A 115,343-nucleotide genomic window follows, 5' to 3' on the forward strand; every position below is an offset into this window, starting at 1 on the left:
CTATTTATGACAAGCGTCCGGATACCTGCCGCAACCACCCGAAAATCGGGCCGCGCCCGGGGTATTGCGCATATAAGCCGAAGGAAGTGGTGCGCGAAACCAAGTTCAAGACCCTCGATAAGTTCTGATCCAGGTTTTGCAGGGGGCTCAAGGGCCCCATCGGGGGCAAGCCCCCTCCCACACTGACCGCATTCCAAATAACTGTACTCGGTCAAATGTGGGAGGGGGCTTGCCCCCGATGAGGCCGGTACAGCCACCACAAAACCTGCAGACATAAAAAAACGCCCCCGGCCTTTCGACCGGGGGCGTTTTCATTCAGCCCGAGTTAACTCAGTTCTTGGCTTTCTTGGCAGCGCGGGTACGCTCGCCTTCGTCCAGGATCTTCTTACGCAGGCGGATCGACTTAGGCGTGACTTCGCACAGCTCGTCGTCCTGGATGAATTCCAGGGCCTGTTCCAGGGTGAAGCGAACAGGTGGAACCAGGGCGATGGTTTCGTCTTTACCCGAAGCACGCATGTTGTCGAGCTTCTTGCCTTTGGTTGGGTTGACGCCCATGTCGTTGTCACGGCTGTTCAGGCCAACGATCTGACCGTTGTAGATCTCTTGACCGTGTTCAACGAACAGCTTGCCACGCGCCTGGAGGGTTTCCAGGGAGTAGGTCAGCGCCTTGCCGGTTTCTACCGATACCAGAACACCGTTCTGACGGCCGGACATGTCGCCGGACTTCATGGTGTCGTAGCGATCGAAGATCGAGGTCAGGATGCCAGCACCGTTGGTCAGGGTCAGGAACTGGTTACGGAAACCGATCAGACCACGAGCAGGGATGTTGTATTCCAGACGCACACGGCCTTTGCCATCCGGCACCATGTTGGTCAGGTCGCCCTTACGCAGGCCCATCTCTTCCATGACCTTGCCCTGGGATTCTTCAGGGGTGTCGATGGTGACGTTTTCGAACGGTTCCTGCTTCACGCCGTCAACAGTACGGATGATCACTTCAGGACGACCAACGCCCATTTCGAAGCCTTCGCGACGCATGGTTTCGATCAGTACCGAGAGGTGCAGCTCACCACGGCCGGAAACCTTGAACTTGTCAGCCGAGTCGCCTTCTTCAACGCGCAGTGCAACGTTGTACAGCAGCTCTTTGTCCAGACGTTCCTTGATGTTACGGGAAGTCACGAACTTGCCTTCTTTACCGCAGAAAGGCGAGTCGTTTACCTGGAAGGTCATGGAAACGGTTGGCTCGTCAACGGTCAGAGGCTTCATCGCCTCGACAGTGTCCGGCTGGCACAGGGTGTCGGAGATGAACAGCGAGTCCATGCCGCTGACGCACACGATGTCGCCGGCGAAGGCTTCTTCAACGTCGATACGGTGCAGGCCGTGGTGGCCCATCAGCTTCAGGATACGGCCGTTACGCTTCTTGCCGTCGGCGCCGATAGCCACAACCGGGGTGTTCGGCTTGACGCTACCACGGGCGATACGGCCAACGCCGATAACACCCAGGAAGCTGTTGTAGTCCAGTGCCGAGATTTGCATCTGGAACGGACCGTCACGGTCAACCTTCGGTGGTGGAACGTGGTCAACGATCGCCTGGTACAGCGGGGTCATGTCTTCCGCCATGGCGGTGTGTTCCAGACCGGCAATACCGTTCAGGGCCGATGCGTAGATTACTTGGAAATCAAGTTGCTCTTCGGTAGCGCCCAGGTTGTCGAACAGGTCGAAGATCTGGTCCAGAACCCAGTCCGGACGCGCGCCTGGACGGTCAACCTTGTTGATGCACACGATCGGACGCAGGCCGGCTTCGAAAGCCTTCTTGGTCACGAAACGGGTTTGCGGCATAGGACCGTCTTGAGCGTCAACCAGCAGCAGAACGGAGTCAACCATCGACATTACGCGTTCTACTTCGCCGCCGAAGTCGGCGTGGCCCGGGGTATCCACGATGTTGATGTGGTAGCCGTTCCAGTTGATAGCGGTGTTTTTAGCCAGGATGGTAATACCGCGCTCTTTTTCCTGGTCGTTGGAGTCCATCACGCGCTCGTCGTTGAGCTCGTTGCGCTCCAGGGTGCCGGATTGACGCAAGAGTTTGTCTACCAGGGTGGTTTTACCATGGTCAACGTGAGCAATGATGGCGATGTTACGTAGATTTTCGATCACTTGTGTATCTCGATCAGAGGATTCGGTGTGCTGACAGGTCGTGGCAGCGATTAACAGTAGAGTCAGGCCTTGCCGTTACAGCTTGACGGCAGAGTCGGGGGGCCGGTGACGCAGGCCACAGGCAAACAGCCCCGGGCTCTTAGCTCGGTCGATAAACGCGCACATTGGCATGCCCCTCACTGAGCAAATGGTGGGCATGCAGGCGACTCATCACGCCTTTGTCGCAATACAGCAGGTACTGACGGCTGTTATCCAGTTCCTTGAAACGCGCGTTCAATGCATAGAACGGCAGCGTTTGTACGTCGATGCCAGCGATTTCCAGCGGCTCATCCTCCGCGGCATCCGGGTGACGGATGTCGATGACGATCTGGCCGGCCAGGGCTTCGCTGACTTCTTCGATCTGCACATCCTGGCCCAGTTCATCGATGACTCGATCGATCGGGACCAGCTTGGCGTTCTCGAGCGCACGCTCCAGAATCGCCATGTCAAACTGTTGTTCTTCGTACTCCACGCGGTTGCGCTTGGCGTGGGTCTTGGGGTTCACCGAGATGACCCCGCAATATTCAGGCATATGCTTGGCGAAATCAGCGGTGCCGATTTTTTCCGCCAGGTCGATGATGTCCTGCTTGTGGCTGGCGATCAGCGGGCGCAACACCAGCTTTTCGGTCACACAGTCGATCAGCGACAGGTTCGGCAGCGTCTGGCTGGAGACCTGGGAGATCGCTTCGCCGGTCACCAGCGCGTCGATCTGCAACTGATCGGCGATTCGGGACGCAGCGCGCAACATCATACGCTTCAATACTACGCCCATATGACTGTTATCGACTTTGCCGAGAATTTCCCCGAGCACTTCCTCGAACGGCACGCTCACAAATAGCACACGCTGGGAGCTGCCGTACTTCTTCCAGATGTAATGCGCGACTTCCATCACGCCCAATTCGTGTGCACGCCCGCCCAGGTTAAAGAAGCAGAAATGGCTCATCAGCCCGCGGCGCATGATCTGGTAGGCCGCCACCGTGGAATCGAAACCGCCAGACATGAGTACCAGGGTCTGTTCCAGGGCACCCAGCGGGTAGCCGCCGATGCTGTCGTGCTGGCTATGGATCACGAACAACCGTTGGTCGCGAATTTCCATGCGCACTTCAATTTGTGGCGCTTTCAAGGAAATTCCGGCTGCGCCGCACTCGCGACGCAGCTTGCTGCCGACGTATTTCTCGACGTCCATGGAGCTGAACGGGTGCTTGCCGGCACGCTTGCAGCGCACCGAAAAAATCTTCCCTTCCAGCTCATCACCGAAGTGCTGCTTGCACTTTTCGGTGATGTCGTCGAAGTCGCCCAGTGGATACTCGTCCACCTGCAGGAAATGCGCGATACCCGGCATGCAGCTCAGCCGTTCGGTCATGTCCTTCAAGGCTTTGGGGTCGGTCACGCGGGTTTCCAGCTCGAGGTTGTCCCACACGCCGTTCACCACCACAGCCGGGTCCAGATCGCGGAGCACGGCACGGATGTTCTTGGCCAACTGACGGATGAAACGCATCCGTACCGGTCGGCTCTTGATGGTGATCTCTGGGAAGACTTTAACGATTAATTTCATGGAAACAGCGCGCGCAGGGCCTGCCGAAAAAGGGGGGCGCGGATTATAGCGGAAATCGCTCAAGGTTTAACCAGTTAATATGCATTGAAGGTGATGCGCACCAAAACGGGTCATTTATGCAAATCGGCGCTACATTGCAGTGCGTTAATTATTCCATTTCGGCCGATTGCACCGTTATAGGGGCGATTTTGAGGCAGAAAGGCCATGTTGGCGCACTGGCATGCAATTTGCTCTCTTGTGAGGCAGGTTGCCATGGCGGAGTATCCGCGCCGGCATCACCCACATTCTAAGGGCTAACTCCACTACCCAGCCCGAAGCCACCCGGAGGACACCATGTCGAAGTCGGTTCAACTCATCAAAGATCATGACGTTAAATGGATTGATCTGCGCTTCACGGACACAAAAGGCACTCAGCACCACGTGACCATGCCGGCTCGCGACGCGCTGGATGACGCTTTCTTCGAAGAAGGCAAAATGTTCGACGGCTCCTCCATTGCCGGTTGGAAAGGCATCGAAGCTTCCGACATGATCCTGATGCCGGACGACAGCACTGCCGTGCTGGACCCGTTCACCGAAGACCCAACCCTGATCATCGTCTGCGACGTGATCGAGCCTTCGACCATGCAAGGCTACGACCGCGACCCACGTGCGATCGCCAAGCGTGCCGAGGAATACCTGAAGTCGACCGGTATCGGCGACACCGTATTCGTAGGCCCTGAGCCAGAATTCTTCATCTTTGATTCGGTCAAGTTCAAGTCCGACATCTCCGGCTCCATGTTCAAGATCTTCTCCGAACAAGGTTCGTGGATGTCCGACCAGGACGTGGAAGGCGGCAACAAAGGCCACCGTCCAGGCATCAAAGGTGGCTACTTCCCAGTTCCGCCATTCGACCACGACCACGAAATCCGTACCTCCATGTGCAACGCCATGGAAGAAATGGGCCTGGTCATCGAAGTGCACCACCACGAAGTGGCCACTGCCGGCCAGAACGAAATCGGTGTGAAATTCAACACCCTGGTGGCCAAGGCTGACGAAGTCCAGACCCTGAAGTACTGCGTACACAACGTGGCTGATGCCTACGGCCGTACCGCGACCTTCATGCCTAAGCCTCTGTACGGCGATAACGGCTCGGGTATGCACGTTCACCTGTCCATCGCTAAAGAAGGCAAGAACACCTTCGCTGGCGAAGGTTATGCCGGCCTGTCCGACACCGCCCTGTACTTCATCGGCGGTATCATCAAGCACGGTAAGGCCCTGAACGGCTTCACCAACCCGTCGACCAACTCCTACAAGCGTCTGGTTCCAGGCTTCGAAGCGCCGGTCATGCTGGCCTACTCGGCACGCAACCGTTCTGCCTCGATCCGTATTCCTTACGTGTCCAGCCCGCGCGCTCGCCGTATCGAAGCCCGCTTCCCGGATCCAGCAGCCAACCCATACCTGGCCTTCGCTGCTCTGGTCATGGCTGGCCTGGACGGTATCCAGAACAAGATCCACCCTGGCGACGCCGCCGACAAAAACTTGTACGACCTGCCGCCTGAAGAGGCCAAAGAGATCCCACAAGTGTGCGGCAGCCTGAAAGAAGCCCTGGAAGAGCTGGACAAGGGCCGTGCGTTCCTGACCAAAGGCGGCGTATTCAGCGACGACTTCATCGATGCCTACATCGAGCTGAAAAGCGAAGAAGAAATCAAAGTACGCACCTTCGTACACCCACTGGAATACGAGCTGTACTACAGCTGCTGATCCGGTAGCGCTGCTTGACGCAGCGTGATGAAAGAGGCCTCCTTCGGGAGGTCTTTTTTTGCCCGAATTTTATTAAACATGTGGGAGAGGGCTCGCCCCCTCCCACAAGGAGATCAGCCTTGAAACGTCGACTTGTATTTGCCCTGCTGTTCGTCACTACCAGTGCGAGCGCCGCGCCAGCCAGCCTTGAGCCATTGCTCAACAGCATCGCCGAACGCCTGGCCATCGCCGACCAGGTCGCCCTGAGCAAATGGGACAGCAAAAAGCCCGTAGAGGACAAGAAGCGCGAACAGGAGGTCATCGCCAGCGTCATCGCCCAGGCCCCCAACTACAAACTGGCGCCCGCCGCCGCCGAGCAATTTTTCTCAGCGCAGATAGAGGCGAACAAACTGGTGCAGTACACCCACCTGTCCGACTGGCAGTTCCAGGGCAAGGCACCCGATGACCCGCGCCCTGACCTGGTGAAGCAGATTCGCCCGCAGCTGGATCAATTGCAAAAACGCCTGCTGCAAGAACTGGCGGACTTCACCCCGCAACGCACCGACCAAAAGTGCCCGCAGTGGCTGGCCGAGGCGGTGCATGAGCCGTTGAACGAGCCGTTGCAGCAACTGGCGATGATTCGCGCCACTGCCGAGCTGTGTATCCACACAGGCGAATAACAGATGACACCCACATCATTTTAGGCCCCTTCCGGCATCCGTCCCCCAGAAAGCGATCGTAGCCTGACCGGCCACTCAGCGAACGGATGAAACCGACCATGGAAGCCCTCAAATGCTTGATCGCAACAGCGGCGTGTTTGGCTGCGCTAGGCTGCAGCAGCCAGCCCAAAGACGCCGTACAGATCGAAAAGGAAACCCTGCTGCAGAGCAGCGCATCATGGGACGGAACACCTTACGAGGCTTACCCCTCCGGCCCGCCGGAACTTACGCTGTTGCGACTCAAGATCCCGGCGAATACGCAGTTGCCCTGGCACAGCCACCCCATGCCGAACGCAGCGTATATCCTCTCGGGCGAGTTGATCGTTGAAACCCGTAAAGGCGGGCGGGCTCTCACCCTGACTCAAGGGCAAACCCTGGCCGAGATGGTGGGCACAGTCCATCGCGGCAGAACCGGAAGCACGCCAGTGGAGCTGCTGGTGTTTTACGCCGGCACCATGGGCATGCCGCTGTCCCAGCCGCATTGATAAAGTCCTGCCACCGAGATCGCTCTCGACATCGGCCGAGAACGATCTCTCATCACTTCCTGAACAACCTTCATAAAACCGCACTATATTGGTGCGACAACTTGCACCCTACCCACCTGCCCAGCCCATTTTGGTTCGAAACTTCCCGTTGAAGCTGGCAGAACGCCACAGTTTCGAGCCTTAAATCCTTATTTCAGGGGTTTAACGCTTCTTTTCGGAGCCTTGGTTTGGTTTTTGCATTTTCCTTGTATCAGCGTGTGCCTCAAGCCCGCGCCTTGCTCCAAAAGAGGTCCTGATGACCATCAGCGATGCACTGCACCGTTTGTTACTCGACAACCTGACGACCGCGACCATCCTGCTCAACGACGACTTGCGTCTTGAGTACATGAACCCGGCGGCGGAGATGCTCCTGGCCATCAGCGGCCAGCGCAGCCATGGGCAGTTCATCAGCGAATTGTTCACCGAGTCGGCCGAAGCCTTGAGTTCATTGCGCCAGGCGGTGGAGCAGGCACACCCATTCACCAAGCGCGAGGCGATGCTCACGGCCCTGACCGGCCAAACCCTGACCGTCGACTACGCCGTGACCCCGATCCTGAGCAACGGCGCCACCCTGCTGCTGCTTGAAGTGCATCCCCGCGACCGCCTGCTGCGCATCACCAAAGAAGAAGCCCAGCTGTCCAAGCAGGAAACCAGCAAGATGCTGGTCCGCGGCCTGGCCCATGAGATCAAGAACCCGTTGGGCGGGATTCGCGGTGCCGCGCAGTTGCTGGCCCGCGAGCTGCCGGACGAGCACCTCAAGGACTACACCAACGTCATCATTGAAGAGGCCGACCGCCTGCGCAACCTGGTGGACCGCATGCTCGGCTCCAACAAACTGCCGTCGCTGGCGATGACCAACGTGCACGAGGTGCTCGAGCGCGTCTGCCAGCTGGTCGAAGCCGAAAGCCAGGGCTGCATCACCCTGGTGCGCGACTACGACCCGAGCATTCCCGACGTATTGATCGACCGCGAACAGATGATCCAGGCCGTGCTCAATATCGTGCGCAACGCCATGCAAGCCATCAGCAGCCAGAACGAGCTGCGCCTGGGCCGCATCAGCCTGCGCACCCGCGCCCTGCGCCAGTTCACCATCGGCCACGTGCGCCATCGCCTGGTAACCAAGGTCGAGATCATCGACAACGGTCCGGGCATTCCTGCGGAACTGCAGGAAACCATCTTCTTTCCAATGGTCAGCGGCCGCCCGGACGGTACCGGGCTGGGCCTGGCCATTACCCAGAACATCATCAGCCAGCACCAGGGTCTGATCGAATGTGAGAGCCATCCCGGCCACACCACGTTCTCGATCTTTCTGCCTCTGGAACAAGGAGCCCCATCGACATGAGCCGTAGTGAAACTGTGTGGATCGTCGATGACGACCGTTCTATCCGCTGGGTCCTCGAGAAAGCCTTGCAACAGGAAGGCATGACCACCCAGAGCTTCGACAGCGCTGACGGGGTGATGAGCCGCCTGGCGCGCCAGCAGCCCGACGTGATCATCTCCGACATCCGCATGCCCGGCGCCAGTGGCCTGGACCTGCTGGCGCGGATTCGCGAACAGCACCCGCGCCTGCCGGTAATCATCATGACGGCGCACTCGGACCTGGACAGCGCTGTCGCGTCCTACCAGGGCGGTGCGTTTGAATACCTGCCCAAGCCGTTCGACGTGGACGAGGCGGTGGCGCTGGTCAAGCGCGCCAACCAGCACGCCCAGGAACAACAGAACCAGGAAGCGCCGCCAGCGCTGACCCGCACCCCGGAAATCATCGGCGAAGCGCCGGCGATGCAGGAAGTGTTTCGCGCCATCGGGCGCTTGAGCCACTCCAACATCACCGTGCTGATCAATGGCGAGTCGGGTACCGGTAAAGAACTGGTGGCCCACGCCCTGCACCGTCACAGCCCAAGGTCGGCCTCGCCGTTTATCGCACTGAACATGGCGGCGATTCCGAAGGACTTGATGGAGTCCGAGCTGTTCGGCCATGAGAAAGGCGCGTTCACTGGCGCGGCCAACCTGCGTCGCGGCCGCTTTGAGCAAGCCGATGGCGGTACGCTGTTCCTCGATGAGATCGGCGATATGCCGGCCGATACCCAGACCCGCCTGCTGCGGGTACTGGCGGACGGCGAGTTCTATCGCGTGGGCGGGCATACGCCGGTCAAGGTCGATGTGCGCATCATCGCCGCGACTCACCAGAACCTGGAAACCCTGGTGCATGCGGGCAAATTCCGCGAGGACTTGTTCCACCGCTTGAACGTGATCCGTATCCACATTCCCCGGATGTCGGACCGTCGCGAAGATATCCCGACCCTCGCTCGCCACTTCCTCAGCCGCGCCGCCCAGGAGCTGGCCGTGGAGCCGAAGCTGCTGAAAACCGAGACCGAGGAATACCTGAAGAACCTGCCGTGGCCAGGCAACGTGCGCCAGTTGGAGAACACCTGCCGCTGGATCACGGTGATGGCATCCGGGCGCGAGGTGCATATCAGCGACCTGCCGCCGGAGCTGTTGAGCCTGCCGCAGGACTCGGCCCCAGTGACCAACTGGGAACAAGCCCTGCGCCAATGGGCCGACCAGGCCCTGGCACGCGGCCAGTCAAACCTGCTGGACAGCGCCGTACCGGCGTTCGAGCGGATCATGATCGAAACGGCCCTCAAGCACACCGCTGGTCGCCGCCGCGATGCCGCCGTGCTGCTGGGCTGGGGCCGCAATACCCTGACTCGCAAGATCAAGGAACTGGGGATGAAGGTGGATGGTGGTGACGACGACGACGGCGATGAGGGCTGAGTCTCAGATCCACTGAAAATCCAATGTGGGAGGGGGCTTGCCCCCGATAGCGGTGGATCAGTCACATAGATGTCGACTGACACTCCGCCGTCGGGGGCAAGCCCCCTCCCACATTTGGACCTCCAAAGGCTTCAGAACCGTGCACCGCTTCAATGCACCATGAACCGGCATCGGGCATGGATCCGGCGCCTGAAACCGCAGAACCGCTGAAAAAAACCTGAACCCCGAAAACACCAAAGCCCCGTATTCCGGGGCTTTGCGCTTTCTGAAGATTTTTTTTGGCGCCACTTCGCGACTCTGGCACGCGCCCTGCAATAACCCTTGTACAACCCAGTTTCGGGGACCTTGGTACAGGCAGGCCGAGAATCCCCTCTTTACACCCGGGGTGCTTGATGCGAACCGCGTCGCGCTCCACACCGCTTTGGGGAACCTCGGTACAGGCAGGCCGGGGATTCCCTCTTTAACACCGAAGCCCTTGAGGCTTCACCCCGTTTTGGGAGCCCTGGTACAGGCAGGCCGGGAACTCCCTTCTTTACACCCGGGGCTTATGTGGCACAGCGCCCATAGCCCCAGCCCGTTTTGGGGACCTTGGTACAGGCAGGCCGGGGATTCCCTCTTTTATTGCTCTTGGAGATGGATCTCCAGCCGCCAGCGGCCTTCAGCCTTCTCCCCCGACCATTCCCCGCGCAACGGCCGAGCCGCCACCAGGTTCAGCAGCAGGCCAGCATCGGTCTTGCGTATGCGCCAGTTCACATCCTTGCCATTGACCTTGAGTTGCCCGCCGGCCGCCTTGCCCTGCGCGTCGAACAACAGCGCCACGGTGCCATCTACCTGCTCGCCGTGCAGCTTGGGCTCGCGGTTAAACCACACCAGCACGCCGTCCGCCGCCGGCTCGACCTGCAGCAACTCGACCGGGTCGGGGGTGGTCAGGCGACCGATCATCAGGCCCACCATCAGGCCGACAATCGCCAACGAGCCCAAAACCCTCGGCAATAGCTTCGGCCTGGGATCCTCTTCGAGGGTAGAATGCAGCGCATCTTTGCCTTCGGAGCCGTGCATGTTTCACGTCATCCTTTTTCAACCAGAAATTCCGCCGAATACCGGCAACGTTATCAGGCTGTGCGCCAACAGTGGCTGCCACCTGCATTTGATCGAGCCCCTGGGCTTTGACATGGACGACAAGCGCCTGCGCCGCGCCGGGCTGGATTACCACGAGTACGCCACCTTGCAGCGCCACGCCGACCTGGCCAGCTGCCTGGAAAGCCTGGGCCACCCAAGGCTGTTCGCGTTTACCACCAAGGGCTCGCGGCCGTTCCATGATGCCAGTTTTGCCGAAGGCGACGCATTCCTGTTCGGCCCGGAAAGCCGTGGCCTGCCGGCCGAGGTACTCGATGCCCTGCCTGACGGGCATCGCCTGCGCTTGCCGATGCGCGAAGGTTGCCGCAGCCTGAACCTGTCGAACACCGTGGCCGTTGCTGTCTACGAAGGCTGGCGCCAACTCGGTTTCAAGTAACACACACAGCAAATGTGGTAGGGGGCTTGCCCCCGATAGCGGTGGATCAGTCACATAGATGTCGACTGACACTCCGCCATCGGGGGCAAGCCCCCTCCCACATTGGGTTCTGCGTCGGGTTCGAGATTACTGAACCGTCGACGCGCCTTCCTGTTGCATGCGCTGCAGCTCTTGAGCGTACAGGGCATCGAAGTTCACCGGAGCCAGCATCAGCGCAGGGAACGAACCACGGGTAACCAGGCTGTCCAGGGTCTCGCGGGCATACGGGAACAGGATGTTCGGGCAGAACGCACCCAGGGTGTGGCTCATGGACGCCTCGTCCAGGCCCTGGATCAGGAAGATACCGGCCTGTTGCACTTCAGCGATGAAGGCCACTTCTTCGCCATTCTTGACGGTGACCGACAAGGTCAGCACGACTTCGTGGAAGTCGCCTTCCAGTGCCTTTTGACGGGTGTTCAGGTCCAGGGCAACGCTTGGGGTCCATTCCTGGCGGAAGATAGCCGGGCTTTTCGGCGCTTCGAACGACAGGTCACGCACGTAGATGCGCTGCAGCGAGAACTGTGGGCCTTGGGCTTCTGCTGCTTCGGTATTCTGTTGGTCAGTCATCGCAGATCCTTCTTGATCTTGGGGTCTTTTAGGGGTTGGGAGTCAGACGTGCAGCAGCGCATCGAGTTTACCGGAGCGCTCCAGGGCGAACAGGTCATCGCATCCACCGACGTGCCGGGTGCCGATCCAGATCTGCGGAACGGACGTGCGCCCCGCCTTCTGGGCCATTTCGGCACGCACCTGGGGCTTGCCGTCGACCTTGATCTCTTCGAAGGCAACACCCTTTTTCTCCAGCAAAGCCTTGGCTCGCATGCAGTAAGGGCACCAATCGCTGGAATAGACGACAACCTGGCTCATATCACTTCACCAGCGGCAGGTTATCGGCGCGCCAGCTGCTGATACCACCAGACAGCTTGGCCGCAGTGAAACCGGTCTTGAGCATTTCGCGGGCGTGGGTGCCGGCGTGCTGGCCTTGGGCGTCGACCAGGATGATGGTCTTGGCCTTGTGTTTTTCCAGCTCGGCCAGGCGCGCAATCAGCTTGTCCTGCGGAATGTTCAGGGCGCCGACGATATGGCCGGTGGCAAAATCCTTGGCCGGGCGGATATCCACGACAATCGCCTCATCCTTGTTGACCAGCGCGGTCAGCTCCGACGTGCTCAGGCTGCGGCCACCGCGGCTCATCTCGTGAGCGATCAGCAGCGCCAGCAGGATGACGAAGGCACCCGCGAGCAGATAGTGGGCAGTGGCAAATGCAATCAGGTGATCAACCATCAAGGAGGTTCCAGGGCGTTAAAATGGCGGTAAGTATACACAGCCGCCAGGGGGGGCCAACCCCCGTAAAGCGGTGACGTGGTCGGAACTTCGCTTTAAACTGCCACTCCCTTTTCAATCCCCTTCACTAATTACCGCCGCGAGAGGATCTATGACTACTACGCCTAAACCTTTGGTCCTGATAATTCTCGATGGCTTCGGACACAGTGAAAGCCACCACGACAACGCCGTGTACTCGGCGCGCAAGCCGGTCCTGGACCGCCTGACCGCCACCGTCCCCAACGGCCTGATCTCCGGTTCCGGCATGGACGTGGGCCTGCCGGACGGCCAAATGGGCAACTCGGAAGTCGGCCACATGAACCTGGGCGCCGGACGAGTGGTCTATCAGGACTTCACGCGCGTGACCAAAGCGATCCGCGATGGCGAATTCTTCGAGAACCCGACTATCTGCGCGGCAGTGGATAAAGCCGTCGCCGCCGGCAAAGCGGTGCACTTCATGGGCCTGCTGTCCGACGGTGGCGTACATAGCCACCAGGACCACCTGGTGGCCATGGCCGAACTGGCCTTCAAGCGGGGCGCCGACAAGATCTACCTGCACGCCTTCCTCGACGGCCGCGACACCCCGCCGAAGAGCGCGCAGTCGTCCATTGAGCTGCTGGACGCCACCTTCGCCGCCCTGGGCAAAGGCCGCATCGCCAGCCTGGTCGGCCGCTACTTCGCCATGGACCGCGACAACCGTTGGGACCGCGTGGCCCAGGCCTACAACCTGATCGTCGACGGCCAGGCCGAATTCAACGCCGCCACCGCCCAGGAAGGCCTTGAAGCCGCCTACGCCCGTGGCGAGAGCGATGAGTTCGTCAAAGCCACCACCATCGGCGAGCCGGTGAAAGTCGAAGACGGCGACGCCGTGGTCTTCATGAACTTCCGCGCCGACCGCGCCCGCGAGCTGAGCCGTGTGTTTGTCGAAGACGGTTTCAAGGAGTTCGAGCGTGCGCGCCAGCCGAAAGTCCAATATGTCGGCCTGACCCAATACGCCGCCAGCATCCCCGCCCCCGCAGCCTTTGCCGCAGGCAGCCTGGACAACGTGCTGGGCGACTACCTGGCGAAAAACGGCAAGACCCAGCTGCGCATCGCCGAAACCGAGAAGTATGCCCACGTGACCTTCTTCTTCTCCGGCGGTCGCGAAGAACCGTTCCCCGGCGAAGAGCGCATCCTGATCCCGTCGCCTAAAGTCGCCACCTACGACCTGCAACCGGAAATGAGCGCGCCGCAAGTCACCGACAAGATCGTCGACGCCATCGACCACCAGCGGTATGACGTGATCGTGGTCAACTACGCCAACGGTGACATGGTCGGCCACAGCGGCAACCTGGAAGCCGCGATCAAGGCCGTGGAATGCCTGGACCAGTGCGTCGGCCGCATCGTCGATGCGCTGGAAAAGGTCGGCGGCGAAGCGCTGATCACCGCCGACCACGGTAACTGCGAGCAGATGTCCGACGAATCCACCGGGCAGGCCCACACGGCCCATACCACCGAGCCGGTGCCGTTCATCTACGTCGGCAAGCGCGACTTCAAAGTGCGTGATGGCGGCGTGCTGGCGGATGTGGCACCGACAATGTTGATGCTGATGGGGTTGGAGAAGCCGAAAGAGATGACCGGCACTTCGATTCTGGTCTGATTCTCAGAATCACCGAAAAATAGTGTGGGAGGGGGCTTGCCCCCGATTACGGTAGATCAGCTGACACCCATGTGGCTGATACATCGCTATCGGGGGCAAGCCCCTTCCCACATTGGATCTTCCGCGTTTGGTAGATGTCTTTTTGCCATACCAGCGCCACTCGGCACCTATCTTGCCCGGAAGCCTGAATTGGGCGTTTTTTTTGCAGCGCTTGGCGGGCATACTAGGCCGTCCCTTTCCGTGGTGTCGCCCGCCTCTATGCTTCGCGCCTTGATTACCCTCGCTCTTGTCTGCCTGCTCCAACCGGCGTTTGCCGATGAGCGCGCGCAAACCCAACAACAGTTGGACGCTACGCGTCAGGACATTACCGAGCTGAAAAAACTGCTCGGCAAGCTCCAGGAAGAAAAATCCGGGGTGCAGAAAGACCTGCGCGGCACGGAAACCGAGATGGGCAAGCTGGAGAAACAGGTCCAGGAGCTGCAAAAAGAATTAAAGAAGAGCGAGTCGGAACTGGAGCGACTCGACGCTGAGAAAAAAAAACTCCAGAGCGCACGCGTTGAACAGCAACGCCTGATCGCGATCCAGGCCCGCGCCGCCTACCAGAGCGGCCGCCAGGAGTACCTCAAGCTGCTGCTCAACCAGCAGAACCCGGAAAAGTTCGCGCGCACCCTCACCTACTACGACTACGTGAGCCAGGCACGCCTGGCGCAATTGAAGGGTTTCAACGAGACCCTGCGCCAACTGGCCAATGTCGAACAGGAAATCGCCGACCAGCAGTCGCAGTTGCTCGACCAGAAAAGCGCCCTCGACGTCCAGCGCGACCAGTTGGACAAGGTCCGCAAGGAACGCCAGCTGGCCCTGGCCAAGCTCAACGAAGACGTAAAGGCCCGCGACGCCAAGCTGCAAGCTCGCGAGCAGGACCAGGCCGACCTGGCCAAGGTACTCAAGACCATCGAAGAAACCCTGGCCCGCCAGGCACGTGAGGCCGAGGAAGCGCGCCAGAAAGCGCTGATCGCCCAGCAGGAAGCCGAAAAAAAGCGCCAGCGTGAGGCCGAACTGGCAGCCACGACGGACGCTCCGGCCCCCCACAAGCCCGCGCACGCAGCACCTGGCCCGCTGGTTTCCAGCGCCGGCGAATCCTTCGGCGGCCCTTTTGCTTCCGCGCGCGGCAAACTTCCATGGCCGGTTGATGGTCGACTACTGGCACGCTTTGGGGAAACCCGTGGCGACGACACCCGCGCCAAGTGGGACGGGGTGATGATCAGCGCCGCTGCTGGCAGCCAGGTCCATGCCGTACACGGTGGCCGCGTGGTGTTTGCCGATTGGCTGCGGGGCGCCGGTTTGTTGGTGATTCTCGACCACGGTAATGGCTATTTGAGCCTTTATGGCCACAATCAGACTTTACTCAAGTCGGCAGGTGATGTTGTAAAAGCCGGTGAATCCATCTCCACTGTCGGTAACAGTGGCGGCCAGGACACCCCGGCGCTGTACTTCGCTATTCGTCAGCAGGGTCGCCCGAGCGATCCCGCACAATGGTGCCGCTCCCAAGGATAGGGGCGCATCTACACTAGGAGTTCGTTCGACATGCTGCATTTGTCCCGCCTCACTTCGCTGGCCCTGACGATCGCCCTGGTGATCGGCGCGCCTCTGGCTTTTGCCGACCAGGCCGCACCGGCTGCACCTGCCGCCACGGCCGCGACCACCAAGGCGCCGTTGCCGCTGGACGAGCTGCGCACCTTTGCCGAGGTCATGGACCGGATCAAGGCCGCCTATGTCGAACCCGTAGACGACAAGACCCTGCTGGAGAATGCCATCAAGGGCATGCTCAGCAACCTCGACCCACACTCCGCCTACCTCGGCCCGGAAGATTTCGCCGAGCTGCAGGAAAGCACCAGCGGTGAATTCGGCGGCCTGGGCATCGAAGTCGGCGCCGAGGACGGCCAGATCAAGGTCGTCTCCCCGATTGACGACACCCCAGCGTCCAAGGCCGGTATCCAGGCCGGCGACTTGATCGTCAAGATCAACGGCCAGCCGACCCGCGGCCAGACCATGACCGAAGCCGTCGACAAGATGCGCGGCAAAATCGGCCAGAAAATCACCCTGACCCTGGTGCGCGACGGCGGTGCCCCGTTCGACGTGACCCTGGCCCGCGCGACCATCACGGTCAAGAGCGTGAAGAGCCAGTTGCTCGAGTCAGGCTACGGCTACATCCGTATTACCCAGTTCCAGGTCAAGACCGGCGACGAAGTGGCCAAGGCCCTGGCCAAACTGCGCAAGGACAACGGCAAGAAGCTCAACGGCATCGTGCTCGACCTGCGCAACAACCCAGGTGGCGTGCTGCAGGCGGCGGTGGAAGTGGTCGACCACTTCATCACCAAGGGCCTGATCGTCTACACCAAGGGCCGCATCGCCAATTCCGAGTTGCGCTTCTCGGCTACCGGCAACGACCTCAGCGAAAACGTACCGCTGGCCGTGCTGATCAACGGCGGCAGCGCCTCGGCCTCGGAAATCGTTGCCGGTGCCCTGCAGGACCAGAAGCGCGGCGTGCTGATGGGCACGACCAGCTTCGGCAAAGGCTCGGTGCAAACCGTGCTGCCGCTGAACAACGAGCGTGCGCTGAAGATCACCACGGCGCTGTACTACACGCCAAACGGTCGCTCGATCCAGGCCCAGGGCATCGTGCCGGACATCGAAGTGCGCAAGGCCAAGATCACCAACGAGGTCGACAGCGAGTACTACAAGGAAGCGGACCTGCAAGGCCACCTGGGCAATGGCAACGGCGGCGCCGACCAGCCAACCGGCAGCGGCTCCAAAGCCAAGCCGATGCCGCAGGACGATGACTACCAATTGGCCCAGGCGCTGAGCCTGCTCAAGGGCCTGAGCATTACGCGCAGCCGTTGATATGCGCTTTGCCCTGATCATCGCTGCGCTATGCAGCCTGGCAGGGGTCGCTCACGCGACTCCCGCCAGCGAGCCGCACAAAGCCTACCTGACCCTCATCATCGACGACCTCGGGCAAAACCTGGCCCGGGATCGTCGCGTGCTGGCCCTGCCTGGGCCGGTGACCACCGCAATCATGCCCGACACGCCCCACGCCGCCGAATTCGCCCGCGAAGCGCACAAGGCCGGCAAGATCGTGATCCTGCACATGCCCATGGACCCGGCCACCGGTCCGTTCGCCTGGCACCCCGACCTGCCTATCGAAGAGCTCGGCAAGCGCCTGGACGCCGCGTTCCAGGCCGTGCCCTACACCGCCGGTATCAACAACCACATGGGCAGTCGAATGACCGCACAGCCCGCGGCGATGGCCTGGTTGATGGCCGACCTGCAACGACGCAACAAATTCTTTGTCGACAGCCGCACCAGCGCGCAGACCGTCGCCGCCGCCGAGGCACAGAAAATTGGCCTGGCCCATGTCTCGCGGGATGTCTTCCTCGACGACGAGCGCACCGAAGCCGCAATCACCACGCAACTGCAAACCGCGATCAAGCTGGCGCATAAACAGGGTTCGGCAGTGATGATCGGTCATCCGTACCCGCAGACCCTGGCGGTACTGGAACGCGAGCTGCCCAAGCTCAAGGCCCAGGGCGTCGACTGGATCGATATCAAGTTGATGATCAGTGTGCGCGGTAACCAGGCCATGGGTGGTCACGGTAAGAACGGCATCTATCGCTAAGGATCTGATACCTCTGTGGCGATTCGACAAGCCCTGATGCCGTTCAGTTAAGCGTACATCGCCTTCTGTAGGAGCGAGGGGGACGCCTAGTTCTTGCTCGCGAAAAACGTCAACGATAACGTGGGTTCCCTGAATGAACGCGGCGCCTGTGAGTTTTTCGCGAGCAAGCTCGCTCCTACAAAAAAAGCTTTAACTGAACCGCATTAGGGCTTGCTACAAAAAAGAGTCGACGGAAGGCTAGAGGTACTTCGCCATGATCTGGTCGACCACACCCTCCTTGCGCAGTTGGTCCAACGCCGCCTGCAGCTTCGCCACGGTCTCATCCGGCACATCCTTGTTCAGCGCGAGATAGAGTTGGGCGCTGTTGAAGCGCAGCACCGTCTTGAGCCCGGTCACACCCACCTGGCGTGCCAGGTAACGCCCGGCGGGATCGCCGGTCGCCCAAAGGTCGATCTGGCCGTCCATGAGCTTTTGCGCATTGTCCTGGTCGCGCAGCACCACCAGCGGGGTCAAGCCCTGCTTCTCCAGCGTCTGGGCAATCGCATCACCTTTATAGGCGCCGATCTTGTAGCGGCGCGCCTGCTCAAGGTCGGCAAGCTGGATCTTACTGTCGGCCTTGGCCAGCAGCACCCAGTCGTCCGGGCCAATGGGGCCGACCCATTTGAACAGCGCTTCGCGATCCGGCAGGCGCGCCATGACAAATACGCCGTAGCCGGGTTTCTCCAGGGCGAGCTTGTAGATTCGCTCCCAGGGGAAACGCAGGGTGAGGTTGTAGGAAATGCCGGCGCGCTTGAAGGTTTCTCGCACGATGTCCACGGCGATGCCTTCGATGTTCTCTTCCTTGGCGAAGTTCTTGCCGTTTTTCGCCATGTTGTAGGGCGGGAAATTTTCCGTCAGCAGCACCAGGGAGGTATCAGACGGTTCTTCGGCGTGAGCTGCACTCACCATAAAAATGGAGGTGCTGGCGAGGGCAAGCAGCAGGGTCTTGAACATGAAGGCTACCGGAATCCATGGCAAGCGCAGAGAGTGCCGCGCGCCCGCCATGGTGTCCAGCAGCGTTTAGCGAACGACGATACCGCGCGCCGCCATGTAGGCCTTGGCCTCGGGGACGGTGTATTCGCCAAAGTGGAAAATACTCGCCGCCAGCACCGCGCTGGCGTGGCCTTCGATCACGCCATCGGCCAGGTGTTGCAGGTTACCGACGCCGCCGGAGGCGATCACCGGGATACCCAGCGCATCACTGATCGCGCGGGTCACGCCCAGGTCGAAGCCGTTTTTCATGCCGTCCTGGTCCATGCTGGTCAGCAGGATTTCACCGGCGCCCAGGCCTTCCATCTTCATCGCCCACTCCACTGCGTCCAGCCCGGTTGGCTTGCGCCCGCCGTGGGTGAAGATCTCCCAGCGCGGGGTTTCGCCGGGGCCGGAGACTTTCTTGGCGTCGATGGCCACCACGATGCATTGCGAGCCAAAGTGCTGCGCGGCTTCGCCGACGAACTCCGGGTTGAACACGGCCGCGGTGTTGATCGAGACCTTGTCCGCGCCGGCATTGAGCAGGTTGCGGATGTCTTGCACGGTGCGCACGCCACCGCCCACGGTCAGCGGGATAAACACCTGGCTGGCCATGCGTTCGACGGTGTGCAACGTGGTATCGCGGCCGTCGACGCTGGCGGTGATGTCGAGAAAGGTAATCTCGTCGGCACCTTGTTCATCGTAGCGGCGAGCGATTTCCACCGGATCGCCGGCGTCACGAATGTTCTCGAACTTGACGCCCTTGACCACGCGACCGTTGTCGACGTCCAGGCAAGGGATGATGCGTTTGGCCAGCGCCATGGTCAGTCCTCAGCCGTTGTAGGCATCGCAGTAAGCCTGGGCTTCGGCGACGTCCAGGGTGCCTTCGTAGATCGCGCGACCGGTAATGGCGCCGATGATCCCAGGAGCCTTGGCGTCCAACAGCGACTTGATGTCGCCCAGGTTGTGAATACCGCCGGAAGCAATCACCGGAATCTTCGTCGCCGCCGCCAGTGCCGCAGTGAACGGTACGTTACAGCCCTGCATCATGCCGTCTTTGGCGATGTCGGTATAAACGATGGCGGACACACCGTCGGCCTCGAACTGCCTGGCCAGGTCGATGACTTGCACGGTGCTGATTTCAGCCCAGCCGTCGGTGGCGACGAAACCGTCCTTGGCGTCCAGGCCGACGATCACCTTGCCAGGGAACGCGCGGCAGGCTTCGGCGACGAACGCCGGGTCTTTCACCGCCTTGGTGCCGATGATCACGTAGCTCACGCCCGCTTTCACGTAGTGCTCGATGGTTTCCAGGGAGCGGATACCGCCGCCGATCTGGATCGGCAGGTTCGGGTAGCGCTTGGCGATCGCGGTGACCACCTCGCCATTGACCGGCTGGCCTTCGAAGGCGCCGTTCAAGTCCACCAGATGCAGACGACGGCAGCCCCCTTCCACCCATTTGGCAGCCATGCTCACCGGGTCATCGGAGAACACGGTGGAGTCTTCCATACGGCCTTGGCGCAGACGTACGCAGGCGCCGTCCTTGAGATCGATAGCGGGGATAATCAGCATCTGGCAAACCTTATTCGATATTCAGCAATGCTTGGGAAATCAGGGTTTCTCAAGCGACCACAGGTCGCTTTCGATGCTTTCGAACCTTTCTTTAAGGAGCGTCTGCGTATCGAAAATCGCCCTGTTGTAATAATGCGGAGCCACTTCGGTGGTGAACAACTCAAGAATCTCGGCGACCTCGAACGAGCCCAGCTTGAGCTCGAAGCGATCCTCCATGAAGCGCTTGATCTTGTCGGTGGCCTCACGCTCCTGCTCAGGCGTGAGGTTCAAGATCGGCTGCTTCGGTTTCCTGGCCATTTACCAGCGCCCATCCCAGGCGGCGAAGTTCTGCAGCAATTGCAGGCCATGGGTATGGCTCTTCTCCGGGTGGAACTGCACGGCAAAACGCGAACCTTCGGCCAACGCAGCGGCGAAGTCGACGCCGTAGTGCCCACCCCCCACCACCTGGCGCGGGTTACCGGCGGCGATGTAGTAGCTGTGCACGAAGTAGAAACGCGCCATGTCCGGAATGTCGTGCCACAGTGGGTGATGCACCGCCTGGCTGACTTCGTTCCAGCCCATGTGCGGGACTTTCAGGTGGGCGCCGTCTTCATGCAGGTCCTTGCCGAAGAACTTCACCTGGCCGGGAAACAGGCCGATGCAGTCGACGCCGTCGTTCTCTTCACTGCTGTCGAGCAAGGCTTGCATGCCCACGCAGATGCCGAGGAACGGGCGATCCTGGCTGACTTCGCGCACCAGGCTGTCAAAGCCCAGGCGGCGAATTTCAGCCATGCAATCGCGAATCGCGCCGACACCCGGGAATACCACGCGGTCGGCTTCGCGAATCACATTGGCGTCGCTGGTGATCAGCACCTTGCCGGCCCCGACGTGCTCGAGGGCCTTGGCCACCGAGTGCAGGTTACCCATGCCGTAATCGATAACCGCGACCGTCTGCATTACAGGACGCCCTTGGTCGAGGGCATTTGCCCGGCCATACGCTCATCCAGCTCCACCGCCATGCGCAGCGCGCGGCCGAAAGCCTTGAACACGGTTTCGATCTGGTGGTGGGTGTTGGTGCCGCGCAGGTTGTCGATGTGCAGGCTCACCAGCGCATGGTTGACGAAGCCCTGGAAGAATTCCTGGAACAGGTCGACGTCGAAGCCGCCCACGGTGGCGCGGGTGTAGGGCACGTGCATCTGCAGGCCTGGGCGGCCGGAGAAGTCGATGACCACGCGCGACAGCGCTTCGTCCAGCGGGACATAGGCGTGGCCGTAGCGACGGATGCCTTTTTTGTCGCCAATGGCCTTGGCAAACGCCTGGCCGAGGGTGATGCCTACGTCTTCCACCGTGTGGTGGTCGTCGATATGCAGGTCGCCCTTGCTGACGATATCCAGGTCGATCAGCCCGTGACGGGCGATCTGGTCCAGCATGTGCTCAAGAAAAGGTACACCGATATCAAATCGGGCCTTTCCGGTGCCATCCAGGTTGATCGAGGCTTTGATCTGGGTTTCCAGAGTGTCGCGCTCGACGGACGCCTTACGTTCGGCCATCACCAGCTCCGCAAAATCATTGGGCGAAAAAGGCAGCCATTATAGGGGCGCGGGCGCTAAACAGAAACATCGAAGGGGATAAGACTGATGGAGTGTCGGGGATAGACATGTGCATACAAGCAAGAGCGGGCTTATGTGTCGAAGCAGACTTGTCGTGGCGAGCGGGCTTGCCCCGCGTTGGGCTGCGCAGCAGCCCCAAAATATACCAACGCGTTCTGACGGGAAGAACGCGTTGGTTTTATTGGGCTGCTGCGCAGCCCAACGCGGGGCAAGCCCGCTCGCCACAACCCCCAACACGCCTGGGACCACAAGGCATGCGCGGTGTCAGTGGAACAGCACCGCCGTCTTCTGCAGGGTCACCCACACCCCCCATGCCAACGGAATACCCACCACCAACCAGGCCGCAACAGCCAGCGGCTTGCTGCCGGCGGAGGCTTTCCACTCCAGCACAGTCGTGGCATCAGCACCTTTGTCATGACCCAGCGCCTGTTCGGCAGCCAGCTCGGCATCGGTCATGAAGTACTTGTCGGCCACAGGACGCACCAGCATGTTGCAGATGAACCCCAGCACCAGCAGACCCGCCAGGATGTACAAGGTGATGTCGTAGGCCGCAGCGCGTTCAACGCCGATGCTCAACTGGTATTCACGCAGGTAGTTGACCAGCACCGGGCCCAACACGCCCGCCGCCGCCCAGGCAGTCAGCAGGCGACCGTGGATCGCGCCGACCATCTGGGTACCGAACAGGTCGGCCAGGTACGCCGGAACCGTCGCAAAACCACCGCCGTACATCGACAGGATGATGCAGAACGCCGCCACGAACAGCGCCACGTTACCCAGGTGCCCCAGGTTCGGGATCAGCGCGTACAGGGCAAAGCCCAGGGCGAAGAACACGAAGTAGGTGTTTTTACGGCCCAGGTAGTCGGAGAACGACGCCCAGAAGAACCGGCCACCAATGTTGAACAGGCTCAACAGCCCAGTGAAGCCCGCAGCAATGGCCGCGATCGACGCCAGTTGCCCCGCATCCAGCTGGCCAAACGGTACATCCACACCCAGCAGCTTGCCGCCAAACACTTCCTGCAGCAGCGGCGAAGCCATGCCCAGGATGCCGATACCGGCGGAGACGTTCAGGCACAGCACCAGCCATACCAGGCGGAATTGCGGGGTTTTCCAGGCCACGTTCACATGCACGTGACGGTGGGTGATCATCGAGTTGCTGGCTTTTTTCGCCGGTGCGGTCCAGCCCTCAGGCTTCCAGCCGGTCGGCGGAACACGGTACGACAGTGCGCCACCGATCATGAATACGAAGTAGATCGCCGCCATCACCAGGAAGCTTTGCCACACGCCCACGCTGGTCGGCGAAGCAAAGTGCCCCATCAACGCAGCGGCCAGCGGCGCGCCAACCATGGCGCCACCGCCGAAGCCCATGATCGCCATGCCGGTCGCCATGCCGCGCTTGTCCGGGAACCACTTGATCAGGGTGGACACGGGCGAGATATAGCCCAGGCCCAGGCCGATACCGCCAATAACCCCGGAACCGATCCACATCAGCCAGATCTGGTGGGTGTAGATCCCCAGCGCCGAGATCAACAGGCCGCCGCACCAGCACAGCGCCGATACAACACCCGCCTTGCGTGGCCCGGCATGTTCCAGCCAGCCGCCCCAGATCGCTGCCGAGCAGCCCAGGAAGATGAAGAACAGGGTGTAGATCCAGCCCAGCATAGAGATGGGCCAATCGCATTGGGACGAGAAGACTTGGGCGATAAAGCTCATGTCCGGCGCACAGGCAACAGGTGCGGTGATACCCAGCGCCTTGGAGAGTGGCAGCCAGAACACCGAAAAACCGTAGGCCATGCCGATGCACAAGTGGATGGCCAGGGCGGCCGGTGGAACCAGCCAGCGGTTGAAACCGGGCTTGGCGATGATGCGTTCCTTGGACAGGAACGCAGGCTGTGCGGCAGTAATACTCGCCGCCATGCTAGTACTCATTGGTGTTTCCCCCAGTTGTTAGTATGTGTTCGTCAGGCGCTCTCTCCCTCGGCCTTGCACGCAAAGCGTGGCCGTTTTGTTGAGTAGAGCTCCATTTAGGCGCGACCTTAAGTCGCAGAAGGCGAACGAACGTGCAGAGATTAGCATCAGTGGACGCCATAAAAACCAAAGTGCCACTACGTTTTTCGGATTTTTTGCACTTTTTGACGTCAAAATTCCGTTTTCCTGGCCCTAGATACAATGTAACGATCTGTGAACTGACGCCGGTCGTCGGGCGTTATACTCTGCGGCTACATTTTGAAATCGACATACAAGGACTCGCCCATGAAAGCGTTCGGCAAAATCCTGGGTCTGGTACTTCTCGGGTTGTTGCTGATCATTGTGGCTCTCGGCTTTGCCCTGACCCATCTCTTCGATCCCAACGACTATAAAGACGAGATTCGCCAGATTGCCCGCGACAAGGCCCACATCGAGCTGACGCTCAATGGCGATATCGGTTGGAGCCTGTTCCCGTGGCTGGGCCTGGAGTTGCACGAAGCCAGCGTCGCGACCCTGACCAACCCGACCCAACCGTTCGCTGACCTGCAGATGCTCGGCCTGTCGGTACGCGTGCTGCCGTTGCTGCGCCGCGAGGTGCAGATGAGCGATGTGCGTGTCGAGGGCCTCAATCTGCGCCTGAACCGTGACAAGCAGGGCCATGGCAACTGGGAAGACATCGGTAAGACCGCGCCGGAGGCAGGTACCGCCACCCCTGCCCCAGTGGAGCAGTCTGCCGAGCACGAACCGGAAAAACCGCCAAAACCGATCCGCCTCGATATCGACAGCCTGACGATCAACAACGCCCGCATCGAATACAACGATGAGCAGACCGGCAAGCAGTTCAGCGCCGAAAGCATCCAGCTGAGCGCCGGTGCCGTGCACGAAGGGGCAAGCATTCCGCTGAAACTCACGGCCTTTTTCGGCAGTAACCAACCGGTGATGCGCGTCAAGACCGAGCTCAACGGCAACCTGCGCATTCAACGCGCCCTCAAGCGCTACCAGTTCGAAGACATGAAACTCAGCGGCGAAGCCACCGGTGAACCGCTGCAAGGCAAGACCGTGACCTTCTCCACCCAGGGTCAACTGCTGGTGGACCTGGCGGCCAACATTGCCGAGTGGACCAACCTGAAACTCTCGGCCAACCAGCTGCGCGCACTCGGCGAGCTGAAGGTCAACGACCTCGACAAGACACCGCAGATCAGTGGCGCACTGTCCATCGCCCAGTTTGACCTGGCCACGTTCCTCGACAGCATCGGCAACCCGCTGCCGCATATGGCCGAGGGCAGCCTGAGCAAGGTCGAACTGGTCAGCCGCCTCAAGGGCACGCCGACCAGCATGGCGCTGGAAGACCTGAACCTGAAACTCGACGGCAGCACCTTTACCGGTCGCATCGCGGTGGACGATTTCGCCAAGCAGTCACTGCGCGTGCAACTGAAGGGCGACACGTTCAACGCCGACAACTACCTGCCAGCCAAGTCCGACGCCGCCAAAGGCGCCGCCGCTGCACGCCAGGCCGAAGTCCAGAACAGCGAAGCCGGCGCGATGGCCGCCGGTGGCACCACACCGCTGCCGGACGCCCCGACCAAGGGCGCCTGGAGCACCGACAAGCTGCTGCCACTGACCCGCCTGCGCACCCTGGATGTGAATGCCGACCTCACCTTTGGGCAACTGACCCTGAGCAAGCTGCCAATCCAGAACGCGGCACTGAAGGCCACCGGCCTCGACGGCCAGCTCAAGCTCGACACCCTGAGCGGCGGCCTCTACAACGGCACCTTCCAGGCCAACGGCACCCTCGATGTGCGCCAGGATATTCCGGTACTGGCGCTGCAGAGCCGCATCAAGCAGGTGCCGGTCGAACGCATCCTGCAAGCCCAAGGGCAAAATCCGCCGGTGAAAGGCCTGGTCACCCTCGACAGCAACCTCAGCGGCCGCGGCAACAGCCAAAAGGCCCTGATCGACAGCCTCAACGGCACCGCCAGCTTCGTGATCAACAATGGCGTGTTGCTCAACGCCAACCTTGAACAGCAGTTGTGCACCGGTATTGCCCTGCTCAACCGCAAGACCTTGAACAGCGAGCCACGTGGCAAGGACACACCGTTCGAGGAACTGAAGGGCAACCTGAGCTTCCGCAATGGCGTAGCCAATAACCCTGACCTGAAAGTGCGTATCCCAGGCCTCACGGTGAACGGCAACGGTGACATCGACCTGCGTGTGCTCGGCATGGATTATCGGGTGGGCATCATCGTCGAAGGCGACCAACGCGAAGTACCGGACCCGGCGTGTGAAGTAGGCGCCAACTTCCAGGGCATCGAAGTTCCGTTACGTTGCCGTGGCCCGCTGGAACTGGGCGCCAAGGCATGCCGCCTGGACAAGGATGGCCTGGGCCAGGTCGCCATCAAGGCTGCCGGCAACCGCCTCAACGAGAAGCTGGAAGAGAAGCTCGACAAGGTAAACCCGCAACTCAAAGATGCGTTGAAAGGCCTGTTCAAACGATGAGAAACGAGCAGTTTTCGCAGGCGGTGCTGAATTGGTACGACCGCCACGGTCGCCATGACCTGCCCTGGCAACAGGGCATCACCCCTTACCGGGTGTGGGTCTCGGAGATCATGTTGCAACAGACCCAGGTCAGCACCGTGCTCAACTACTTCGACCGTTTCATGGCTTCGCTGCCAACCGTCGAAGCCCTGGCCGCCGCCCCGGAAGATGAAGTGCTGCACCTGTGGACCGGCCTGGGCTACTACACCCGGGCACGCAACCTGCAAAAGACCGCGAAGATCGTCGTGGCCGAGTACGGCGGCGAGTTTCCCCGCGATGTCGAAAAACTCACCGGGCTGCCCGGTATCGGCCTGTCCACGGCCGGTGCAATTGCCAGCCTGAGCATGGGCCTGCGCGCACCGATCCTCGACGGCAACGTCAAGCGCGTCCTGGCGCGCTATACCGCTCAGGAGGGCTACCCCGGCGACCCGAAGGTCGCCAAGCAACTCTGGGCCACCGCCGAGCGCTTCACCCCGCAGACCCGCGTCAACGCCTACACCCAGGCGATGATGGACATGGGCGCAACCCTCTGCACCCGCAGCAAGCCCAGTTGCCTGTTATGCCCGCTGGAAAAAGGCTGCGAAGCCCATATGCTCGGCCTGGAGACACGCTACCCGACCCCCAAGCCACGCAAGGCCATCCCCCAGAAGCGCACGCTGATGCCAATGCTGGCCAACGCCGAGGGCGCTATCCTGCTTTACCGTCGCCCTTCCACGGGCCTGTGGGGCGGTTTGTGGAGCTTGCCGGAGCTGGACGACCTCGACGACCTCGAACACCTTGCCCACCAGCATGCACTGGCCTTGGGCACGCAACAGGCACTGCCGGGGCTGATCCACACCTTCAGCCACTTCCAGCTGGCCATCGAACCCTGGCTGGTCCAGGTCGAGGAACCCGCCCATCACGTGGCCGAGGCCGACTGGCTCTGGTATAACCTCGCCACCCCGCCGCGCCTGGGCCTTGCCGCCCCGGTGAAAAAACTGCTGAAGCGCGCGGCTGAAGTATTGAACGCAGGAGAGTCGTCATGACCCGCACCGTAATGTGCCGCAAGTACAAAGAAGAACTGCCCGGCCTGGAACGCCCTCCATACCCAGGCGCCAAAGGCCAGGACGTGTTCGATCATGTTTCCGCCAAAGCCTGGGCCGACTGGCAAAAACACCAGACCCTGCTGATCAACGAAAAACGCCTGAACATGATGAACGCCGAAGACCGCAAATACCTGCAAGGTGAGATGGACAAGTATTTTTCCGGCGAGGATTACGCCAAGGCCGACGGCTACGTGCCGCCTGCTCAATAATTGATCAAAAACCGGGGTCGGCACGTAAGCGACGGTAATAATTAAATATTTTTTGAAAACTTGCTTGACGACCCCCTGAAAAACCCGTTTAATGCGCCCCGTTGCCCAGATAGCTCAGTCGGTAGAGCAGGGGATTGAAAATCCCCGTGTCGGCGGTTCGATTCCGTCTCTGGGCACCACTATTAAGTTTCAGGTGGTGCAACTATCATCTGGAACACACAAAAAACCCGCCTGGTGCGGGTTTTTTGTTGCCTTGGATTTGGCGCCTTGATCAAGGGCGATTCAACATCGCCCCTGCCACTAAGTCACTCAACGCCGATCCCACATCAGCGTCACCACCGCCGCCCTCTCTTGGTCCGACACCTGGAAGCCGCGCTCCTCGACCCGATTTAACCAGTCCTGCGCCGACAACTTCTCGCCAAAGCGCACCAGGCGCCCGTAGCGCTTGAACACGCCCTGCAACATGATAATCATCGAGGGGTAACTGCAGCCGCCGTCGAAACAGATGCTCAGCAAGCCAAGCCGCGAGCGGCCGATCACGTGACCGCCACCCGCGAGGGAGGTCGCACCGGGTGATTGAGCGCCGGGCCGCTTGAAGTCCATTTCCATCATTTCCTTGATCCGCACGTTACAACGATTACAAAAACGGTAAAGCCAGATAGGCGTTATATGACCCGCCGGTCATTTACCCGGCAAACATACACCAACACGCTCTAAATCGCCTGTTCACTTGAGCAGAAACACCAGCAACGGGTTGTCGTTCAAGCGCCCGTTGTACATCGGAGTCAAATGCTCCACTGGCGTTCCCTGCAGCAGCGCGGTTTCCTTACGCGCCACTATTACCCACGCCGGCCGAGGCAGTTCGCCCAACCGTTCCATCTCATTGCGCCCAACGAACAGCGGTTGCTCATCGTGGTCCAGGTTCATCATGTAGCGCACCGCCCAGGTGTCCCGACCGAGATTGACGAACACCAATGGCCCAGGCTCCGTCGCACGCAGCGCTTCCACCTGGCTGACAAACTTCCGGGTGTCGAACTGCAGGTCCTTGGCCGGCTCCACCACCGTCACCAACAACAACCACTGCGCCGCGAGTGCAATCGCACTGAGCGACACCAGTCGCGCGCTGCGACGCCAGGCAAGCAACGCCGCCAACTGCAACAGCACCAGGGCGCCAATCAGCAGAGGCAACGAAACGTTAGGCCAGTAACCGTGTTTCTGCCACCCATAGCGGCACACAAACACCACAACCCCACCCAACGCCGGCAACGCCACGACGAGCCCTTCGTAACATCGACGTATGCCCGCAAACCAGCCCTGCGCGTGGAGCAGCCCATAGGCCGCGACAGCGGCGAACATTGGCACCATGGGCAAGATGTAATAGGCACGCTTGAAGTGCGGCACCGACAGCCCGAGCAAAATCATCAAGCCACAGGCCGCAAGCCGTATTGTCAGTTGCACATTCTCATCGCATTGGCGCTGCGCCCAGCGATGTCGCAACGCAATCATCGTGGCCAACGCCAGGGGCACCACGGGGAAGTAGCGGTACAAACTCAACTGGAAATAGAAATAGAACGGCTCACCGGTTTCGTCGAGGCGCCCACCGACCTGCATCCTGAACACTTCATCGGCAAAGGCATCGCCACCGCTGATCCGCGCCAGCTTCATCAGCAACCACCAGCACGCCGCCAACAGCACCAGGCCAACCATACCGTGCACCAGCACCTGCCTGACCCGCTCGCCGGGACGGCCCAACGCCCAATACACGCAGACCACGCCGCAGACCTCGATCAACCCTAACGGCCCGCGAATCGCAAAGCCCAGGACGAACAGCGGGAACACCGCCAATTGCCTGAGGCGCGAACCGAGGCGTTCACCACTGTGCAGCAGATAGAAACTGCCGACGCACAGCAGCGCCACCATCTGGTCCAGGCAAACCGAACGCGACTTTTCCAGCAACTGAGTGGTGAGCAAGGTCAGCAGCACCGTGAGCAGCGCCCAGTTGCGGCTGTAAGGCACCAGCAAGCGATAGATCAGGGCAACCACACCCGCCGAGGCCAGCGCCGTGGGCATGACATTTGCCAGATGGTTTGGCGCGTCGAACAAGCGCGCAAATACAAAACTGAAAAACGTCGCGGTACCAGGGTAGTCGGCGTAGGGCTGCCCATAGGTCGTAGGGAAAAGACTCGCGCCATGGCGAAACATCTCCTGCAGGAACAACGCCCAGCGCCCATCAAAGCCCTGGGGCTGCTGATCCCAGATACCCAGGGTGAACAGCAACAAAGCGATCAGAAAAATGCCCAGGGACTCCAGGCGAAAGCGGTAGCGTTGATCCATCGGTTGACCTGTCAGGTAGGGAGCGCGGGCCTATGGTGCCGAACCCGCCCCTGAATAGCGCCTGAACAACCTGAAGATTGCCGCTTCTAGCGACTTGCAGGCCACACCCACTTCGGGATCAGCCGGACGTAGACCAACTCACCCACCAGCTCCACCAGGGTCTGCAGGATCACCACGGTCGCCGCCACCCCACGCACGTCTTCCGGCAGTGCCAGCGCCAAGGGCAGCACCACCAGCGAGTTGCGTGTCGATGCACTGAACGTCACCGCCCGCGCCGTGACCGCTGGCAACGCGAACAACCGCGCGGCCAACGCCCCCATCAGCGGCGCCAGCAGCAAAAAGCCGATATACACCGGCAGTACCGGGAGCAGCAGGTTGATATCCCGCACCACCGAGGTAATTTGCGAGGCGATCACCACGAACAACACCAGCGCCATCGCCGGCACCGGCAACCACGCCCAGGCATTGCTCCAAGCGTTGACCAGCGATGATCGCCGCGCCAGGGAGGTGGTGATCACCGCCAGGATCATCGGCACCACGATCAACAACAGGAACGCCTCGACAAACGGCCCTGCCTGCACCACCACGTCGGCCTGCGCCCCCAGCATAAAACCCAGGTACACCGGCAATAGCACCAACTGCAACAGCAACAGCAACGGCGTCGCCGCCAGCATCAGGCGTGAATCGCCCTTACCGATATGGGTAAACACCACCACGTAGTCGATACACGGCGTCAGCAACACCAGCAATGCGCCCACCAGCAACGCCGGGCGCTCCACCAGGCCACGGGTCAACCCCCACACCAGCAACGGCACGAGGATGAAATTGGCCAGCAGCAACGCCGCCAGAAAGCGCTTGTGACCCAGGCTCTGGCGCAGATCCAGAAACGGGATTTGCAGGAACATCGCATACATCAGCACCGCGATGGCGGGCGTGACCAGCGCGCCAAGGCCATGGGCCAACGAAGGCGCAAGCAGGCCGAAAGCGGCAGCCAGCAGGACGGCGGCGAAGTAGACCGGGACCTGATTGTGCTCGAGGGTGTCGCGGGTCATGAAAACACTCAGTGTAAATCGCAAAGGCGTGAGCCTATGCTTCTACTGGCGCGAGGTCGAGGGAAGAGGCGTTGTACTGCTCGATGCAATCAATAATTTCGGTACTAAAAAACAATAATCCAGGCAGGGGCTTTGAAACGATGAACTTGAATGACGCCTCTTCAATAGAACGTGCAACTACACCCAGAAATAGCCAAAGCGAATCCTTCAAAGAATCCGCCGCCGACGGCTACCTCCTCGCAGGCTCCACCTGGCGCCACCCGCGTACCGATCTCGAACGACCGGTCGTCATCATCAACGCCGCCACCTCCGTACGTTGCCGCCACTACTCACGTTTCGCCGATTACCTGTTCGCCAACGGCTTCGACGTGATCACCTACGACTATCGCGGCATCGGCGAGTCCCGCCTCGGTTCGTTGCGCGGTTTCAAGGCGTCGTGGTCGGATTGGGGCACGCGGGATTTCGAAGCGATCCTGCGGCGGGCACAGCGCGAGTTTCCAGGCCAACCGATTGATGTGGTCGGCCACAGCTTTGGTGGCTGTGCGGCGGGGTTGGCTGCATCCGGCGCGGTGATCCGGCGAATCGTCACCGTGGGCGCGCAGTTCGCCTACTGGCGCGATTACGCAGCCGCCGGGCGCTGGCAGATGTTTGCCAAGTGGCATGTGGTGATGCCGCTGGTGACGGCACTCTGTGGGTATTTCCCCGGCAAGCGGTTGGGCTGGCTGGAGGATACGCCGGCAGGCGTGGTGCGCGACTGGAGCACGCCAACGCCCAGGTATGAGACGCGGCCCAGCGGGCGTGCCCTGGCCGACTTGCCATTCAGTCGTGTGACGGCGCAGATGTTGGCGATCAGCATCACTGACGACCCGTTCGGCACCGTGGCGGCGATTGAGCGCTTGCTGGGCTATTTCGCAAACAGTGAGCGCACCCATCTGCGCATCGCTCCACAAGACATCGGCGAAAAACAGGTCGGGCATTTCGCATTCTTTCGCAGCGAGTATCAGGACCGATTGTGGCCGATCGCATTGGCCTGGCTTCAAAACGGCCAATTAGCGCCAGATACCCTTGGGATTTCCCCCAACCTGCGCTTCAATACCCCACCCAGATCCTGACCCAAGGACGTGAGCCCATGGCCTCGCCGAACAAGCAGCAAAAACGTGCCCACCGGGCCAAGGCCAAGGCCAAGCAGAACCGTACCCAGCGCGCCGTCGCGACCAAGCCGGATGCGTTTGCCGGGGATGATGACCGGATTGACCTTGAGTCGGTGGATTTGACCGAGCTGTTCGTGGCGATGCGTACCGCCGGCGAGACCAGCCAGCAGGCACTGTGTGCGGTGTTCCTGGCCCACCCACTGCTCGCACTGGTGCTGGAACAGGAAGGCGAAGAAGAAGCCACCGACTTTATCCTGGCGGCACTGATCGAGTATCGGCAGTGGGCCACGGACAGCGAGGATGAAGCTGCCGCCCTGGCGTGGATCGAGTCGCCGCAGTTCCAGGCCGACTATGTGGCCGCCTCCCAGGCCCTCACCAACGCCCAAGACTGACGCTCGCCTTCTGTAGGAGCGAGCTTGCTCGCGAAAAACCTCAACGATAACGCGTGTTTCCTGAATCAACGCGGCGCCTGTGAGTTTTTCGCGAGCAAGCTCGCTCCTATAGAAGGCGGGCAAGCCCCCTCCCACATCTGAACTGCGGCGCAATCAAGCACCGCATTCCATCACATCAATTCAGCACCACCGCGCCGACTCTCTGCGCCTTGCGACGGCTCGACACCAACAACCCCGCCGCCACTACCAGCAAGCTCAAGACCCCAGTCGCAATGATTTCCACGCGATGGGCCTCTTGGAACAGCATGATGGTCAGCGTGCCCACGATGAACACCATCACCGCGTAGGTCAGGCCCGGGAACAGCCACATCTTGAAGACGATCTTCTCGCCCGCCGCCGTGCGCTTCTGGCGCATGCGCAGTTGCGACACCGCGATCACCAGGTACACCAGCAGCGCGATGGCGCCGGAACTGGCCAGCAGGAATTCGAACACTGCCGCTGGGGCCACGTAGTTGGCGAACACCGCCAGGAACGCTGCGCCCGTGGACAGCATCACCGCCCAGTAAGGCGTACCGCTTTTGTTGGTGCGCTTTGACACAGCCGGTGCATCACCACGACGCCCCAGGGAGAACAGCATGCGCGAGGCGGTGTACAACGCCGAGTTCAGGCAGCTGGTCACGGCGACCAATACCACCAGGTCGACGATCAGCTTGGCATTCGGGATGCCCATGCGCTCCAGCACGGTCTGGTAGGAACCTACGGCCGCCAGGCTCGGATCATTCCAAGGCACCAGGGAAACCACGATGAAGATCGACAGCAGGTAGAACAAACCAATCCGCCAGATCACCGAGTTGGTGGCCTTGGTGATTTGCTGGCCTGGGTTCTTCGATTCAGCCGCCGCAATGGTGACGATCTCGGTGCCCATGAAGGAGAACATGGTGGTCAGGATCGCCGCCAATACCGCGCCCATGCCATTGGGCATGAAGCCCTGGGTATCGAACAGGTGGGACACGCCGCTGACCTGGCTGGTCGGCAAAAAGCCGAAGATCGCGGCCAGGCCGAGAATCACAAAGCCCACGATCGCCACGACTTTGATCAACGCGAACCAGAACTCGAACTCGCCGTAGTGCTTCACGCTGAACAGGTTGGTCGCCGTCAGCAGCAAGGTAATGATCAGGGTAAACGCCCAGATGGCCACGTTAGGGAACCAGGCGTTGAGAATGGTGGCGGCGGCGTTGGCTTCCAAAGGAATCACCAAGACCCAGAACCACCAGTACAGCCAGCCAATGGTGAAACCGGCCCAATGACCGATTGCCCGGTCGGCGTAGGTGGAGAACGAACCGGTGTCCGGTGACGCCACGGCCATCTCGGCCAGCATGCGCATGACCAGCACCACCAGCGTACCGGCAGCGGCGTAGGCCAGCAGCACCGCAGGGCCGGCGGCAGCTATCGCGTGGCCGGAGCCGACAAACAAACCGGCGCCAATAACGCCGGCAATCGACAACATCGTGACGTGACGCGGTTTGAGCCCCTGTTCGAGGTCATTGGAGCTTTGCGTACTACTCATTGACACACCTTTGCGAGGAATTGCGAAAACGGTTCGCCCGGTCTGCAGTCTTTCTTGTGAAAAGAAACCAACAAGGCGTTCTTTATTTTTTACGCAAGATTTGCGCCAAAATGTTACAAAGCCGCAATTGACGCGGGCTGTAGGACAATTCATTAACCGTTGCAAGTCATTGAGAATGCTGGCATTCCGCTACAGCGTTACCGAGCGACCCACTTTCCAGAGCAGCGCGTGCACCACAAACACACACACAAAGTCCGCGACGCTCTATAAAAGTGCTGCCAGGCACCGTTTGCCCGGTTAACCCTTCCAACACCCGGCCAAAGCTGGCACCATCGCGCCCTTTTTACGTAAAGCCTGTGGATTTTCGGGATCAAACGGTTGTTCGGTTGTTGATGGCGCGACACGCTGCTGTGCCGATGCGACACCCTGCCGCAGAGCCCCGGTTAACCGTCCGCAGCGCTGTTGGCTGTCATCCAGACGCTATGCTAGCTTGGCGCCTCGCCAGGAAGGCGGCCCAACAGCGTCGAACGCAATGAACACAATGAGGACCGCACATGGCTGAGGCCACGCCCGCGCTTGAAATCCGCAACTTGCATAAACGCTATGGTGAGCTGGAGGTACTCAAAGGTATCTCGCTGACCGCTCGCGACGGCGATGTGATCTCGATCCTGGGTTCCTCCGGTTCCGGCAAGTCCACGTTCCTGCGCTGCATCAACCTGCTGGAGAACCCGCACCAGGGGCAGATCCTGGTGGCTGGCGAAGAGCTCAAGCTCAAGGCCGCGAAAAACGGCGAACTGATGGCCGCCGACGGCAAGCAGATCAACCGCCTGCGCAGCGAAATCGGTTTTGTGTTTCAAAACTTTAACCTGTGGCCGCACATGAGCATCCTCGACAACATCATCGAGGCCCCTCGCCGTGTGCTCGGCCAGAGCAAGGCCGAAGCCATCGAAGTCGCCGAAGCGCTGCTGGCCAAGGTCGGCATCGGTGACAAACGCCACGCCTACCCCGCGCAACTGTCCGGCGGCCAGCAACAACGGGCGGCCATCGCCCGCACCCTGGCCATGCAGCCCAAGGTCATCCTGTTCGATGAGCCCACGTCGGCCCTTGACCCGGAAATGGTCCAGGAAGTACTTAGTGTGATCCGCGCGCTGGCCGAAGAAGGCCGCACCATGCTGCTGGTCACCCATGAAATGGGCTTTGCCCGCCAGGTGTCCAGTGAAGTGGTATTCCTGCACCAGGGCCTGGTCGAAGAGCAAGGATCGCCACAGCAGGTGTTTGATAACCCGCTTTCGGCGCGCTGCAAACAATTCATGTCCAGCAACCGTTAACGGAGCAACCTGCATGCAGAACTATAAAAAATTCCTTCTGGCCGCGGCCGTTTCGATGGCGTTCAGCGCCACGGCCATGGCAGAAACCTTGAAAATGGGGATCGAAGCGGCCTACCCGCCGTTCAACAATAAAGACGCCAGCGGCAACGTCGTGGGCTTCGACAAAGACATCGGCGATGCCCTGTGCGCCAAGATGAAAGTCGAGAAGTGCGAAGTGTATGTCTCCGACTGGGACGGCATCATCCCGGCCCTGAACGCCAAGAAATTCGACTTCCTGGTGTCCTCGCTGTCGATCACCGATGAACGCAAGCAGGCCGTCGACTTCACCGACCCGTACTACTCCAACAAGCTGCAGTTCATTGCTCCTAAAGCCACGGCAGACTTCAAGACCGACGCGGCCTACCTCAAAGGCAAGATCATCGGCGCACAACGCGCGACGTTGGCCGGTAGCTACCTGGAAGACAAGCTGCCTGACACCACCGCCAAGCTCTACGACACCCAGGAAAACGCCTACCTCGACCTGACCTCCGGCCGCCTGGACGGGATCCTCGCCGACAAGTACGTGCAGTACGAATGGCTCAAGAGCAAAGACGGTTCGGCCTATGAGTTCAAGGGCGACCCGGTTGTAGAAAGCGACAAGATCGGTATCGCCGTACGCAAGGGCGACCCACTGCGCGAACGCCTGAACAAAGCCCTGGCAGAGATCAAGGCAGACGGCACCTACAAGAAGATCAACGACAAGTACTTCCCGTTCAGCATCGAATGATCTGATCGGCCTGCCCGGCGCGCGCCTTTAAGCGCGCCGGCTTTCAGCTTTGCCTGCCGCGATATGAAAACACCATGAATTTCGATCTCTACGGATTCGGCCCCGCCCTCGCCGCCGGGGCGCTGATGACCGTCAAGTTGGCGCTCACGGCCCTGTGCCTGGGGTTGGTGCTCGGCCTGGCCGGTGCCTTGGCCAAGACCTCCCCCTACAAATCGCTGCAATGGCTGGGCGGTGCGTACTCAACCATCGTCCGCGGTATTCCCGAACTGCTGTGGGTACTGCTGATTTATTTCGGCACAGTCAACCTGATGCGCGCCCTCGGGGAGATGCTGGGTAACCCCGACCTGTCCCTCAGCGCCTTTGCCGCCGGGGTCATCGCCCTGGGCCTGTGCTTTGGCGCGTATGCCACGGAAGTGTTCCGCGGCGCGATCCTCGCCATTCCCAAGGGCCATCGTGAAGCCGGTGTCGCCCTGGGGCTGTCGAAATTTCGCATCTTCACCCGCTTGATCATGCCGCAAATGTGGCGCATCGCCCTGCCGGGTCTGGGCAACCTGTTCATGATCCTGATGAAAGACACTGCGTTGGTCTCGGTCATCGGCCTTGAAGAAATCATGCGCCACGCGCAGATCGGCGTGACCGTCACCAAGCAGCCGTTCACCTTCTTCATGGTCGCCGCCTTCATGTACCTGGGCCTCACCGTACTGGCCATGACCGGCATGCACTTCCTGGAAAAACGCGCCAGCCGTGGCTTTACAAGGAGCACCCAATGAGCGGCGACTACAGCTGGCTGTCCCATTTCGACCTGGGCCTGAACTGGGCCGTGATCATCAAATGGCTGCCCAAACTGGCCCAGGGCGCGACCCTGACCCTGGAGCTGGTGGCCATCGCGGTGATCGCCGGCCTGCTGCTGGCGATCCCTTTGGGCATTGCCCGTTCCTCGCGGCGCTGGTACGTGCGCACCCTGCCCTATTGCTACATTTTCTTCTTCCGCGGTACGCCGCTGCTGGTGCAATTGTTTCTGGTCTACTACGGCCTGGCGCAGTTCGATGCCGTGCGCAACAGCTTCATGTGGCCTTACCTGCGCGATCCGTTCTGGTGTGCCACCGCCACCATGACCCTGCACACCGCCGCCTATATCGCCGAGATCCTGCGCGGTGCGATCCAGGCCATCCCGCCAGGCGAGATCGAAGCCGCGCGCGCCCTGGGCATGTCCAAGCCCAAGACGCTGTTCTACATCATCCTGCCCCGCGCCTCGCGCATCGGCCTGCCGGCCTACAGCAACGAAGTGATCCTGATGCTCAAGGCCAGCGCCCTGGCCAGTACCGTCACCTTGCTGGAACTGACCGGCATGGCGCGTACCATCATCGCGCGCACCTACCTGCCGGTTGAGATCTTCTTCGCGGCCGGGCTGTTCTACCTGTTGATGGCCTACCTGCTGGTACGCGGCTTCAAACTGCTGGAACGCTGGCTGCGCGTCGATGCCTGCCAGGGACGTTGAGACACGCTTCCAGGTGCTGGATGCGTTCCTGGTCGAGCACCAAGGGCTGTGGCGACCACGGCCCTTCACGCACTCCCGGCTACCCTGGGAAACCCAGCATCCGCAACTCGCCCAATGGTTGCGCCAGCGCTCGTTGGCCGATGCCGAAAGCAGCCATAACCAGCCCCACGACCTGCCCGCCCCCGCACCTTTTCCACAGCTGGCCGCGCAAGCCCTGCGCCTCAGTGCTGTGGATAAGTTACCGACCCAGCCCCTGGCAGCCGCGCGCCATCGCTTGAATGTCGACGTCCCCGGGCGTAAATGGCAGCAGATCGAAGCGTTCGGCGCCGCGCTGCACTTTGCGCAGACGCCGACGCATTGGCTGGACTGGTGCGCCGGCAAAGGCCATCTCGGGCGCCGCCTGCTGCAACCTGGCCAACAGCTGACCTGCCTGGAATACGATCCGGCGTTGATCGCCTCCGGCCAAGCCTTGAGCGATCGCCATCGGTTGCCGGTCACCCATCGCCTGCAAGACGTAATGGCAACCGTAGCGATCAACCCCGACCACACCCCCGTCGCCCTGCACGCCTGTGGCGACCTGCATGTGCGCCTGCTGCACGCGGCCAGCGCCGCCGGCTGCAAGCAACTGGCGCTGGCACCGTGTTGTTATAACCGCATCAATGCCGAGCGCTACCAGGCGCTGTCCGGCGCCGGCCGTGCGTCGCGGCTGCAACTGTCGGTCGAGGACCTTGGCCTGCCGCTGAGCGAAACCGTCACCGCCGGTGCCCGCGTGCGCGTGCAACGGGATACGTCGATGGCCCGGCGCCTGGGGTTCGATCAGTTGCAACGTCAATTACGCGGCTGCGACGAGTATTTGCCCGCGCCCTCGCTGCCCGCCAGCTGGCTCGACCAACCCTTCGCCGACTACTGCCGGGAACTGGCGAGTCTCAAAGGGTTATCCACAGGCGAGCAGGATTGGCCCGCACTGGAGGCCGACGGTTGGCGACGCCTGGCCGAGGTCAGGAACCTGGAATTGCTGCGTGGTCTGTTTCGGCGCCCGCTGGAGCTCTGGCTGGTACTGGATCGGGCATTGTTTCTGGCCGAGAAAGGCTACAGGGTCGAGGTAGGCAGCTTCTGCGAATCGACACTGACGCCGCGCAACCTGATGGTGCTTGCCGAGCGCGATTAAAGGGCAAAATTGTCGCACCCCAGCCTGTGGATAACTCTGTTGATGGAATCTTTACAGAAGCTGTAGCCAACAACGCTACCGGCAAAAAGCCATGCTGCTCATTTTTTACCCACGGCATAAACCACCCGCAAAACAGGCAGTTGCAGCGTGATGAGAACGGCTCCACAAAACGTGTATTGGGTGACAGCGGCCACTGCCCAATTGTGCATAAGCATCTGGTGATAGGCGTATAAACCGCGCTTTACCGCAGCTTTCTGCAGGCGATCAACCACCGGCAAAGGTCGTTGATATCGTCGCTCGCCAGGCCCGCCGCCAGGCTGTCCAACGGGTCTGCGCCGAAGGCCAGGGCTTCGCTGATCGCCATGTCGCGATGCACCTCCCACGGCGCCTTGTTCAACCGTTGCTTGAACGCCTCGACCATGTCCAGGCTGAACGCGTTGTCTTCATCGAGCTGGTTGATCACGAAGTGCACCTGCGGCGGGCGCTCACGCTCCAGGTGCGGCGCCAACAGCGCCTGCAATTGATCCAGTGTTCCCAAAGATGCCGCGTCAGCCTGGGCGATGACCAACACCACATCGGCCACGTTCAGCGCCTGGTGCACGTACACGTTATTTCCGGCAGGGGTATCGATGACCACCGTATGGCGTGCGCTCAGGTCCAGGGGGGCGAGGTGTTGCGCCAGCCAGTCGGGTTCATCCTTGAGCCAGCGCTGCAGCTTTTCCTGTTGCTGTGTATCGCTGTCGCCAAAGGGAATGACTCGACTACCGGCAAAACCCGGCTGCTGGAGAGTCTCCCACTGCGCATGTTGCAGGCTGGCCACGCCGATGCCCGGCGCAGTCGGGCTGACCCCGAAGTGAAGCCGCAGGGCGTTTTGCGGGTCCAGGTCCAGCGCGACCACCGGTTCGCCGTGGCGCTGCAGGCCACTGCTCAAGGCGGTGGCCAGGGTGCTGCGGCCCACCCCCCCATTCACCGATACCAGCGCCACCACGCTCGGGCGCGGCGCCGCGCCGGCTACCGCCTGGGTTTGTTCATTGGCGCGGGGAGACTGGCCGGAGAACGGTGTGCCGTCATCGACCGGGATGCTGCCGAAAAAGTGCAGCCGCGCATGCTGCCCTTGGGGGTCTCGGCTCACGTCCTGGCCGAGAAGAACGAGAAGACTGTCGGTGAAGCTCATCGCACATTCCTCCTCACGGCGAAGCTTAAAGACGTGAAAAAGGTCAGCTGATACGACTGCTTACCGCAGGTCTTTTTGTCGTCGCCTTAATGCCCGCAGTCTGCTTCAAGCCAGCAACAGTGTCATTATTTTGCTGTAGGAGCTGGCTATTTTTTAGACAAGTGGCAAAAAGTCAATTTACTGACTAATCGTCACCGGGTCGTACGGCGTCTGCAGGTCGCGCTCCGGGATCTCCCAAATCAGCAACTTGGGCGGGGTTTGCTTAAACGCCGGGCTGTCGAAATACGCCTTGGCCGCACCGGAGAATTCGCCACCGTCCTTGCTGAAGTTGCCTACCGGCGCATTCAGGGCCTTTTGCAGGAAGCCCACAAAGTTGGAGTTGCGCGAGAACGAGGTGCCGATCAGCGCCACATTCGGCAGGCTGGCATCGCCGAACAGGTCGTCGGCATTGCTGGTGGCGCCACCGCTTTCATGGGCGGAACTGGCCGCGACCGACTCGCCCGGTGGCTGCAATTTCGGCGGCAGCCAGTCGAGGCCGGCCAGACGCACCAGGTCACCCGGGCGCACGGCGAGCGGTGCCTGGGTGATCGTGAAGGTTTGTTCCGGCGTGGCCTTGATACCGCGCTGCTGAATGCGCTGGGCCAGGGCCTGGGCCCCTGCGTTGGCGCCGATTTCGCTCCAGTGGGTATCGGTGCGCAGGTATGCCTGCGGGCCCAGTGGCTTGAGCGTGTCAGTCAGGTCCAGCGCGGAGACGCCGGCAGCCTGCAACGCGGCAGTCCAGGCCTGGACACGGCCATCGAGCACGGCAGGGCGGTACAGGCCGCAACGCTGTGCGGCCGCGATGCGGCTCTTGTCCGGCACCACCACCACTTGCAGGTCGATCCCTTTTTTGCCCAGTTGCTGTTGCAGGTCGATCACGGCCTGGGCCTTGGTCTGTGCATTGGCGTCGGCATGGCGGTTGATGCGCAGCTCATCGCTGATAAACAACCAGCCCGGGCATCCCTGGCGCACGCGCGGCCCGGTATCGCCGAAGGCCAGCCAGCTGGAGCCACGCTCCAGGTTGGCGGTCTGGATCGCCATCGGTGCCTTGGCCAGTTCCTTGGCGAAACGGTGGGTCACGTCGCCATGCAGCAGCATGTCGGTGTCCACCTTGGCCGGCACGAAGCTGATCGGGCCCTTCACCATCAGCCAGGCGCAAGACAGAAGCCCCGCCGCCAGGAAGGGCACCAGCACCCAGGCCGCCAGGGGGCTGGTACGAACGGCCAATTCGCTCGGTGGAGTCGGTGCGGTAGGAGCGGGCATGGTCGGGCTTCCTTAGAACTGAAAGTACAGAAACGGTACGGCGTCGCGGCTGGCAATCAGCGCGAACGACAACACAAACCCGGCCACCGGCCACAGCGAAGCCGCCACCAAAAACCACGGCTGAGTACCAAAGCGTTGCTCGCAGCGCACCTGCCAGATCGGCGCGATGATGCATACCAGGCCCAGCAAGGCCGCCATGCCATGGGCCGGGCGCAGGGCGACCGCCATTGCGTCACCCAGGGCCATGCCGTGCATGCCGAACTGGCCGGCATACATGGTCAGTGCCGAATGGAAGTCCGGCGCGCGGAACAAGGTCCAGGCCAGGCACACAAACAGCAACGTCAGGACGTGGGACAACACCGGCGGAATACTCGGCAAGCTCGAACGCGACCAGGCGCGGTCCACGCACAGCGCCACCCCGTGGGCCGAACCCCACAACAGGTAGTTCCAGCTATCGCCGCCGTGCCACAAACCGGCAATCGCCATGGTCAGGAACAGGTTGCGATAAGTACGCCACACACCGTCACGGTTACCGCCCAGGGCGATGTACAGGTAGTCGCGCAACCAGCTGGACAACGACAGGTGCCAACGGCGCCAGAAGTCCTGGATGCTGCTGGCCAGATACGGCCGGTTAAAGTTTTCCGGGAAGTGGAAACCCAGCATCAGGCCTAGGCCGATGGCCATGGCGCTGTAGCCGGCGAAGTCGAAGAACAGTTGCAGCGAATAGGCCAGGCAACCGATCCACGCATCCACCAGGCTCGGGTTTTCCAGGTGGAAGGCAATGTCCACCAACGGCGACAAGGTGTCGGCCACCAGCACTTTCATGCCCATGCCGATCATGAAGCGCCGCGCGCCGAGGGAGAAATTCGGCCAGTTGAAATACCGCTGGTTCAGCTCGCGACGGACCCAGTCGTAACGAATGATCGGGCCGGCAATCGAGTGGCCGAACATCGAGATATAGGTGGCGTAATTGATGAAGCTGCGCTCCACCGGCACCGTATGCCGGTGTACGTCCACCAGGTATGAAATCGCCTGCAATACGATGAACGACAAGCCGGCTGGCAACGCCACGCGCTGCCAGTCCAGTGGCATGGCGCCGTACCAGGTGATCACCTCACTCACGGTGCCCGCCACGATGTTGGCGTACTTGTACCAACACAGCACCGCCGTGTTGAACACGATCAACGCGATCAACAGGCGCACCCGGCCTTTGCCATCCTCGCGGGAGCGGTCCACCAGCAAGCCGCCGACCCATGCCACCACGGTCAAGACCATGTGCAGGAACAGGAACAGCGGGCTCAACCAGCCGTAGAACAGCCAGCTGCCGATCAACAGGATGACGTTGCGCCAGCTCGGACGAGCCAGGGCATAAATCAACAGGAAGGCCGGCAGGAACAGCGTGAGGAATTCGAGTGAGGCAAAGACCATGGTGGTGTCGGGCCCGATCAGTTAGCGAGTGCGTCAGAGGCGAACAGCAACTTCGAACCTGCAGCCGAAGGAACAGCCAGCACGCTATAGCGCTCGCCAGCCTTGAGGGTGAACGACAACGGCTGGCCAACCGGCGCGCCGGCGCATTTGAGCTGCACCGACAGTTCCACCGGGTTGATCATGCGCCGCTGCAACGAACCTTCGGCGACCTGCTTGAACAGCTCGGCTTTTTGCGCCACGGCTTCCAGGCTCGCGTCGGCGCACGTGGCGTCGGCGTTGATAAAGGCCAGGGAGGCTTTGAGCGCGTTGAAGTCGTCCGGCTGTTCGCGCACCACCAATTGGCGCGTGGCGCCCTTGGCGTCGACCAGCGCCACCACGGTGGCGAATTCGCCTGGGGCGACGGTCACCGACAGGTCGGCGTCCTTGCCATCGCGGCTCAACACGCCCTTGATCGGCTTGTCACCGCCCACCACCGGCAGGAAGGACGAGACCAACTTGTCGCCATTCAACACCAGGCTGGCCTTGGAGCCGGCGGCCACCAGCTTCAGTTCGCTGCCGGTGCCGTTGGCAAACCGCAGGAACGCTGCGTCTTGCTCCGGGCCGGTGGGATACAACGGGATGTCGGCGCTGTAGGCGCTGACGCTGGCGAGCAAGGCCGCCAGACCCAGGGTCATCCGTTTCATTATTTGCTTCCTTTACCGTAGGCCGATGGCGGCAGGTCACCCAACGCAGTACCAATAGCCTTGGCCCACTTCTGGTAACCGTCGATGGTGAAGTGCTGGCCGTCGGTGGTGATCCACTCGCCCGGCTTGGAGAAGGTCAACGAGTCGATGTAGGTGCACGGCGCCACGTTACTGGCCAGGAACGACGACATCAGCTTGGTGCGGGTGTCGTCCTTCTTGTACTGGGAACCGACCTTGCCCCATGGCGGGCCGACCCACACGCACTTGGTGCCAGTCTCGGTGATCGCCTTGGTCAGCGAGGTCACGCTTTTCCAGGCCCAGGCTTTGGGGAACACCGGGTTGGTGTAGGAACCCATGGTGTCGCCGATAATCAGCACCACCACATCGGGTTTGTCCTTGGCGATCAGGTCTTTGATCGGCGTGGTGCTCATGGCGTTCTTGCCGTAGATCACCGCTTTGCCGGTGGGCATGCGTTCGCCGCCGCACTCGACTTTTTTCGGCACGACCCAATCCGCCGCACCCGCGCCACAGGCGCCGATGGAGTGAACCACCGCGCCTTGCTTGGTCAGGTTGTCTTGCAGCGGGTTGAGCAACGAATCGGGAAAGCTCATATGACTTTCGCCCAGTACCAGCATGGTTAGGCCGGCAATCGCAGAAACAGGCATGAATGACTCCGATTTAATCAGTTGGAATAGGGGGAACGGTACGGGCTGACCGGCAATGGCATCGGCCCGCTCAGGTCCTCGAACAAGTAGCGCAAGTAAGCATTACCGGCGTACTGGCGGTAGTCCTGGGCGTTATCGAGACCGATTTCGCCACCCAGGTAGAACCGCGAGCTCAGACGATATTCGGCAGCAGCGTTGAAGCTGTAGCCGACGCCGGTTTTGCTGGAGCTTTCGTACTTGGGATTACCCCTGGACGCCTGAAGTGTGCTGTCGCCAGGGAAATAATCCGTGCCATCTTGCGCGATATGCTGCAAGCCCACCGAACTTTTTACCTGGTAGCTGAAGCGGTCAAAGCTTTGTGCCCAACGAATCGGCACACCCAGGGAGAAGAAACGCTGCGGGCTGAAGTAACCGCCGTTGCCGTAGGTGTAGAAGTCCTGGTTTTCCTTGAAGGTCATCGCCGAGCCGCTGATCCCCAGGGTCAACGTGTCCCGCGGGTTGTTGCGCAGGTACCAGTAGATACCGCTGCCCAGTTCCAGGCGGGTGTTGTCTTCGACGTTATTGCCCAGCAGTTCATGCAGCGACGCGTAACCGTAGACGCCCAGCTTCTGGTTGTCGTAGCTCAACTCGCCACGGCCGCCGTTGGCGGTGACGCCACCCCACTTGTTGCCCTCGCCGTCTTCGGAACCGGCAAAGGAGGTGACACTGTCAGTGACCGGACGCCGCGAAATGTTCGCGCCATAGCGGAAGTTCGGATTGGCTTCAAACGGACGCGACACACTCACGCCACCCACGAGGGTGTTGTAGAGGAAGCCCAACGGGCTCACACCGACATCAGCCTTAACGCCTTCATCCGGGTTTTCAAATGCCACGGCCAGGCCTACACCGCTGTCGCTCTGGGAACCCGCCGGGGTCGTGGAGCCTTTGCCGAAGCGCGACAACGCATCGCTACCGACGCTACCCGCACTCACGTGCACCGGCGTCACGCGCAACGCCACGGTGTTGTCACCCACCGGCATCCGCGCCTCAAACGGCGCTTCCACGTCGGTGATCTTGCTCAAGCCTTTCTCACCGTTGTTGCTGCGCACGCTCAAGCCCTGCACCACATAACCGGTACGGTCACGCAGGATCGTATCCAACGCGCGCCGCGCCGGGCTCAGCTCGGGGCTGTCGATGGAGGCGATGTTCGAGGGCGGCACAAACGGCTCGCTCAAGTCGTTGGACGTCGCGCTGGCAAACGCGCTGGACGTCACGGTCTTGGTCGGCGCATCGATCGGCGGCGGTACAGCGCCGGCGACAGTCAGGTCGGTGACCTGGCGACGCTGGCCCGGCAGGCCCACGAAGGGGTTATACGACTTGCTTTGAGTGTCGGCCTGGGCCACCTGGGTCTTGGCCTTCATGGCGTTTTCAATCGCCAGGGCCTTGCGCAGCAGTTCAGCGGCTTCGCTGTTCTTGCCCAGGCCCTGGTAGATACGCGCGGCGGAGGTGAGAATCTCCGGGTTGGCCGGTTCCAACGCCAGGGCCTTGTTGCTGGCCGATTGCGCCAAGTCACGGTCGTTGCCTTTCAAGGCAATATCCGCCAGGCCCATTTGCAGGCGTGCATTGTTCGGGTTCTGCTGGATCAGCGGCGCGTACAGCTCCATGGCCTTCTTGCCGTTGCCGCTGGCGGCATACATGCGCGCCAGGGCGCCGACGCCCAAGGCGTCGTTGGGACGCTGGGCCAGGGCCGGCGAGAGCATGTCGTAGGCCGCCACCAGGTCGTTCTTCTCGCGCAGGGCATCGGCCTGCTTGACCCGGTACAGGTAGATCAAATCGTCGTAGCGCTGGCGACCGATCTCGGTCAATGGCTGGCCTTGCACGTCGCGCAGGATCTCGCCCGCCTCGCTGTACTTGTTGGCCTTGAGCAGCACGTTGGCGTACAGCAGTTTCTGGTCGACCGTCGGGTTGGGGTTGTTCTCCACCACCTTCTGCATCATGTCCAGGCCGTACTGCGCGGCACCGACTTCCACATAAGCGGCGGCCAGCACGGCCACGCGCTCAGGCTTTTGCCGCGTCAGCGGTTCGGAGCGACCGAGCAGCGCCAGGGCTTCGGGGCGCTGGCCACGGCGAGCGGTTTCGATGGCGATGTCGGTCTGCTGGTGCAGCGCGATATCGATCGCCAGCTCGTTCATGTCAGCGGTGCGTTGGGCGGTCGGGATACGGCCCAAGGTGGTTTCGGCTTGCTTCCACTCGCTCAACTCGGCCGACAACAAGGTGCTGGTGTACAGCGCGTCCGGCTGGTTGGGCTGGGTCTTGAGCAGACCGTCGATCAAGGCACGGGCGTTGCGGATCTGGCCGTCGCGCAGGTACATGCGGGCCAGGGCAAAGCGGGTCCAGGGGTTTTCCGGGTCGGCATCGAGGGCCTGGCGGTAGGCGGCCTGCGCGGCCTTCACATCGCCGCGCTGTTCGGCCAGCTTGCCGACCTGGGTAGCGCGAAGTGCGTTGATTTTCACGCTTGGCGCGAACTTGGCGCGCTGGGCGGGCGACACCGAGTCGATCAGCTTCAAGGCTTCGTCCGGCTGGCCCGATTGGGACAGTACGTTGATCAAGCCACTCAGTGCATCCGGGTCGCCAGGGTGACGGGCCAGCACCTTGCGGTAGCCGGCTTCGGCGGCGTCGAACTGATTGTCCTGGGCCTGGAAACCCGCCAGGGCGACGGCGGCACCGGGTTGGCCGGGGTTCAGGCGTTCGGCCTGGGCCACCAGGTCACGGGCCTGGGCGCCACGGCCGGCGCGCTGGGCGTCGCGGCTCTGGCTGATCAGGTTCCAGTAACGCACGTCATTGAGCGCTGTTTGCCACGCCGCACCACCCGGTAAACGGGTGGCCTGTACCAGGTAGTTTTCCGCTTCGCTGTAACGCTCTTGCTGTTGACGCAACACGCCCATGCCACCGAGGGCATCGACGTCATTGGACTTCTCGGCCAAGCGCGCGGCCAGCAGCGGCTCGGCGGTTTTCAGGTCGCCAGCGTCCAGGGCCTTGAACGCCTTGGTCATCTGCGGATCGCGCTGCCAGGTACCGCCATTTTTGCCTTGGGCAATGCCTTTGTTCATCAGCGCGCGGATCTCGGTGTCATCCGGGTGCGCAGTGAGGAACTGCTGGAACAACGCCACCTGGTCGGGCTTGGGCGGGCCGAGCCAGATCAGCGCGAAGCGCCAGGTTTCATCGGCGTTACCGCCCACGTCGTTGTTCGGTGCCAGCTTGGCCAGCGCGCGAATACCGTCGGCACGGGTGGCCGGGTTACGCGCCAGGTGCTTGGCCAGGAACAGCGCGACGATCGGGTCGTTCGGCCGCTCACGGGACAAGCGCTGCAGGCCGGCGATCGCTTCATTGGTGCCCTTGGCGGTGAAGCCCAGGGTGTTGTAGTACTCGCGGGCAATCAGGCCCTGGGGCTGGCGGCCCTGGAAAATCTGGCGGTACAAGGCCACGGCCTTTTCGCGCTCGTCATCGGGCTCACCCAGTTCACGGGCCTGCTCCAGCAACTTGGCGTTGTCGGGCTTGTTGACGGTGATGTCTTGCTCCAACTGCAATGCCTGGCGCGGGACCGGGCTCAGCGCTTGCAAGCGGGCCAGGTATTTCTGCGCCTCGGCCGGGCGGTTCTGTTGCACCTGGATCAGGCCGATGCCGTACAGCGCATCCGGCTGGTCCGGGCTCAGGCTCAGCAGTTTTTGCCACGTCTCAAGGGCGCGCTCAGGGTTTTTCTTCGACTGCCAGTAGTAGCCCTGCTCGATCAGCAGGGACTGGGGGTCGCTGGTTTCGGCCAGGCTGGCACTGGAGGCCAGGGCGGCGAGAATCGCAATGGCTAGCGTGTGACGGCGCATGCTGCCTCCCAGGATAGTTTGACCGTACCGTCTTGTTCAAAACGGTACTTCTGATCGGCAAAGCCCTGGCTGAACAGGCTGAGCATGTAGTCGTAGTAGATTGGTTGCGCGCTGTCAGGTGCCGACGGGGCCAGGGCTTTGTTGAGCGCGTCGTCGACCTTGGCCTTTTGCAGTTGTGCCAGGGCGGTTTCGCCACGGGCCTGGAAGAAGGCAATGGTCGATGCCGAGAAGCTGAGCGGCGAGTAGCCGTTGTTCTTCTCCACTTCGCCGGTGGTGACGTGGATTTTCTCCGGCGGGAAGCCGGTGGCCGCCGCAGCCGTCGCCCGGGACATACCGCCCAGGGACTTGAGCATGCCCGCCGCCAATGGATCGCTCTTGGCGGTCATGCCGGCCCACATGTAGGTGCGGATCGCGTCGTAGCTGCCCAGGTCATCGGAGAACGGGTCGACCACAAACAGCCCGGTGTTGGCGCTGGTGGCGCGGTAGCCGACCCAGTTGGCCGCCAGGCCATGGGGGTTGCTGGCGGTATCGGCGAGCATCCGCGCGTTGCTTTCGGCCACTTCGTTCCAGCCGGCGTTCGGGCGCTCTTTATGGAAGCGACGCAGTTGCGCCAGCACCTGGTAGCTCGGGTTGAAACGCCACAGGCCACCGCCATGCACGTAGCCGACCGGCCCTGGCAACAGCATCTTGCCCAGGCCCGGCACGCGCACGATCAGGTTGCGTTCGACGTTGGCCAGCAACAATTGCGCGTCTGCGCGGTACTGCGGGGCATTCCATACGCGGGCCGCTTCGAGCAGCGAGTAGGCCATCCACAGGTCAGCGTCGCTGGCGGAGTTAGGGTCGATGATGCCCCAGGTGCTATCAGGCTTTTTGCCCCATAACCAACCCGGCAGGTTCTGACCGATATCGGCCCCCGACATGTTGGCCTTGGTCCAGGTCCAGAGCTTGTCAAAGCCTGCGCGGTCGTTACCGACGAGGGCGAAGAACATCGCGTACGACTGCCCTTCCGAACTGCTCTCGGTGGGTTTCATCGACGAGTTCAGCACGCGACCGTCATCCTGCACGAAGCGTTTGGCGTAGTTCTGCCACAGCGGCCAGTCGCAGGTCTGCGCTTGCGCAGCGCCTGCAAACATCACCGAGCCCAGCGCTATCAGGGCCATGCTACGCAGCGGGCTCATGCCAACCGCCGTTTTGCACGGGCACGCAGCGATAGGTAGATCAGGCTGGTCACCACGGCGAGGCCGAGGAAGGTGATCAACAGCATCCAGCCCAGGTTCTGCGAGAGTTGCCACTGCATGAACTTGAAGTAGTTGAGCTTGCCGACGTAGTACTGCTCGTCCGCCACCAGCGAGCTGATTTGCGTGCCTTGTACCACCGCCAGGCTGCCCTGGATCGAGTCTTTGTAGTTGTCACCGCCGATCAACGCGGAGGTGGCTTCCAGCAGGCCCTGAGGCTGGTTGCTGGCGATCAGCACCACGCTGCGGCCAGCCTTGAGCGGCGATTGGAAACCCGCCAGCCAGGTGCTGCTGCTCAAGCTGTTGAAGGTGATCCCGGTATTGGCGGTGTGGGTGTTAGCCGCAGGGTCCGGGCTGACCCAGCTGCGCACATAACGCGGCAGGTCAGACAGCAGGAACTGGTGTTGCTCGCCATCGCTGGTTGCCGGCAGGTATTGCTGCCACTGCTTGAGCAACGGTTGGTTGCCTGCGGTGGCGAGTACCAGCAAGTCTTTGTCGGCAACGCTTTGCACGTCCTTGGCCTGCACCACTTTGACGGCGGTCGCCGGGTAACCGGTGGCTTCGCCGAAGCGGCCGAGCACGGTCAGGTACGCGGTGAGTTCGTCGGTGCCGTAGTTGTCGGGCATGACCACAGCCGATTCCGACAAGTCAGCCAGGCGGGTGAACGGGAAGCCGGAGTCGTTGAACACGCCCAGGTTCGGCATGGCGATAAAGTGCTGGTAGCCGGTGACATCGAGGGTGGAATCCGGGTCGATGGAACCGCGCATGTTATCGACGATGATGTCGCGGCATTCGCCTTCTTTGATGTAGTCGTACATAAAGCGCAATTGCAGCTTGGACTTGGGCGACGCCGAGCTGATCGGCAACAGGGTCGTCACTTCACGCGGCAGGCTTTCGTCTTTCTTCAACTGGTCGAGCAGGGTTTGACCACCGCCGAGGTTGCTCACCGACGGCAAGGCCACGGACTTCATGAACTGGTCATTCAGGCCGATCAGCAGCGACGAATTGGTCGACACCTGCTGCGGCGTGTAGCGGTATTTGACTTTGAGCGGCACGCCCTCTTCACGCCAGTTGAACAGGTCGGGCGGCAGGCGCAGGTCGACGCTGATGGCGCCGGGGTTGTAGCCCGACACGCTGAGTTTCTGCTGCTCGACCAACTCGCCCAAGCGCACCGGGCGGTTGCTCGGCAGCCAGTTCGGCGCGTCGTACGGACGGCGTGGCGCGAGGCTGTCGAGCTTGGTGATGACCACGCTGTTGCCGGCCAATACCGGGTTGCCCAAGGCGACCGCCGTGGCGGCGCGCTTGAGCTCTGCGCCATCGCGACCGGTCACGATCAGCAGCTTGCCGTTGGCATCGTTGGGGTTGGCGAGCAGGGTCAGGGTCGGGCCGGTCGGCTTGGCCACGGCGATACCGTGTACATCCATTGCATCGGTGGTTTGCACCAGCACGATCGCGTTGCCCTTAGCCGGCAGGTCGCCGAGGGTGGTGGGGAAGGTCGCGCCACGGTAGCTGGCGAGGCCGCCAATCCACGAGGACAAGGTGCCGGCAGCTTCCAGCGCGGCGCTGTCCGGGGTGGTCGCGAACACGAACGGCAGGCTGACCTGGCGCGCATCACGTTTGTCGAAGAACGGCAGCGGCAATACAGCCAGGTCGTCCTTGAGCACGATCGGCTCGACCTGCACCTTCAACTCACTGCTGTTGCTGATTTTTGCCCACAGGCTGCTGTGCAAGGGGTCTTCGCAGGACATCGTGTAGTGGCCGATGAACTGCAGGCTCAGACGGTTGAACTCGGTGATCAACTTCGGCGGGATCTGCACCAATTGTTCTTGCTGGGTGCCCGCGCCTTCTTTAGGCAACGGCAGGCTGGCGGCGACTTCGCCGTTGACCAGCACGTTGATCTGCGACAGGTCCGCCAACAGTGCCGGCGAGTAGCTGTACTTGAGCAACAACTGCGCGCCCTTCACCACTTCATCGGCACGGATGTCGAAGTTGACGCTGTCGGACGACTCCACGCCTTGCAGGTTCATGGTGTCGCGACGGCCCAGTTGCTTGAGCGTCAGGCTGTAGCCGGTGTCGGTGCTTTGTACCGGTACCGTGGTGACGGCTTGCTCGGCAGCTTGCGCCAGCGAATTCAGGCCCATCAGCGAGGCGATCATCAGCGCGAGTGCACGGCGCGGATGAGGACGAGAGAACATATTCGAGGTCATGGCTTGTCCATCAGCGTATCGAGCGGTTGTGTAGGGGTGCGGCGCAAGGCCAGACGCAATTCGTGCAGGGTGGCGCGGCCGAGGGTGAACAGGCCGCCGATGCCAATGGCGCCGACTTCGCGCAGGGCTGCCAGCGGGGTGTCGGGCTGGCCGGCTCCCCAACTGGCGGCCCAGGTGTCGGCACGCGAGAATGTCAGGCGCACCAGTTCGCTTTGCTGGCGCAGGCTGAGGGGTTCGAACTGGGCACCGATCTGCGCGCCCTTGCTGAACACCACCCGCGCTTCAAACAGGCTGTCTTGGCCGTTGCGCGACAACACCAGTTGCACGCGCTCACCCTGGGTGATCGAGTGGCCGTCGCTGAGCATCAGGCCGAAGCCATTTTGCGAAAAGTCCTGGGTGACGCCATCGAGCACGCGGCCATCGGCGCAAATGATGCTCACCGGCAGCTTGGCGCTGACGCGCGGCTCGGAACGCACTTGGCGCGCCTCGGACGCTACAGCCACGGCGGCGCTGGTGATGATCAGGTTGTAGAGGGTCCAAGTCAGGTTGATCGCCACCGTCACGGCCGTGGACGCATCGCCCCAGACCAACTGATGGATACCGAAGCCCAGGCCGATCAGGTTCACCGCCAACAGCACCAGGTAGGGCCGGGCGAGTTTCCAGTCGAAGAACTGCTTGTCGATGATGCCGCCCTTGTCGGTGACGTTGAAACCACCGGCCTTGGGGTTGACCAGCGGCACCAGCACCGGCGGCAGGATGTACCAGGCCAGTACGGTCTCGTACACCTCGTTCCAGAACGAGTGACGGAAACGCCCCTGGATGCGTGAGTTGGTCAGGCTGGAATGCACCAAGTGCGGCAACACGTAGGCGACGATCATCAGCGCCGAGGCGTGGAAGATTTCCGCGCCGAAAATCAAATAGGCCAGCGGCGCGGTGAGGAACACCAGGCGCGGCAGGCCATAAAAGAAGTGCAGCATGGCGTTGGCGTAGCAGATGCGCTGGCCCCACTTGAGGCCCTTGCCCAGCAGCGGGTTGTCGGTGCGGAAAATCTGCGCCATGCCCCGCGCCCAGCGAATCCGCTGGTTGATGTGGCGCGACAGGCTTTCGGTGGCCAGGCCCGCGGCTTGCGGGATCGCCAGGTAAGCGGTGTTGTAGCCCAGGCGGTTGAGCTTGAGCGCGGTGTGGGCGTCTTCGGTCACGGTCTCGACCGCCACGCCGCCGATTTCCAGCAGCGGCTTACGGCGAATCACCGCACACGAGCCGCAGAAGAAGGTGGCGTTCCACAGGTCGTTGCCGTCCTGCACCAGGCCGTAGAACAGCTCACCCTCGTTAGGCACGGCGCGGAAGGTGTCGAGGTTCTTTTCGAACGGGTCCGGCGAGAAGAAGAAGTGCGGCGTTTGCAGCATCGCCAGCTTCGGATCTTTAAGAAACCAGCCCAGGCTCACTTGCAGGAAGGAGCGCGTCGGCACGTGGTCGGCGTCGAACAGGGCGACGTATTCGCCGTCGGTGACCTTCAGCGCTTCGTTGAGGTTACCGGCCTTGGCGTGGAAGTTATTGTCGCGGCGGATGTAGTTCACACCGACCTTGCGGCAGAAGTCGCGGAACTCATCACGGCGGCCGTCATCGAGCACGTGGACGCGCAGCTTGTCCTTGGGCCAGTCCATCGCCTGGGCGGCGAAGATGGTCAGCTTGACGATGCTCAGGGCTTCATTATAGGTGGGGATAAACACGTCGACCGTCGGCCACTCTTCCGGCTCGGTGGTCAACCATACCGGCGTGCGGCGCAGCGGCCAGGCGGTTTGCACGTAGCCGAAGATCAGCACGATCAGCGCGTAGAACTCGGCCGCGACCAGGCCGTAGCCGAAGAACATGTCGAGCCAGGTTTCAAAACCCAGGGTGGAGGTCAGGCGCCAGAACATGTAGCGCAGCGACGCCACCAACGACAGCACCACCAAAGCCAGGATCGCCAGGCGCCCCGGGATCTTGCGCAGCACCAGCACCACGACGAAGCACACGGCGGCGAACAGGCATTGGCTGTAGAGGTCCAGCGGCGCGCTGATAATGCTCAGCAACAACAAGGCGCCGAGCACGCAACTGGTAACGACCAGTACCGTGCGCAGCGCCGCAGGCCAGCGATTGAAGCGCGCGATGGCGCCATTTAGGCGCTGTTCAGCGCGCCCTTCGACGAAGGGCGTGGAGAGCGTATTGTCGGTCATGGAAGGTCCGAGTCGATGCGTTCGAGCAAGGCGCGGCACAGAGCGTGGACGTCCTGGCTGCCGATACTGTTGACGGTTGGGTCGAGGGGATCACGCCCGTAGGCCTGGGCTTCGCTGAACGACAGATCACGATGCACTGTGCCCAGCAGGGCATTGCCCAGGCGCGTCTTGAACACCTCGACCATGTCCACGCTGAAACGGTGGGCAGCGTCCAACTGGTTGATCACATAAAAGGACTGTGGCGGCTTCTCGCGCTGGAGGTAGGGCGCGAGCATCGCGTCCATCTGCGCCAGGGTGCTGAACGACGCCACATCCGGCTGCACCACCACCAGCACCGCGTCGGCGACCGACAGGGCCTGGCTGAAGTACACCGTGTTGCCGGCAGGGACGTCGATAACCACGATGTCCTGGCCGCTCAATTTAAGACCGGCCAAGCGTTGGCTCAGCCACTGCTCATCCTGGCCCAGCCAGCGATTCAGGCTCTGCTGTTGTTCGTAGTCAGTGCCCCCGAACGCCACCAGGCGGCAACCGGCAAAACCGAATTCCGGCAAGGCTTCCCAGCTTTGGTTATGCAGGCTGGTGGCGCCCACGCCAGGCATGTCGAGACCCAGGCACAGGTGATGACGCAGGGCGTTTTGCGGGTCCAGGTCCAGCGCCAGCGCCGGCCGCCCCTGGCGCTGCAAACTGCTGGCAAGCGCCGCGGCCAAGGTGCTACGGCCGACACCGCCTTTGACCGAGACCACCACCACGACTTTCGGTGTGGGCTGCGCCGAAGACACTTCAGGGCGCAGATGGTCGGCTTCGCCGTGGTTCAGCTCTTCCAGCAGGCGCAGCAGCGGCGCCGACGGGGCTTCATCCACAAGCGCCGCAGCGACAGGCAGGGGCTTAACAAGCGCCGGGCTTTCCAGGACCTCTACATCGTCCTCAATGAACTCATGGACAAATTCGATTTCGCGGTAGCCATTTGGGTTGGCACCCAGCTTGTTGAATAGTTTTGAAATGTCATCTGCTCGACTCACTCACTGCCCCTCCCCACCTGATTTGCGCTTTAAAGGCGATAAAAAGGTCAGCAAAGAGCTGACCTTGTATTTTTCTAGTTATGTGGTGTGAGGCGCATTCTGTGATATCACATTGATGGTGTCAGTATTTTGATGCTTTTTGCTCTTAATTATCCGACGAACGGCGTGGCGCCATTTTTATGACGATTTACCGGATAAAAACGTATTATCTGTAAGAACATGAACTTGCACTGATTTATCCGGTTTCTTGTTGTCCGACCGGTCAAGAACGGCACAAATCTGACATAGCCTTCAACAATTAATCAGTTGCCTCACACTGTCTCGAAAATTTGCCTACACGGTTAAGTAATTAAACCCACCGTTCATATCGCGCGACAGAATACTCAAACCCCTGCCGGATTCAAGGCAAAACCCGCCGGGCGGTCGCTGGCAAAGTCGCACCCGCCTTACCCCTGCACAGATACCCCCAGCGCCGACACACAGCGAAGCAAAACCCGCGCCGCCAGACCCACAACCGCCATCGGCCGGGCCGTCAATCAGCCCTGCCTTTATTCACCCCGAGCAGCACGCCCAAAACGGCCCACCCCAGTGCAACCGCGATAACGGCGCGCCCGCCTTTAGCGCAAGCCGCAGCGGTTAACGCAGTCGCCGCTCCGTAAACGCGTAATCCTCCTGACAATCCCCGGAAGGCCCCGCCGCCACACTCACGTAACGCACCGTATCCGCGTCCACCAGCTGATAGGTGTACACATCCGGCATACGCACCCCATCCGTGCGCAACTCATTCTTGCCATTCACCGCCGACCACGTGCCCTGCTCTGTCTGAATCGCCTGCGTCTGCTGTACATCGCGGAAGAAAGTAATGGTGAAACGCCCATCAGGCTTGAGGTGGGTGGTCCACGACAGGAACTGGCATTTATCGGTTTGCGTGCGCAAGCCCTTCCAAGTACCAACCAAGGCCGGGTCATAGGCGGGCTTCTGAGTTGAACAGGCGCCGAGGGCAATGGTGAGGAGGATGAGGGAGAGAGTCCGTTTCATGTGGAGCTTCCTTTTAGGTGGAAAGGCTTGCGACTGCGCCTGGCAGTGGAGGATGAATCCTACTGACATGGGGAAGAAAAAGGGATCGCGGCAAGGTTTGTAAAAATAGTCAGAATTCAGGGGTTTACAGATGCTTGCCAATCGCTATAATCGTCGCCCTAACACGCCGGTATAGCTCAGTTGGTAGAGCAACTGACTTGTAATCAGTAGGTCCCGGGTTCGACTCCTGGTGCCGGCACCATATAAGACGAAGCCCTCACAGAAATGTGAGGGCTTTGTTGTTTCTGGCATTCAGGGGGTGTCAGAAATTTTGTGTTCGGGCATAACATGAGTAAGAGGTGCATGTATGCCAACCAAAAAGAAACCCGCGTGCGGTGTGTCAGTTAAAAACACATCGCCTGTAATGGGGCCGCTTCGCGCCCCAACGCGGGGCAAGCCCGCTCGCCACAACAAGCCCGCTCGCCACAGGTTACTGTTGCCCGTTCTATCTCTTAACTACTGTCCGGTCGTATTCGCTTCATTTACGCCATACACCCGCAACCCCGCCAGGATATCGCGGTCCAGCATGCTCACCCAACGGTTGTAGTTGCGGTGGATCTTGCCGTCCTTGTAGCCCAGGTCGCGGCTGTCGCGGTAGGTGATGGCGTAGCTGTTGCGGGTGTAGCGGATGTCGATGGCGGCATAGAACTGGTTACGCACGGTGATCTCTGCCTGTACCAGTTGCGGGCTCAGGCGTTGCACGCTCCATTCGCGTTTTTGCAGGGCGGCAACGATCACCTGCTTGATTTTTTCTTCGCTGACCTGGGCATTCGCCGGCAGGTCGTGCTGGGTGTTGAGCACCGGTTTGCTGGTGCAAGCGGCCGTGGTCAGCAGGGCCAGGGTGATCAGGGTCGCGCGTAGCAAAGAAGACATTCCGTTTTCTCCAGTCGATTAAAAAGTCAGGACCAGCGGCGGAAGATCAACGAGGTGTTGACGCCGCCAAAGGCAAAGTTGTTGTTCATCACGTAGTCGTGGTGCATCTCGCGGAATCTACCTTGCAGGTAGTCCAGCTCGCCGCACTGTGGGTCGACATGGTCGAGGTTGAAGGTGTGCACGTACTGGTCGCGATTCATCATCTCGATGCTGAACCACGACTCCAGCGCGCCACAGGCGCCCAGGGTGTGGCCGAGGAAGCTTTTCTGCGAGCTGATGGGCATGCGGCTGCCAAACAGGCTGCTGGTGGCCAGGGTCTCGGCGATGTCGCCCTGGTCGGTGGCGGTGCCGTGGCCATTCACGTAACCGATGGCCGCGGGCTCAAGCCCGGCGTCTTCCAGGGCCAGCTCCATGGCGCGGCGCATGGTTTTCTGTTCCGGGCGAGTGGTGTGCTGGCCGTCGGCGTTGCTGCCAAAGCCGACAATCTCGGCGTGGATATGTGCACCCCGCGCCAGGGCGTGTTCCAGCTCTTCGAGCACCAGCATGCCGCCGCCTTCGCCGATCACCAGGCCGTCGCGGGCGCTGTCATACGGGCGCGGGCTGGTCTGCGGTGCGTCGTTCTTCAGGCTCGTGGCGTACAACGCATCGAACACCATGGCCTCGGTGGGGCACAGTTCTTCAGCGCCGCCGGCCAGCATCAACGGCAGGCGCCCGAATTTGATCGCCTCGTAGGCATACCCAATGCCCTGGCTGCCGCTGGTGCAGGCGCTGGACGTGGGGATCAAGCGCCCGGTGAGGCCAAAGAAGATGCTGATATTCGCCGCCGTGGTGTGGGGCATCATTCGCACGTAGGAGTTGGCGTTGAGCCCTTCGGCCACCGAGTTGAGCAGCATATTGCCGAACGCCTTGATCTCGTCGGTGCTGCCGGTGGACGAACCACAGGCCACACCCATGCGCCCGTCCTTGATCGACTCATCGCCGAGCAGGCCCGCATCCTTCAAGGCCTGCTCCGCCGCCCACACGGCCAGGCGCGACACGCGGCCCATGCTGCGCAACTGCTTACGGGTCCAATGGGCAGGCACGACGAAATCATCGATCGGCCCGGCCAGGCGCGTGTTCAGTTCGGTGAAGCGGTTCCACTCGTCCATGCGACGGATACCGCTGCGGTTGGCGCGAAAGTTGGCGGCGATGGTCTCCCAATCGCTGCCCAGGGAGGTCATGCCGGCCATGCCGGTGACTACGACGCGCTTCATCAGCACAGGCCCCCATTCACGGCCAGGACCTGGCGCGTGATATAGCCGGCTTCGGCCGACATCAGGAAATTCACCGCGCTGGCCACCTCTTCCGGGGTCCCCATGCGCTGCGCCGGGATCATTTTCATCAATTCTTCGACCGGTACGTTCTCATCGAGCATGGCAGTTTCGATCAAGCCGGGGGCGACGCAGTTGACGGTGATCTTGCGCTTGCCCAATTCGATGGCCAATGCCTTGGCCGCGCCGATCAGGCCGGCTTTCGAGGCACTGTAGTTGACCTGCCCGCGATTGCCGATCAGGCCCGATACCGACGTGATGCACACGATACGCCCGGCCGCGCGCCGCCGAATCATCGGCATCATCACCGGGTGCAGTACGTTGTAGAAACCATCGAGGTTGGTACGCATCACCACGTCCCAGTCCTCTTCGGACAAGGCCGGGAACGCACCGTCACGGGTCAGGCCGGCGTTGAGCACCACGCCGTAGTAGGCACCCTGTTGCTCCACATCTGCCTCAAGGATGGCCTTGCACGCCGCGCGGTCCGCCACGTCGAATTGCAGCACCCGCGCCTTGCGGCCCAGGGCTTCGATCTCGACCTGCACCGCGTCGGCTTCAGCGCGACCACTGCGGCAATGCAGCACGATGTCATGGCCGGCCTGGGCCAGGCGCAGGGCAATGGCGCGGCCGATACCACGGCTGGAGCCGGTGACCAGTACGGATTCAGTCATGGCGTTTCGTCCTTCGATTCTTCTAAATAGTTGGCCGCCTGGGGCGGTCGAAATACGTTCAGGCGCGCGGTGGCCTGGATACCGTCACCGGTGAGGTGGCATTCGAACACACCCATGCCGTTGTCGTCTTCCAGGGAGCGCAGGCCGTGGATGCGTAACTCGGCGCCTGCCGGGAAATGCGCCACGTTGCACTCGAACTTGCGTGTGCCCAACAGGAAACCCAGTTCCACGGCCTGGCCTTTTTGGCGGGCACGACAGCCGGCATAGGCGGCGACGCTCTGCGCCATCAATTCGATGCCGACCCAGGCCGGCAGGCTGCCGTCGGGGCGATTGAACAGGCCGCCGGGCTTGACGGTGGCGCGGGTGTGTATCTGCTCTTCATCGAACGACAGCACCTGGTCGATCAGGATCATGTCGCCCGCATGGGGCAGCAGTTCGGCGAGTGGCCAATCGATCATGGGGCCTCTGCGATAATCAGGCTGACGTTATTACCGCCGAAAGCAAACGAGTTGCTCATCAGGCAGCGTTTTTCCAAGGCGTCACCGGCCTGCGCCCAGTGCAAGGCCGGCAGCGTCGGGTCGGCCTGGCCGTCCCACACGTGCGGCGGCACCCGGCCATGGGCCAGGCTCAGCCAGCAGAACGCCGCTTCCAGTGCGCCGGCGGCGCCCAGGGTGTGGCCGCTCATGGGTTTGGTCGAGGAGCAGGCCACCCCGGCAGGGAACAGGCTGGCGACGGCCAGGCTTTCCATGGCGTCGTTATGTTGGGTGGCGGTGCCGTGCAGGTTCAGGTAACCGATCTGCTCGGGCTGCAACCCGGCACTGGCCAGCGCCTTGCGCATCGCCTGCAGCGCGCCTTTGCCCGTCGGCTCCGGCGCAGAAATATGGTGCGCGTCGCAACTGGCGCCGCTGCCCAACAGGGCGATCGGGGCGGTCTCGCGACTCATCAGGAACAGCACCGCCGCTTCGCCGATATTGATGCCGTTGCGGTTCACTGAAAAGGGGTTGCAACGTTCGTTGGATACCGCCTCCAGCGCCGTAAAGCCGTTAAGCGTCAACTTGCACAGGCTGTCGACGCCGCCGCAGATCACCGCGTCGCACACGCCCAGATCCAACAGGCGCCGGGCACTCATCAGCGCGCGTGCGCTGGAGGTGCAGGCGGTGGAGATCACGTAGGCCGGGCCGCTCAGTTGCAGCCAGTCGGCGAGGAAGTTCGCCGGGGCGCTGAGTTCCTGTTGCTGGTAGTCGTAGTCCCTGGGGAAGTGCTTGTCGCGCAGGTAATGGGCGATGCTGCGGCTGGCCTCGTCAATGCCCGAGGTGCTGGTGCCCAGCACGATGCCGACCCGTGAGGCGCCGTAGGTCAGGATCGCCTGGCGGATATCCGCTTCGATCTGCAACGCGGCTTCCAGCAACAGTTGGTTATTGCGGCTGTTCTGCCGGCCCAGTTGCGCAGGGATGCTCGCCAATTCGCCGGGTACGCTGCCCACCGGCAACACTCGTTCCGGCACCCAGCCGCTTTCGGCGCGCATCCCTGCGCAGTCGCCGGCAAACAGGCTGCGGCTGACTGCGTCCTGGCCGCGCCCCAGGGCGCAGATCACGCCGAGGGCATTGAGGTAGGCGGTCATCGGGCGGCCCCAAGCGGTGTGATGCGATAACTCAACGGCTGCCCGCTGATGTTCACACTGAACACTTCTGAAGACTGATAGACGATTTGCCAATGGCCCGGAAGCGTGCGTGTCAGGTCCATCGCCTGGGCGTTGGGGTAAAGGCTGCGCACGTCATCCGCCGAAGCCAGGGCAAACAGCAACGCGGCAAACAGCTCGCGCGCCTGGGGGTTGGGCGGCAGCAAGCCGTCGGCCTGCCACTGGCCATCGATGAGTTTCTGCCGGGCCAGGGGGATGCCCAGCGGGTCCATCATCGACCAGCGGATGGCGTTGCCCTCGCGTTGGATCACCAACAGCCAATCCTGGCTCTGGCCACGTTCCATGCGCTGCACATGCAATTGCAGCGGCAACGCCAGGGTCGGGGTTTTCTCCGGCAGCGGTGGCTGGCTGGCGCAGGCGCTCAGCAGCAACAGGCAACCGATCAACAACAGGCGGATCATGCCGCGACGCTCGCCAAGGGTTTGCGCGCCACGCAGTTGACCAGGGTTTCTTCCCGCTGGCCCACCGGGGGCGCCTTGCGCAGGCCCCAGCGCTCGAGCAGGCCGAAATCGCGGGCACGGCTCCACCACAAGTACGGGTAAGAGACATTCCGTGCGTCGAATTCAAAGCCCTGCTCGCGGAGCATCTCCAGGTACTGCTCGGCGCTTTTTTGCACGTGCATCGGGTGGCGGAACAGCCAGCGAATGACCCAGGTGTCGATATAGGCTTCGGTGGACTCGGCAAACAGCAGGTAGCCACCGGGCTTGAGGACCCGGTAGAACTCGTTCAGCGCGCGATGCTGCTCGACCAGATGATGGAAGGTCTGGTGGCAGAACAGGATGTCGACGCTGGCATCCGCCACATCGAGGGTGGCGCAGTCGCTGCCGATCAACTCGACGGCCAGGCCCTGGCGCGTGGCTTCTTCACGGCTCCGTTCCAGGCTATGGGGGTCGGCGTCCAGGCCGATCAGGCGCGAGGGCGCGAACACCTGCTGCAACAGCTTGAAGGATTTCCCCTGGCCGCAACCGGCGTCGAGCAATACCGGCGCGACGGGCAACGGCTCGCTGAACAGGCTGCGCAGGTCGTTGATGGCCACGCGCAACACATGATGCTGCCAGGTGTGGCTGCGCAGGAACCAGAAGCCGAACCTGGTTTCTTCGACGTAGTGCTTACTTAAGTACTGACTGCTCACGCGGCATCCCCCGCACAAATCTCCGACAACATCCGCAGCCGCCGCTTGGGTTCGCTGACGAATGGGTTGCGCTCATCCCAGGCATAACCGGCGAGGATCGAGCTGATCATCCGACGAATCTCTGGCGAGCTGCCCGCATGGAAAATCACATCCTGGAAGGTCCCGGCGTACCAACCTTCGACGTAGCAACGGAAGGTGTCGACACCGCGCTTGAGCGGCTCGGCAAACTCAGTTTGCCAATCCACCGTCTCCCCCTTGAGCTGGCGGTGCAGCACACCGGCCGCCATGCTCGCCGAACGCATGGCGATGGTCACGCCGGACGAGAACACCGGGTCGAGGAATTCCGCAGCGTTGCCCAGCAGCGCAAAGCCCGGGCCATGCAGGGTTTTGACGTTGGCCGAATAACCGCCGATGGTCCGTGCAGGTGTATCCCATACCGCATTTTGCAGCACGCCGGACAGGCTTGGCGTCTCGTCGATAAAACCGCGCAGGCAGGCATCGAGGTCACTGTCGCGGCCGTCGAAATGCGCCTTGGCCGCGACCACGCCCACTGAGCAGCGGCCGTTGCTGAACGGGATGGTCCAGAACCAGATATCGCGCTGGGTCGGGTGGGTGGTCACGAGGATCTTGGTGCGGTCAAAGCCTGGGTGTTCGATGCGGTCTTCGACATGGGTGAACACCGCCTGGCGCAGTGGGAAGTTCGACGGCGCTTCCAGGTCCAGCAGGCGCGGCAGCACGCGGCCGTAGCCGCTGGCATCGAGCACGAACTTGGCTTTGACGTGGTACTCGCTGCCATTCTCGCGGCGCACATGCAGGTAGCGACACTCGCCGGAAAAATCCACGCCGACGATGGTTTGGCCGTAGCGGATGTCCACCCCTTGCAACGCCGCCTGGTCTGCCAGCAGCTTATCGAACTCGCCGCGCTGCACCTGGAAGGTGGTCGGCTTGCCTTGGCTGAAGGTATCGCCAAAATCGAACGCGCTGTAGCGCTCGCCCCAGGCAAACGCGGCACCGGTTTTCACCTGGAAACCCGCCGCCTGCACAGCGTCGAGCATGCCCGCTTCTTCGATAAAGTCGATGCAGTGGGACAACAGGCTTTCGCCAATCGAGAAGCGCGGGAAATGCTGGCGCTCGATAATCAAGACATCATGCCCCTGGCGCTTTAGCAGCGTCGCGGCGATGGCACCGGATGGGCCGGCACCGATCACCACCACCTGGCGACGTTCCATTTCAACTATGGGCACGAGGGCTCCTTGCCACATTGGCGATAATCACATTCATAAGGCGTGCTTCTGTTGGCCGGCCCAGGGCGCCAGCATAAAGCTGAACGCCAGGCCCAGGCTGACCGACAGACCGAAATTACTCACTGCCGGCGTGCTCGACACCGCCAGCAGGCCGAACGACAACCAGGTTGTCAGTGCCGCCAGCAGTGTTCCTAAAAGGCTGACCGCGGGCCCGCCGATCTGTTCACGCATCAGGATCGCGTAGTCGACACTGATGGCCGTGACCAGCAGCAGGCCGAACAGGCTGAACAGCGTCAGTGGCTGGCCCAGCCAACCCAGGCTGGCCAGGCTGCACAGCGCCGCCAGCAACGGCAGGGCAACGATACGCAATGCACCGCCCAAGCCGAACGGCAGGACCAGCAGTAGCACGATCAGCCCGCACGACATCAACTTCAATTCAGCCGCGCTGATCTGGGTCGCGGCGAAAACGCGATTCAAGTCACCCAGGCGATCGACCAGTTGCACGCCGGGCAAATCCACGGCCTGCACCTGCAACAGCGCCGGGTTGTTCAAGCCTTGCAGGCTGACCATGGCCGCCACGCCGCCGTCCACCGGGCCCAGCCACAGCGTGCGCCAGGGTTCTGCCAGGGGGCCGACCAGCGCAGCGTCGATGTCTTCGGTGGGCAGCGCCTGCAACTGCGCGACTTCGGCTTGCAGCGCGCTGGCTGGCACACCGAGGTCCAGCAGCGGTTGCCAATGTTCCGGCAGTTTATTCAATGCCTCGCGCAGCCGTTGTTGCTCGGCCGGCAGGTTGACCAACTGGTTCAGCGCCAGGTAGCCCTGGAGCTTGTCCATATTCACCAACTGTTCCAGGCGCTGGCCCAGGGCGGCTTGGCGTTCCAGTAACTGCTGCTGATTGTCCGCGCGCACCAGGAAGAACTGGCTGGTGGGCTGGAACCCGGTAATACGCGCCACGGCCTGGGCCTCTTGCAGCAATTGCGGCGGTGCGCCGATCCACTGGCGAATATCGTTTTTGCTGTTCAACTGCCACAGGCCAGCGGCGCAGAACAGCAGTACCCACACCAGCAGCACCGCGCTCGGCACGCGCTTGACCAGCGAGGCGCGCATGCGCCACAGGCCCTCGGCGATGCGCAGCGGCCATTGCGCCGGGCGCAGTTCCACGCCCTTGAGCAACGCCGGCAACAGGCAGACGGCCGACAGATAGGCGCCGACCAGCCCCGCCGCGGAGAACACCGCGATTTGCGTCAAGGCCGGGAAGGGCGTCCAGGCCAGCGCCAGGTAACCGATGCAACTGGTGGCCAGGCTCAGGGTCAGCCCCGGCAGGGTCAGGCGTAATGCCGGCCAGCTGCGCCACGGCTGCATGCTCCAGCTTTTGGACAGGTAGTGCAGCGGGTAATCCACGGCCACGCCGATCAAGCTGGAGCCGAGTACCAGGGTCATCACGTGCATATGGCCAAACAGCGCCACACAGGCCACCGCGCCAAACAGCATGCCCACCAGCACAGGCACAAACGCCAGCAACACGCGCCAGCGGCGGAACGCAAGCAACAGCAGCAACAGGATGCCAACGGTCGCGCCGCCGCCGACCCAGGTGATTTCCCGGCTGGCCTGCTGCTGCCCGTTGGCGGCGTAGAGCAGGCCGCTGGCGGCGAGCAACTGCGCGCCTTGTTCACTGGCCTGCGTGCGGCTGGCCTGGAGCAAATCCGCCACTTGCAACGGCAGTTTCATATCGAAGGCATTGCCGGTGGTACGCGCGCGCAGCAGCACCCAGCTCTTGCCGTCGGCCTCGGCGATCAGCGCACCGCTGCCGATATCCAGCTGCACCGCGCCTTGTTGCGGCTGGCTGTTCTGGATGCGCCCGGTGAGGCCCAGCCAGTCATCCTGGCTCGGCACCAGGCTGAACCCGGTGAAGGGGTCGAACAGTGATTGCACACGCTGCTGGATGAACGCGTCGGGATGGTCGATCAGTTGCTCGCGGTCTTTGCCCGACAGCATCGCCAAGCGCCCGCGCAGCAATTGCTCACGCAGTGCCGGCAAGTCGGCTTGCAGGTTCCATTGCACCTTCTCGAACAACCCGCTGGCCTGCCAGCGCTCGCCCAATTGTTGGGCCACGGCCACCGCCTGCTGGCGATCGGCATGCCCGACCAACACCAGCATCTCGCGATTCAACGGCTCCTGCATGCGCTGTTCGGCTTGCTGCTCCAGGGCGTCCGGCGCGCCGCCCGGCACCAGTTCCATCAGGTTGGCCGACAGCGGTGCACCGTGGCGCCACTGCCAGCCGGCCAGGGCCAGCACGGCCACCAGCAGGATCAGGAACAGGCGCGGTAACTGGCGCTCACTGGGCAAAGTCGTGTTGCTCCGCGTCGCTCAAGGGTTGGCTCGCCGTGCTGTCTTGCATGCGCAATACGGTGCTGTCGCCCTGGGTTTCCAGCAGTTCGATGGTATGCACCAGTTCGCCGCCGTCGATATTGATCTGGGTGAACACTTGTTTGAGCAGCAGCGAACGCGGGATCAGCGTCAGCTTCCACTGCGTGGCCTCGCCTTGCAGTTGCAGTTCGAAATCGCGTTGCAAACCGCTGCTGTCACCCTGCAGCACGGCGAGGAACAGACGGTTCTGCTCGGCCCCGGCGCTCTTGTTCGGCAGGGTTTGCCAGCCATTGGCGTCGCGGCGGGCAATGCCTTGTGGGCTGATGCGGTAATCCTGCTGCAACGGGGTTTTCAGCAGCCAGAGCAGGCCGTGGTCCTTGGCCAGCACAAAGGTGCCTTTGCTGACCAACGGTTGCGGCAGTGCACGCAGGTGTTTTTCCTGGATGAAGCTGCCGTGGATCACTGAGGGTTTGGCCAACTGGTCGCTGAGTTGTTGCAGGTCGAAGGCGTGTGCCGCCCCCGAAAAACCAAACAACACCAACACTGTAGGAGCGAGCTTGCTCGCGAAAAACCCGAGAGCGCCGCGGGGGATCAGGAAACCCGCGTTATCGTTGACGATCTTCGCGAGCAAGCTCGCTCCTACAGAGAACGGGGTCAGCATTTCAGGGCCCTTTCGACGGCGTCGGTAAAGACTTTGGGCGAGGCCAGTTGCATCTCGCGGCTGGCAATTTCCACCGCCACTTGCACGGTACTGGCTCGGGTCAAACGCTCGCCGCTGGCCAGATCGGTGATCAGGTAATTGACCTTCAAACGGTTCTCCCACTCCACCAGGCTGGCGCGCACGTTGATCGTCTGGCCGAACACCGCACCGCGCACATAGCGCAGTTGCATGTCGATCACCGGCCAGGCGTAGCCGGCTTCGAGCATCGCCGCGTAGTTATGGCCGATCTTGTCCAGCAACGCGCAGCGCGCCACTTCCAGGTACTTCACGTAATGCCCGTGCCACACCACGTTCATGGTGTCGACGTCGAAAAACGGCACGAGGATTTCGGTGTCGCTGTGCAGTACGCCAGGGCTACGCATGCAGCCCCCAGTGTTGCTCGGCGATGCGTTGCAGGCACAGGCGCAGTTCGCCTTCCAGGGCACGGTCTTCGATGACCGGCGGGAAGTCCTTGGCCAGTTCTTCGTGCATGGCGGCCAATGCCGGTGGCAGTGGGCGTGCATCCTCGGCCTGGGCGCGCAGCCACACACCCTGGTTGGCCGCGAGCAAGGTGGCGGCGGCTACCTGTTCGGTCAGCTCCAGCACGCGGATCGCGTCGCGGGCGGCAATGGTGCCCATGCTCACCTTGTCCTGGTTATGGCATTCGGTGGAGCGCGAGAACACGCTGGCCGGCATGGTATTTTTCAGCGCTTCGGCGGTCCAGGCGCTGGTACCGATCTGCACGGCCTTGAACCCGTGGTTGATCATCGCGCGGTCCGCCGGCGCGCCGGACAGGTTGCTCGGCAGGCCATGGTTGTAACGCACGTCCACCAGCAGCGCGAGTTGCCGGTCCAACAGATCAGCGACGTTGGCCACCAGGGTCTTGAGGCTGTCCATGGCGAACGCGATATGCCCGCCGTAGAAATGCCCGCCGTGCAGCACGCGCTCTTCTTCGGCGTCGATGATCGGGTTGTCGTTGGCGCTGTTGAGCTCAATCTCGATAAACGAACGCAGCCAGTTCAGGCTGTCGGCCAGCACGCCGAGCACATGGGGCGCGCAACGCAGTGAATAACGATCCTGCAAGCGGTGCAAAGGGGCTGTCGGCGCATCAATCGCCAGGTCCTTGCGCAGCCAGGCCGCAACCTGCATCTGCCCCGGGTGCGGCTTGGCGGCGAACAGGCGCTCGTCGAAGTGCTCCGGGTTGCCTTGCAGCGCCACCACGTTCAGCGCGGTAATGCGCGTGGCCAGTTGCAGCAGGTAATCGGCGCGGGCGAACGCCAGGCAGGCGAGGCCAGTCATCACCGCAGTGCCGTTCATCAGCGCCAGGGCTTCCTTGGGGCGTAGCACCAGCGGCTGCCAGCCCAATTCGCGGTGTACGTCGATGGCCTGGCGGCGTTCGCCACGGAACAGCACGTCACGTTCGCCGGACAGGGTCGCAGCCACATAGGACAGCGGCGTCAAATCACCGCTGGCCCCCACCGAGCCTTCTTCCGGGATCAGCGGCAGTACATCGTGTTCCAGGAATGCATGCAGGCGCTCGAGCAGCTCCACACGCACGCCGGACACGCCGTGGCACAGCGACTGCAAACGCGCCGCCAGCACGGCACGGGTGGCTTGTGCGTCGAGCAACTTGCCCAGGCCGCAACCGTGGAAGGTGTACAGGTGACGCGGCAGCGCTTCGACGTGCTGCAATGGCACCGCCACCACGCAGGAGTCACCGTAGCCGGTGGTCACGCCGTAGATCACGCCTTCCTTGTCGAGCAGCGAGTCGAGGAACTGCGCGCCTTTGGCGATGCGCTGGCGATAGGCGGCGTCATCCTGCAAGTGCGTGGGCACCTGACGGTTGGCCAGGGCCAATACGTCTTCAATGCGCAGAGGGCGTTCGCCAAAGGTTACCGGCTCAAGATGCGTCGTCATCGGTCTTCCAGAAGGGATAAAAGTTGAACCATTGTTGGGGCGCTTCCAGGCAGAACTGGCCCAGGCGTGCGGCGTAGCGCGCGGTCCACTGCGCGATGACCTGCTCGCGGGTGCTGCGCTTCCATTCGATCGATTGCGCGAAGGGCTCGATGGTCAGGCGATAGCGGCCCTGGTGTTTGAGGCACATCAGCAGGTTTACCGGGCATTTGAGCAGGCCGGCCAGCAGCCACGGGCCCTGGGGGAAGGCGGCGTCATGGCCGAGGAAGTCCACGCGCACCGTGCGCCCGCCATGCAGCGGTACGCGGTCGCCGGCAATTGCCAGCCATTCGCCTTCGTCCAGGCGCTGGCTGAGCAGCAGCATGGTGGCCGGGTCCAGCTCGCTGACCTGGATCAGGCGTAAATGGGTCGCGCCGGCTTCGCCCAGCAGGCGGTTGAAACGCTCGGCATGCTTGGTGTGCACCAGCACGTTCATGGTGACGCGTTCGCCGATTTCCGCCAGCGCACGGCACACTTCGAGGTTGCCCAGGTGCGCACCCACCAGCATCTGTCCGCGTTCGCCACGCAGTTGCCCGCGCAATTGCGCCGGGTCGTTGATCTCGATCTGTTCCAGGCGCAGCTTGCCGTTCCAGACGTCGAGCTTGTCGAGCAAGGCGTCGGCAAAGGCCATGAACTGGCCGAAGACTTTGCGCTGGCTCGGACGCAGCTCATCCCGACCGCTCCACTCAGCCAGGCGCTGCTGGTACTGCCAGGCGCTCTGGCGCGCCGTGCGGCCGAACAGGAAGAAGTACAACACGATGCCGTACAACAGCGGGCTCAGCAGGCGTCGGCCAAGCACCTTGGCGGCGACGGCGGTGAATTTCATCAGCCAGTAGCTGCCGCGCTCCTCGCGATCGGCCCAGTGTTTGCTGCTGTCGCTCATGCCTGCCACCGTCGCCACAGGATCATCGGCGCGCGCACCAGCATGCCGAAGAACAACCGGGTGTGCATGGCCGAAATGCGCACGTTGTCACGGAACAGGCGGAAGTGTGACAGCCCGTCGGCGGGGTAATGCACCTGGGTCGGCAGCCAGCGCATCGGCTGGTTGCGCCAGGCCAGGCGCACCAGGATGTCGGAGTCGAAATCCATGTGTGTGCCGATGTAGGCCGAGTCCATCAGGGCCAGCGTGGGCGCCAGCGGGTATACGCGAAAGCCGCACATCGAGTCGCGAATCTGTAGCGACAGGGTATTGATCCATACCCACACATGGGTCAGGTAGCGCGCATACAAACGAGCCTTGGGCACGCTGTCATCGTATTCGGGGTAGCCACAGATCACGGCCGTGGGGTGCCGGCGTGAGGTGTCGATAAAGCTTTCGACTTCGCGCAGGTCATGTTGGCCGTCGGCGTCCACTTGCAGGGCGTGGGTGAAGCCCAGGCGCGCGGCTTCGCGAAAACCGGCCATGACCGCACTGCCTTTGCCCTGGTTGTTGGGCAGGGTCAGCAGGGTGACGTTATCGAGGCTCGCCAGTTGCGCCAATACCGCCGCGCACGCCGGGCTGCTGCCATCGTCCACCAGCAGACAGGGCAGGCCGCTGTTCAGCAGGCTATAGACCACGGCCGGCACGGCGGCTTCGTGGTTGTAGACCGGGATCAGGGCGCAGGGGTTATGCATGGTGTCCCTCATTGATAGGAAAACACCCTGTGGCGAGCGGGCCCGCTCGCCACAGGAAGCCGATTTGCCACAAAAGCTTATGCATGGGCGGCTTCCAATTGGATCCGGCCGCTGGAGCAGGTGGCGACGCCGTTGCGGTAGGCGAAATACAGCTTGCCGCGTTCCTGGTCGAAGCGCAGGTGCAGTTCGATACAGTCGCCCGGACGCACCAGTTGCTGGAACTTGAGCACTTCCATGCCGGCGAAGGTCGGCGGCAGGTCCAGGCACTGCTGGCCGAGGTTGAATGCCCACTCCACTTGCACCACGCCCGGCAGCACCGGGGTGACCGGGAAGTGGCCGCTGAAATAGGCCAGGTCCGGCGGGACGCTCAGTTGCAAGGTCCATTCGCCATCGACTTCGACGTGTTCCAGCACTTCCGGCGCTTTTGGCCGGGGGGCCAGCAGCAGTGCTTCGACATCCGCCTGGGGCAGCTTGCCTTGGCTGTTCAGTGGCAACTGGCGCAGCAAGCGCCAGCGCCGAGGCAGGGCCAGGGCTTCGCAGTGTTGGCTCAGGTGCTGGCGCAGGGTTTGGATCACGGTGCGTCGGCCCTGGTTGCGCAGGGCATGCAGGCCCTCGGGGCTCAACACCACCAGCGCGCCGAGTGACGCACGGTTTTCCTGGACCACGCCCAGGCGGGTTTCGGTGACCCACGGGTGGGCCATCAGCGCGTGTTCAAGCATGGGCAGGGAGATGCGTTTTTCTTCCAGCTTGACGATGCGGTCCAGTCGGCCGAGCAGTTCGAAGCGGCCATCGGCGTGGATGCGGGCGGCGTCGGCGGTCTGCTCGATGTGCCCGGCGGGCAAGTACGGCGAGGCGATGCGCAGGGCGCCGTCGGCGTCCTGGCTCAGCTCGACACCGGCAAACGGCTGCCACGGCTGTGCGCCTTGGCGCCAGGCAATACCACCGGTTTCCGAGCTGCCGAGGATTTCTGTCGGCCATTGCTGCAGGCGATCGTAAAGGCTGCCGGCGGCCTCGATGGGCAGCGCGCCACCGGAAGAGAACACCCGCGACACTTGGCTCAGCGCCGTCCAGTCGAGGTTATCGCCCATGCGCTTGAGCAGCGCCGGGCTGGCGACCCAGGCAAAATGCGCGTGTTCGCGGCTGGCGCGCTGTAAATCCTCGGGGAAGGCCAGTTGTTGGCGCACAAAGGGACGGCCGGCGCACAACGGCCATAGCACCCGGAACAGCAAACCGTAGATATGTTGGGTGGCGACGCTGCCGATGATGCACGCGTCTTCAAGGTCTGGACCCCATAGGGCTTCCAGGGCCTCAACTTCGTTGGCCAGCTGGCGCAGGGTCTTGTCGATGCGCTTGGGTTCGCCGCTGGAACCGGAGGTACACAGGCTCAGTTGGCAAGTGTCCAGATCCAGTGCCGCCGGGTCCAGCGGCGCTTGGTCGAGCGCGGCGAGGTCATCGGCGGCGATCAACCAGGCGTCGACGGCATCGGCCCAGCGTAGGCGGGTTTGCGGTTGCAGGTCGGCGGGCAGCAGCACGCTGGCCCCGGCGCGCCAGGCAGCCAGCAAGGCGACGGCCAATAAGCCGGCATCTTCCAGATGGACAGCCACGCGCTTGATGCCATGTGCCTGCAAACCCGCCGCCAGACGCAGGGATTGTTCCCACAGCTGGGCGTGATTCATTGCAGGTTCGGTGGTGACCAAACGCTGTTGCAGCGGCTCAAGCAGCAACTGCTCAAGTTTCAACCCTTTCATACGCGGCCTCGAACCCTTTGTCGTACCAGCCATTCCACGGCAAACAACAGCCCCATCAGCCCGTAGGCGATCAGGCCGTTGTACAACGTCCACCAGCTCAGCGGCGCCCACAGGGTGAGGGCGGCGGCGAGCAGGCCATTACATAGAAAAAACACACTCCACACCACGGTGACCTGGCGCGTATACACGACGGCGTGGGTTGGCAGCTGAGGGTCGCTCATGCGGGCCAGGCGCTCGACCATCGGCGGGCCGTATTTCAGGCTCAGGCCGAACAGCGTGAGCATGAATGCACTGACCAGGCTCGGGTACCAGCGCAACAGGCGAGGGTTGTCGAACCAGGCCAGCAGCAGGCAAAACACGATGACCGCCACGGCCATCCAGCGGCTACCGGGGCGCCGTGCAGCGGTCAGCGCGCGCAACAGCCACAGGCTGCCCAGCAGCAAGCCAAATTGCCACGGCGCAAAGTGCTCGGTGCCGTAATACACGGCAAAAGGGTACAGCAGCCCCGCCAACAACAGGCCAAGGCTAATCAACCGGCTCATGCGGCTGGCTGGACCAGACGGTACACCGCCTCAACCACATCGTTCACGGTGCGTACTGCCTTGAATTCCTCAGCGGCGATCTTCTTGCCGGTCTGGCGCTTGATATGGTCGATCAGGTCCACGGCGTCGATGCTGTCGATTTCCAGGTCCTGGTACAGGTTGGCGTCGAGGGTGACGCGTTCCGGGGGCAGTTCAAACAGTTCCACCAAGGCGTCGCGCAGGGTGTTGAAAATATCGTCACGAGTTTGCATGGTCCGGTCTCAAGCTGCCTGTCTGGCCGTGACGAACGCCGCAAGGCTGGCCACGTTGGTGAAGTGATTGCGGGTGTCCTTGGCGTCGGCGTCGATTTTTATGCCGTACTTTTTCTGGATCGCCAGGCCCAATTCCAGGGCGTCTACCGAATCCAGGCCGAGGCCTTCGCCGAACAGGGTTTGATCGTTTCCGATGTCGTCGGCGCTGATGTCTTCCAGGCCCAGGGCCTCGATGATCAGCACCTTTATGTCGTGCTCAAGGCTGTGTTGGTCGCTCATCTTCGGCGAGCTCCTTAATAAAATAGTGATGCAGGTAATCGTTGAGCTTGCGTGAAGCCTGGGGCGCGGGCCCGAGTGCGGCAAACGCCTGTGGTTCTATATCGGCCCCTACCCGCAAACTGAAGTGCACGCGGCGTTTTGGGATGCGATACCAGGGTTCGGCCTTGGTCAGGGTGGTGGGGCTGACCTTGATCACCACGGGGGTGATGATTGTCGCACCGCGCAGCGCAATGGCGGCGGCGCCGCGATGAAAGGCAGGCGCCGAGCCAGGGGTGGTGCGGGTGCCTTCGGGAAAAATGATCAGGGTCTGGCCGCCGCGCAGGGCATCGGCGGCGGCATCGAGCATTTCGCTGCTGCCGTCGTTGCTGATATAGCCCGCATCGCGCACCGGCCCACGGGTGAAGGGGTTCTGCCACAGGCTTTGCTTGACCACACAGTTGGCCTGGCGCACCAGGCCGATCAAAAACACCACGTCGATCAGCGACGGGTGGTTGGCGATGATCATCTGGCCTGGGCGCCCGAGGTTTTCCGCACCTTCGACGCTGTAGGTCAGCACGCCGGCGCGTTGCATCAGGCGGATAAAGAACCAGAACAGCTTGCTGATGGTATGGCGGGCGCGGCGTTGGTGTTTTTCGGCGCTTCCTGGCAGGCACGCGAGCAACGGGAACACCAGCAAACGCAGGCACAGGCCGCCTGCTCCGAACAGCGCGAAGCTGGCGGCGGTGGCGAGCAGGCGCCAGTAGTAGGCGTCCCGTGGTTTGTCGGTCAGGGCTTGCGTTGCCAGTTCCATACGCGGTTCTTCCAGGCATGTTGGCAGGCGACCTGTTCAGTGAGCAGGGTGCGCAGCAGGTTCAGGGCATGGGGCCACTGGGTTTGAGTGGGTTGGACAGTGCCGCGGGTAAGTTCCAGTTGCCACTCGTCGCCTGGGGTCAGCAGCAGGCCGAGGGCATAGGGGAACGGCACGTCGGCGATCCAGTCGGCATAGGCTTCAGGCGGCTGTTCTTCGGTAATCACCAGCAACACGGCCGGGGCGCCTTCATTGAGCAGGGCGGCGGCTTCGAGCAGGCCGTGTTCCAGGCCGTCGCCAGCGGCAGCAAGGGCCGTCATCTCGCTGGTTTCATTGCGTAGGATCGACCACAGGCCAATCACTGCGTTATGTACCGACAGGCTGAACTGGGTCGGCGACAGCGGCTGGTCATTGGCCAGGTCGCTGAGGATGTCGAGGGTGCGCGGGGTTTCGCCGTGACGCGAAATAAACACCAGGGGCAGGTCTTGCCGGCCCTCGGCCAGCGGCCAACCCACGCTGAACGCCATGCGTGCCAGGCGGCTGAGGCGGCGGCGCTGCATGGCGGGCAAGAACGATACGTCGGGGCTGGCTTCGCTGGCGGGCAGCAACACCGGGGCCCGGCACCAGGCGTACCAGTCGTCCGCGCTGTCCAGGCCAGGAGCCCAGGCACGCCATTGGGCGATGTTGAAGTTGATCACTGAGAAGTTATCCCGCCCCTGCGGGCTTCCATGTGCGGCCATTGGCCGAGTTTACCGGGACGGTGAGCAAGAGCCGAATGGCGCGCATTATCCGGGTGCTGTGGGGTTCTAGCAAACTTTGGTAAAGAATTGTTCACGGCTGATTACAAAATTTGCGGAGAGATTTACAGATTGTCCTTTACCGCAGGACGAATTGGATTGTCGGACCCTTCCTATTCGTTTGTACGCGATGAGCCATGGCTCGCGGTTAATGCAGCCGTGCATGGATGAACGAGGTAGCGAACAGGCGCTTTTGCCCTCTACACTCGGACATTCATTGATACACGGAGGTTTTTCCATGCGGCGCGTGGTGTTCAATCAGAAAGGCGGCGTTGGCAAGTCCAGTATCGCCTGCAACCTGGCGGCAGTCAGCGCCAGTGAAGGCTATCGAACCCTGTTGGTGGACCTCGATGCACAAGCCAACTCCACCCAGTACCTTACCGGGCTGACCGGCGATGATATCCCGATGGGCATTGCCGAATTCTTCAAGCAAACCCTGTCTTCCGGGCCTTTTTCCAAGAAAAACCGCGTGGATATCTACGAGACACCGTTCGACAACCTGCATGTGATCACGGCCACCGCAGAGTTGGCGGATTTGCAGCCCAAGCTCGAGGCCAAGCACAAGATCAACAAGCTGCGAAAGCTGCTGGATGAATTGAGCGAGGATTACGACCGGATTTACCTGGATACCCCGCCGGCATTGAATTTTTATGCGGTTTCGGCGCTGATTGCCGCTGATCGTGTATTGATCCCCTTCGATTGCGACAGTTTCTCGCGCCAGGCGTTGTATGGCCTGCTGGCGGAAATCGAAGAGTTGAAGGAGGACCACAACGAGGGGCTGGAAGTGGAAGGCATCGTCGTCAACCAGTTCCAGGCCCGGGCGAGCCTGCCGCAGCAGATGCTCGATGAGTTGATGGCCGAAGGCTTGCCGGTATTGCCGGTGTACCTGGCCAGCTCAGTGCGCATGCGTGAGTCGCACCAGCAGAACAAGCCGCTGATCCACCTGGACCCACGGCATAAGCTCACTCTGCAATTCGTGGAGCTGCACAACCTGCTGGAAAATGCCTGACCTCAAGCGCTACCCGGACCCAATGTGGGAGCGGGCAAGCCCGAATGCCAGTCAGTTAAGCGTACATCGCCTTCTGTAGGAGCGAGGGGGGCGCCTAGTTCTTGCTCGCGAAAAACTCACAGACGCCGCATTCACTCAGGAAACACGCGTTATCGTTGACGTTTTTCGCGAGCAAGCTCGCTCCTACAAAAAAACCTTAACTGACTGGCATTCGGGTTACACCCCCTGGCTACGCAACCAACTCATCAACTGCGGCAACGGAAAGGCGCCGCTCTGGCGCGCCACTTCGCGGCCGTTCTTGAACAGAATCAAACTGGGGATCGAACGAATCCCCAACTGCGCCGACAGCTGCTGATTAGCCTCACTGTCCAGCTTGGCCAGCCGGCACTTGCCCGCCAGCTGCGCGGCCGCCTGTTCGAATACCGGCGCGAAGGATTTACACGGCCCACACCAATCGGCCCACACATCCACCAGCAACGGTAAATCGCCCTTGATCTGGCTGGCGTAGTCGCCTTGCTTCAGCTCGAAAGGCTTGCTCAGTAGAACCGGCTGCTTGCAGCGCCCACATTTGGGCGTATCCCCCAGGCGCTCTCCGGGGATGCGGTTGAGGCCGTTGCAATGGGGGCAGGGGATAACGAGAGGTTCGGACATGGTGGCGCTCCGTGGATGTGGCCAATGCTCCCTATCTGGAGTCAGGTAGCCGTTTTATCAAGCTCGAGGGCGACGACGCATGCGCTAACAGATTCGCAAATGTCGATTGGCGCATGCCTATCTAGGCTGGGAGTGCTTGTTCGAAACAGCACCATTGGTCCGTTCGGCGCCATAGCAAATTGCGATAGTCGCAGTTCGGGTTTAACCTCCATAGCAATATGCGATAGGGATGTTGCATGCGCGTAATCAGTGCGAAACAAATCCGCAATGCCAAAGTGAAGTGGCCTCATTCAGCCTGTGCTTTGGATGCGTGGTATCGGAAGGTCAAAGTCCTCAATCCAGAAGACTTCGCGGCGTTGAAATCGATTTTTCCGGCCGTGGATAAAGTGGGGGCGTTACACGTCTTCAACATAGGTGGTAACAAGCTGCGCCTCATTGCGATTGTGCGCTACCGAATGCAGCGGCTCTATATTCGACATGTGCTGGACCATCGGGAATACGACAAGGGTAATTGGAAGGAGTGAGTGGAAATGAGTGTGCTGATCGAGCAGGTGGCCGAGCATTGGCAATTCGTGTCGCCCCTGTTGCGCAAGCCCAAAACCGAGGCTGACTACGATGTGCTGGTGGAGGCGCTCGACGAATTGCTGGATATCGTAGGGGAAGACGAAGCTCACCCGTTGATGGGCGTGGTCGATATCATCGGTGACTGGGTCGAGGCTTATGACTTGGAGCATTGGCCAGTGCCAGAGGCCAGCGGTGTCGACGTATTGCGATCCCTGATGCAGGAGCATGGTTTGACGCAGAGTGATTTGCCAGGTGTTGGCGCTCAATCGGTTGTCTCGGAAATCCTCAGTGGAAAACGCCAGCTCAACGTTCGGCAGATTCGTTGGCTGGCGGATTATTTCAAGGTGCCGGTCGATATGTTCATCTAACCGCGAGCATGGCGCGTATCACGACGAACAGCTGATCTCCAGATGCTTGCCCCAATCCGGCGGCCGCTGCGCGTACTGTTCCATCCCCGCCTGTTCCTCGAATGGCTTGGAAAGCACCTCGTGCAAGCGCCGCACTTCGCTGTAATCGCCTGACTCGGCAGCGGTGATGGCGTTTTGTGCGAGGTAGTTGCGCAGGATGTACAGCGGGTTCACCGCATGCATTCGCGCACGGCGCTGTTCTTCGGTGCCGTCCCCATCCCGTTCGACACGGGCCTTGTACAGCTCGGCCCAGGCATCAAACCCGGCTCTATCGACGAAATCATCGCGCAACCGCGTCACGGCCAACGCTGCCGATTCATCCCCCAGCCGTCGGAAGAACAGCGTGTAGTCCACGCCGCTGTTCTGCATCAGCTTGAGCAAGCGCTCCACCAATTTCTGATCATCGTCTTCAGCAGTGGTCAGCCCCAAACGACGACGCATCAAATCCAGGTAGTGCGCCTGGTACAACGGCAGGTACAGGCCCAGGGCTTCCTTCAAGGCATCGACGCTGATAAACGGCGTGAGTGCCTGGGCCAGCGCGCTGAGGTTCCACTGGCCAATCGGCACCTGGTTGCTGAAGGAGTAGCGTCCTTCGTGATCGGAGTGGTTGCAGATGAAGTGCGCGTCGAAATCATCCAGAAACGCAAACGGCCCGAAGTCGAAGGTGATGCCGAGGATCGACATGTTGTCGGTGTTCATCACCCCATGGCAAAAACCATACGCCTGCCATTTGGCGATCAGTTCTGCATTGCGTTCGACGATTTCGCGGAACATCGCCAGATACGGTTCGGGCTGTTCGCGGCAGTCGGGGTAGTGCAGGTTCAACACGTGTTCGGCCAGTTCAGCCTGCTGTTCGGGCTTCTTGGTGTAATAAAAATATTCGAAATGACCAAAACGGATATGGCTGCGGGCCAGGCGCAGGACCATGGCCCCGCGTTCCTGCTTCTCACGCCACACCGGGGTGCTGGAGCCGATCACGCACAGTGCGCGGCTGCTGGGAATGCCCAGCGCGTGCAGCGCTTCAGAGGCGAGAAACTCACGAATCGAAGAGCGCAGCACGGCGCGGCCGTCGCCCATGCGCGAGTAAGGCGTCTGCCCGGCGCCCTTGAGGTGCAGATCCCAATGCTCGCCGGCGGCGTTGTACACCTCGCCCAGCAGCAACCCACGGCCATCGCCCAATTGTGGGTTGTAGGAGCCGAACTGGTGCCCGGAGTAGACCATCGCCCGCGGTTCCGCCTCGGCCCATAGCTTGTGCCCGCCAAACAGCTCGGCGAATACCGGGGTTTCGGCCACCGTCGGGTCGAGGTCGAGCAGGGCCATGGCGGCATCGCTCGCCACGACCAGGCGTGGTTCGTCGAGGGGTTCAGGCAATACGTGGGTCGAGAACGCGTCGCCCAGGCGCGCGAAGCGGTTGTCGAAGGTCAGTTCGTCGAGGGCTTTCACCGGCCATCTCCAGCAGAATGTCCGAGCATTCTGCTGGGGATAGGCGGTTTAGTCGAGCTTGGAGGGTGGCGGCTCGGGGGCATCCGCCACTTTGCCCGGTGGTGGCTCCGGGGTATCCGGGGATTCGACCGGACCGACGATGGTCCTGTTTTCGTCTTCTACCGGCACCAGCTTGTACTCCTGGCCGTGGAGGTTTTTCAGGTAGACCTCCATCTGCCGGAACGAGATGTTGATGTGGTGGTTCTTGAACTCGCGGTTGATAAAGCGGTTCACCTCGTCGATCACCGGGTTGCGGTCGCCCAGGTCGCGCACGTGCATGCGCAATTCGTGGTCGAGGGTGCTTTCACCGAAGTTGAGGAAGTAAACATGGGGTTCCGGTTCCTTCAGCACCCGTGGGTTTTCTCGCGCAGCCTTGAGCAGCAATTCCTTCACCAGGTCCAGGTCGGAGCCGTAGTCCACCCCCAGTTTGAGGGTGACTCGGGTGATGGTGTCGGTCAGCGACCAGTTGATCAATTGCCCGGTGATGAAGGTCTTGTTCGGGACAATGATGTCCTTGCGGTCGAAGTCGGTGATGGTGGTCGCGCGGATGCGGATCTTGCTCACGGTGCCCGACAGGTTGCCGATGGTGATGGTGTCGCCGATCCGTACCGGGCGTTCGAACAGGATCATGATGCCGGAGATAAAGTTGGCGAAGATCTCCTGCATGCCGAAGCCCAGGCCCACCGACAGCGCGGCGACCAGCCATTGCAACTTGTCCCAGCTCACACCGAGGGTGGACAGGGTCGAGACAAAGCCGACGCCGGCAATCACATACGACAGCAACGTGGTGGTGGCGTAGGCGCTGCCCTGGGCCAGGTCCAGCTTGGACAGCACCAGCACCTCCAGCAAGCCGGGCAGGTTGCGCGCCAGGGCGAAGGTGATGCCGATGATGATCAGCGCGCCGAGCAGGTCGCCGATGCTGATTGGCACCATGCTGATATTGGCGCCGGTGCCGCTGGTGTATTCGTAGAGGGTGACGTTGTCCAGGTAGGAGAACACCGAGATCAGGTCTGACCACACCCAGTACAGCGCCGCGATGAAGCCGCCGAGCAAGGCCAGGCGGATCAGGCGCATCGATTGTTCGTTGACCTGCTCGATGTCCAGGGTCGGTTCTTCGATCACCGCCTCGCCGTCGCCGGCTTCCTTGGCTGCTTGGCGCTTGGCCAGGGCGCGGGAGTAGGCCAGGCGCCGTGCGGCAACGCCCAGGCCGCGTACGAAGGTGGCTTCGATGACCAGCCAGAGCATCAGCAGGTACAGGGTATTGATCAACCGGTCACTGAGCTTGAGCGCGGTGTAGTAGTAGCCGAAGCACACGGCGATAAACAGGGCGATGGGCAGCGCGGTAAACACCAGGCCCATGGCTTTGCGAAACAGCGAGGCTTTTTCGTGGGTCGGGCTGTGTAACAGCAGGCGCCCCAGTAGCCAGGCCATCAGCGCATAGCACAACAGCACCACGCCAATGCCCAGCACGTCGTCGGCCAGCGCTGCCGGTTGATGTTCGGCAATCGCCACCACGGCCACCAGGGCCAGAACCACTAGCCCGAGCTTGCGCACCCAGCCTTGCAGGAATTCGACCTGGGGTTTTTCCCAGCGGAAGTGCAACTCGGCCACGCCGCCCGGCGCCAGGATGCGGTAGGCGGTGTAGAACACCAGCCACGCCTGGGCGATCTGCAACAGTGCCGCGCCGAGGTTGGCGTTTTGCCCACGGGCGTCGATCTGCAGTGCATAGCCGCACAGCGCCAGGCCCAGGGCCACCGGCATCGCCAGCAGGATGTTCACCAGGATCGCCTGTGGTGTGTGCCACTGGCTGTCGCGCTTGAAGTGGCCGATATCCAGGTGGACCTTTTTCAGGCGGGCGTACAGGGCGTTACGTCGCCACAGCAGGGCGCCGATCAACAGCAGGAGCGGCAGGAACAGCAGGGGGCGCTGGGTCAGGCCATCGTACAGTTCGCTGACGCTGGAGGCCCAAGGCAGGCTGGTGACTTGCTTGCTCAGGTGCGCCGGTACGGTTTCCAGCCATTCGGTGTCCAGCGGCTTGTTGCTGGGGATCCAGAACATCTGCTCGTCCAACGTCGCACGCAGGGTGGTGGCGGTGCTGAGCAGTTGTTTCTGGTTCAGTTGCAGGGTGATCGATTCGTTAAGCAGTGCGCTCAGTTCGCGGCTCAGGCGCTCCAGCAGGTCGCTGCGGGTGATCGCCAGTTCCAGCAGGGTGCGGCGCAGTTGCGGGGTGATATCGTCCGGCGGCTGGTTGGCCAGCAGGTTGTCTACGTAGGTGCTGGGGGAACTGATCAGCTCGCGCTGCTGGTTGACCTCGAACTGATACAGGCGAATGTTGGCGATATCGTCCGCCAGGTCGCGGTCTACCGTGAGGCGTGGCAGTGCCTGTTTTTGCTTGTAGAGGATCTTGGAGAGCAGCAGGCTGCCCTTGAGGACGTTGATCTGTTCATCCAGCGCCGAGTCGCTCTGGGTCACGGTGTCCAGTTGCTGCTTGGTCTGCAGGTTTTTCTGGGTCAGGTCGTTGAGGCGGTCGGTGCTTTTGAGCAGGTAATCGGACAGCTTCAGGTTGGCCGCGCTTTCCGTGGCCAGCAGGCTGCTGCCACCGGCTTTCTGCGCTTCGATCGATTGTTGGGTAACGGTCTGTTGGGACTGGGCCAGGCGTTTCTGGTTGATCAGGGTTTGCAGGTCCTGGATCTCTTGTTCCAGGCGCGCGGTCTTTTCGACTACCAGGTCGTGCTGGCTGTTGCCCAGGTCTTGCAGTTGGCTGTTGCCGGCCAGTTCCTGGCGGCGCAGGGGGATCAACGCGTTCAGGGCGGCGAGTTCGGCGTTCAACTGGTTGCGCTGGTCGCTGCTGAGGGTCTTGCCATTGTCCTTGCCGGCCTTGAGGGTCGAATTGATCTGCTGGATGCGCGTCTGGCTGTTGCTGATTTCGGTCTGGGCGCGCTCGGGGCGGGTCTGGGCGGCAATGGTCAGGCTGTTGGCTTCGGCCAGGTCTTTTTGCAGGTCGCCTTGCTGGGTGGTGCGCTGCACCAGCAATTGCTCCAGTTGCGGCACCGGCAGCGAGGCGTAGCGCTGGGCTACCGGAATGACCTTGGTGGCCTTGAGCCGGGTCAGTTCGCGCTGGTTCTCGCTGGTCTGGCGCGGCGCGTCTTCCAGCTGGCGCTTGAGGTCCGCCAGGCGCTGTTCGTAATCCTGTTTGTTACCCAGGTAGGTCAGGGTCTGTTGCAGGATCGACTGCAGCGCCTTCATGTCGGCGTCGGGCAGCTTGCGATCAGGCAGCTTGTCCAGGGTTTGCTGGATGGCGTCGGCGCTGGGTGGGTCGGCGGCATATACGCTGCCGACACAAAGAGTCAGGCCCAGCAGGGCAGTGGCGAGAAAAGTGCGCAGGGTTGGCATAGAGACCGGTCGAGCAAGGTGAAGAATCAGGGGCGTTGTCGCCCCGCAGTTTAGAGGAAGAGTCCGGGGCCCGGGCGACTTCCTTCGGGGAATCTGACGCCGACTTTGCCAATCTTGTTCCCGTCCATGACCGCGACGGTCCAGATGGTGTTGTTCCACTCCACCTGGTCGCCGACCACGGGCGCACCGCCGACTTTCTGGGTGATGAAGCGGCTCAGTGGCATGTCCGGGTCGATACCTTCCAGCTTGAGGCCGTACAGGGCGGAAACCGCGCCCAGCTGGGCGTCGCCCTCGAGGACGAAGTCGCCGAAAAAGCGCAGATCCAAGCCGCGTTGCGGCGCCTGGCTGAACAGTTTGCCCAGGGCCGGCAGGTTGTGTTCGTGGCCGATCACGCAGAGCAGATCGCCGACTTCCAACACCGTACTACCCGACGGGTGGAGCAGTTGCTGGCCACGGAACAGCGCGGCGATCCGTGTGCCTTCGGGCATTTTCAGTTCGCGCAGGGCGGCGCCAATGCACCATTTCTCTGCGCCGAGGCGGTAGACGAACAGCTCCCACTCGCTGGTGACGTGGACTTCCAGGGCCGCCCGGGAAATCGGTGCGGGCTCCGGCGGTACGGTCACTTTCAGCAGCTTGGCCACCCACGGCAGGCTGGTGCCCTGTACCAGCAGCGAGACCAGCACGATAAAGAACGCCAGGTTGAAGTACAGCTGCGCATGGGGCAGGCCGGCCATCAGCGGGAACACCGCCAGGATGATCGGCACCGCGCCGCGCAGACCGACCCAGGCGATAAAGGCTTTTTCGCGGCCGTGGAACGCCTTGAACGGCAGCAGGCCGACCATCACCGACAATGGCCGCGCAAACAGGATCATCCACAGTGCCAGGCCCAGGGCCGGCAGGGCGATGGGCAGCAGGTCATGGGGCGTGACCAGCAACCCCAGCACCAGGAACATGCCGATCTGGGCCAGCCAGGCCATGCCGTCGAGCATATGCAAAATGCCATGGCGGCTGCGCACCGGGCGGTTGCCGATCACCAGGCCGCACAGGTACACCGCGAGGAAGCCGCTGCCGTGCAGGGCGTTGGTCAGGGCGAATACCACCAGGCCGCCGGCGATCACCAGGATCGGATAGAGGCCGGTGGCCAGGTTGATGCGGTTGACCATTTGCAGCATCAGCCAGCCGCCGCCGAGGCCGATGAGGCCGCCGATGCCGAATTCGCGGATCAGGTGGGTCAGCAGGCTCCAGTGCAGGCCGGTCTGGCCGCTGGCAAGCATGTCGATCAGGGTGACGGTGAGGAACACTGCCATCGGGTCGTTGCTGCCGGATTCGATTTCCAGGCTGGCGGTGACCCGTTCGTTGAGGCCCTTGCCGCCGAGCAGCGAGAACACCGCGGCGGCGTCGGTGGAGCCGACGATGGCGCCGATCAGCAGGCCCTGGATGATATTGAGGTTGAACAGCCAGGCGGCGGCCATGCCGGTGAGGCCGGTGGTAATCAACACCCCCACCGTGGCCAGCGATAGCGCCGGCCAGAGTGCCACGCGAAAACTCGCCACCCGCGTGCGCAAGCCGCCGTCGAGCAGGATCACGGCCAACGCGAGGTTGCCCACCAGGTAGGCGGTCGGGTAGTTATCGAAGATGATACCGCCGCCGTCGACGCCGGCGACCATGCCCACGGCCAGGATGATCACCAGGATCGGGATACCCAGGCGGGACGACAGGGAACTCACCAGAATGCTTGCACCCACCAGCAACGCGCCGATCAAGAACAGGCTGTTGATGGTCGTCGCATTCAAAGGCAGTACTCCATGAGCATATAAGACGGGCGCAAACTGACCATGCAGTCTACGTGCCAGCGATTCTAACCTGTTGAATTGCCGCGCTGTCAAAAAGCTTTTTCTGATTCATATAGATCCAAATGTGGGAGGGGGCTTGCCCCCGATTACGCTGTATCAGAATCAGATGTGCTGATTGACACACTGCTATCGGGGGCAAGCCCCTCCCACCTTCTTGACCCAGTTGTATCAGTTAGAGGCGGAAGCGCCCGACCATCCCGTTCAAATCCACCGCCAGGCGCGACAGCTCACCGCTCGCCGCACTGGTCTGGCTGGCGCCGGTTGCCGATTGCACCGACAAGTCGCGGATATTCACCAGGTTGCGGTCCACTTCCCGCGCCACCTGGGCCTGTTCTTCCGCCGCGCTGGCGATGACCAGGTTGCGCTCGTTGATCTCGATGATCGCCGTGTTGATGGTGTCCAACGACATACCTGCGCCTTTGGCGATGTTCAGCGTCGATTCCGCGCGCTCGGTGCTGTTACGCATCGAGTCCACGGCGTGCTCGGTGCCGGCCTGGATGCTGCCGATCATGCGCTCGATTTCGCTGGTGGATTGTTGGGTGCGATGGGCCAGGGCCCGCACTTCATCGGCCACCACGGCAAAACCGCGGCCGGCTTCGCCCGCGCGCGCCGCTTCAATCGCTGCGTTCAGGGCCAGCAGGTTGGTCTGGTCGGCCAGGCCGCGAATCACGTCGAGTACCTTGCCGATATCACGGGACTCATTGGCCAGCTCGCCAATCAGCGTGGCAGTGGCTTGCACGTCGCCACTCATGCGCTCGATGGCGCTGACGGTTTCCTGTACCAGGTCGCGGCCGTCACCGGCAGAGGTGGTGGCGTTGCGCGAGGCCTCGGAGGTGCTCACCGCATTGCGTGCGACTTCCTCGACGGCGCTGGTCATCTCGTTGACGGCGGTGGCGGCTTGTTCGATTTCGTTGTTTTGCTGGGTCAGGCCGCGAGCGCTTTCATCCGTGACCGCGTTCAGTTCTTCCGCGGCGGAAGCCAACTGGGTGGCCGAGCCGGCGATGCGTTGCAAGGTGTCGCGCAGTTTGTCCTGCATCTTCGTCATCGCCGCCAGCAGGCGACCGGCCTCGTCGTTGCCGTCGACCTTGATCGGCCGTGTGAGGTTGCCTTCGGCGATCTCTTCCGCGGCATCCAGGGCCTGGGAAATCGGCACGGTGATGCTGCGGGTCAACAGCCAGGCGAACAACAACGTCAGCGCGGTGGCGATCACCAGCAGGCCCACCACCAGGTCAAAGGCCAGGTTGTACTGGTCTTCGGCTTGTTGGTTGGTGGCCAGGGCCATCTTGTTATTAATCTCCAGCAGGCGCGTGAGTACCGCGTTGACCTGCTCGGAGTTGCTCAGCAATTCGGTGTTGAGCAGGCTGCGCAATTCCTCCATCTGGTTGGCGCGCGACAAGCTCTTCATGCGCTCTTCGATCTGATGGTATTGGCTGAGCAAGCGTACGTACTCGTCGTAGGTCGAGCGTTCCTCGCTGCTGTCGATCAGTTTTTCGTAGACACCCTGTGCTGTGCGAATCTGCTGGTTGCGCAGGTCAAAGGCTTCCAGGGTCTTTTGCTGCACATCCGGTTCGCGGTTGGTCAGCAAGCGGTATGACAGCACCCGCAGGCGCAGGGTCAGTTGGGTGAATTCATCAAGGGCGCGAATGCTCGGCACGCTGGACAGGGTGATGTCTTCCGCGGCGCCACGGATCTTGCTCATCTGGTTCAGGGCGAATACACCGAGAAACAACATAAGTGCACCAATCAACGCGAAGCCTAGGAAGGCGCGCGGCGCGATATTCATATTACGAAGAGACATGCTGGAGTCCTGGGGGAGGAGCGCGATCCATGCGGCCATGAGACGGGGTGTGCATCGCGTATCGGCCGTACGACTAAAGTCTAAAGGGGCGTGCGCTTTTGTCGCATCTGACGAGGGGTTGCACCGATTCCGGAACCAGATGGGGTAAATGCAGTCACTAAGGCTCGAAAGTGCGGCCCGGCCCTTAACTATCGGGCTGCGCGCCGGGGATAACCCTGGCATCCGAGGTGAATTTTCTTTATCGTCACCGCCCTTTTAAAAAGCCAGAGAAATCAAAATGTTAGAAGCATCCCTCAGCCAACTGGAACAACTGGTCAGCGACCTGGTACAGCAGAATCAAGACCTGCTGGGCAGCAACGAGGCCCTCAAGGCCGAACTGGCCCGCGCCAAGGATGAGAACGACAGCCTGCAACTGAACCTGATGGAGCAGGAAGAAAAGCACGGTGCCACCGCCGCGCGCATTCAAGCACTGGTTGAACGCGTGAGCGCAGGGCCTGTCAGCGCATGAACCAAGGGATAAAGGTCGTTTCGATTCTCGGAGAGGATTACTCGATCAAGGCACCGGCCGGGGAAGATCAAACCCTGATGCACGCCGTGACGATGCTCAAGGCCTCCCTGGCCACCACCAAGAAAAAGTACCCGACCCTCATCGGTGACAAATTACTGGTGCTGGCCGCGCTGAACCTGTGCGCCGAGCAGATCGAAATGCAGCAGCGTCACCAGCAGGAACTCGACCGTTACCAAGAGCAAGTCAGCGCCACGGTCGAGGTGATTTCGAAGGCGATCGGGCAGCCTTGATACTGCCGTTGAACCGATGGCTGCATGCCAGGCGGTATCTAACCGCAAACTCGGCGATACGCTCCCATCTACCGGGAGCGTATGCCTGCTGAACATGGGCGCGTCGCTTTTGAATGTTCAGCCTTAACCCAGGTAATAGCCGATCGTCAGTCGGCCCCCTGACATAGGGCGATAGTATTTTCGAAGTACCGACGCTGTTTGGTTTGATCTGTCGGTCAAGCGATCGCCAATGGTGATGGAGAACACGTATTCGGGGTTGTGTTCCGTCCCTGGTACTTCCGGGAACGCGCGATCATTTTTAACAGTAAAGACCACTTCGACTTTGCGCGCCGAGGCGGGCTCTGTTGTCGCTTTTTCTGAAAATACGGCTTCGACGGTGTAGCGGTTTTTCTCCTCGCCCACGTCAGGCAGCAGCTTGTATGTTTTCTCGGTGCAAACGTAGGTCTTGTCTACGATCCACTCCTCACCGATTCTGATCAAAACATCTTCCGGCGCATCACCGACATAGCTGGATGTGCCGATGTTTTCTTGTTGAAGCATGATTTTCGTTTTCATTGATGTTGATCCTATGCGTAGTCGCGCTGCAGAAAAAACTGCACTTATCCCGAATACGGCAAGACAACGTTCAGGGCATACGATTCTATCTGCCTCTCGTGTGATCAACACCTGTCAACCTTGACAGGTGCTTAGTACCATTTGTCCTGCATGTTCAGGCAGGTGTCATCCCTGTCCTCCAGCAGGCGCAATTCGTGATGACAACCCGGCACCTCCCACGTCAGGAAATACCGCGCAGCCTGGAGCTTGCCTTTATAGAAGTCGACATCCGCTGCATTGCCCTTGGCCAACCCTTCCTCGGCGCGAATCGCCTGTTCCAGCCAGCGCCAACCGATCACCGTGTGCCCGAATACCTTCAGGTACAGCGCCGAGTTCGCCAGGCTGCTGTTGACCTTGCCTTGGGCGAGATCGGTCAGCAGGCCAATCGTGACGCTTTGCAGGCGGGCCACCAGGTGTTCCAGCGGTTCCCTCAGGGCGGTCAGCGAAGGGTATTTCTGCGCGCGTGCGCCGGTCTCGGCGATCAACCGAATCAACTGTTTTAGACCAGCGCCGCCGTTCTGTGCGAGCTTGCGCCCGAGCAAATCCAGGGACTGGATGCCGTGGGTGCCTTCGTGGATCGGGTTCAGGCGGTTGTCGCGGTAGTACTGTTCCACCGGGTATTCACGGGTGTAACCGTGGCCGCCGAGGATCTGGATCGCCAGCTCGTTGGCCTTCAGGCAGAACTCCGAAGGCCAGGATTTGACGATGGGGGTGAGCAGGTCCAGCAGTTCGTGGGCTTGCCGGCGTTCGATGTCGGTGGCCAGGGTGGTGGTGTCATCGAACAGCCGCGCGGCATATAGGCCCAGGTCGAAGGCGCCTTCGACGTAGGCTTTCTGGGTCAGCAACATGCGCTTGATATCGGCGTGCTGGATGATGGACACCGGTGCAGTGGTCGGGTCCTTGCTGTCCGGCAGGCGGCCTTGGGGGCGTTCGCGGGCGTACTCCAACGAGTAGAGGTAACCGGCGTAGCCGAGCATCACCGCGCCCATGCCCACGCCGATACGTGCTTCGTTCATCATCTGGAACATGCAGCTCAGGCCCTGGTGGGGTTTGCCCACCAGGTAGCCGACGCAGTGGCCGTTATCGCCGAAATTCAGCGCTGTGGACGTGGTGCCGCGCCAACCCATCTTGTGGAACAGCCCGGCCAGCAACACATCGTTGCGCGCCCCCAGGCTGCCGTCGTCGTTGACGAGGAATTTGGGCACGATAAACAGCGAAATGCCCTTCACCCCGGCTGGTGCGTCCGGCAACTTGGCCAACACCATGTGCACAATGTTTTCCGACAGCGGATGGTCGCCGCCGGAGATGAAGATCTTGTTGCCCTTGAGGCGATAGCTGCCGTCGGCCGCAGGCTCCGCGCGGGTTCGGATATCTGATAGGGAGGAGCCGGCATGGGGTTCGGTCAGCGCCATGGTGCCGAAGAAGCGGCCCTCGATCATCGGCTGCAGGAAGCGTTGTTTCTGCTCCTCGGTGCCGAAGCTTTCGATCAGGTTGGCTGCGCCCATGGTCAGGAACGGGTAGGAAGTAGAGGCGGCGTTGGCGGCTTGGAAGTGGGCGAAACAGGCCTGGGACAGCAGGGTGGGTAGCTGCATGCCACCGGCTTCGAAACTGCGCGCAGCATTGAGGAAACCGGCTTCCAGAAAGGCATCCACGGCGGGTTTCACTTCTGGAATCAGAATTGCCTTGCCGTCTTCGTAGCGCGGTTCGTTTTCGTCGTTTTTGCGGTTATGCGGCGCGAAGTACTTTTCCGCGATGCTGCGCGCGGTGCTGATCGCGGCGTCGAAGGTTTCGCGGTTGTGTTCGGCAAACCGCTCGCGCTGGGTCAGGCCCTCGGCGTCGAGGACTTCGTACAGCTCGAAAGCCAGATTGCGGGAACTGAGGAGCGTCTCGGACATGGCGGCTTACCTATATGGAGTAGGCCGGAGTCTAAGTGCGCGAATAGAGGCTGGATAGCAAGATTGATTTGGGTGATGAAGAGGCAGAACGCGGGGAGGGGAATTGAAAGGCGATCAAATGTGGGAGGGGGCTTGCCCCGATAGCAGTGTGTCAGTATCCGATGGACTGACTGATACTCCGCTATCGGGGGCAAGCCCCCTCTCACATGTTGACCGTGTTTCGTCAGGGTTAGCCGATGGTCATCAGGCTGGCGTTGCCGCCCGCCGCAGCGGTGTTGACGCTCAACGCTCGCTCGATCACCAGGCGCTCCAGGGCAATCGCCGTTTCCCCTTGGGACAGACCATGCACGCCGACAATCGCCCCGCCACGCTGGGCCACTTGCTGGCACACCGCACGCAGTTGGTCGGAATCGCCGTGGTGCAGGACCGCGTCGAACACCACTTCGTCTTTGGTCCAGTCCGCCACGCGTTTGATCTTCGCCTGAATCTCCTTCGGCAGGCGTGTGAACACGGCTTTGGTCAGGTCAGTTTCCGGCCATACCGCTGAACCGCCAACGGCCAAGACCGCCGCGAGCTGGGTCAGCAGGTCGCCTTCGACTTCCGCCAGGCACAACACGTGCTCGCGAGGCAGGATGGCGTAGCTGTTGCGCTCGCCGGTCGGGCCGGCCAGTTGGCGAGTGATACCGCTTTGCGATTGCGCGGCGAACTGCGTGCACAGGGCGCTCAGTTCGCTGAACTTATTGCTGTCGGCCCAGGTTTTCAGGGCGTTCAGCGGTTGGCTCATGGCGTCGCGCAGGCGCACATCGGGTGCAGTCAGCTTGTCGCCGCGTACGAAGGATTGCTCGATGGCATCCGTAGGACGGGTCGACAGCAGGCGATACAGGTACAACGGGCCACCGGCTTTCGGGCCGGTCCCCGACAGGCCTTCGCCGCCGAATGGCTGTACGCCGACCACGGCCCCGACGATGTTGCGGTTCACATAGACGTTACCGGCATTGACGTTGTCGATCACCTTGGCGATGGTCTCGTCGATGCGGGTATGCACACCCAGGGTCAGACCGTAGCCGGAGGCGTTGATCTGGCCGATGAGCTGGTCGATTTCTTTGCGCTTGTAGCGCACCACGTGCAGTACCGGGCCGAAGATTTCCCGTTGCAGCTCGTCGAAGCTTTCCAGCTCGATCAGGGTCGGCATCACGAAGGTGCCGCGCTTGATCTCTTCGCCATCGGCAATCGCCACTTGGTACACATTGCGGCCTTTGTCACGCATGGCCTGGATATGTTTCTCGATGCCGGCCTTGGCTTCGGCGTCGATCACCGGGCCGATATCCACCGACAGGCGCTCCGGGTTGCCCAGGCGGCATTCCGCCATGGCGCCCTTGAGCATTTCGATCACGCGGTCTGCCGAATCTTCCTGCAGGCACAGGACGCGCAGGGCCGAGCAACGCTGGCCGGCGCTATCAAACGCGGACGACACCACATCGATGACCACTTGTTCGGTCAGCGCCGAGGAGTCGACGATCATTGCGTTCTGGCCGCCGGTTTCGGCGATCAGCGGGATCGGACGACCCTGGGCATCCAGGCGCCCGGCGACGCTGCGTTGCAGCAGGCGCGCGACTTCGGTGGAACCGGTGAACATCACGCCTTTGACGCGATCATCACCGACCAGGCGTGCCCCCACGCTTTCACCCTGGCCTGGCAGCAGTTGCAGCACGCCTTCCGGGATACCGGCTTCGAGCAGGATGCGCACGGCTTGGGCGGCAACCAGTGGGGTCTGTTCGGCAGGCTTGGCCAGCACCGGGTTACCGGCGGCCAGTGCCGCGGCGACTTGGCCGCTGAAGATCGCCAATGGGAAGTTCCATGGGCTGATGCAGACCACCGGGCCCAACGGGCGGTGGGCATCGTTGGTGAAGTCGTTGCGCGCCTGTACCGCGTAGTAGCGCAGGAAGTCCACGGCTTCACGCACTTCGGCGATGGCGTTGGCGAAGGTCTTGCCGGCTTCGCGTGCCAGCAGGCCCATCAGTGGCTGGATCTCGCCTTCCATCAGGTCGGCGGCCCGTTCCAGGATCGCGGCGCGCTCGGCGGGCGGGGTGGCCTGCCAGATCGGGCCGGCGTTGATGGCGCACTGGATCGCGTTATCGACGTCTTCGACGGTGGCTTCCTGTACGTGGCCGACCACATCGCGCAGGTCGGACGGGTTCAATACCGCTGCCGCTGCTTGATTGCTGGCGGCGCATCCGAGCATCGGCGCGGCTTTCCAGTCGTTGTGCGCAGTGGCCAGCAGGGCGCAGGAGAGCGACGCCAAGCGGTGTTCGTTGGCCAGGTCGATACCGGCCGAGTTGGCGCGGTCGCTGCCGTACAGGTCACGCGGCAGCGGGATGCGCGGGTGCGGCAGGCCGAAGCCGCCTTCCAGCGTCGCCATCTGCTCGATGCTGGCCACTGGATCGGCCACCAGCTCCTGAATCGAGATCGATTGGTCGGCGATACGGTTGACGAACGAGGTGTTGGCGCCGTTTTCCAGCAGGCGGCGTACCAGGTAGGCCAGCAGTGTTTCGTGGGTGCCGACCGGTGCATAGACGCGGCACGGACGGTTCAGCTTGCCTTCCGACACCTTGCCCACGACCTGTTCGTACAGGGGTTCACCCATGCCATGCAGGCATTGGAACTCGTACTGGCCGGGGTAATAGTTCTGACCGGCGATATGGTAGATGGCCGACAGCGTATGGGCGTTGTGCGTGGCGAACTGAGGGTAGATGGCTTCCGGCACCGACAGCAGTTTGCGTGCGCAGGCAATGTAGGAAACGTCGGTGTACACCTTGCGTGTGTATACCGGGTAGCCTTCCAGGCCTTCGACCTGGGCGCGCTTGATTTCGCTGTCCCAGTAAGCGCCTTTCACCAGGCGGATCATCAGGCGATGGCGGCTGCGGCGCGCCAGGTCGATGACGTAGTCGATCACATACGGGCAGCGCTTCTGGTACGCCTGGATCACGAAACCGATGCCGTTCCAGCCGGTCAGTTGCGGCTCGAAGCACAGGCGTTCGAGCAGGTCCAGGGACAGCTCCAGGCGGTCGGCTTCCTCGGCGTCGATGTTCAGGCCGATATCGTATTGCTTGGCCAGCAGGGTCAGGGACAGCAGGCGCGGGTACAGCTCGTCCATCACGCGTTCGTACTGCGCGCGGCTGTAGCGCGGGTGCAGTGCCGACAACTTGATGGAGATGCCCGGGCCTTCATAAATCCCGCGACCATGGGACGCTTTGCCGATGGAATGAATGGCTTGTTCGTACGACGCGAGGTATTTCTGCGCATCGTGTTCGGTCAGTGCGGCTTCACCGAGCATGTCATAGGAATAGCGGAAACCCTTGGCTTCGAACTTGCTCGCATTGGCCAGGGCTTCGGCGATGGTTTCGCCGGTGACAAATTGTTCGCCCATCAGGCGCATGGCCATGTCGACGCCCTTGCGGATCATCGGCTCGCCGCTCTTGCCGATGATGCGGCTCAGGGACGAGGTGAGGCCGGCTTCGTTGTGGGTGGCGACCAGTTTCCCGGTCAGCAGCAAGCCCCAGGTGGCGGCATTGACGAACAGCGACGGGCTGTTGCCCAGGTGCGGCTGCCAGTTGCCGGTGCTGATCTTGTCGCGGATCAGCGCGTCACGCGTGCCTTTGTCCGGGATGCGCAGCAGCGCTTCGGCCAGGCACATCAGTGCCACGCCTTCCTGGGATGACAGGGAAAACTCCTGCAACAGGCCCTGGACAATACCGGCACGGCCGCCGGCGCTCTTCTGGTTGCGCAGTTTTTCGGCAATCGAAGCGGCCAGCTTGTTGGTGGCTTCGGCCATCTGCGCTGGCAGGCGAGCCTGCTCGATGAGCATCGGCACCACTTCTGGCTCGGGGCGACGGTAAGCGGCGGTGATCGAGGCGCGCAGTACCGATTGCGGCAGGATGCTCTCGGCGAACTCCAGGAAGCATTGGTGGGCGTGGTCGGCCTGAACCTCACCGGCATCATCGGCATCCTTGCTGCTCAAGCCATTGAGCTCGGTCAGGGTTGCACCACCCTCGAGTTTCTCCAGGTAATTGAAAATCGCCTGCTTGATCAGCCAGTGCGGCGTGCGATCAATGGAGGTCGCGGCGGCCTTCAGGCGCTCGCGGGTCGGGTCGTCGAGTTTGACCCCAAGGGTGGTCGTAGCCATTTTCTTATCCTCATGGGTGCCACTACCGAGTGGCATCAGCTGGCGGCAAGATTAGCTTTGCGCATGAAGAGGTGCAACCGGGTGCAACCCTTTTTGTTCAGGAAATTTTCGATGCTTCATCGGAAAAAAACCGGCCTTCGACGGAATCGGCTTGGTATTGGTGCATTTTCTTCTGAGATCGGCTGTTCTTGCTCCGAAAAGGAGCAAAAACACGCTGTTTTCTCGAATTTACACCTGGGTGCAACTTATTCCCCAGAAACTGGTTGCACCTTATTTGCTTTGTTGAATAGCATTCGCGCCCAAGGTGCAACCGCCTTCAGGGTTCGGTTCATCGGCTGGCGGCTTTCCTGGGGAAACGCCAGTCATAAATGCACGGCACGCCGGTTCGTCTACCCCACTATCCACGGGTGGCCGTCCGACAGACCGTCGCTACATAAAAACAAAGCCAGGGCGTCACTCTAATGAGCGTTAGCAATCCCACCCTGATCACGTTTGTGATCTACATCGCAGCAATGGTACTGATCGGCCTCATGGCCTATCGCTCCACCAACAACCTTTCCGATTACATCCTGGGCGGCCGCAGCCTCGGTAGCGTGGTGACGGCCTTGTCGGCCGGAGCTTCCGACATGAGTGGCTGGTTGTTGATGGGCTTGCCGGGCGCAATCTACATGTCCGGCCTGTCGGAAAGCTGGATCGCCATCGGCCTGATCGTCGGTGCCTACCTCAACTGGCTGTTCGTGGCCGGTCGCCTGCGGGTACAGACCGAACATAACGGCGACGCCTTGACCCTGCCGGACTACTTCTCCAGCCGTTTCGAAGACAAGAGTGGCCTGCTGCGGATCATCTCCGCGGTGGTGATCCTGGTGTTCTTCACCATCTATTGCGCCTCCGGCATCGTGGCCGGTGCCCGTCTGTTCGAAAGCACCTTTGGGATGTCCTACGAGACGGCCTTGTGGGCGGGTGCTGCGGCGACGATTGCCTACACCTTCGTCGGTGGTTTCCTGGCGGTGAGCTGGACCGACACCGTACAAGCCACCCTGATGATCTTCGCGCTGATCCTGACGCCGATCATCGTGCTGTTGGCCACCGGTGGCGTCGATACCACCTTCCTGGCGATCGAAGCGAAGAACCCCGACAACTTCAACATGCTGAAAAACACCACCTTCATCGGCGTCATTTCGCTGATGGGCTGGGGCCTGGGTTATTTCGGCCAGCCGCATATCCTCGCGCGTTTCATGGCGGCGGACTCGGTGAAGTCGATCGCCAACGCACGACGCATCTCCATGACCTGGATGATCCTGTGCCTGGGCGGCACCGTCGCCGTAGGCTTCTTCGGTATTGCTTACTTCTCGGCGCACCCGGAAGTGGCCGGCCCGGTCAATGAGAACCACGAGCGTGTGTTCATCGAGCTGGCCAAGCTGCTGTTCAACCCCTGGATCGCGGGTGTGCTGCTGTCAGCCATCCTGGCGGCGGTGATGAGTACCCTGAGCTGCCAGTTGCTGGTGTGCTCCAGCGCCCTGACCGAAGACTTCTACAAGACTTTCCTGCGCAAGAACGCCTCCCAGGTTGAACTGGTGTGGGTCGGTCGCGCCATGGTGCTGCTGGTGGCCTTGATCGCCATCGCCATGGCCGCCAACCCGAACAACCGTGTCCTCGGCCTGGTCAGTTATGCCTGGGCCGGTTTCGGTGCGGCATTCGGCCCTGTGGTGCTGATCTCGGTGATCTGGAAACACATGACCCGTAACGGCGCACTGGCCGGTATCCTGGTCGGCGCGATTACGGTGATCGTGTGGAAGCATTTCGCGTTACTGGGCCTGTACGAAATCATTCCAGGCTTCATCTTTGCCAGCCTGGCGATCTACATCGTCAGCAAGCTGGGCGCACCGACTGCCGGTATGGTCGAGCGTTTTGATGCAGCGGAAAAAGACTACAACCTCAACAAGTAATTCGCCGAGTGCTGAGCACTCGTTGAGTTGAGAAAGGCCCGCCTCCTTCGGATGGCGGGCCTTTTTTTGGCCTGCGATTCGTTCGGCTCTAAGAAAACCCAGACGCTCAGTTGTAGGGATTTACTGATTTGCCTGAAGCATGCCCAGTGGGGTGTGGGGCTGGTGCAAAATCGCTCGCCCACCCTTTGCAGAGAAACACCGGATGTTCGCTCCTGCCAATCAAAGTGCCTTCACCCTGACCCTGGATGGGGTTGCCAGTGATCTCAAGGTCTACAGCTTCAAAGGTCAGGAAACCCTGAGCCAGCCCTATTGCTTTGATCTTGAAGTGGTGGGCGAGCAGCCGGACCTTGACTTGGAAAGCCTGATGCATCGCGAGGCGTTTCTGGGGTTCGCCCCCCAGGGCCACGGTATCCATGGCCTGGTTTATCTCGCCGCCCAAGGCGACGCCGGCCGGCGCCTGACCCGCTATCAGTTGCGCCTGGTGCCGCAGCTGGCTTACCTGCAACACAGCAGTCATCAACGTATTTTCCAGGGTAAGACGGTGCCGCAGATCATTTCGCTGGTGCTGGAAGGGCAGGGGTGCCAGGGCGATACCTTCGAGTTTCGCCTGAGTGGCAAATACCCTGAGCGGGAGTATTGCGTGCAGTTTGATGAGACCGATCTGGCGTTCGTACAGCGCTTGTGCGCCGAGGTGGGTATTCACTATCACTTCCAGCATTCGCCGGACAGGCACTTGCTGGTGTTTGGTGACGACCAGACGGTATTTGCCCAGGCCGAGCAGGCCACGCCCTATCACCCCGGTTCGGGAATGGTGGCGGATACGCCGGCGATCAAGCGCTTTACCGTAAGAGTCCAGGCGCGCACCACGGCGGTCAGCCTGCGCGACTACGACTTTTCCAAGCCGAATGTGACATTGGAAAGTGCGGTGGCCGGGGAGCAGTTCCCACGCCTTGAAGAGCAGCGCTATCCGGGCCGCTTCAGCGACCGTTCCCATGGCAAGTACCTCGCGCAGCGCGCCTTGGAACGTCACCGCTGTGATCATCGCCTGGCTCATGGCAGCAGCGATCAGTCGGCCATGCTCTGTGGCCAGTTTCTACGGCTCGCCGGTCACCCCCGTGAGGAGTGGAATGATTTGTGGCTGGTGACGGCCGTTACCCACGAGGGGTTGCAGCCCCAGGTGCTGGAGGACTCGGTGACGCAAGTGCCGGGCGCTGAGTTTCGCCAGGGCTATCGCAACGACTTTGTCGCCGCCCCCTGGGATGTCACGTTTCGTCCACCTTTGCCGCAGGCTCGTACGTTGGTCGCCGGTTACCAGAATGCCGTGGTGACCGGCCCCGGTGGCAGCGAGGTCCATTGTGACGCCTTGGGGCGGGTCAAGGTGCAAATGGCGTGGGACCGCGCCGGGCAGCACGACGAACACTCCAGTTGCTGGCTGCGGGTGGCCAGTGGTTGGGCCCATCAGCGCTATGGTTCGATGTTGATCCCGCGGGTCGGCATGGAGGTGTTGGTCGGGTTCGTCAATGGTGACGTCGACATGCCGATGGTGATGGGCTGCGTGCCCAATGCGGTGACGCCCGTGCCGCTGACGTTGCCGGCTGACAAGACCCGCAGCATCTTCCGCAGCCAGAGCAGCCCCGGTGGGGGTGGGTACAACGAGCTGTGCATCGAGGACCGCAAAGGTGCCGAGGAAATCTACCTGCGCGCCGAGCGTGACTGGCGCCAGCAGGTGCTGCACGACTTCCGTCTGCAGGCCGGCCAGGACATGGCGTTCAACGCGGGGCAGCGGGTTACGGTGGACGCAGCGGGAAGTATCACGCTGCAGGCGGGAGGGCATTCGATCACGGTATCGGCGGCGGGGATTTTCAGCAGTGCGCCGATTCAACTCAGTGCCGCGCCGGCGAGTGTGCCCGCGGTTCCCCCGGTGTTGCTGGGCATGGCGCAGGTACTCAATTTCAAGCGCAGCGCACCATTTTGCGCGGAATGTGAGCGATGCAAGAATGGCGTCTGCACCACGACCCATGGCGGTGCCCTGTGATTGCCCCCCGCGAATGGCTGAAGCGTGACCCCCTGCAGCCAGGGGAGCAATTGTTTGCCGTGTTGGGCAGCGCCAGCGATTATTGCCCCGTTGCAGCCTGGCGCGAGTCGGGAGAGCAACCCCCCGAGGCGATCTGGGCTGGAACCGAATACGCTCAATGGGAACCGGTGATGCCCCATGCCGCAGTGGTTGCCGTGGACAGCGCATTTCTGGATTGGGCGGCTGAGTGCGAGGGCCGCGATTGGGGCTGGTTGGCGGTGTCCACCTGTCCGTTACCCACCGTCGTGGCGCATTTGCGCAGCCTGACCAAAGTGCTGATGCCGGATGGGCAAGCAGTGTTCTTCCGCTTTTGGGACGGGACTTACCTGCTGCCGATGCTGCAAGCGATGGGTTCGGAGGCGAAGGCGATGTTGCCGGTGTTTCATCGTTGCTGGATCAACGGTGAGCTGCATGCGCTGGCAAGCAGCGGAGCAGGGCCGGCCAAAAGCAGCCCGTGGTGGGCGATGTCGGAGGCAGTACTCCAGGCCCTGGCCGATCACTCCAGCGTCACCCAGGTGGAAAACCTGCTGCAATGGCTGGAGGAGGAGCGGCCCGATTTGCATGGGGCCTTTGCGGCTGCGACCTTGAGGCACAAGGTCGCCTATTTCGTACGTATGCCGCACGCAACCCCGGCGGCACTGGTCGATTACCTGGCCTTAGAGTCGGGCTGACGCCAGCGCCTGTTGCAAATCATCGATCAGGTCTTCGATCGCCTCAATGCCCACTGACAACCGAATCATTTCTGGCTTCACGCCGGCCTTGGCCTGTTCCTGTTCGTTCATCTGTCGATGGGTGGTGGAGGCCGGATGGCAGGCCAGGGACTTGGCATCGCCGATATTGACCAGGCGCTTGAAAATTTGCAGCGCATCGTAGAAGCGCACGCCGGCGTCGTAGCCGCCCTTCAAGCCGAAGGACAGGATCGCCGACGGCTTGCCCTGCATGTATTTCTGCGCCAGCGCGTAGTGCGGGTGGTCCGGCAGGCCGGCATAGCTGACCCATTCGACCTCGACGTGGTGTTGCAGGAACTGTGCGATCTTCAGGGCGTTCTCGGTGTGGCGTTCCATACGCAGGGCGAGGGTCTCCAGGCCTTGCAGCAACAGGAAGGCATTCATGGGGGCGAGCGCCGCGCCGGTATTGCGCAGGGGCACGGTGCGTGCGCGGGCGATAAAGGCGGCAGGGCCGAATTTCTCGGTGTAGACCACACCGTGGTAAGCCGGCTCGGGCTGGTTGAGGCCGGGGAATTTTTCCGGGTATTTCGTCCACGGGAACGTGCCACTGTCGACGATCACGCCGCCGAGGGAATTGCCATGCCCGCCGACATATTTGGTCACCGAGTGCACGACGATATCGGCGCCGAACTGGATCGGCTTGCACAGGATCGGCGTGGCCACGGTGTTGTCCACCATCAGCGGCACGCCGCGGGCGTGGGCGACGTTGGCCAGGGCTTCGAGGTCGATGATATTACCCGCCGGGTTGCCGATGCTTTCGCAGTACACCAGCTTGGTATTGTCATCGATCAGCTCGGCGATGGCTTCGGCAGAGTCGTTGCGTGCGAAGCGCACGTCGACGCCAAAGCTCGGTAGCAGGTGGGCGAACAGGGTGTAGGTGCCGCCATAGAGTTGCGGGGTGGTGACGATATTGTCGCCGGTACGGGTCAGGGTCTGGATCGCATAGTGGATTGCCGCGCTGCCGGCGGAGACCGCCAGGGCGGCGATGCCGCCTTCCAGTGCGGCCATGCGCTGCTCCAGTACATCGTTGGTCGGGTTCATGATCCGCGTGTAGATGTTGCCGGGCACATCCAGGTTGAACAGGTCGGCGCCATGCTGGGCGTTATCGAATTCAAAGGCGACGTTCTGGTAGATCGGTACGGCAACGGCCTTGGTGGTCGGGTCCGATTTGAAACCGTGGTGCAGTGCGAGGGTGGCGTCTTTCATAATTGTTATTGACCTCCTTGGAGAGTGGGCGCTGGCTTGCCGGTGATGGCCCCATCGCGCAGTGCAGGTAATACCGCGCCGCCTACATCGTGGGCAAGCCCGTACACCGTGTAGGGATTAGATTGTTTTCAGCGGTTGTCCTGTATTTGCGGCATAAGCACCGCCTGGCATGCGGCCCTGCACCTTTGCCCCGGTAGAAGGTAAACTTCGCCCCCTGCGCAGGAGCAACCATGAATTATCGTCACGCCTTTCACGCCGGCAACCATGCCGATGTCTTCAAACACCTGACCTTGACCCGCCTCATCGCCCTGATGTCGCGCAAGGAGCAGCCGTTCGCCTATCTCGACACCCATGCCGGCATTGGCCTGTACGACTTGCAGGGCGACCAGGCCAACCGCACGGGTGAGTACCTGGAAGGCATCGCCCGGCTGTGGGGCGAGAGCGACCTGCCGCCGCTGACTGCCGATTACATGCGCGTACTGCAGGAGATGAACCCGGACGGCCAGTTGCGCTACTACCCCGGCTCGCCCGAGCTGGCGCGCCGCCTGACACGGCCCCAGGATCGTGTGCTGCTCAATGAAAAGCACCCGGAAGACGGCGTGTTACTCAAGGACAACATGAAGGGTGATCGTCGGGTCAAGGTGCACTTGGGCGAGGGCTGGCACGTGCCGCGAGCCCTGTTGCCGGTGCCGGAGAAACGCGCGTTGATGCTGATCGACCCGCCGTTCGAACAACTCGATGAGATGCAGCGCTGCGCGGCGTCCCTCAAGGAAGCGGTGGGCCGCATGCGCCAGACGGTCGCGGCGATCTGGTATCCGGTAAAGGACCAGCGCATGTTGCGCCGCTTCTACCAGGACCTGGCCGGCACCGGTGCACCGAAGTTACTGCGTGTGGAGTTGCTCGTGCATCCGCTGGACACCCCCAACACCCTGACCGGCTCGGGCCTGGCGATCGCCAACCCGCCGTGGGGCCTGGAGGAGGAGTTGCGTGAGCTGCTGCCGTGGCTGTCCAAGAAGCTGGGCCAGACCCAGGGTGGGTGGCAGATGGATTGGCTTATTGCCGAGTAACCACGTCTGGCGCTAAACCAATGTGGGAGGGGGCTTGCCCCCGATTGTGGTATGTCAGTTACAGATGTACCGACTGACGCTCCGCTATCGGGGGCAAGCCCCCTCCCACATTTTGATTCATGTTGATCTTAGATCGGGCAGGTCACGCCGGTACCGCCAATCCCGCAGTAGCCCTGCGGGTTCTTCGCCAGATACTGTTGGTGATAGGCCTCGGCGAAGTACACCGTCGGTGCTTCGTCGATTTCCGTGGTGATAGTGCCCAGGCCCGCTTTGGTCAGTTCGGCCTGATAGGCCTCGGCACTGGCCTTCGCTGCCGCCAGCTGTTCAGGCGTAGTGGCATAGATCACCGAGCGGTATTGGCTGCCGATGTCATTGCCCTGGCGCATGCCCTGGGTCGGGTTATGCAGTTCCCAGAACATCTTCAGCAGGTCTTCGTATTTGACCTTGGCCTGGTCGTATACCACCAGCACCACTTCGCTGTGGCCGGTCAGGCCCGAGCAGACTTCTTCGTAGGTCGGGTTCGGTGTGAAGCCGCCGGCGTAGCCGACCACGGTACTGACCACGCCGTCGCGCTGCCAGAACTTGCGTTCCGCGCCCCAGAAACAACCCAGGCCGAAGATTGCGAAACCGACGTCGTCGAGGAATGGGCCCAGCAGTGGGTTGCCGTTGACGAAGTGCGTCTCTGGCAGCGCCATCGGGGTTTCACGGCCAGGCAAAGCTTGTTCTTGAGTAGGAAGCACGTTTTTGTTCACCAGAATTTCCGAGCGCAAGACCATGATCAGTCCTCTCAGTCAGATTGAGTTAGGTAAAAATTCAGACCGCCAGTGTGCCCGAGTGTTACCGCGCTGTCAGGCGATTGGCCCGCGCGGGTAGCGTTTAAGCTTCTCGAGCAGTTCTGAGCCGGGGATGGGCCGGTCGAACAGGTAGCCTTGGCCGACGTCGCAACGATGCCGACGCAGGAATGCCAATTGTTCGGAGGTCTCAATGCCCTCGGCCACGACCTTGAGCTTGAGGTTGTGGGCCATGGCGATCACGGCCGAGGTGATTTCCATGTCGTCCTGGTTGTCCGGGATCTCGTGGATAAAGCTGCGATCGATCTTAATGATGTCGATGGGGAATTTTTTCAAGTAGCTGAGCGACGAGTAGCCGGTGCCGAAATCGTCCATCGCCAGGGTCAGGCCGAAGCTTTTCAGTTGGTCCAGTTGCAGACGCGTGTCCTCGGTGGCTTCCAGCAGCAAGCCTTCGGTCAGTTCCAGTTCCAGCAGGTTGGCTGGCAGCTCTTCTTCCTTGAGGATCGCGGCAATCGAGGCCACCAGGTCCGGGTCGGAAAACTGTTTGGGCGACAGGTTGATCGCCACCTGCAAGTTGCCCATGCCGGCGGCGCTGAGTCGTTTGCTCATGCGGCACGCCTGGCGCGCGATCCATTTGCCGATGGGGATGATCAGCCCGGTCTCTTCTGCCACGCTGATGAATTGGTCGGGGCGGATCATGCCCTTTTCCGGGTGGTTCCAGCGCAACAACGCCTCCATGCCCAGCAAGCGACCGCTGCGCAGGCACAGCTTGGGCTGGTAGAACACATCCAGCTCGTTCTGGGTCAGGGCGCGGCGCAGGTTGTTTTCCACGAACAGCTTGTAGCTGGCCTCGGCATTCAGCGCCTCGGTAAACACCTGCACCTGGTGTTTGCCGTTGGCCTTGGCCTTGTGCAGCGCCAGGCCGGCGTTACGCATCAGGGTTTGCGGGTCGCGCCCATGTAGCGGCGCACAGGCCAGGCCTACGGAGCCGGTGACGCTGATTAATTGGTTGTCGACGAACATCGGTTTGTCGAGGGTCGCCAACAACTGGCTGGCGACCTGCTGGCCACTCTCCAGGTCAGTGTCGTCGAGCAGTACCGCAAACTCGTTGCTGGCGAAGCGTGCCAGGCTGCCGCCGGCGCTGAGGCTGTTACGCAGGCGACGGGCCAGGCTGATCAACAGTTTGTCGCCAGTCTGGTGGCCGAGGCTGTCGTTGATCCGCTTGAAGTTGTCGATGTCCACCAGCAGCAGGCTGATCGGGCTGTCGCTGTCGCGGGCAAAGCGCTCGTCGAGGTTGCGGATAAACGCCGGACGGTTACCCAGGTTAGTCAGGTTGTCGGTATAGGCCAGGCGCTCGATACGCTGCTGGGCAAGCTTGGTCTGGGTGATGTCTTCGTAGATGCCGATGTAGTGGGTCAGTTCACGGTTGTCGCCGTAGACCTTGGAGATCGACAACTGGCCCCAGTAGGGTTCCAGGTTCTTGCGTCGGCTCTTGAACTCGCCCTGCCAGCTGTTGCTCTGGGCCAGGCTGGAAGGGGCGTCGAACAGCAGCTCGCTGAGGTTCTCCAGCGCCGGTAATTGTGCCAGGCGGTGGCCGTGGACTTCTTCGGTGCTGTACTGGGTGATCGCGGTAAAGCTGGGGTTGACGTACTCCACCACGCCATCGCAATTGACCAGCAGGAAGGCGTTGGCGCTTTGTTCCACCGCGCGCTGGAACAGGTGCAAGGCGCTGGTGGCGGTGCGGCGGTTGTGGTTGTTGATGACCTGGGCGAACTGGTCGGCCAGCTCGCCGGCAAAGGCGATCTCGTCGGACTGCCAGGCCCGCGGGCTGCCGGTCTGCTCCAGGCACAACACGCCAACCACCTGGCCATCCACCCGGATGCTCGCGTCGAGCATGGCGTACACATCCTTGGCCCGCAGGGATTCGGCCATCTCCCGGGTCCGCGGGTCGCGCATGGCATTGGTGGCATCGATGGCCCGGCTGGTTTGCAGGGCTTCCAGGTAGTCCGGAAAGCCACTGGCATCGATCGGTTCGGGCAAATGGTACTGCTGATCGGCGTGGCGGTAAGCCGAGATCGGTACCAGACGCTGGCCTTCGAGGTTCCAGATACTGGCGCAACCGATCTGGTAGATATCGCAGGCGCTACGGGTGATCAGCTCGGCGGCTTCCTGCAGCGAATTATTCGTGGTGTAGCGCTGGCGGGCCAGCAGCAGGATCAGCTCCTGCTGGGCGCGCACCCGCTCCAGGTGTTGCAATTGCTCCTGTTGCGCACGCTGGTTGAGTTCCAGCGCAATCTGCAGGCGGCTGTTCTGGCTTTCCAGGTCCGTTGTCGGGGCATCGGAAGGCGGGGCGTTGAAGAGGCCGTCGACCACCATCAGGTAGCCACGCAGCAGGTGACGATTGTGCTGTTTGTAGGCTTCTCCCATTTCCAGCACGCTCAGCGGGCCATTGCTGGTGTGCAAGGTGTAGCGCACCAGATAGTGGGGGCTCTGGGCCAGTTGCTGCTGGATGGCGTCATGCAGCTGATAGCGCGCCTGTGGCTCCATCAGGCTGGCGTACGGAGAACCGATCAGGGCGCACAGCTCCACCGCCGGCAGGCCGAATTGGCGCTCGCAATTGGGGTCCAGGTACAGCAGGGCCCAGCTTGCCTCATTAAGCCGCTCGAAACGCAGCATACCGAGGCGCGAAGGCACCGGTAATTGCGTCACTACCTCGGCCGCCGTACGGGCGACATCGGGTTGGCTTTTCATGGGGGAAGCTCACTTGAAAAAACGCACTCGGCGCCGGGCTCGCGCCCTCTTTACTGTTGCCTGCGGCAAGGTTGCATCATGCAGCACAGGCTGACAAGAGAGGATGAAGGCTAAGTGCTATATGTGTGTTATCGGCTGCGTGGAGGATTTCTGCAATCGGGGGGATGGGTGGTGTACAACCCTGTTTCCCCCGTCCAACAATTGCCCAAAAAAAAGCCCCGCCAAGTGGCGGGGTTGAGGTACGAGCGTGGCGCTCGGAAAACGGTGCAACCAGGCCTCCCGGGGTGAACGGGAGGCCTGTGGAGGCTTACAGCAAGATGGTACGGATGTCGTTCAACAGCTGGCTCAGGCGCTGGGTGAAGCGCGCAGCGGCCGCGCCGTTGATCACACGGTGATCGTAGGACAACGACAGTGGCAGCATCAGCTTCGGCTGGAACGCTTTACCATCCCAGACAGGCTGGATAGTGGCCTTGGACACGCCCAGGATCGCCACTTCCGGCGCGTTGACGATTGGCGTGAAGCCAGTGCCGCCAATGTGACCGAGGCTGGAGATGGTGAAGCAAGCGCCTTGCATGTCGTCGGCGGTGAGCTTTTTGTCGCGGGCCTTGGCCGCCAGCGCAGCAGCCTCGGCCGCAAGTTGCAGCAGGCTCTTCTGGTCGACGTTCTTGATGACCGGTACCAGCAGGCCATCCGGGGTGTCGACCGCAAAGCCGATATGCACGTACTTCTTGCGAATGATCGCCTTGCCGCTTGGGGCCAGCGAACTGTTGAAGTCCGGCAGCTCCTTGAGCAGGTGCGCGCAGGCCTTGAGCAGCAGTGGCAGCACGGTCAGTTTTACACCAGCCTTCTCGGCCACGGCTTTCTGCGCAACGCGGAAAGCTTCGAGGTCGGTGATGTCAGCCTGGTCGAACTGGGTCACGTGCGGGATGTTCAGCCAGCTGCGGTGCAGGCTCGACGCGCCGATCTGCATCAGGCGGGTCATCGGCACTTCTTCGGTCTCGCCGAAGCGGCTGAAGTCCACGACCGGGATCGGTGGAATGCCCGCGCCGCCAGTAGCAGTGCCGGCAGCCGGAGCTTCCTTGGCTTTCTGCATCATGGCCTTGACGTAGACCTGCACGTCTTCCTTCAGCACCCGACCGTGTGGGCCGGTGGCCGATACGGCGCTCAGCTCGACGCCGAATTCACGCGCCAGTTGGCGAACCGCCGGGCCTGCGTGGACCTTGGCACCGCTTGGCGCAGGTGCGGCAGCAGCCGGGGCCGGAGCGGCCTCGGCTTTTGCAGCAGGTGCAGGGGCGGCGGCGGCCGGAGCGGCTTCAGCCTTGGCGGCCGGGGCGGCAGCGGGTGCTGGAGCCGCAGCCGGTGCAGCGCCTTGGACTTTCAGCTTAAGGATGAAGTCGCCAGTGCCGACTTCGTCTTCCAGCTTGACCGCGATGCTTTCCACCACGCCGGCAGCCGGCGATGGGATTTCCATCGAGGCCTTGTCGGACTCCAGGGTGATCAGCGACTGGTCGGCTTCGACGGTGTCGCCGACCTTGACCAGCAGCTCGATGATCTTGGCCTTGCCCGACGAGCCGATGTCTGGAACATGAATGTCCTGGACAGTGGCGGCGGCAGGTGCAGCCGCAGCTGCCGGGGCTGCAGGAGCCTCGGCAGCCGCCGGTTTTTCAGCGGGGGCAGGTGCAGCAGCGGCAGCAGGAGCCGCTGCCGCAGGGGCCGCATCGGCGGCGCCTTCGATTTCCAGCTCCAGCAGTTCGTCGCCTTCTTTAAGGCGGTCGCCCAGCTTCACTTTCAGGCTCTTGACCACGCCGGCCTTGGGAGCAGGGATTTCCATGCTCGCCTTGTCCGATTCCAGGGTCAGGATGCTCTGGTCGGCTTCGACGGTGTCGCCGACCTTCACAAACAGCTCGATTACTTCACCTTCACCGCTGCCGATGTCAGGTACGCGAATGAGTTCGCTCACAAAAAGTCTCCTCAGCAGTCCAGTGGGTTGCGTTTTTCCGGGTTGATCCCGAACTTGACGATAGCGTCAGCCACCACCTTAGGTTCGATCTCACCACGGTCAGCCAAGGCTTCCAGGGCTGCCAACACCACGAAATGACGGTCGACTTCGAAGAAGTGACGCAGCTTCTTGCGGCTGTCACTGCGGCCGAAACCGTCGGTGCCCAGGACTTTGAATTCCTTGGACGGGACCCACTGGCGAATTTGTTCAGCAAACAGCTTCATGTAGTCGGTGGAGGCAATGACAGGGCCCTTACGGCCGGTCAGGCACTCTTCGACATAGCTCTGCGCAGGCTTCTGGCCTGGGTGCAGGCGGTTGTTGCGCTCGACGGCCAGGCCATCGCGACGCAGTTCGTTGAAGCTGGTCACGCTCCATACGTCGGCGCCGACGTTGAACTCGTCACGCAGGATCTTCGCCGCTTCACGCACTTCGCGCAGGATGGTGCCGGAGCCCATCAGTTGCACGTGGTGTGCCGCTTCCTTGGTGTCTTCTTCGAGCAGGTACATGCCCTTGATGATGCCTTCCTCCACGCCGGCCGGCATGGCTGGCTGCTGGTAGGATTCGTTCATCACGGTGATGTAGTAGAAAACGTCCTGCTGCTCTTCGGTCATCTTCTTCATGCCGTCCTGGATGATCACCGCCAGCTCATAGCCGTAGGTTGGATCAAAGGTGCGGCAGTTCGGGATGGTGGCAGCCAGGATGTGGCTGTGACCGTCTTCGTGTTGCAGGCCTTCGCCGTTCAGCGTGGTACGGCCGGCGGTACCGCCGATCAGGAAACCACGGGTACGGCTGTCGCCGGCAGCCCAGGCCAGGTCGCCGATACGCTGGAAGCCGAACATCGAGTAGAAGATGTAGAACGGCAGCATTGGCTGGTTGTGGCTGGAGTACGAAGTACCGGCAGCGATGAAGGAGCTCATGGCGCCCGCTTCGTTGATGCCTTCTTCGAGGATCTGGCCCTTCTTGTCTTCCTTGTAGAACATCACCTGGTCTTTATCGACTGGCTCGTAGAGCTGGCCGACGGAGGAGTAGATGCCCAACTGACGGAACATGCCTTCCATACCGAAGGTACGGGCTTCGTCCGGGATGATCGGCACGATACGCGAGCCGATTTCCTTGTCCTTGACCAGCTGCGCGAGGATCCGCACGAAGGCCATGGTGGTGGAGATTTCACGGTCGCCCGAGCCGTCCAGGATTGCCTTGAGGGTATCCAGTGGCGGTGTCGGGATGGTGAAGCTCTTGACGCGGCGCTGTGGCACGAAGCCACCCAGTGCGGCACGACGCTCGCTCAGGTAGCGGGCTTCGGCGCTGTTCGGCTCCGGCTTGAAGAACGGCAGGTTTTCCAGCTCTTCGTCTTTGACGGGAATGTCGAAGCGGTCGCGGAACAACTTCAGGCTGTCGACATCGACTTTCTTGGTGTTGTGCGCAGTGTTTTTCGCTTCGCCGGCACCGGTGCCATAACCCTTGATGGTCTTGGCCAGGATGACGGTGGGTTGTTCCTTGTGGTTGACCGCTTCGTGGTACGCCGCGTAGACCTTGTACGGGTCGTGGCCGCCACGGTTGAGTTTCCAGATCTCGTCGTCGGACAGGTCTTCAACCATCGCCTTGAGTTCAGGCGTGTTGAAGAAGTGCTCACGCACGAATGCGCCGTCTTTGGCCTTGTAGTTCTGGTACTCGCCGTCGATGACTTCGTCCATGCGACGTTGCAGGATGCCGTCGACGTCCTTGGCCAGCAGTGGGTCCCAGAAACGGCCCCAGATGACTTTGGTCACGTTCCATTGGGCACCACGGAACACGCCTTCGAGTTCCTGGATGATCTTGCCGTTGCCGCGAACCGGGCCGTCGAGGCGCTGCAGGTTGCAGTTGATGACGAAGATCAGGTTGTCCAGCTTCTCGCGGCCGGCCAGGGAGATGGCACCCAGGGATTCCGGCTCGTCACACTCGCCGTCGCCCAGGAAGCACCAGACTTTCTGCTTGCCTGCCGGGATGAAGCCACGGGCTTCCAGGTACTTCATGAAACGTGCCTGGTAGATCGCCTGGATCGGGCCCAGGCCCATGGATACAGTCGGGAACTGCCAGAAATCTGGCATCAGCCACGGGTGCGGGTACGACGACAGGCCGTTACCGTCCACTTCCTGGCGGAAGTTGTTCATGTGTTCTTCGGTGATGCGGCCTTCCATGAACGCACGGGCGTAGACGCCTGGCGAGGTGTGGCCCTGGAAGTAGATCAGGTCGCCGCCGTGTTCTTCGGTCGGGGCCTGGAAGAAGTAGTTGAAGCCGATGTCATACAGGGTGGCGCTGGAAGCGAAGCTGGAGATGTGACCGCCCAGGTCAGAATCTTTCAAGTTCGTGCGCATTACCATCGCCATGGCGTTCCAACGTACCAGCGAGCGAATGCGGCGTTCCATGAACAGGTCGCCAGGCATGCGTGCTTCGTGGGTAACGGGGATGGTGTTGCGGTACGGCGTGGTGATGGCGTAGGGCAGTTGCGAGCCGCTGCGGGTCGCGAGTTCGCCCATACGGGTCATCAGGTAGTGAGCACGGTCTTCGCCTTCTTTGTCGAGAACCGATTCCAGGGCGTCCAGCCATTCCTGGGTTTCGACGGGATCGAGGTCTTGCATGGCTTGCTCCAGGGCGGAAAGGCTACCAGAATCGGTTGCCTGAAGTTTGCGACTGGCCTTGTGGGCAGACGACATAAATTCTTGGATGGCCGAAGGTTGCTTCGGCGTCCTGTAGTTTTACTACAAATCGTCGGCCATTTCAGCCTTTCGAATGTATATACGAGTAGTAAAACTACACAAGACTGAGCGGATTGCTCGGTCTGATCGGTGAGCATAATCGTTATTGTTGATCTTTTGCGAACAAGAAAAGGTAGAAGTTTAATGTTGCCTGCCAAAATTAATGTTTTTTCAGCTATTTCTAACTTTTGTTCGACAGTCCTCCATCGAGCGCGCTGCCTGCGTTCACAGCAACAAGCCGTTTACGCGCCGATCAAGGATAGACCATGAGCCTTCCAACGCTGGCCGAACTACCGGCCATTCTCTTGCCATTTGCCAGCCGGGCCGAGCAGTCATTTCGTGACGCAGTGGCCGCGCTGGATGACGATCATGGCCTTTCTGCGTGGACGCCGCAACGGTGGGCCGACTTCGCCCGGGTGTGCGCCGCCAGTGACTTTGTGATTGAACAGAGTGTTCGTGACCCTTTGATGTTGCTGGAACTGGTGGCATGGGGCGAACTGGACCGCGGCTTTGCGCCGGGCGAGCTGTGCGGGCAGATTGCCGGTGCGGTGCAACAAGCTGAAACAGAAGATGAACTGGGCCGCGTCTTGCGTCGCCAGCGTACCCGCCAGCAAGTGCGCATCATCTGGCGCGACCTGACTCGCCAGGCCGACCTGGTGCAAACCTGCCGCGACCTTTCCGACATGGCCGACGCCAGCATCGACCAGGCCTACCAATGGCTGTACCAGCGTCACTGCGTGCAGTTCGGCACGCCGACCGGCCGGCGCAGTGGTGAGGCCCAGCAAATGGTGATCCTCGGCATGGGCAAGCTCGGTGCGGTGGAGCTGAACCTGTCATCGGATATCGACCTGATCTTCGCCTACCCCGAAGGCGGTGAGACGGTGGGCGTCAAGCGCGCCCTGGATAACCAGGAATTTTTTATCCGGCTTGGTCAAAAATTGATCAAGGCTCTCGACCCGATGACCGTCGACGGTTTTGTCTTTCGCGTCGATATGCGCCTGCGCCCCTACGGTTCGGCCGGCGCCTTGGTGCTCAGCTTCAATGCGCTGGAGCAGTACTACCAGGACCAGGGCCGCGACTGGGAACGCTACGCCATGATCAAGGCGCGGGTGGTGGCTGGCGACCAGGTGGCCGGCGCGCAACTGCTGGATATGCTGCGTCCGTTCGTCTATCGCCGTTACCTGGACTTTTCCGCCATCGAAGCGCTGCGCACCATGAAGCAGCTGATCCAGCAGGAGGTGCGGCGCAAGGGCATGGCCGAAAACATCAAACTGGGCTCGGGCGGCATCCGTGAAGTGGAGTTTATTGCCCAGGCGTTCCAGTTGATCCACGGTGGTCGCGACCTCAGCCTGCAGCAGCGGCCGTTGCTCAAGGTCCTCGGCACCCTGGAAGGCCAGGGCTACCTGCCACCGGCGGTGATCGCCGAGTTACGCAATGGCTATGAATTCCTGCGTTACACCGAACACGCGATCCAGGCGATTGCCGACCGTCAGACGCAAATGCTCCCGGACAGCCCCGAAGACCAGGCGCGCATTGCCTTTATGCTCGGGTTTTCCGATTGGGCCACCTTCCATGCGCGCTTGATGTATTGGCGTGGTCGCGTGGATTGGCATTTCCGCCAGGTGATTGCCGACCCGGATGAAGAAGAAGGCGAAGAGAGCGAATTGGTCGTCGGCGGAGAATGGCTGCCGCTGTGGGAAGAGTCCCAGGATGAAGACGCCGCCTGCCGCCAGCTCGCCGAAGGCGGTTTCAGCGACGCTCCCAAGGCCCTCAAAGCCTTGGCCGGCCTGCGCGGCAGTCCGCAACTGCGTGCCATGCAGCGCCTGGGTCGCGAGCGCCTGGATGCGTTTATCCCGCGCCTGCTGGCCCAGGCTGTCGAGCACGCCAACCCCGACCTGGTGCTGGAACGTGTACTGCCGCTGGTGGAGGCCGTCGCGCGGCGTTCGGCTTACCTGGTCTTGCTCACGGAAAACCCCGACGCCTTGCGCCGCCTGCTGACCCTGTGCGCCGCCAGCCCGTGGATCGCCGAACAGATCACACGCTTTCCGCTGCTATTGGATGAGTTGCTCAATGAAGGTCGCCTGTTCAAGCCGCCCTTGGCGCCCGAACTCGCCGCCGAGCTGCGCGAGCGCCTCACGCGCATTCCCGAGGATGACTTGGAGCAGCAGATGGAAGCCTTGCGCCACTTCAAGCTGGCCCACCGCCTGCGCGTCGCCGCCTCGGAAATCGCCGGCAGCCTGCCCTTGATGAAAGTCAGCGACTACCTGACCTGGCTCGCCGAAGCCATCCTCGAACAGGTGCTGGCCCTGGCCTGGCGCCAGACCGTCGCGCGCCACGGCTCGCCGCAACGGCTGGACGGCACCCTGTGCGATCCTGGGTTCATCATTGTCGGTTATGGGAAAGTCGGCGGTATCGAACTGGGGCATGGTTCGGACCTGGACCTGGTGTTTATCCACGACGGCGACCCGCAGGCCGAAACCGACGGTGCCAAGCCGATCGACGGGGCGCAGTTCTTTACGCGCCTGGGCCAGCGGATCATCCACCTGCTGACCACCCAGACCAACTCCGGCCAACTATATGAAGTAGACATGCGCCTGCGACCGTCCGGCGCATCCGGCCTGCTGGTGAGTTCGCTTGGGGCGTTCGCGCGCTATCAGGAAAACGAAGCCTGGACCTGGGAACATCAGGCGCTGATACGTGCGCGGGTGCTGGTGGGCAGCCCGGATGTCGGCCAGGCCTTCGAGCAAGTGCGGGCCAAGGTGCTGGGGCGTGAACGGGACCTGGTGAAGCTGCGCCAGGAGGTCAGCGAGATGCGCGCCAAGATGCGTGACAACCTGGGGACCAAGTCGACGGTGGCCGGTACCGGCGCCAATGCCTTCGAACCCACGGTGGTGTTCGACCTCAAGCAGGACGCTGGAGGTATCGTGGATATTGAATTTATGGTGCAATACGCCGCTTTGGCGTGGTCTGCGCAACATCCATCGTTGCTGCGCTACACCGACAATATCCGCATTCTGGAGGGCTTGGAGCAGGTAGGGTTGATGCCTGCCGCCGATGCCCATTTGCTGCGCGAGGTGTATAAAGCCTACCGTTCCGCCGCGCATCGCCAGGCCTTGCAGAACGAGGCCGGCACGGTGACCGGGGATCAGTTCGCCGACGAACGGCGCCAGGTGATGCGAGTCTGGCAGGAGCTGGGGTTGAGCTGAAACACTATTAGGGCGGGGAGGCATAAGCCTCCCCGCATCGTTTGTGGAAACTAAATGAATATTCTGATCGTTGGGCCCAGTTGGGTCGGTGACATGGTGATGGCACAGACACTGTTCCAGTGCCTGAAACAACGTCATCCCGACTGCCAAATCGATGTGCTCGCCCCTGAGTGGAGCCGGCCGATCCTCGAGCGCATGCCCGAGGTGCGCAAGGCCCTGAGCTTCCCGCTCGGCCACGGTGCCCTCGAGTTGGCGACTCGCCGTCGTATCGGCAAATCCCTGGCCGGCCAGTATGACCAGGCGATCCTGTTGCCCAACTCGATGAAGTCGGCCCTGGTGCCGTTTTTTGCCGGCATCCCGAAACGTACCGGCTGGCGCGGCGAGTTTCGCTACGGCCTGCTTAACGACGTGCGCAAGCTCGACAAGGCGCGCTACCCCCTGATGATCGAGCGTTTCATGGCCCTGGCCTACGCGCCCGGCGCCGAGTTGCCGACGCCGTACCCGCGCCCGCGCCTGCGGATCGACCCAGTGACCCGCGACGCAGCCCTGGCCAAGTTCGGCCTGGCCCTTGACCGTCCGGTGCTGGCGCTGTGCCCTGGCGCCGAGTTTGGCGAGTCCAAGCGCTGGCCGTCGGAGCACTACGCCAAGGTCGCCGAGATGAAAATTCGCGAAGGCTGGCAGGTGTGGCTGTTCGGTTCGAAAAACGACCATGGGGTGGGCGAAGATATTCGCCAGCGCCTGATCCCCGGCCTGCGCGAGGAAGCGGTGAACCTCAGTGGCGACACGTCGTTGGCCGAGGCCATCGATCTGCTCTCCTGCGCGGATGCCGTGGTGTCCAACGACTCCGGGTTGATGCACGTGGCGGCGGCGCTGAATCGCCCGCTGGTGGCGGTGTATGGTTCTACGTCCCCAGGCTTTACCCCACCGTTGGCCGACCAGGTCGAAGTGGTACGCCTGGGTCTGGATTGCAGCCCGTGCTTTGAGCGCACCTGCCGTTTCGGTCACTACAACTGCCTGCGCCAGTTGCTGCCGCAGCCGGTGAGCGATGCCTTGCAGCGGTTGCAGGGCTCTGTGGTCGAGGTTCACTGAGTTGCGGGTACTGGTAATCAAGACCTCATCCCTGGGCGACGTGATCCACGCCTTGCCGGCATTGACCGACGCTGCGCGGGCGATCCCCGGTATTCAATTCGACTGGGTGGTGGAAGAAGGCTTCGCCGAAATCCCCACCTGGCATCCGGCCGTCGACAAAGTGATCCCGGTGGCGATCCGCCGCTGGCGCAAAAATATCTGGCAGACCCTCAAGAGTGGTGAATGGCGACGCTTCAAACAGCGCATCCAGTCGACCAAATACGACCTGGTGATCGATGCCCAGGGCCTGCTCAAAAGCGCCTGGCTGACCCGTTACGTGCGCGCGCCAGTGGCCGGTTTCGACAAAAACTCCGCCCGTGAACCGATTGCGGCGCGCTTCTATTCCCGGCGCCTGGCCGTGGCCCGCGGGCAGCACGCGGTGGAACGCCTGCGCCAGCTGTTTGCCGTGGCACTCGGTTACGACCTGCCCAAGGGCTTGGGCGACTACGGCCTGAGCGTCGACAAACTGCTCGGCCTGCCGCCGAAAAAACCCTTCGTATTGCTGCTGCACGGCACCACCTGGGACACCAAGCACTGGCCCGAAGCCTACTGGCGTGAGCTGGCCGAGCGCATGGGGCGCCTGGGGGTGGACGTGAAGTTACCCTGGGGCAACGCCATCGAAAAGGCGCGGGCCGAACGCCTGGCCCAGGGCCTGCAACACGCCGAAGTGCTGCCCAGGTTGAACCTGGCCGGCGTCGCCCGTGTGTTGGCCAGTGCCCGTGCCTGTGTGGCGGTCGACACCGGCCTCGGTCACCTGGCGGCCGCGCTGGATGTGCCGACCATTTCCCTGTTCGGGCCGACTAATCCCGGCCTGACCGGCGCCTATGGCAAAGGCCAGATTCACCTGGCCAGTGATTTCCCGTGCGCGCCGTGCCTGCAAAAACAATGCACCTATCAACCCACGGCCGACGACCTGCGTCGGTTCGACATCAAGCGCGAGTCGCCCCTGTGCTTCACGCGCCTGAACCCTGAGCGTGTGGCAACCCGGCTAAGCACGTTGTTATTGGCTGAGGAGCTGCACTGATGCAACTGGCTTTTGTTCTGTACAAATATTTCCCCTTCGGCGGCCTGCAACGGGATTTCATGCGCATCGCCCTGGAATGCCAGCAGCGCGGCCACCAGATCCGTGTCTACACGCTGATCTGGGAAGGCGACATCCCACCGGGCTTCGAGGTGCTGGTGGCGCCGGTCAAGGCGTTCTTCAATCATCGGCGCAACGAAAAGCTCAGCGCCTGGATGGAAGCCGACCTGGCCAAGCGCCCGGTAGACCGCCTGATCGGTTTCAACAAGATGCCCGGCCTGGATGTGTATTACGCCGCCGATGGCTGCTTTGAAGACAAGGCACAAAACCTGCGCCATTCGCTGTACCGCAGCTTCGGTCGCTACCGCCACTTTGCCGAGTACGAACGCGCGGTGTTTGCCAAGGATGCCAAGACCGAGATCCTGATGATCTCCGAAGTGCAGCAACCCTTGTTCATCAAGCATTACGACACGCCGCTGCAGCGCTTCCACCTGTTGCCACCGGGCATTGCCCAGGACCGCCGCGCACCGCCGAATGCCGCCGAGATCCGCGCAGGGTTCCGCAAGGAATTCAACCTGACCGATGACGAACTGCTGCTGGTGCAAATTGGCTCCGGCTTCAAGACCAAGGGGGTCGACCGCAGCCTCAAGGCCCTGGCCGCACTGCCGGCAGAGCTGAAAAAACGCACGCGCCTGTTTGTAATCGGCCAGGACGACCCCAAAGTATTCCAATTGCAGAGCGCCACCCTGGGCTTGGGCGACAACGTGCAATTCCTCAAGGGGCGCAGTGATATTCCGCGCTTCCTGCTGGGCGCCGACCTGTTGATCCACCCGGCGTACAACGAAAATACCGGGACCGTGCTGCTCGAAGCCCTGGTGGCCGGGCTGCCGGTGCTGGTCTCGGCGGTGTGTGGTTATGCCCATTACATCGCCGAAGCCGACAGTGGCCTGGTGCTGGATGAGCCGTTTGAACAAGCCCAACTCAACCAGTACCTGGCGCAGATGCTCAGCGATTCTGCACAGCGCATGGCCTGGGGTCGCAACGGGTTGGCGTTCGCCGAGACTGCCGACCTCTACAGCATGCCGCAGCACGCGGCGGATGTGATTCTGGCGGAGCCAAAACGATGAAGTTGATACTTGCCGAACCGTTCAAGACCCTCTGGGCTGGGCGTGACGCCTTCGCCGAAGTCGAGAAACTGCAAGGCCAGGTATTTCGCGAGCTGGCGGCCCGTCGCACGTTGCGCACCGAGGTCGACGGCCGTCCGTATTTCGTGAAAATCCACCGTGGCATTGGCTGGGGGGAGATCTTCAAGAACCTGATCACCGCCAAGTTGCCGGTACTGGGGGCGGGCCTTGAATGGGCCGCCATCCATCGCCTGCAGGCCCTCGGCGTACCGACCATGACCGGCGTAGCCTTCGGCGAAAAAGGCAGCAACCCGGCGGACCAGCATTCGTTCATCATCACCGAAGAACTGGCACCGACCCTCAGCCTGGAAGACCTGACCGTCAACTGGGTCGCCGAACCCCCGGCACCTGCACTGCGTCATGCCCTCACCGCCGAACTGGCGCGGATGGTCGGCGACATGCACCGTGGCGGCGTGAACCATCGCGACTGCTACCTCTGCCATTTCCTGCTGGACACCGCGCAGCCGATTGACGCGCACAACATCAAGCTTTCCGTCATCGACCTGCACCGTGCCCAACTGCGTGCCCATCTGCCGATGCGCTGGCGCGACAAGGACCTGTCGGCGTTGTATTACTCGGCGCTGGAGATTGGCCTGACGCGGCGCGACAAGCTGCGTTTCCTCAAGGGTTACTTCCGCCAGCCGCTGCGCCAGATCCTGGCTGAGCAATCGGCGTCCCTGAGCCTGATACAGCGCAAGGCCGACAAGCTGTATGCACGCAAACAACGCTACGGGGATGCGCTCTGATGGCGGGTTGGAACCTGGAACCTGCTTACGCCGCCCTGGCGGATGATTTCGGAAGCCTTGCAGCAGTGTTCGCCTTGCAAGGCGAGCGCCTGACCCGCGACCCCCTCTCGGAGGTGATCCGCGTGGAGCGCGGTGGGGTCAATTATTACGTGAAGCGCTATGTCGGGGCCGGCAAGGGGCTGCGGCGCTACCTGGGCAAGCCACGGGTGAAGTCCGAGTGGCAGAACCTCAAGCGCTTCGCCAAGTGGGGCATTCCCACCGCCGACGTGGTGGCCTGGGGCCTGGAACGCAAGGGCCTGGCCTACGCCCGGGGGGCGATGATCACCCGCGAGTTGCCCAAGACCGAAGATTTGTCGGTGCTGGCCGAGCGCAACGATGCGCGCCTCAAGGACCCCAAGTGGGTCGATGCCGTGAGTCGCCA

General features: G+C 61.7%; 97 protein-coding genes, 2 tRNA genes and 1 pseudogene (2 of these 100 running past the window's edge). 38 read left to right on the forward strand and 62 right to left on the reverse strand.

From position 1 onward, the window contains the following. Positions 1 to 128, forward strand: partial view of a YkgJ family cysteine cluster protein gene (locus tag A7317_RS01720; RefSeq protein WP_069075085.1) — the end only. It extends 307 nt beyond the left edge of the window; 128 of the gene's 435 nt are visible here — the last part of the coding sequence; the start codon falls outside the window, past its left edge; the stop codon is at positions 126 to 128. A gap of 202 nt (positions 129 to 330) precedes the next feature. Here the strand turns inward: A7317_RS01720 and typA are convergent, their stop codons facing one another. Beyond that, positions 331 to 2,151: a translational GTPase TypA gene (gene typA / locus A7317_RS01725; RefSeq protein WP_024072901.1), complete on the reverse strand. Its 1,821-nt coding sequence runs from the start codon at positions 2,149 to 2,151 to the stop codon at positions 331 to 333. Positions 2,152 to 2,290: 139 nt separating this feature from the next. Further along, positions 2,291 to 3,745, reverse strand: a complete 1,455-nt coding sequence (thiI, locus tag A7317_RS01730) for a tRNA uracil 4-sulfurtransferase ThiI (protein ID WP_024072900.1) — start codon at positions 3,743 to 3,745, stop codon at positions 2,291 to 2,293. Between the two features lie 333 nt (positions 3,746 to 4,078). On the opposite strand from thiI, the gene glnA reads away from it, so the two are divergent. The 5 genes from glnA to ntrC all read left to right on the forward strand — a co-directional run bounded on the left by glnA (position 4,079) and on the right by ntrC (position 9,482). After that, a complete protein-coding gene (gene glnA / locus A7317_RS01735; protein WP_024072899.1) occupies positions 4,079 to 5,485 on the forward strand; it encodes a glutamate--ammonia ligase in 1,407 nt (468 codons plus the stop codon). Between the two features lie 119 nt (positions 5,486 to 5,604). Continuing rightward, entirely contained in the window at positions 5,605 to 6,144 is a 540-nt protein-coding gene (locus A7317_RS01740) for a chorismate mutase (protein ID WP_024072898.1), read from the forward strand. Between the two features lie 98 nt (positions 6,145 to 6,242). Further along, positions 6,243 to 6,668, forward strand: a complete 426-nt coding sequence (locus tag A7317_RS01745; RefSeq protein WP_069075086.1) for a cupin domain-containing protein — start codon at positions 6,243 to 6,245, stop codon at positions 6,666 to 6,668. A gap of 295 nt (positions 6,669 to 6,963) precedes the next feature. Next, complete coding sequence (glnL, locus tag A7317_RS01750; RefSeq protein WP_024072896.1) at positions 6,964 to 8,049, forward strand: nitrogen regulation protein NR(II); 1,086 nt, start codon at positions 6,964 to 6,966, stop codon at positions 8,047 to 8,049. Beyond that, positions 8,046 to 9,482, forward strand: coding sequence for a nitrogen regulation protein NR(I) (gene ntrC, locus A7317_RS01755; protein WP_024072895.1), 1,437 nt, complete (start codon positions 8,046 to 8,048; stop codon positions 9,480 to 9,482). The genes glnL and ntrC overlap by 4 nt, the downstream gene beginning before the upstream one ends. A 618-nt stretch (positions 9,483 to 10,100) precedes the next feature. Here the strand turns inward: ntrC and A7317_RS01760 are convergent. After that, positions 10,101 to 10,541, reverse strand: coding sequence for a hypothetical protein (locus tag A7317_RS01760; protein WP_069075087.1), 441 nt, complete (start codon positions 10,539 to 10,541; stop codon positions 10,101 to 10,103). Here A7317_RS01760 and A7317_RS01765 point away from each other — a divergent pair. After that, positions 10,540 to 10,995 carry a tRNA (cytidine(34)-2'-O)-methyltransferase gene (locus A7317_RS01765; protein WP_010563141.1) on the forward strand — a complete coding sequence of 152 codons (456 nt, stop codon included), beginning with the start codon at positions 10,540 to 10,542 and terminating at the stop codon, positions 10,993 to 10,995. The genes A7317_RS01760 and A7317_RS01765 overlap by 2 nt on opposite strands. A 126-nt stretch (positions 10,996 to 11,121) precedes the next feature. On the opposite strand, the gene secB is transcribed toward A7317_RS01765, so the two are convergent. The 3 genes from secB to A7317_RS01780 are packed head-to-tail and all read right to left on the reverse strand — an operon-like array spanning position 11,122 to position 12,313. Beyond that, positions 11,122 to 11,601, reverse strand: a complete 480-nt coding sequence (gene secB / locus A7317_RS01770; RefSeq protein WP_024072893.1) for a protein-export chaperone SecB — start codon at positions 11,599 to 11,601, stop codon at positions 11,122 to 11,124. 42 nt (positions 11,602 to 11,643) lie between these two features. Further along, positions 11,644 to 11,898 carry a glutaredoxin 3 gene (gene grxC, locus A7317_RS01775; RefSeq protein ID WP_024072892.1) on the reverse strand — a complete coding sequence of 85 codons (255 nt, stop codon included), beginning with the start codon at positions 11,896 to 11,898 and terminating at the stop codon, positions 11,644 to 11,646. Between the two features lies 1 nt (position 11,899). Next, entirely contained in the window at positions 11,900 to 12,313 is a 414-nt protein-coding gene (locus A7317_RS01780) for a rhodanese-like domain-containing protein (RefSeq protein WP_041160819.1), read from the reverse strand. A 151-nt stretch (positions 12,314 to 12,464) separates the two neighbouring features. On the opposite strand from A7317_RS01780, the gene gpmI reads away from it, so the two are divergent. From gpmI to A7317_RS01800, 4 genes are all read left to right on the forward strand, one after another. Then, entirely contained in the window at positions 12,465 to 13,991 is a 1,527-nt protein-coding gene (gene gpmI / locus A7317_RS01785; RefSeq protein ID WP_069075088.1) for a 2,3-bisphosphoglycerate-independent phosphoglycerate mutase, read from the forward strand. Between the two features lie 258 nt (positions 13,992 to 14,249). Beyond that, the gene (locus A7317_RS01790) at positions 14,250 to 15,545 is read left to right on the forward strand and encodes a murein hydrolase activator EnvC family protein (protein WP_069075089.1); all 1,296 of its coding nucleotides are present in this window, start codon (positions 14,250 to 14,252) and stop codon (positions 15,543 to 15,545) included. 30 nt (positions 15,546 to 15,575) lie between these two features. Continuing rightward, positions 15,576 to 16,892 carry a S41 family peptidase gene (locus A7317_RS01795; RefSeq protein WP_024072888.1) on the forward strand — a complete coding sequence of 439 codons (1,317 nt, stop codon included), beginning with the start codon at positions 15,576 to 15,578 and terminating at the stop codon, positions 16,890 to 16,892. A gap of 1 nt (position 16,893) precedes the next feature. After that, positions 16,894 to 17,667, forward strand: a complete 774-nt coding sequence (locus A7317_RS01800) for a divergent polysaccharide deacetylase family protein (RefSeq protein WP_024072887.1) — start codon at positions 16,894 to 16,896, stop codon at positions 17,665 to 17,667. Positions 17,668 to 17,904: 237 nt separating this feature from the next. Here the strand turns inward: A7317_RS01800 and A7317_RS01805 are convergent, their stop codons facing one another. The 7 genes from A7317_RS01805 to A7317_RS01835 all read right to left on the reverse strand — a co-directional run bounded on the left by A7317_RS01805 (position 17,905) and on the right by A7317_RS01835 (position 23,759). After that, positions 17,905 to 18,660, reverse strand: a complete 756-nt coding sequence (locus A7317_RS01805; RefSeq protein ID WP_069075090.1) for a substrate-binding periplasmic protein — start codon at positions 18,658 to 18,660, stop codon at positions 17,905 to 17,907. A gap of 66 nt (positions 18,661 to 18,726) precedes the next feature. Next, on the reverse strand, positions 18,727 to 19,497 hold the full coding sequence (hisF, locus tag A7317_RS01810) for an imidazole glycerol phosphate synthase subunit HisF (protein ID WP_003171107.1): 771 nt from the start codon (positions 19,495 to 19,497) through the stop codon (positions 18,727 to 18,729). 9 nt (positions 19,498 to 19,506) lie between these two features. Then, entirely contained in the window at positions 19,507 to 20,244 is a 738-nt protein-coding gene (gene hisA, locus A7317_RS01815) for a 1-(5-phosphoribosyl)-5-[(5-phosphoribosylamino)methylideneamino]imidazole-4-carboxamide isomerase (RefSeq protein ID WP_016972250.1), read from the reverse strand. Between the two features lie 39 nt (positions 20,245 to 20,283). Next, positions 20,284 to 20,541, reverse strand: a complete 258-nt coding sequence (locus tag A7317_RS01820; RefSeq protein WP_024072885.1) for a DUF2164 domain-containing protein — start codon at positions 20,539 to 20,541, stop codon at positions 20,284 to 20,286. Beyond that, entirely contained in the window at positions 20,542 to 21,180 is a 639-nt protein-coding gene (gene hisH, locus A7317_RS01825; RefSeq protein WP_024072884.1) for an imidazole glycerol phosphate synthase subunit HisH, read from the reverse strand. It abuts the gene before it with no gap. Then, positions 21,180 to 21,773, reverse strand: coding sequence for an imidazoleglycerol-phosphate dehydratase HisB (gene hisB / locus A7317_RS01830; RefSeq protein ID WP_017849940.1), 594 nt, complete (start codon positions 21,771 to 21,773; stop codon positions 21,180 to 21,182). The genes hisH and hisB overlap by 1 nt, the downstream gene beginning before the upstream one ends. A 324-nt stretch (positions 21,774 to 22,097) precedes the next feature. Further along, the gene (locus A7317_RS01835; protein ID WP_041160817.1) at positions 22,098 to 23,759 is read right to left on the reverse strand and encodes an OFA family MFS transporter; all 1,662 of its coding nucleotides are present in this window, start codon (positions 23,757 to 23,759) and stop codon (positions 22,098 to 22,100) included. 324 nt (positions 23,760 to 24,083) lie between these two features. Here A7317_RS01835 and A7317_RS01840 point away from each other — a divergent pair, with 324 nt between their 5' ends. The 4 genes from A7317_RS01840 (at position 24,084) to A7317_RS01855 (ending at position 27,806) form a co-directional block, all read left to right on the forward strand. Then, entirely contained in the window at positions 24,084 to 26,294 is a 2,211-nt protein-coding gene (locus A7317_RS01840; RefSeq protein WP_069075091.1) for an AsmA family protein, read from the forward strand. Next, positions 26,291 to 27,358 carry an A/G-specific adenine glycosylase gene (mutY, locus tag A7317_RS01845; RefSeq protein ID WP_069075092.1) on the forward strand — a complete coding sequence of 356 codons (1,068 nt, stop codon included), beginning with the start codon at positions 26,291 to 26,293 and terminating at the stop codon, positions 27,356 to 27,358. Before A7317_RS01840 ends, mutY begins: the two co-directional genes overlap by 4 nt. Further along, positions 27,355 to 27,627 (forward strand): oxidative damage protection protein, encoded by a 273-nt coding sequence (locus A7317_RS01850; protein ID WP_024072880.1) that lies wholly within the window; start codon positions 27,355 to 27,357, stop codon positions 27,625 to 27,627. The genes mutY and A7317_RS01850 overlap by 4 nt, the downstream gene beginning before the upstream one ends. 103 nt (positions 27,628 to 27,730) lie before the next feature. Next, positions 27,731 to 27,806: transfer RNA gene (locus A7317_RS01855), tRNA-Phe, on the forward strand. Between the two features lie 130 nt (positions 27,807 to 27,936). Here A7317_RS01855 and A7317_RS01860 read toward each other — a convergent pair. The 3 genes from A7317_RS01860 to A7317_RS01870 all read right to left on the reverse strand — a co-directional run bounded on the left by A7317_RS01860 (position 27,937) and on the right by A7317_RS01870 (position 31,013). Continuing rightward, complete coding sequence (locus A7317_RS01860) at positions 27,937 to 28,239, reverse strand: hypothetical protein (protein WP_223817908.1); 303 nt, start codon at positions 28,237 to 28,239, stop codon at positions 27,937 to 27,939. A 114-nt stretch (positions 28,240 to 28,353) separates the two neighbouring features. Beyond that, the gene (locus A7317_RS01865) at positions 28,354 to 29,961 is read right to left on the reverse strand and encodes an ArnT family glycosyltransferase (RefSeq protein ID WP_069075093.1); all 1,608 of its coding nucleotides are present in this window, start codon (positions 29,959 to 29,961) and stop codon (positions 28,354 to 28,356) included. Between the two features lie 86 nt (positions 29,962 to 30,047). After that, positions 30,048 to 31,013, reverse strand: coding sequence for an arsenic resistance protein (locus A7317_RS01870; RefSeq protein WP_069075094.1), 966 nt, complete (start codon positions 31,011 to 31,013; stop codon positions 30,048 to 30,050). Positions 31,014 to 31,153: 140 nt separating this feature from the next. Between A7317_RS01870 and A7317_RS01875 the strand changes: the two genes are divergently transcribed. After that, a complete protein-coding gene (locus A7317_RS01875; protein ID WP_069075095.1) occupies positions 31,154 to 32,125 on the forward strand; it encodes an alpha/beta fold hydrolase in 972 nt (323 codons plus the stop codon). Between the two features lie 17 nt (positions 32,126 to 32,142). Beyond that, positions 32,143 to 32,556, forward strand: a complete 414-nt coding sequence (locus tag A7317_RS01880; protein ID WP_024072851.1) for a hypothetical protein — start codon at positions 32,143 to 32,145, stop codon at positions 32,554 to 32,556. A gap of 175 nt (positions 32,557 to 32,731) precedes the next feature. On the opposite strand, the gene gabP is transcribed toward A7317_RS01880, so the two are convergent. Then, complete coding sequence (gabP, locus tag A7317_RS01885; protein ID WP_024072850.1) at positions 32,732 to 34,123, reverse strand: GABA permease; 1,392 nt, start codon at positions 34,121 to 34,123, stop codon at positions 32,732 to 32,734. Positions 34,124 to 34,677: 554 nt separating this feature from the next. Between gabP and A7317_RS01890 the strand changes: the two genes are divergently transcribed. From A7317_RS01890 to A7317_RS01910, 5 genes are all read left to right on the forward strand, one after another. Next, positions 34,678 to 35,451 carry an ABC transporter ATP-binding protein gene (locus tag A7317_RS01890; protein ID WP_069075096.1) on the forward strand — a complete coding sequence of 258 codons (774 nt, stop codon included), beginning with the start codon at positions 34,678 to 34,680 and terminating at the stop codon, positions 35,449 to 35,451. Between the two features lie 13 nt (positions 35,452 to 35,464). Then, complete coding sequence (locus A7317_RS01895; protein ID WP_024072848.1) at positions 35,465 to 36,217, forward strand: ABC transporter substrate-binding protein; 753 nt, start codon at positions 35,465 to 35,467, stop codon at positions 36,215 to 36,217. Between the two features lie 74 nt (positions 36,218 to 36,291). Beyond that, entirely contained in the window at positions 36,292 to 36,987 is a 696-nt protein-coding gene (locus A7317_RS01900; RefSeq protein WP_024072847.1) for an ABC transporter permease, read from the forward strand. A 38-nt stretch (positions 36,988 to 37,025) separates the two neighbouring features. Then, on the forward strand, positions 37,026 to 37,715 hold the full coding sequence (locus A7317_RS01905; RefSeq protein ID WP_041161076.1) for an ABC transporter permease: 690 nt from the start codon (positions 37,026 to 37,028) through the stop codon (positions 37,713 to 37,715). Then, a complete protein-coding gene (locus A7317_RS01910; RefSeq protein ID WP_069075097.1) occupies positions 37,696 to 38,883 on the forward strand; it encodes a methyltransferase in 1,188 nt (395 codons plus the stop codon). Before A7317_RS01905 ends, A7317_RS01910 begins: the two co-directional genes overlap by 20 nt. A gap of 241 nt (positions 38,884 to 39,124) precedes the next feature. Here the strand turns inward: A7317_RS01910 and bcsQ (A7317_RS01915) are convergent, their stop codons facing one another. The 11 genes from bcsQ (A7317_RS01915) to A7317_RS01965 all read right to left on the reverse strand — a co-directional run bounded on the left by bcsQ (A7317_RS01915) (position 39,125) and on the right by A7317_RS01965 (position 55,707). Next, positions 39,125 to 40,057, reverse strand: a complete 933-nt coding sequence (gene bcsQ, locus A7317_RS01915; RefSeq protein ID WP_069075098.1) for a cellulose biosynthesis protein BcsQ — start codon at positions 40,055 to 40,057, stop codon at positions 39,125 to 39,127. A gap of 177 nt (positions 40,058 to 40,234) precedes the next feature. After that, a complete protein-coding gene (locus tag A7317_RS01920) occupies positions 40,235 to 41,359 on the reverse strand; it encodes an alginate O-acetyltransferase AlgX-related protein (RefSeq protein WP_069075099.1) in 1,125 nt (374 codons plus the stop codon). 12 nt (positions 41,360 to 41,371) lie between these two features. Beyond that, the gene (locus tag A7317_RS01925; protein ID WP_024072842.1) at positions 41,372 to 42,787 is read right to left on the reverse strand and encodes an MBOAT family O-acyltransferase; all 1,416 of its coding nucleotides are present in this window, start codon (positions 42,785 to 42,787) and stop codon (positions 41,372 to 41,374) included. A 17-nt stretch (positions 42,788 to 42,804) separates the two neighbouring features. Beyond that, on the reverse strand, positions 42,805 to 43,470 hold the full coding sequence (locus A7317_RS01930; protein WP_069075100.1) for a cell division protein FtsQ: 666 nt from the start codon (positions 43,468 to 43,470) through the stop codon (positions 42,805 to 42,807). Then, positions 43,470 to 44,135, reverse strand: a complete 666-nt coding sequence (locus A7317_RS01935; protein ID WP_024072840.1) for an SGNH/GDSL hydrolase family protein — start codon at positions 44,133 to 44,135, stop codon at positions 43,470 to 43,472. The genes A7317_RS01930 and A7317_RS01935 overlap by 1 nt, the downstream gene beginning before the upstream one ends. Before the next feature lie 17 nt (positions 44,136 to 44,152). Continuing rightward, the gene (locus A7317_RS01940; RefSeq protein WP_069075101.1) at positions 44,153 to 47,992 is read right to left on the reverse strand and encodes a cellulose biosynthesis protein BcsC; all 3,840 of its coding nucleotides are present in this window, start codon (positions 47,990 to 47,992) and stop codon (positions 44,153 to 44,155) included. After that, positions 47,974 to 49,170, reverse strand: a complete 1,197-nt coding sequence (gene bcsZ / locus A7317_RS01945; RefSeq protein WP_024072838.1) for a cellulose synthase complex periplasmic endoglucanase BcsZ — start codon at positions 49,168 to 49,170, stop codon at positions 47,974 to 47,976. The genes A7317_RS01940 and bcsZ overlap by 19 nt, the downstream gene beginning before the upstream one ends. After that, a complete protein-coding gene (gene bcsB, locus A7317_RS01950) occupies positions 49,167 to 51,434 on the reverse strand; it encodes a cellulose biosynthesis cyclic di-GMP-binding regulatory protein BcsB (RefSeq protein ID WP_024072837.1) in 2,268 nt (755 codons plus the stop codon). The genes bcsZ and bcsB overlap by 4 nt, the downstream gene beginning before the upstream one ends. Beyond that, the gene (gene bcsA / locus A7317_RS01955; RefSeq protein ID WP_069075102.1) at positions 51,431 to 53,650 is read right to left on the reverse strand and encodes a UDP-forming cellulose synthase catalytic subunit; all 2,220 of its coding nucleotides are present in this window, start codon (positions 53,648 to 53,650) and stop codon (positions 51,431 to 51,433) included. Before bcsA ends, bcsB begins: the two co-directional genes overlap by 4 nt. Continuing rightward, positions 53,647 to 54,669, reverse strand: a complete 1,023-nt coding sequence (gene bcsQ / locus A7317_RS01960; RefSeq protein WP_024072835.1) for a cellulose biosynthesis protein BcsQ — start codon at positions 54,667 to 54,669, stop codon at positions 53,647 to 53,649. The genes bcsA and bcsQ (A7317_RS01960) overlap by 4 nt, the downstream gene beginning before the upstream one ends. Before the next feature lie 636 nt (positions 54,670 to 55,305). Then, on the reverse strand, positions 55,306 to 55,707 hold the full coding sequence (locus tag A7317_RS01965) for a hypothetical protein (protein WP_069075103.1): 402 nt from the start codon (positions 55,705 to 55,707) through the stop codon (positions 55,306 to 55,308). 165 nt (positions 55,708 to 55,872) lie between these two features. On the opposite strand from A7317_RS01965, the gene A7317_RS01970 reads away from it, so the two are divergent. Then, positions 55,873 to 55,948, forward strand: a tRNA-Thr gene (locus A7317_RS01970). A 254-nt stretch (positions 55,949 to 56,202) separates the two neighbouring features. Here A7317_RS01970 and A7317_RS01975 read toward each other — a convergent pair. The 20 genes from A7317_RS01975 to A7317_RS02070 all read right to left on the reverse strand — a co-directional run bounded on the left by A7317_RS01975 (position 56,203) and on the right by A7317_RS02070 (position 73,614). After that, on the reverse strand, positions 56,203 to 56,619 hold the full coding sequence (locus A7317_RS01975; RefSeq protein WP_024072986.1) for a hypothetical protein: 417 nt from the start codon (positions 56,617 to 56,619) through the stop codon (positions 56,203 to 56,205). Between the two features lie 26 nt (positions 56,620 to 56,645). Further along, entirely contained in the window at positions 56,646 to 57,872 is a 1,227-nt protein-coding gene (locus A7317_RS01980; protein ID WP_069075104.1) for a beta-ketoacyl-ACP synthase, read from the reverse strand. Further along, on the reverse strand, positions 57,872 to 58,600 hold the full coding sequence (fabG, locus tag A7317_RS01985; protein WP_069075105.1) for a 3-oxoacyl-ACP reductase FabG: 729 nt from the start codon (positions 58,598 to 58,600) through the stop codon (positions 57,872 to 57,874). The genes A7317_RS01980 and fabG overlap by 1 nt, the downstream gene beginning before the upstream one ends. Then, positions 58,597 to 59,058 (reverse strand): hotdog family protein, encoded by a 462-nt coding sequence (locus A7317_RS01990; protein ID WP_024072989.1) that lies wholly within the window; start codon positions 59,056 to 59,058, stop codon positions 58,597 to 58,599. Before A7317_RS01990 ends, fabG begins: the two co-directional genes overlap by 4 nt. Beyond that, positions 59,055 to 60,221, reverse strand: coding sequence for a beta-ketoacyl-[acyl-carrier-protein] synthase family protein (locus A7317_RS01995; RefSeq protein WP_069075106.1), 1,167 nt, complete (start codon positions 60,219 to 60,221; stop codon positions 59,055 to 59,057). Before A7317_RS01995 ends, A7317_RS01990 begins: the two co-directional genes overlap by 4 nt. After that, positions 60,218 to 60,700, reverse strand: coding sequence for a hypothetical protein (locus A7317_RS02000; protein WP_024072991.1), 483 nt, complete (start codon positions 60,698 to 60,700; stop codon positions 60,218 to 60,220). Before A7317_RS02000 ends, A7317_RS01995 begins: the two co-directional genes overlap by 4 nt. Further along, complete coding sequence (locus A7317_RS02005) at positions 60,697 to 61,431, reverse strand: class I SAM-dependent methyltransferase (RefSeq protein WP_024072992.1); 735 nt, start codon at positions 61,429 to 61,431, stop codon at positions 60,697 to 60,699. Before A7317_RS02005 ends, A7317_RS02000 begins: the two co-directional genes overlap by 4 nt. Then, complete coding sequence (locus A7317_RS02010; RefSeq protein WP_024072993.1) at positions 61,428 to 62,675, reverse strand: NAD(P)/FAD-dependent oxidoreductase; 1,248 nt, start codon at positions 62,673 to 62,675, stop codon at positions 61,428 to 61,430. The genes A7317_RS02005 and A7317_RS02010 overlap by 4 nt, the downstream gene beginning before the upstream one ends. Positions 62,676 to 62,708: 33 nt before the next feature. Beyond that, entirely contained in the window at positions 62,709 to 65,021 is a 2,313-nt protein-coding gene (locus A7317_RS02015) for an MMPL family transporter (protein WP_024072994.1), read from the reverse strand. Further along, positions 65,011 to 65,703: an outer membrane lipoprotein carrier protein LolA gene (locus A7317_RS02020; protein WP_069075107.1), complete on the reverse strand. Its 693-nt coding sequence runs from the start codon at positions 65,701 to 65,703 to the stop codon at positions 65,011 to 65,013. The genes A7317_RS02015 and A7317_RS02020 overlap by 11 nt, the downstream gene beginning before the upstream one ends. Next, on the reverse strand, positions 65,697 to 66,125 hold the full coding sequence (locus tag A7317_RS02025) for an acyl-CoA thioesterase (protein ID WP_069075108.1): 429 nt from the start codon (positions 66,123 to 66,125) through the stop codon (positions 65,697 to 65,699). Before A7317_RS02025 ends, A7317_RS02020 begins: the two co-directional genes overlap by 7 nt. Then, entirely contained in the window at positions 66,118 to 67,659 is a 1,542-nt protein-coding gene (locus tag A7317_RS02030; RefSeq protein ID WP_024072997.1) for an HAL/PAL/TAL family ammonia-lyase, read from the reverse strand. Before A7317_RS02030 ends, A7317_RS02025 begins: the two co-directional genes overlap by 8 nt. Next, on the reverse strand, positions 67,643 to 68,578 hold the full coding sequence (locus A7317_RS02035) for a glycosyl transferase (protein WP_069075109.1): 936 nt from the start codon (positions 68,576 to 68,578) through the stop codon (positions 67,643 to 67,645). The genes A7317_RS02030 and A7317_RS02035 overlap by 17 nt, the downstream gene beginning before the upstream one ends. Beyond that, positions 68,575 to 69,309: a glycosyltransferase family 2 protein gene (locus A7317_RS02040; RefSeq protein ID WP_069075110.1), complete on the reverse strand. Its 735-nt coding sequence runs from the start codon at positions 69,307 to 69,309 to the stop codon at positions 68,575 to 68,577. The genes A7317_RS02035 and A7317_RS02040 overlap by 4 nt, the downstream gene beginning before the upstream one ends. A 77-nt stretch (positions 69,310 to 69,386) precedes the next feature. Then, the gene (locus tag A7317_RS02045; protein ID WP_069075111.1) at positions 69,387 to 71,057 is read right to left on the reverse strand and encodes an AMP-binding protein; all 1,671 of its coding nucleotides are present in this window, start codon (positions 71,055 to 71,057) and stop codon (positions 69,387 to 69,389) included. After that, positions 71,054 to 71,599, reverse strand: coding sequence for a membrane protein (locus A7317_RS02050; RefSeq protein WP_024073001.1), 546 nt, complete (start codon positions 71,597 to 71,599; stop codon positions 71,054 to 71,056). Before A7317_RS02050 ends, A7317_RS02045 begins: the two co-directional genes overlap by 4 nt. After that, positions 71,596 to 71,850 carry an acyl carrier protein gene (locus A7317_RS02055; protein WP_003187949.1) on the reverse strand — a complete coding sequence of 85 codons (255 nt, stop codon included), beginning with the start codon at positions 71,848 to 71,850 and terminating at the stop codon, positions 71,596 to 71,598. Before A7317_RS02055 ends, A7317_RS02050 begins: the two co-directional genes overlap by 4 nt. Before the next feature lie 9 nt (positions 71,851 to 71,859). After that, positions 71,860 to 72,129 carry a phosphopantetheine-binding protein gene (locus A7317_RS02060; RefSeq protein ID WP_024073002.1) on the reverse strand — a complete coding sequence of 90 codons (270 nt, stop codon included), beginning with the start codon at positions 72,127 to 72,129 and terminating at the stop codon, positions 71,860 to 71,862. Next, the gene (locus A7317_RS02065; protein WP_024073003.1) at positions 72,107 to 72,919 is read right to left on the reverse strand and encodes a lysophospholipid acyltransferase family protein; all 813 of its coding nucleotides are present in this window, start codon (positions 72,917 to 72,919) and stop codon (positions 72,107 to 72,109) included. The genes A7317_RS02060 and A7317_RS02065 overlap by 23 nt, the downstream gene beginning before the upstream one ends. Further along, on the reverse strand, positions 72,895 to 73,614 hold the full coding sequence (locus tag A7317_RS02070; RefSeq protein WP_024073004.1) for a beta-ketoacyl synthase chain length factor: 720 nt from the start codon (positions 73,612 to 73,614) through the stop codon (positions 72,895 to 72,897). Before A7317_RS02070 ends, A7317_RS02065 begins: the two co-directional genes overlap by 25 nt. A gap of 337 nt (positions 73,615 to 73,951) precedes the next feature. On the opposite strand from A7317_RS02070, the gene A7317_RS02075 reads away from it, so the two are divergent. After that, positions 73,952 to 74,722 carry a ParA family protein gene (locus tag A7317_RS02075; protein WP_024073005.1) on the forward strand — a complete coding sequence of 257 codons (771 nt, stop codon included), beginning with the start codon at positions 73,952 to 73,954 and terminating at the stop codon, positions 74,720 to 74,722. Between the two features lie 216 nt (positions 74,723 to 74,938). On the opposite strand, the gene trxC is transcribed toward A7317_RS02075, so the two are convergent. Then, the gene (gene trxC / locus A7317_RS02080; RefSeq protein ID WP_024073006.1) at positions 74,939 to 75,373 is read right to left on the reverse strand and encodes a thioredoxin TrxC; all 435 of its coding nucleotides are present in this window, start codon (positions 75,371 to 75,373) and stop codon (positions 74,939 to 74,941) included. 236 nt (positions 75,374 to 75,609) lie between these two features. Between trxC and A7317_RS02085 the strand changes: the two genes are divergently transcribed. After that, entirely contained in the window at positions 75,610 to 75,897 is a 288-nt protein-coding gene (locus tag A7317_RS02085) for a type II toxin-antitoxin system HigB family toxin (protein WP_024073007.1), read from the forward strand. 6 nt (positions 75,898 to 75,903) lie between these two features. Further along, positions 75,904 to 76,305, forward strand: a complete 402-nt coding sequence (locus A7317_RS02090) for a helix-turn-helix domain-containing protein (protein ID WP_024073008.1) — start codon at positions 75,904 to 75,906, stop codon at positions 76,303 to 76,305. 18 nt (positions 76,306 to 76,323) lie between these two features. Here the strand turns inward: A7317_RS02090 and selO are convergent, their stop codons facing one another. From selO to A7317_RS31420, 5 genes and pseudogenes are all read right to left on the reverse strand, one after another. Then, positions 76,324 to 77,787 (reverse strand): protein adenylyltransferase SelO, encoded by a 1,464-nt coding sequence (selO, locus tag A7317_RS02095; RefSeq protein WP_069075112.1) that lies wholly within the window; start codon positions 77,785 to 77,787, stop codon positions 76,324 to 76,326. A 48-nt stretch (positions 77,788 to 77,835) separates the two neighbouring features. Beyond that, positions 77,836 to 81,219 carry a mechanosensitive channel MscK gene (mscK, locus tag A7317_RS02100; RefSeq protein ID WP_069075113.1) on the reverse strand — a complete coding sequence of 1,128 codons (3,384 nt, stop codon included), beginning with the start codon at positions 81,217 to 81,219 and terminating at the stop codon, positions 77,836 to 77,838. Positions 81,220 to 81,269: 50 nt separating this feature from the next. Then, positions 81,270 to 83,012 (reverse strand): potassium/proton antiporter, encoded by a 1,743-nt coding sequence (locus tag A7317_RS02105; protein WP_024073011.1) that lies wholly within the window; start codon positions 83,010 to 83,012, stop codon positions 81,270 to 81,272. Positions 83,013 to 83,244: 232 nt separating this feature from the next. After that, on the reverse strand, positions 83,245 to 84,117 hold the full coding sequence (locus A7317_RS31415) for a methyl-accepting chemotaxis protein (RefSeq protein ID WP_404940606.1): 873 nt from the start codon (positions 84,115 to 84,117) through the stop codon (positions 83,245 to 83,247). After that, positions 84,100 to 85,092: pseudogene (locus A7317_RS31420) on the reverse strand (MCP four helix bundle domain-containing protein); the annotation flags it as partial. The pseudogene A7317_RS31420 and the gene A7317_RS31415, both read right to left, overlap by 18 nt. 55 nt (positions 85,093 to 85,147) lie before the next feature. Between A7317_RS31420 and A7317_RS02115 the strand changes: the two are divergent. Both A7317_RS02115 and A7317_RS02120 read left to right on the forward strand, forming a co-directional pair. Continuing rightward, entirely contained in the window at positions 85,148 to 85,378 is a 231-nt protein-coding gene (locus A7317_RS02115; RefSeq protein ID WP_024073014.1) for a hypothetical protein, read from the forward strand. Further along, positions 85,375 to 85,668 (forward strand): cell division protein ZapA, encoded by a 294-nt coding sequence (locus A7317_RS02120; RefSeq protein WP_024073015.1) that lies wholly within the window; start codon positions 85,375 to 85,377, stop codon positions 85,666 to 85,668. The genes A7317_RS02115 and A7317_RS02120 overlap by 4 nt, the downstream gene beginning before the upstream one ends. 123 nt (positions 85,669 to 85,791) lie before the next feature. Here A7317_RS02120 and A7317_RS02125 read toward each other — a convergent pair whose 3' ends face one another. From A7317_RS02125 to putA, 3 genes are all read right to left on the reverse strand, one after another. Next, positions 85,792 to 86,223, reverse strand: coding sequence for a hypothetical protein (locus A7317_RS02125; protein ID WP_069075114.1), 432 nt, complete (start codon positions 86,221 to 86,223; stop codon positions 85,792 to 85,794). Positions 86,224 to 86,354: 131 nt separating this feature from the next. Beyond that, the gene (locus A7317_RS02130) at positions 86,355 to 88,157 is read right to left on the reverse strand and encodes an acyl-CoA dehydrogenase (RefSeq protein ID WP_069075115.1); all 1,803 of its coding nucleotides are present in this window, start codon (positions 88,155 to 88,157) and stop codon (positions 86,355 to 86,357) included. 229 nt (positions 88,158 to 88,386) lie between these two features. Then, positions 88,387 to 92,340 carry a trifunctional transcriptional regulator/proline dehydrogenase/L-glutamate gamma-semialdehyde dehydrogenase gene (gene putA, locus A7317_RS02135; protein WP_069075116.1) on the reverse strand — a complete coding sequence of 1,318 codons (3,954 nt, stop codon included), beginning with the start codon at positions 92,338 to 92,340 and terminating at the stop codon, positions 88,387 to 88,389. Between the two features lie 461 nt (positions 92,341 to 92,801). On the opposite strand from putA, the gene putP reads away from it, so the two are divergent. From putP to A7317_RS02150, 3 genes are all read left to right on the forward strand, one after another. Then, positions 92,802 to 94,286, forward strand: a complete 1,485-nt coding sequence (gene putP, locus A7317_RS02140; protein WP_024073019.1) for a sodium/proline symporter PutP — start codon at positions 92,802 to 92,804, stop codon at positions 94,284 to 94,286. 202 nt (positions 94,287 to 94,488) lie between these two features. Next, positions 94,489 to 96,321: a type VI secretion system tip protein VgrG gene (locus A7317_RS02145; protein WP_024073020.1), complete on the forward strand. Its 1,833-nt coding sequence runs from the start codon at positions 94,489 to 94,491 to the stop codon at positions 96,319 to 96,321. Then, on the forward strand, positions 96,276 to 97,031 hold the full coding sequence (locus tag A7317_RS02150) for a DUF4123 domain-containing protein (RefSeq protein ID WP_069075117.1): 756 nt from the start codon (positions 96,276 to 96,278) through the stop codon (positions 97,029 to 97,031). Before A7317_RS02145 ends, A7317_RS02150 begins: the two co-directional genes overlap by 46 nt. On the opposite strand, the gene A7317_RS02155 is transcribed toward A7317_RS02150, so the two are convergent. Next, positions 97,017 to 98,294, reverse strand: coding sequence for an O-acetylhomoserine aminocarboxypropyltransferase/cysteine synthase family protein (locus tag A7317_RS02155; RefSeq protein WP_069075118.1), 1,278 nt, complete (start codon positions 98,292 to 98,294; stop codon positions 97,017 to 97,019). The genes A7317_RS02150 and A7317_RS02155 overlap by 15 nt on opposite strands. A 230-nt stretch (positions 98,295 to 98,524) precedes the next feature. On the opposite strand from A7317_RS02155, the gene A7317_RS02160 reads away from it, so the two are divergent. After that, positions 98,525 to 99,361: a 23S rRNA (adenine(2030)-N(6))-methyltransferase RlmJ gene (locus A7317_RS02160; protein WP_069075119.1), complete on the forward strand. Its 837-nt coding sequence runs from the start codon at positions 98,525 to 98,527 to the stop codon at positions 99,359 to 99,361. 128 nt (positions 99,362 to 99,489) lie between these two features. Here the strand turns inward: A7317_RS02160 and msrA are convergent, their stop codons facing one another. The 4 genes from msrA to aceE form a co-directional block, all read right to left on the reverse strand. After that, entirely contained in the window at positions 99,490 to 100,137 is a 648-nt protein-coding gene (gene msrA / locus A7317_RS02165; RefSeq protein WP_024073024.1) for a peptide-methionine (S)-S-oxide reductase MsrA, read from the reverse strand. Positions 100,138 to 100,209: 72 nt separating this feature from the next. Beyond that, positions 100,210 to 102,903, reverse strand: a complete 2,694-nt coding sequence (locus A7317_RS02170) for a putative bifunctional diguanylate cyclase/phosphodiesterase (RefSeq protein ID WP_024073025.1) — start codon at positions 102,901 to 102,903, stop codon at positions 100,210 to 100,212. 307 nt (positions 102,904 to 103,210) lie between these two features. Next, a complete protein-coding gene (gene aceF / locus A7317_RS02175) occupies positions 103,211 to 104,863 on the reverse strand; it encodes a dihydrolipoyllysine-residue acetyltransferase (RefSeq protein ID WP_069075120.1) in 1,653 nt (550 codons plus the stop codon). 11 nt (positions 104,864 to 104,874) lie between these two features. Further along, positions 104,875 to 107,520, reverse strand: coding sequence for a pyruvate dehydrogenase (acetyl-transferring), homodimeric type (aceE, locus tag A7317_RS02180; RefSeq protein WP_069075121.1), 2,646 nt, complete (start codon positions 107,518 to 107,520; stop codon positions 104,875 to 104,877). A 383-nt stretch (positions 107,521 to 107,903) separates the two neighbouring features. Between aceE and glnE the strand changes: the two genes are divergently transcribed. The 6 genes in view from glnE to A7317_RS02210 are tightly spaced (at most 54 nt apart) and all read left to right on the forward strand, a layout consistent with a single transcriptional unit that may run on beyond the window. Continuing rightward, a complete protein-coding gene (gene glnE, locus A7317_RS02185) occupies positions 107,904 to 110,843 on the forward strand; it encodes a bifunctional [glutamate--ammonia ligase]-adenylyl-L-tyrosine phosphorylase/[glutamate--ammonia-ligase] adenylyltransferase (RefSeq protein WP_069075122.1) in 2,940 nt (979 codons plus the stop codon). 54 nt (positions 110,844 to 110,897) lie between these two features. Next, complete coding sequence (waaF, locus tag A7317_RS02190; RefSeq protein ID WP_024073029.1) at positions 110,898 to 111,932, forward strand: lipopolysaccharide heptosyltransferase II; 1,035 nt, start codon at positions 110,898 to 110,900, stop codon at positions 111,930 to 111,932. A gap of 1 nt (position 111,933) precedes the next feature. Further along, a complete protein-coding gene (gene waaC, locus A7317_RS02195) occupies positions 111,934 to 112,995 on the forward strand; it encodes a lipopolysaccharide heptosyltransferase I (RefSeq protein ID WP_024073030.1) in 1,062 nt (353 codons plus the stop codon). After that, positions 112,995 to 114,119 carry a glycosyltransferase family 4 protein gene (locus A7317_RS02200; RefSeq protein ID WP_069075123.1) on the forward strand — a complete coding sequence of 375 codons (1,125 nt, stop codon included), beginning with the start codon at positions 112,995 to 112,997 and terminating at the stop codon, positions 114,117 to 114,119. Before waaC ends, A7317_RS02200 begins: the two co-directional genes overlap by 1 nt. Then, complete coding sequence (rfaP, locus tag A7317_RS02205; protein WP_069075124.1) at positions 114,116 to 114,922, forward strand: lipopolysaccharide core heptose(I) kinase RfaP; 807 nt, start codon at positions 114,116 to 114,118, stop codon at positions 114,920 to 114,922. Before A7317_RS02200 ends, rfaP begins: the two co-directional genes overlap by 4 nt. Next, on the forward strand, positions 114,922 to 115,343 hold the 5' portion of the coding sequence (locus A7317_RS02210) for a lipopolysaccharide kinase InaA family protein (RefSeq protein WP_069075125.1). 313 nt of this gene lie beyond the right edge of the window; only the first 422 of its 735 coding nucleotides appear in the window; it begins with the start codon at positions 114,922 to 114,924; its stop codon lies beyond the right edge, outside the window. The genes rfaP and A7317_RS02210 overlap by 1 nt, the downstream gene beginning before the upstream one ends.

The organism is Pseudomonas fluorescens, from assembly GCF_001708445.1.
Taxonomy (GTDB): Bacteria; Pseudomonadota; Gammaproteobacteria; order Pseudomonadales; family Pseudomonadaceae; genus Aquipseudomonas; species Aquipseudomonas gorinensis.

Excerpts from the sequence above, each read along its gene's own strand:
- thiI (WP_024072900.1), bottom strand. The coding sequence starts at position 3,745 with ATGAAATTAATCGTTAAAGTCTTCCCAGAGATCACCATCAAGAGCCGA.
- glnA (WP_024072899.1), top strand. The coding sequence starts at position 4,079 with ATGTCGAAGTCGGTTCAACTCATCAAAGATCATGACGTTAAATGGATT.
- A7317_RS01745 (WP_069075086.1), top strand. The coding sequence starts at position 6,243 with ATGGAAGCCCTCAAATGCTTGATCGCAACAGCGGCGTGTTTGGCTGCG.
- glnL (WP_024072896.1), top strand. The coding sequence starts at position 6,964 with ATGACCATCAGCGATGCACTGCACCGTTTGTTACTCGACAACCTGACG.
- ntrC (WP_024072895.1), top strand. The coding sequence starts at position 8,046 with ATGAGCCGTAGTGAAACTGTGTGGATCGTCGATGACGACCGTTCTATC.
- A7317_RS01765 (WP_010563141.1), top strand. The coding sequence starts at position 10,540 with ATGTTTCACGTCATCCTTTTTCAACCAGAAATTCCGCCGAATACCGGC.
- A7317_RS01760 (WP_069075087.1), bottom strand. The coding sequence starts at position 10,541 with ATGCACGGCTCCGAAGGCAAAGATGCGCTGCATTCTACCCTCGAAGAG.
- secB (WP_024072893.1), bottom strand. The coding sequence starts at position 11,601 with ATGACTGACCAACAGAATACCGAAGCAGCAGAAGCCCAAGGCCCACAG.
- grxC (WP_024072892.1), bottom strand. The coding sequence starts at position 11,898 with ATGAGCCAGGTTGTCGTCTATTCCAGCGATTGGTGCCCTTACTGCATG.
- A7317_RS01780 (WP_041160819.1), bottom strand. The coding sequence starts at position 12,313 with ATGGTTGATCACCTGATTGCATTTGCCACTGCCCACTATCTGCTCGCG.
- gpmI (WP_069075088.1), top strand. The coding sequence starts at position 12,465 with ATGACTACTACGCCTAAACCTTTGGTCCTGATAATTCTCGATGGCTTC.
- A7317_RS01790 (WP_069075089.1), top strand. The coding sequence starts at position 14,250 with ATGCTTCGCGCCTTGATTACCCTCGCTCTTGTCTGCCTGCTCCAACCG.
- A7317_RS01795 (WP_024072888.1), top strand. The coding sequence starts at position 15,576 with ATGCTGCATTTGTCCCGCCTCACTTCGCTGGCCCTGACGATCGCCCTG.
- A7317_RS01800 (WP_024072887.1), top strand. The coding sequence starts at position 16,894 with ATGCGCTTTGCCCTGATCATCGCTGCGCTATGCAGCCTGGCAGGGGTC.
- A7317_RS01805 (WP_069075090.1), bottom strand. The coding sequence starts at position 18,660 with ATGTTCAAGACCCTGCTGCTTGCCCTCGCCAGCACCTCCATTTTTATG.
- hisF (WP_003171107.1), bottom strand. The coding sequence starts at position 19,497 with ATGGCGCTGGCCAAACGCATCATCCCTTGCCTGGACGTCGACAACGGT.
- hisA (WP_016972250.1), bottom strand. The coding sequence starts at position 20,244 with ATGCTGATTATCCCCGCTATCGATCTCAAGGACGGCGCCTGCGTACGT.
- A7317_RS01820 (WP_024072885.1), bottom strand. The coding sequence starts at position 20,541 with ATGGCCAGGAAACCGAAGCAGCCGATCTTGAACCTCACGCCTGAGCAG.
- hisH (WP_024072884.1), bottom strand. The coding sequence starts at position 21,180 with ATGCAGACGGTCGCGGTTATCGATTACGGCATGGGTAACCTGCACTCG.
- hisB (WP_017849940.1), bottom strand. The coding sequence starts at position 21,773 with ATGGCCGAACGTAAGGCGTCCGTCGAGCGCGACACTCTGGAAACCCAG.
- A7317_RS01835 (WP_041160817.1), bottom strand. The coding sequence starts at position 23,759 with ATGAGTACTAGCATGGCGGCGAGTATTACTGCCGCACAGCCTGCGTTC.
- A7317_RS01840 (WP_069075091.1), top strand. The coding sequence starts at position 24,084 with ATGAAAGCGTTCGGCAAAATCCTGGGTCTGGTACTTCTCGGGTTGTTG.
- mutY (WP_069075092.1), top strand. The coding sequence starts at position 26,291 with ATGAGAAACGAGCAGTTTTCGCAGGCGGTGCTGAATTGGTACGACCGC.
- A7317_RS01850 (WP_024072880.1), top strand. The coding sequence starts at position 27,355 with ATGACCCGCACCGTAATGTGCCGCAAGTACAAAGAAGAACTGCCCGGC.
- A7317_RS01860 (WP_223817908.1), bottom strand. The coding sequence starts at position 28,239 with ATGATGGAAATGGACTTCAAGCGGCCCGGCGCTCAATCACCCGGTGCG.
- A7317_RS01865 (WP_069075093.1), bottom strand. The coding sequence starts at position 29,961 with ATGGATCAACGCTACCGCTTTCGCCTGGAGTCCCTGGGCATTTTTCTG.
- A7317_RS01870 (WP_069075094.1), bottom strand. The coding sequence starts at position 31,013 with ATGACCCGCGACACCCTCGAGCACAATCAGGTCCCGGTCTACTTCGCC.
- A7317_RS01875 (WP_069075095.1), top strand. The coding sequence starts at position 31,154 with ATGAACTTGAATGACGCCTCTTCAATAGAACGTGCAACTACACCCAGA.
- A7317_RS01880 (WP_024072851.1), top strand. The coding sequence starts at position 32,143 with ATGGCCTCGCCGAACAAGCAGCAAAAACGTGCCCACCGGGCCAAGGCC.
- gabP (WP_024072850.1), bottom strand. The coding sequence starts at position 34,123 with ATGAGTAGTACGCAAAGCTCCAATGACCTCGAACAGGGGCTCAAACCG.
- A7317_RS01890 (WP_069075096.1), top strand. The coding sequence starts at position 34,678 with ATGGCTGAGGCCACGCCCGCGCTTGAAATCCGCAACTTGCATAAACGC.
- A7317_RS01895 (WP_024072848.1), top strand. The coding sequence starts at position 35,465 with ATGCAGAACTATAAAAAATTCCTTCTGGCCGCGGCCGTTTCGATGGCG.
- A7317_RS01900 (WP_024072847.1), top strand. The coding sequence starts at position 36,292 with ATGAATTTCGATCTCTACGGATTCGGCCCCGCCCTCGCCGCCGGGGCG.
- A7317_RS01910 (WP_069075097.1), top strand. The coding sequence starts at position 37,696 with ATGCCTGCCAGGGACGTTGAGACACGCTTCCAGGTGCTGGATGCGTTC.
- bcsQ (WP_069075098.1), bottom strand. The coding sequence starts at position 40,057 with ATGAGCTTCACCGACAGTCTTCTCGTTCTTCTCGGCCAGGACGTGAGC.
- A7317_RS01920 (WP_069075099.1), bottom strand. The coding sequence starts at position 41,359 with ATGCCCGCTCCTACCGCACCGACTCCACCGAGCGAATTGGCCGTTCGT.
- A7317_RS01925 (WP_024072842.1), bottom strand. The coding sequence starts at position 42,787 with ATGGTCTTTGCCTCACTCGAATTCCTCACGCTGTTCCTGCCGGCCTTC.
- A7317_RS01930 (WP_069075100.1), bottom strand. The coding sequence starts at position 43,470 with ATGAAACGGATGACCCTGGGTCTGGCGGCCTTGCTCGCCAGCGTCAGC.
- A7317_RS01935 (WP_024072840.1), bottom strand. The coding sequence starts at position 44,135 with ATGCCTGTTTCTGCGATTGCCGGCCTAACCATGCTGGTACTGGGCGAA.
- A7317_RS01940 (WP_069075101.1), bottom strand. The coding sequence starts at position 47,992 with ATGCGCCGTCACACGCTAGCCATTGCGATTCTCGCCGCCCTGGCCTCC.
- bcsZ (WP_024072838.1), bottom strand. The coding sequence starts at position 49,170 with ATGAGCCCGCTGCGTAGCATGGCCCTGATAGCGCTGGGCTCGGTGATG.
- bcsB (WP_024072837.1), bottom strand. The coding sequence starts at position 51,434 with ATGACCTCGAATATGTTCTCTCGTCCTCATCCGCGCCGTGCACTCGCG.
- bcsA (WP_069075102.1), bottom strand. The coding sequence starts at position 53,650 with ATGACCGACAATACGCTCTCCACGCCCTTCGTCGAAGGGCGCGCTGAA.
- A7317_RS01965 (WP_069075103.1), bottom strand. The coding sequence starts at position 55,707 with ATGAAACGGACTCTCTCCCTCATCCTCCTCACCATTGCCCTCGGCGCC.
- A7317_RS01975 (WP_024072986.1), bottom strand. The coding sequence starts at position 56,619 with ATGTCTTCTTTGCTACGCGCGACCCTGATCACCCTGGCCCTGCTGACC.
- A7317_RS01980 (WP_069075104.1), bottom strand. The coding sequence starts at position 57,872 with ATGAAGCGCGTCGTAGTCACCGGCATGGCCGGCATGACCTCCCTGGGC.
- fabG (WP_069075105.1), bottom strand. The coding sequence starts at position 58,600 with ATGACTGAATCCGTACTGGTCACCGGCTCCAGCCGTGGTATCGGCCGC.
- A7317_RS01990 (WP_024072989.1), bottom strand. The coding sequence starts at position 59,058 with ATGATCGATTGGCCACTCGCCGAACTGCTGCCCCATGCGGGCGACATG.
- A7317_RS01995 (WP_069075106.1), bottom strand. The coding sequence starts at position 60,221 with ATGACCGCCTACCTCAATGCCCTCGGCGTGATCTGCGCCCTGGGGCGC.
- A7317_RS02000 (WP_024072991.1), bottom strand. The coding sequence starts at position 60,700 with ATGATCCGCCTGTTGTTGATCGGTTGCCTGTTGCTGCTGAGCGCCTGC.
- A7317_RS02020 (WP_069075107.1), bottom strand. The coding sequence starts at position 65,703 with ATGCTGACCCCGTTCTCTGTAGGAGCGAGCTTGCTCGCGAAGATCGTC.
- A7317_RS02025 (WP_069075108.1), bottom strand. The coding sequence starts at position 66,125 with ATGCGTAGCCCTGGCGTACTGCACAGCGACACCGAAATCCTCGTGCCG.
- A7317_RS02030 (WP_024072997.1), bottom strand. The coding sequence starts at position 67,659 with ATGACGACGCATCTTGAGCCGGTAACCTTTGGCGAACGCCCTCTGCGC.
- A7317_RS02035 (WP_069075109.1), bottom strand. The coding sequence starts at position 68,578 with ATGAGCGACAGCAGCAAACACTGGGCCGATCGCGAGGAGCGCGGCAGC.
- A7317_RS02040 (WP_069075110.1), bottom strand. The coding sequence starts at position 69,309 with ATGCATAACCCCTGCGCCCTGATCCCGGTCTACAACCACGAAGCCGCC.
- A7317_RS02045 (WP_069075111.1), bottom strand. The coding sequence starts at position 71,057 with ATGAAAGGGTTGAAACTTGAGCAGTTGCTGCTTGAGCCGCTGCAACAG.
- A7317_RS02050 (WP_024073001.1), bottom strand. The coding sequence starts at position 71,599 with ATGAGCCGGTTGATTAGCCTTGGCCTGTTGTTGGCGGGGCTGCTGTAC.
- A7317_RS02055 (WP_003187949.1), bottom strand. The coding sequence starts at position 71,850 with ATGCAAACTCGTGACGATATTTTCAACACCCTGCGCGACGCCTTGGTG.
- A7317_RS02060 (WP_024073002.1), bottom strand. The coding sequence starts at position 72,129 with ATGAGCGACCAACACAGCCTTGAGCACGACATAAAGGTGCTGATCATC.
- A7317_RS02065 (WP_024073003.1), bottom strand. The coding sequence starts at position 72,919 with ATGGAACTGGCAACGCAAGCCCTGACCGACAAACCACGGGACGCCTAC.
- A7317_RS02075 (WP_024073005.1), top strand. The coding sequence starts at position 73,952 with ATGCGGCGCGTGGTGTTCAATCAGAAAGGCGGCGTTGGCAAGTCCAGT.
- trxC (WP_024073006.1), bottom strand. The coding sequence starts at position 75,373 with ATGTCCGAACCTCTCGTTATCCCCTGCCCCCATTGCAACGGCCTCAAC.
- A7317_RS02085 (WP_024073007.1), top strand. The coding sequence starts at position 75,610 with ATGCGCGTAATCAGTGCGAAACAAATCCGCAATGCCAAAGTGAAGTGG.
- A7317_RS02090 (WP_024073008.1), top strand. The coding sequence starts at position 75,904 with ATGAGTGTGCTGATCGAGCAGGTGGCCGAGCATTGGCAATTCGTGTCG.
- mscK (WP_069075113.1), bottom strand. The coding sequence starts at position 81,219 with ATGCCAACCCTGCGCACTTTTCTCGCCACTGCCCTGCTGGGCCTGACT.
- A7317_RS31415 (WP_404940606.1), bottom strand. The coding sequence starts at position 84,117 with ATGACGAAGATGCAGGACAAACTGCGCGACACCTTGCAACGCATCGCC.
- A7317_RS02115 (WP_024073014.1), top strand. The coding sequence starts at position 85,148 with ATGTTAGAAGCATCCCTCAGCCAACTGGAACAACTGGTCAGCGACCTG.
- A7317_RS02120 (WP_024073015.1), top strand. The coding sequence starts at position 85,375 with ATGAACCAAGGGATAAAGGTCGTTTCGATTCTCGGAGAGGATTACTCG.
- A7317_RS02125 (WP_069075114.1), bottom strand. The coding sequence starts at position 86,223 with ATGAAAACGAAAATCATGCTTCAACAAGAAAACATCGGCACATCCAGC.
- A7317_RS02130 (WP_069075115.1), bottom strand. The coding sequence starts at position 88,157 with ATGTCCGAGACGCTCCTCAGTTCCCGCAATCTGGCTTTCGAGCTGTAC.
- putA (WP_069075116.1), bottom strand. The coding sequence starts at position 92,340 with ATGGCTACGACCACCCTTGGGGTCAAACTCGACGACCCGACCCGCGAG.
- putP (WP_024073019.1), top strand. The coding sequence starts at position 92,802 with ATGAGCGTTAGCAATCCCACCCTGATCACGTTTGTGATCTACATCGCA.
- A7317_RS02145 (WP_024073020.1), top strand. The coding sequence starts at position 94,489 with ATGTTCGCTCCTGCCAATCAAAGTGCCTTCACCCTGACCCTGGATGGG.
- A7317_RS02150 (WP_069075117.1), top strand. The coding sequence starts at position 96,276 with ATGCAAGAATGGCGTCTGCACCACGACCCATGGCGGTGCCCTGTGATT.
- A7317_RS02155 (WP_069075118.1), bottom strand. The coding sequence starts at position 98,294 with ATGAAAGACGCCACCCTCGCACTGCACCACGGTTTCAAATCGGACCCG.
- A7317_RS02160 (WP_069075119.1), top strand. The coding sequence starts at position 98,525 with ATGAATTATCGTCACGCCTTTCACGCCGGCAACCATGCCGATGTCTTC.
- msrA (WP_024073024.1), bottom strand. The coding sequence starts at position 100,137 with ATGGTCTTGCGCTCGGAAATTCTGGTGAACAAAAACGTGCTTCCTACT.
- A7317_RS02170 (WP_024073025.1), bottom strand. The coding sequence starts at position 102,903 with ATGAAAAGCCAACCCGATGTCGCCCGTACGGCGGCCGAGGTAGTGACG.
- aceE (WP_069075121.1), bottom strand. The coding sequence starts at position 107,520 with ATGCAAGACCTCGATCCCGTCGAAACCCAGGAATGGCTGGACGCCCTG.
- glnE (WP_069075122.1), top strand. The coding sequence starts at position 107,904 with ATGAGCCTTCCAACGCTGGCCGAACTACCGGCCATTCTCTTGCCATTT.
- waaF (WP_024073029.1), top strand. The coding sequence starts at position 110,898 with ATGAATATTCTGATCGTTGGGCCCAGTTGGGTCGGTGACATGGTGATG.
- A7317_RS02200 (WP_069075123.1), top strand. The coding sequence starts at position 112,995 with ATGCAACTGGCTTTTGTTCTGTACAAATATTTCCCCTTCGGCGGCCTG.
- rfaP (WP_069075124.1), top strand. The coding sequence starts at position 114,116 with ATGAAGTTGATACTTGCCGAACCGTTCAAGACCCTCTGGGCTGGGCGT.